General features: G+C 38.2%; 128 protein-coding genes and 2 pseudogenes (2 of these 130 running past the window's edge). 38 read left to right on the forward strand and 92 right to left on the reverse strand.

Going from position 1 to position 115343, the window contains the following annotated elements; all coding sequences use genetic code 11:
* Positions 1-698 carry the 5' portion of an acetyl-CoA carboxylase biotin carboxylase subunit gene (locus ACZ9EE_RS08150; protein WP_476026126.1) on the reverse strand. 640 nt of this gene lie to the left of the window's left edge, so only the first 698 of its 1338 coding nucleotides appear in the window; its start codon is at positions 696-698; its stop codon lies off the left edge, out of view.
* Between the two features lie 233 nt (positions 699-931).
* Here ACZ9EE_RS08150 and ACZ9EE_RS08155 point away from each other — a divergent pair, with 233 nt between their 5' ends.
* The gene (locus ACZ9EE_RS08155; RefSeq protein ID WP_476026127.1) at positions 932-1411 is read left to right on the forward strand and encodes an N-acetyltransferase; all 480 of its coding nucleotides are present in this window, start codon (positions 932-934) and stop codon (positions 1409-1411) included.
* Positions 1412-1459: 48 nt separating this feature from the next.
* On the opposite strand, the gene ACZ9EE_RS08160 is transcribed toward ACZ9EE_RS08155, so the two are convergent.
* From ACZ9EE_RS08160 to ACZ9EE_RS08175, 4 genes are all read right to left on the reverse strand, one after another.
* A complete protein-coding gene (locus ACZ9EE_RS08160; protein WP_476026128.1) occupies positions 1460-2092 on the reverse strand; it encodes an RsfA family transcriptional regulator in 633 nt (210 codons plus the stop codon).
* A 75-nt stretch (positions 2093-2167) separates the two neighbouring features.
* Positions 2168-2938, reverse strand: coding sequence for an enoyl-CoA hydratase/isomerase family protein (locus ACZ9EE_RS08165; RefSeq protein ID WP_476026129.1), 771 nt, complete (start codon positions 2936-2938; stop codon positions 2168-2170).
* Positions 2939-3061: 123 nt separating this feature from the next.
* Positions 3062-3235: a 50S ribosomal protein L32 gene (gene rpmF / locus ACZ9EE_RS08170; RefSeq protein ID WP_024029176.1), complete on the reverse strand. Its 174-nt coding sequence runs from the start codon at positions 3233-3235 to the stop codon at positions 3062-3064.
* A gap of 84 nt (positions 3236-3319) precedes the next feature.
* Positions 3320-3847, reverse strand: a complete 528-nt coding sequence (locus tag ACZ9EE_RS08175; RefSeq protein WP_476026130.1) for a YceD family protein — start codon at positions 3845-3847, stop codon at positions 3320-3322.
* 274 nt (positions 3848-4121) lie between these two features.
* Between ACZ9EE_RS08175 and ACZ9EE_RS08180 the strand changes: the two genes are divergently transcribed.
* Positions 4122-5342 (forward strand): nucleotidyltransferase, encoded by a 1221-nt coding sequence (locus tag ACZ9EE_RS08180; protein ID WP_476026131.1) that lies wholly within the window; start codon positions 4122-4124, stop codon positions 5340-5342.
* 8 nt (positions 5343-5350) lie between these two features.
* Here the strand turns inward: ACZ9EE_RS08180 and ACZ9EE_RS08185 are convergent, their stop codons facing one another.
* Together ACZ9EE_RS08185 and ACZ9EE_RS08190 are read right to left on the reverse strand one after the other, a co-directional pair.
* Positions 5351-6379 carry a SepM family pheromone-processing serine protease gene (locus ACZ9EE_RS08185; RefSeq protein ID WP_476026132.1) on the reverse strand — a complete coding sequence of 343 codons (1029 nt, stop codon included), beginning with the start codon at positions 6377-6379 and terminating at the stop codon, positions 5351-5353.
* Positions 6380-6387: 8 nt separating this feature from the next.
* Positions 6388-7167 carry a patatin-like phospholipase family protein gene (locus tag ACZ9EE_RS08190; RefSeq protein ID WP_476026133.1) on the reverse strand — a complete coding sequence of 260 codons (780 nt, stop codon included), beginning with the start codon at positions 7165-7167 and terminating at the stop codon, positions 6388-6390.
* A gap of 211 nt (positions 7168-7378) precedes the next feature.
* Here ACZ9EE_RS08190 and ylbJ point away from each other — a divergent pair, with 211 nt between their 5' ends.
* Positions 7379-8590 carry a sporulation integral membrane protein YlbJ gene (gene ylbJ / locus ACZ9EE_RS08195; protein WP_476026134.1) on the forward strand — a complete coding sequence of 404 codons (1212 nt, stop codon included), beginning with the start codon at positions 7379-7381 and terminating at the stop codon, positions 8588-8590.
* A gap of 81 nt (positions 8591-8671) precedes the next feature.
* Here ylbJ and coaD read toward each other — a convergent pair whose 3' ends face one another.
* Both coaD and rsmD read right to left on the reverse strand, forming a co-directional pair.
* Positions 8672-9154, reverse strand: a complete 483-nt coding sequence (gene coaD / locus ACZ9EE_RS08200; protein ID WP_476026135.1) for a pantetheine-phosphate adenylyltransferase — start codon at positions 9152-9154, stop codon at positions 8672-8674.
* Between the two features lie 12 nt (positions 9155-9166).
* Complete coding sequence (gene rsmD, locus ACZ9EE_RS08205) at positions 9167-9727, reverse strand: 16S rRNA (guanine(966)-N(2))-methyltransferase RsmD (protein WP_476026136.1); 561 nt, start codon at positions 9725-9727, stop codon at positions 9167-9169.
* Between the two features lie 569 nt (positions 9728-10296).
* Here rsmD and ACZ9EE_RS08210 point away from each other — a divergent pair.
* Positions 10297-10686, forward strand: a complete 390-nt coding sequence (locus ACZ9EE_RS08210; protein ID WP_476026137.1) for a DUF7147 family protein — start codon at positions 10297-10299, stop codon at positions 10684-10686.
* A gap of 55 nt (positions 10687-10741) precedes the next feature.
* Here the strand turns inward: ACZ9EE_RS08210 and ACZ9EE_RS08215 are convergent, their stop codons facing one another.
* The 4 genes from ACZ9EE_RS08215 to ACZ9EE_RS08230 form a co-directional block, all read right to left on the reverse strand.
* Positions 10742-11017: a YlbG family protein gene (locus ACZ9EE_RS08215; protein ID WP_144562585.1), complete on the reverse strand. Its 276-nt coding sequence runs from the start codon at positions 11015-11017 to the stop codon at positions 10742-10744.
* A gap of 132 nt (positions 11018-11149) precedes the next feature.
* The gene (locus ACZ9EE_RS08220; protein ID WP_476026138.1) at positions 11150-11581 is read right to left on the reverse strand and encodes a YlbF/YmcA family competence regulator; all 432 of its coding nucleotides are present in this window, start codon (positions 11579-11581) and stop codon (positions 11150-11152) included.
* A 188-nt stretch (positions 11582-11769) separates the two neighbouring features.
* Positions 11770-12009 (reverse strand): YlbE-like family protein, encoded by a 240-nt coding sequence (locus ACZ9EE_RS08225; RefSeq protein WP_215040676.1) that lies wholly within the window; start codon positions 12007-12009, stop codon positions 11770-11772.
* Between the two features lie 20 nt (positions 12010-12029).
* Entirely contained in the window at positions 12030-12440 is a 411-nt protein-coding gene (locus ACZ9EE_RS08230) for a YlbD family protein (protein WP_476026139.1), read from the reverse strand.
* Positions 12441-12588: 148 nt separating this feature from the next.
* On the opposite strand from ACZ9EE_RS08230, the gene ACZ9EE_RS08235 reads away from it, so the two are divergent.
* Together ACZ9EE_RS08235 and ACZ9EE_RS08240 are read left to right on the forward strand one after the other, a co-directional pair.
* Positions 12589-13074 (forward strand): PaaI family thioesterase, encoded by a 486-nt coding sequence (locus ACZ9EE_RS08235; protein WP_476026140.1) that lies wholly within the window; start codon positions 12589-12591, stop codon positions 13072-13074.
* Between the two features lie 17 nt (positions 13075-13091).
* A complete protein-coding gene (locus ACZ9EE_RS08240) occupies positions 13092-13451 on the forward strand; it encodes a hypothetical protein (RefSeq protein WP_476026141.1) in 360 nt (119 codons plus the stop codon).
* 21 nt (positions 13452-13472) lie between these two features.
* On the opposite strand, the gene ACZ9EE_RS08245 is transcribed toward ACZ9EE_RS08240, so the two are convergent.
* Both ACZ9EE_RS08245 and ACZ9EE_RS08250 read right to left on the reverse strand, forming a co-directional pair.
* Positions 13473-14372, reverse strand: a complete 900-nt coding sequence (locus ACZ9EE_RS08245) for a CAP domain-containing protein (RefSeq protein WP_476026142.1) — start codon at positions 14370-14372, stop codon at positions 13473-13475.
* Positions 14373-14731: 359 nt separating this feature from the next.
* Positions 14732-15166, reverse strand: coding sequence for a CBS domain-containing protein (locus ACZ9EE_RS08250; RefSeq protein WP_476026143.1), 435 nt, complete (start codon positions 15164-15166; stop codon positions 14732-14734).
* Between the two features lie 195 nt (positions 15167-15361).
* On the opposite strand from ACZ9EE_RS08250, the gene ACZ9EE_RS08255 reads away from it, so the two are divergent.
* Positions 15362-15721, forward strand: coding sequence for a YugN family protein (locus ACZ9EE_RS08255; RefSeq protein WP_476026144.1), 360 nt, complete (start codon positions 15362-15364; stop codon positions 15719-15721).
* Between the two features lie 224 nt (positions 15722-15945).
* Here the strand turns inward: ACZ9EE_RS08255 and ACZ9EE_RS08260 are convergent, their stop codons facing one another.
* The 8 genes from ACZ9EE_RS08260 to cyoE all read right to left on the reverse strand — a co-directional run bounded on the left by ACZ9EE_RS08260 (position 15946) and on the right by cyoE (position 24063).
* Positions 15946-17121 (reverse strand): GNAT family N-acetyltransferase, encoded by a 1176-nt coding sequence (locus tag ACZ9EE_RS08260; protein WP_476026145.1) that lies wholly within the window; start codon positions 17119-17121, stop codon positions 15946-15948.
* A 133-nt stretch (positions 17122-17254) separates the two neighbouring features.
* The gene (locus tag ACZ9EE_RS08265; protein ID WP_476026146.1) at positions 17255-17722 is read right to left on the reverse strand and encodes a DUF420 domain-containing protein; all 468 of its coding nucleotides are present in this window, start codon (positions 17720-17722) and stop codon (positions 17255-17257) included.
* Positions 17723-17820: 98 nt separating this feature from the next.
* The gene (ctaG, locus tag ACZ9EE_RS08270) at positions 17821-18720 is read right to left on the reverse strand and encodes a cytochrome c oxidase assembly factor CtaG (protein WP_476026147.1); all 900 of its coding nucleotides are present in this window, start codon (positions 18718-18720) and stop codon (positions 17821-17823) included.
* 287 nt (positions 18721-19007) lie between these two features.
* A complete protein-coding gene (ctaF, locus tag ACZ9EE_RS08275; protein ID WP_476026148.1) occupies positions 19008-19343 on the reverse strand; it encodes a cytochrome c oxidase subunit IVB in 336 nt (111 codons plus the stop codon).
* A 1-nt stretch (position 19344) separates the two neighbouring features.
* Complete coding sequence (locus tag ACZ9EE_RS08280; RefSeq protein ID WP_476026149.1) at positions 19345-19971, reverse strand: cytochrome (ubi)quinol oxidase subunit III; 627 nt, start codon at positions 19969-19971, stop codon at positions 19345-19347.
* A complete protein-coding gene (gene ctaD / locus ACZ9EE_RS08285; protein WP_476032899.1) occupies positions 19971-21839 on the reverse strand; it encodes a cytochrome c oxidase subunit I in 1869 nt (622 codons plus the stop codon). The genes ACZ9EE_RS08280 and ctaD overlap by 1 nt, the downstream gene beginning before the upstream one ends.
* A 28-nt stretch (positions 21840-21867) precedes the next feature.
* Complete coding sequence (gene coxB, locus ACZ9EE_RS08290; RefSeq protein ID WP_476026150.1) at positions 21868-22926, reverse strand: cytochrome c oxidase subunit II; 1059 nt, start codon at positions 22924-22926, stop codon at positions 21868-21870.
* 198 nt (positions 22927-23124) lie between these two features.
* Entirely contained in the window at positions 23125-24063 is a 939-nt protein-coding gene (gene cyoE, locus ACZ9EE_RS08295) for a heme o synthase (RefSeq protein WP_476026151.1), read from the reverse strand.
* A gap of 638 nt (positions 24064-24701) precedes the next feature.
* Between cyoE and ACZ9EE_RS08300 the strand changes: the two genes are divergently transcribed.
* Positions 24702-25610, forward strand: a complete 909-nt coding sequence (locus tag ACZ9EE_RS08300; RefSeq protein ID WP_476026152.1) for a COX15/CtaA family protein — start codon at positions 24702-24704, stop codon at positions 25608-25610.
* Positions 25611-25652: 42 nt separating this feature from the next.
* On the opposite strand, the gene pyc is transcribed toward ACZ9EE_RS08300, so the two are convergent.
* The 3 genes from pyc to ACZ9EE_RS08315 form a co-directional block, all read right to left on the reverse strand.
* Positions 25653-29096 carry a pyruvate carboxylase gene (pyc, locus tag ACZ9EE_RS08305; protein ID WP_476026153.1) on the reverse strand — a complete coding sequence of 1148 codons (3444 nt, stop codon included), beginning with the start codon at positions 29094-29096 and terminating at the stop codon, positions 25653-25655.
* Positions 29097-29160: 64 nt separating this feature from the next.
* The gene (locus ACZ9EE_RS08310; protein WP_476026154.1) at positions 29161-30369 is read right to left on the reverse strand and encodes an FtsW/RodA/SpoVE family cell cycle protein; all 1209 of its coding nucleotides are present in this window, start codon (positions 30367-30369) and stop codon (positions 29161-29163) included.
* Between the two features lie 187 nt (positions 30370-30556).
* The gene (locus ACZ9EE_RS08315) at positions 30557-30838 is read right to left on the reverse strand and encodes an Fpa/YlaN family protein (RefSeq protein ID WP_235744290.1); all 282 of its coding nucleotides are present in this window, start codon (positions 30836-30838) and stop codon (positions 30557-30559) included.
* Between the two features lie 247 nt (positions 30839-31085).
* On the opposite strand from ACZ9EE_RS08315, the gene ACZ9EE_RS08320 reads away from it, so the two are divergent.
* On the forward strand, positions 31086-31583 hold the full coding sequence (locus ACZ9EE_RS08320) for a peptidyl-prolyl cis-trans isomerase (RefSeq protein ID WP_476032901.1): 498 nt from the start codon (positions 31086-31088) through the stop codon (positions 31581-31583).
* 69 nt (positions 31584-31652) lie between these two features.
* Here the strand turns inward: ACZ9EE_RS08320 and ACZ9EE_RS08325 are convergent, their stop codons facing one another.
* A complete protein-coding gene (locus tag ACZ9EE_RS08325) occupies positions 31653-32981 on the reverse strand; it encodes a PhoH family protein (RefSeq protein ID WP_476026155.1) in 1329 nt (442 codons plus the stop codon).
* Positions 32982-33192: 211 nt separating this feature from the next.
* Between ACZ9EE_RS08325 and ACZ9EE_RS08330 the strand changes: the two genes are divergently transcribed.
* Positions 33193-33780, forward strand: coding sequence for a YhcN/YlaJ family sporulation lipoprotein (locus ACZ9EE_RS08330; RefSeq protein ID WP_476026156.1), 588 nt, complete (start codon positions 33193-33195; stop codon positions 33778-33780).
* Positions 33781-33822: 42 nt separating this feature from the next.
* Here the strand turns inward: ACZ9EE_RS08330 and ACZ9EE_RS08335 are convergent, their stop codons facing one another.
* Positions 33823-34278: a pyridoxamine 5'-phosphate oxidase family protein gene (locus ACZ9EE_RS08335; RefSeq protein WP_476026157.1), complete on the reverse strand. Its 456-nt coding sequence runs from the start codon at positions 34276-34278 to the stop codon at positions 33823-33825.
* Between the two features lie 170 nt (positions 34279-34448).
* On the opposite strand from ACZ9EE_RS08335, the gene ACZ9EE_RS08340 reads away from it, so the two are divergent.
* Positions 34449-34649 carry a YlaI family protein gene (locus ACZ9EE_RS08340; protein ID WP_476026158.1) on the forward strand — a complete coding sequence of 67 codons (201 nt, stop codon included), beginning with the start codon at positions 34449-34451 and terminating at the stop codon, positions 34647-34649.
* A gap of 97 nt (positions 34650-34746) precedes the next feature.
* Here the strand turns inward: ACZ9EE_RS08340 and ACZ9EE_RS08345 are convergent, their stop codons facing one another.
* Genes ACZ9EE_RS08345 through typA form a run of 3 tightly spaced genes read right to left on the reverse strand, consistent with a single transcriptional unit; the run spans position 34747 to position 37227 of the window.
* Complete coding sequence (locus tag ACZ9EE_RS08345) at positions 34747-35037, reverse strand: hypothetical protein (RefSeq protein WP_476026159.1); 291 nt, start codon at positions 35035-35037, stop codon at positions 34747-34749.
* 1 nt (position 35038) lies between these two features.
* Entirely contained in the window at positions 35039-35368 is a 330-nt protein-coding gene (locus ACZ9EE_RS08350) for a YlaH-like family protein (protein ID WP_476026160.1), read from the reverse strand.
* 20 nt (positions 35369-35388) lie between these two features.
* The gene (typA, locus tag ACZ9EE_RS08355; RefSeq protein ID WP_476026161.1) at positions 35389-37227 is read right to left on the reverse strand and encodes a translational GTPase TypA; all 1839 of its coding nucleotides are present in this window, start codon (positions 37225-37227) and stop codon (positions 35389-35391) included.
* Positions 37228-37387: 160 nt separating this feature from the next.
* Here typA and ACZ9EE_RS08360 point away from each other — a divergent pair, with 160 nt between their 5' ends.
* Positions 37388-37573 carry a YlaF family protein gene (locus ACZ9EE_RS08360; protein WP_476026162.1) on the forward strand — a complete coding sequence of 62 codons (186 nt, stop codon included), beginning with the start codon at positions 37388-37390 and terminating at the stop codon, positions 37571-37573.
* A 61-nt stretch (positions 37574-37634) separates the two neighbouring features.
* Here the strand turns inward: ACZ9EE_RS08360 and ACZ9EE_RS08365 are convergent, their stop codons facing one another.
* Together ACZ9EE_RS08365 and ACZ9EE_RS08370 are read right to left on the reverse strand one after the other, a co-directional pair.
* Positions 37635-38432 (reverse strand): inositol monophosphatase family protein, encoded by a 798-nt coding sequence (locus ACZ9EE_RS08365; protein ID WP_476026163.1) that lies wholly within the window; start codon positions 38430-38432, stop codon positions 37635-37637.
* Between the two features lie 255 nt (positions 38433-38687).
* Complete coding sequence (locus ACZ9EE_RS08370) at positions 38688-38882, reverse strand: hypothetical protein (protein WP_476026164.1); 195 nt, start codon at positions 38880-38882, stop codon at positions 38688-38690.
* A 176-nt stretch (positions 38883-39058) separates the two neighbouring features.
* Between ACZ9EE_RS08370 and ACZ9EE_RS08375 the strand changes: the two genes are divergently transcribed.
* A complete protein-coding gene (locus tag ACZ9EE_RS08375) occupies positions 39059-39691 on the forward strand; it encodes a YktB family protein (protein WP_476026165.1) in 633 nt (210 codons plus the stop codon).
* 38 nt (positions 39692-39729) lie between these two features.
* Here the strand turns inward: ACZ9EE_RS08375 and ACZ9EE_RS08380 are convergent, their stop codons facing one another.
* Together ACZ9EE_RS08380 and ACZ9EE_RS08385 are read right to left on the reverse strand one after the other, a co-directional pair.
* A complete protein-coding gene (locus ACZ9EE_RS08380) occupies positions 39730-40002 on the reverse strand; it encodes a UPF0223 family protein (protein WP_476026166.1) in 273 nt (90 codons plus the stop codon).
* 39 nt (positions 40003-40041) lie between these two features.
* Positions 40042-41001 (reverse strand): NAD(P)H-dependent flavin oxidoreductase, encoded by a 960-nt coding sequence (locus ACZ9EE_RS08385; protein ID WP_476026167.1) that lies wholly within the window; start codon positions 40999-41001, stop codon positions 40042-40044.
* Between the two features lie 212 nt (positions 41002-41213).
* Between ACZ9EE_RS08385 and ACZ9EE_RS08390 the strand changes: the two genes are divergently transcribed.
* On the forward strand, positions 41214-42686 hold the full coding sequence (locus ACZ9EE_RS08390) for an aminotransferase class I/II-fold pyridoxal phosphate-dependent enzyme (RefSeq protein WP_476026168.1): 1473 nt from the start codon (positions 41214-41216) through the stop codon (positions 42684-42686).
* Between the two features lie 97 nt (positions 42687-42783).
* Here ACZ9EE_RS08390 and ACZ9EE_RS08395 read toward each other — a convergent pair whose 3' ends face one another.
* The 3 genes from ACZ9EE_RS08395 to ACZ9EE_RS08405 form a co-directional block, all read right to left on the reverse strand.
* Positions 42784-43236 carry a transposase gene (locus ACZ9EE_RS08395; RefSeq protein WP_476026169.1) on the reverse strand — a complete coding sequence of 151 codons (453 nt, stop codon included), beginning with the start codon at positions 43234-43236 and terminating at the stop codon, positions 42784-42786.
* A 347-nt stretch (positions 43237-43583) separates the two neighbouring features.
* Positions 43584-44105, reverse strand: coding sequence for a transposase (locus tag ACZ9EE_RS08400; RefSeq protein ID WP_476026170.1), 522 nt, complete (start codon positions 44103-44105; stop codon positions 43584-43586).
* 206 nt (positions 44106-44311) lie between these two features.
* A complete protein-coding gene (locus tag ACZ9EE_RS08405; RefSeq protein ID WP_476026171.1) occupies positions 44312-44434 on the reverse strand; it encodes a GapA-binding peptide SR1P in 123 nt (40 codons plus the stop codon).
* Between the two features lie 279 nt (positions 44435-44713).
* Between ACZ9EE_RS08405 and ACZ9EE_RS08410 the strand changes: the two genes are divergently transcribed.
* Positions 44714-45148 (forward strand): DUF1885 family protein, encoded by a 435-nt coding sequence (locus tag ACZ9EE_RS08410; RefSeq protein WP_476026172.1) that lies wholly within the window; start codon positions 44714-44716, stop codon positions 45146-45148.
* 500 nt (positions 45149-45648) lie between these two features.
* On the opposite strand, the gene lpdA is transcribed toward ACZ9EE_RS08410, so the two are convergent.
* The 5 genes from lpdA to ACZ9EE_RS08435 form a co-directional block, all read right to left on the reverse strand.
* Positions 45649-47064, reverse strand: a complete 1416-nt coding sequence (gene lpdA / locus ACZ9EE_RS08415; protein WP_476026173.1) for a dihydrolipoyl dehydrogenase — start codon at positions 47062-47064, stop codon at positions 45649-45651.
* Between the two features lie 4 nt (positions 47065-47068).
* Complete coding sequence (locus ACZ9EE_RS08420) at positions 47069-48370, reverse strand: dihydrolipoamide acetyltransferase family protein (protein ID WP_476026174.1); 1302 nt, start codon at positions 48368-48370, stop codon at positions 47069-47071.
* Between the two features lie 88 nt (positions 48371-48458).
* Complete coding sequence (locus tag ACZ9EE_RS08425; protein WP_476026175.1) at positions 48459-49436, reverse strand: alpha-ketoacid dehydrogenase subunit beta; 978 nt, start codon at positions 49434-49436, stop codon at positions 48459-48461.
* A 3-nt stretch (positions 49437-49439) separates the two neighbouring features.
* On the reverse strand, positions 49440-50555 hold the full coding sequence (gene pdhA / locus ACZ9EE_RS08430) for a pyruvate dehydrogenase (acetyl-transferring) E1 component subunit alpha (protein ID WP_476026176.1): 1116 nt from the start codon (positions 50553-50555) through the stop codon (positions 49440-49442).
* A 465-nt stretch (positions 50556-51020) separates the two neighbouring features.
* On the reverse strand, positions 51021-51680 hold the full coding sequence (locus ACZ9EE_RS08435) for a YkyA family protein (protein WP_476026177.1): 660 nt from the start codon (positions 51678-51680) through the stop codon (positions 51021-51023).
* 177 nt (positions 51681-51857) lie between these two features.
* Between ACZ9EE_RS08435 and def the strand changes: the two genes are divergently transcribed.
* The 3 genes from def to rnjA all read left to right on the forward strand — a co-directional run bounded on the left by def (position 51858) and on the right by rnjA (position 54743).
* Complete coding sequence (gene def, locus ACZ9EE_RS08440; RefSeq protein ID WP_476026178.1) at positions 51858-52412, forward strand: peptide deformylase; 555 nt, start codon at positions 51858-51860, stop codon at positions 52410-52412.
* A gap of 447 nt (positions 52413-52859) precedes the next feature.
* A complete protein-coding gene (locus ACZ9EE_RS08445; protein WP_476026179.1) occupies positions 52860-53072 on the forward strand; it encodes a DNA-dependent RNA polymerase subunit epsilon in 213 nt (70 codons plus the stop codon).
* A 3-nt stretch (positions 53073-53075) separates the two neighbouring features.
* Positions 53076-54743: a ribonuclease J1 gene (rnjA, locus tag ACZ9EE_RS08450; protein WP_476026180.1), complete on the forward strand. Its 1668-nt coding sequence runs from the start codon at positions 53076-53078 to the stop codon at positions 54741-54743.
* 57 nt (positions 54744-54800) lie between these two features.
* Here the strand turns inward: rnjA and ACZ9EE_RS08455 are convergent, their stop codons facing one another.
* The 12 genes from ACZ9EE_RS08455 to ACZ9EE_RS08510 all read right to left on the reverse strand — a co-directional run bounded on the left by ACZ9EE_RS08455 (position 54801) and on the right by ACZ9EE_RS08510 (position 65017).
* The gene (locus tag ACZ9EE_RS08455) at positions 54801-55460 is read right to left on the reverse strand and encodes a potassium channel family protein (RefSeq protein WP_476026181.1); all 660 of its coding nucleotides are present in this window, start codon (positions 55458-55460) and stop codon (positions 54801-54803) included.
* A 65-nt stretch (positions 55461-55525) separates the two neighbouring features.
* On the reverse strand, positions 55526-56437 hold the full coding sequence (locus ACZ9EE_RS08460; protein WP_476026182.1) for a DUF4349 domain-containing protein: 912 nt from the start codon (positions 56435-56437) through the stop codon (positions 55526-55528).
* Positions 56438-56683: 246 nt separating this feature from the next.
* Entirely contained in the window at positions 56684-57139 is a 456-nt protein-coding gene (locus ACZ9EE_RS08465; protein WP_476026183.1) for a TlpA disulfide reductase family protein, read from the reverse strand.
* Positions 57140-57199: 60 nt separating this feature from the next.
* Positions 57200-57748, reverse strand: coding sequence for a peroxiredoxin (locus tag ACZ9EE_RS08470; RefSeq protein ID WP_476026184.1), 549 nt, complete (start codon positions 57746-57748; stop codon positions 57200-57202).
* A 279-nt stretch (positions 57749-58027) separates the two neighbouring features.
* Positions 58028-59152 carry an N-acetyldiaminopimelate deacetylase gene (locus ACZ9EE_RS08475; protein ID WP_476032903.1) on the reverse strand — a complete coding sequence of 375 codons (1125 nt, stop codon included), beginning with the start codon at positions 59150-59152 and terminating at the stop codon, positions 58028-58030.
* 70 nt (positions 59153-59222) lie between these two features.
* Complete coding sequence (gene dapD / locus ACZ9EE_RS08480; RefSeq protein WP_476026185.1) at positions 59223-59951, reverse strand: 2,3,4,5-tetrahydropyridine-2,6-dicarboxylate N-acetyltransferase; 729 nt, start codon at positions 59949-59951, stop codon at positions 59223-59225.
* A gap of 53 nt (positions 59952-60004) precedes the next feature.
* Positions 60005-60892 carry a LysR family transcriptional regulator gene (locus ACZ9EE_RS08485; RefSeq protein WP_476026186.1) on the reverse strand — a complete coding sequence of 296 codons (888 nt, stop codon included), beginning with the start codon at positions 60890-60892 and terminating at the stop codon, positions 60005-60007.
* Between the two features lie 12 nt (positions 60893-60904).
* Complete coding sequence (locus ACZ9EE_RS08490) at positions 60905-62425, reverse strand: MDR family MFS transporter (RefSeq protein ID WP_476026187.1); 1521 nt, start codon at positions 62423-62425, stop codon at positions 60905-60907.
* Between the two features lie 57 nt (positions 62426-62482).
* Positions 62483-62926 (reverse strand): cyclic-di-AMP-binding protein CbpB, encoded by a 444-nt coding sequence (cbpB, locus tag ACZ9EE_RS08495; protein WP_476026188.1) that lies wholly within the window; start codon positions 62924-62926, stop codon positions 62483-62485.
* A 115-nt stretch (positions 62927-63041) separates the two neighbouring features.
* Positions 63042-63278 (reverse strand): YkuJ family protein, encoded by a 237-nt coding sequence (locus ACZ9EE_RS08500; protein WP_098526949.1) that lies wholly within the window; start codon positions 63276-63278, stop codon positions 63042-63044.
* Positions 63279-63496: 218 nt separating this feature from the next.
* The gene (locus tag ACZ9EE_RS08505) at positions 63497-63733 is read right to left on the reverse strand and encodes a hypothetical protein (protein WP_476026189.1); all 237 of its coding nucleotides are present in this window, start codon (positions 63731-63733) and stop codon (positions 63497-63499) included.
* A 72-nt stretch (positions 63734-63805) separates the two neighbouring features.
* Positions 63806-65017 (reverse strand): EAL-associated domain-containing protein, encoded by a 1212-nt coding sequence (locus ACZ9EE_RS08510; RefSeq protein WP_476026190.1) that lies wholly within the window; start codon positions 65015-65017, stop codon positions 63806-63808.
* A gap of 139 nt (positions 65018-65156) precedes the next feature.
* Here ACZ9EE_RS08510 and ACZ9EE_RS08515 point away from each other — a divergent pair, with 139 nt between their 5' ends.
* The 5 genes from ACZ9EE_RS08515 to ACZ9EE_RS08535 all read left to right on the forward strand — a co-directional run bounded on the left by ACZ9EE_RS08515 (position 65157) and on the right by ACZ9EE_RS08535 (position 69362).
* The gene (locus ACZ9EE_RS08515; RefSeq protein WP_476026191.1) at positions 65157-66008 is read left to right on the forward strand and encodes a C39 family peptidase; all 852 of its coding nucleotides are present in this window, start codon (positions 65157-65159) and stop codon (positions 66006-66008) included.
* A gap of 142 nt (positions 66009-66150) precedes the next feature.
* On the forward strand, positions 66151-67020 hold the full coding sequence (locus tag ACZ9EE_RS08520; protein ID WP_476026192.1) for a metallophosphoesterase: 870 nt from the start codon (positions 66151-66153) through the stop codon (positions 67018-67020).
* Between the two features lie 99 nt (positions 67021-67119).
* A complete protein-coding gene (locus ACZ9EE_RS08525) occupies positions 67120-67599 on the forward strand; it encodes a YkyB family protein (RefSeq protein ID WP_476026193.1) in 480 nt (159 codons plus the stop codon).
* A gap of 244 nt (positions 67600-67843) precedes the next feature.
* Entirely contained in the window at positions 67844-68044 is a 201-nt protein-coding gene (locus ACZ9EE_RS08530) for a hypothetical protein (RefSeq protein WP_476026194.1), read from the forward strand.
* A 163-nt stretch (positions 68045-68207) separates the two neighbouring features.
* On the forward strand, positions 68208-69362 hold the full coding sequence (locus tag ACZ9EE_RS08535; RefSeq protein ID WP_476026195.1) for an aminotransferase A: 1155 nt from the start codon (positions 68208-68210) through the stop codon (positions 69360-69362).
* A gap of 50 nt (positions 69363-69412) precedes the next feature.
* Here ACZ9EE_RS08535 and ACZ9EE_RS08540 read toward each other — a convergent pair whose 3' ends face one another.
* From ACZ9EE_RS08540 to ACZ9EE_RS08590, 11 genes and pseudogenes are all read right to left on the reverse strand, one after another.
* Positions 69413-69592 carry a hypothetical protein gene (locus ACZ9EE_RS08540; RefSeq protein WP_215040604.1) on the reverse strand — a complete coding sequence of 60 codons (180 nt, stop codon included), beginning with the start codon at positions 69590-69592 and terminating at the stop codon, positions 69413-69415.
* Positions 69593-69670: 78 nt separating this feature from the next.
* The gene (locus ACZ9EE_RS08545) at positions 69671-70549 is read right to left on the reverse strand and encodes an NAD(P)-dependent oxidoreductase (protein WP_476026196.1); all 879 of its coding nucleotides are present in this window, start codon (positions 70547-70549) and stop codon (positions 69671-69673) included.
* Positions 70550-70716: 167 nt separating this feature from the next.
* The gene (locus ACZ9EE_RS08550) at positions 70717-71190 is read right to left on the reverse strand and encodes a hypothetical protein (RefSeq protein ID WP_476026197.1); all 474 of its coding nucleotides are present in this window, start codon (positions 71188-71190) and stop codon (positions 70717-70719) included.
* 87 nt (positions 71191-71277) lie between these two features.
* Entirely contained in the window at positions 71278-72063 is a 786-nt protein-coding gene (locus tag ACZ9EE_RS08555; protein WP_476026198.1) for an SDR family oxidoreductase, read from the reverse strand.
* A 118-nt stretch (positions 72064-72181) separates the two neighbouring features.
* The gene (locus tag ACZ9EE_RS08560; RefSeq protein WP_476026199.1) at positions 72182-72817 is read right to left on the reverse strand and encodes an FMN-dependent NADH-azoreductase; all 636 of its coding nucleotides are present in this window, start codon (positions 72815-72817) and stop codon (positions 72182-72184) included.
* Positions 72818-72927: 110 nt separating this feature from the next.
* Positions 72928-73071, reverse strand: a complete 144-nt coding sequence (locus tag ACZ9EE_RS08565) for a hypothetical protein (protein ID WP_476026200.1) — start codon at positions 73069-73071, stop codon at positions 72928-72930.
* Between the two features lie 243 nt (positions 73072-73314).
* Positions 73315-75027, reverse strand: coding sequence for a phosphoenolpyruvate--protein phosphotransferase (gene ptsP, locus ACZ9EE_RS08570; RefSeq protein ID WP_476026201.1), 1713 nt, complete (start codon positions 75025-75027; stop codon positions 73315-73317).
* Positions 75027-75293 (reverse strand): phosphocarrier protein HPr, encoded by a 267-nt coding sequence (locus ACZ9EE_RS08575; RefSeq protein WP_476026202.1) that lies wholly within the window; start codon positions 75291-75293, stop codon positions 75027-75029. The genes ptsP and ACZ9EE_RS08575 overlap by 1 nt, the downstream gene beginning before the upstream one ends.
* Before the next feature lie 370 nt (positions 75294-75663).
* On the reverse strand, positions 75664-75954 hold the full coding sequence (locus tag ACZ9EE_RS08580) for a glycerol-3-phosphate dehydrogenase C-terminal domain-containing protein (protein WP_476026203.1): 291 nt from the start codon (positions 75952-75954) through the stop codon (positions 75664-75666).
* Positions 75932-76367 (reverse strand): annotated as a pseudogene (locus ACZ9EE_RS08585) (FAD-dependent oxidoreductase); the annotation flags it as partial. The gene ACZ9EE_RS08580 and the pseudogene ACZ9EE_RS08585, both read right to left, overlap by 23 nt.
* A 270-nt stretch (positions 76368-76637) precedes the next feature.
* On the reverse strand, positions 76638-76832 hold the full coding sequence (locus ACZ9EE_RS08590; RefSeq protein WP_476026204.1) for a hypothetical protein: 195 nt from the start codon (positions 76830-76832) through the stop codon (positions 76638-76640).
* A gap of 227 nt (positions 76833-77059) precedes the next feature.
* On the opposite strand from ACZ9EE_RS08590, the gene ACZ9EE_RS08595 reads away from it, so the two are divergent.
* Positions 77060-77248 (forward strand): YkvS family protein, encoded by a 189-nt coding sequence (locus ACZ9EE_RS08595; protein ID WP_101647263.1) that lies wholly within the window; start codon positions 77060-77062, stop codon positions 77246-77248.
* A gap of 87 nt (positions 77249-77335) precedes the next feature.
* Here ACZ9EE_RS08595 and ACZ9EE_RS08600 read toward each other — a convergent pair whose 3' ends face one another.
* Entirely contained in the window at positions 77336-77455 is a 120-nt protein-coding gene (locus tag ACZ9EE_RS08600) for a DUF6254 family protein (protein ID WP_235743018.1), read from the reverse strand.
* A 146-nt stretch (positions 77456-77601) separates the two neighbouring features.
* Here ACZ9EE_RS08600 and ACZ9EE_RS08605 point away from each other — a divergent pair, with 146 nt between their 5' ends.
* A complete protein-coding gene (locus tag ACZ9EE_RS08605; protein ID WP_476026206.1) occupies positions 77602-78213 on the forward strand; it encodes a CPBP family intramembrane glutamic endopeptidase in 612 nt (203 codons plus the stop codon).
* Positions 78214-78237: 24 nt separating this feature from the next.
* On the opposite strand, the gene ACZ9EE_RS08610 is transcribed toward ACZ9EE_RS08605, so the two are convergent.
* A complete protein-coding gene (locus ACZ9EE_RS08610; protein ID WP_476026208.1) occupies positions 78238-79287 on the reverse strand; it encodes a YkvI family membrane protein in 1050 nt (349 codons plus the stop codon).
* 248 nt (positions 79288-79535) lie between these two features.
* Between ACZ9EE_RS08610 and ACZ9EE_RS08615 the strand changes: the two genes are divergently transcribed.
* Positions 79536-81695, forward strand: coding sequence for an ATP-dependent Clp protease ATP-binding subunit (locus tag ACZ9EE_RS08615; protein WP_476026210.1), 2160 nt, complete (start codon positions 79536-79538; stop codon positions 81693-81695).
* A gap of 40 nt (positions 81696-81735) precedes the next feature.
* Here the strand turns inward: ACZ9EE_RS08615 and ACZ9EE_RS08620 are convergent, their stop codons facing one another.
* The 3 genes from ACZ9EE_RS08620 to ACZ9EE_RS08630 all read right to left on the reverse strand — a co-directional run bounded on the left by ACZ9EE_RS08620 (position 81736) and on the right by ACZ9EE_RS08630 (position 85070).
* Entirely contained in the window at positions 81736-83430 is a 1695-nt protein-coding gene (locus ACZ9EE_RS08620) for a M3 family oligoendopeptidase (protein WP_476026212.1), read from the reverse strand.
* A gap of 91 nt (positions 83431-83521) precedes the next feature.
* The gene (locus ACZ9EE_RS08625; protein WP_476026214.1) at positions 83522-83962 is read right to left on the reverse strand and encodes a MarR family winged helix-turn-helix transcriptional regulator; all 441 of its coding nucleotides are present in this window, start codon (positions 83960-83962) and stop codon (positions 83522-83524) included.
* A gap of 115 nt (positions 83963-84077) precedes the next feature.
* Positions 84078-85070 (reverse strand): phosphotransferase enzyme family protein, encoded by a 993-nt coding sequence (locus ACZ9EE_RS08630; RefSeq protein WP_476026216.1) that lies wholly within the window; start codon positions 85068-85070, stop codon positions 84078-84080.
* Positions 85071-85197: 127 nt separating this feature from the next.
* Here ACZ9EE_RS08630 and ACZ9EE_RS08635 point away from each other — a divergent pair, with 127 nt between their 5' ends.
* The gene (locus ACZ9EE_RS08635; RefSeq protein WP_476026218.1) at positions 85198-86433 is read left to right on the forward strand and encodes an MFS transporter; all 1236 of its coding nucleotides are present in this window, start codon (positions 85198-85200) and stop codon (positions 86431-86433) included.
* Between the two features lie 65 nt (positions 86434-86498).
* Here ACZ9EE_RS08635 and ACZ9EE_RS08640 read toward each other — a convergent pair whose 3' ends face one another.
* On the reverse strand, positions 86499-87020 hold the full coding sequence (locus ACZ9EE_RS08640; RefSeq protein WP_476026219.1) for a hemerythrin domain-containing protein: 522 nt from the start codon (positions 87018-87020) through the stop codon (positions 86499-86501).
* A gap of 226 nt (positions 87021-87246) precedes the next feature.
* Between ACZ9EE_RS08640 and ACZ9EE_RS08645 the strand changes: the two genes are divergently transcribed.
* Positions 87247-87594, forward strand: coding sequence for a hypothetical protein (locus ACZ9EE_RS08645; RefSeq protein WP_476026221.1), 348 nt, complete (start codon positions 87247-87249; stop codon positions 87592-87594).
* 165 nt (positions 87595-87759) lie between these two features.
* Here the strand turns inward: ACZ9EE_RS08645 and ACZ9EE_RS08650 are convergent, their stop codons facing one another.
* The 5 genes from ACZ9EE_RS08650 to ACZ9EE_RS08670 all read right to left on the reverse strand — a co-directional run bounded on the left by ACZ9EE_RS08650 (position 87760) and on the right by ACZ9EE_RS08670 (position 91965).
* On the reverse strand, positions 87760-88044 hold the full coding sequence (locus ACZ9EE_RS08650; protein WP_066252392.1) for a ferredoxin family protein: 285 nt from the start codon (positions 88042-88044) through the stop codon (positions 87760-87762).
* Entirely contained in the window at positions 88044-89339 is a 1296-nt protein-coding gene (locus ACZ9EE_RS08655) for an FAD-dependent oxidoreductase (protein ID WP_476032905.1), read from the reverse strand. Before ACZ9EE_RS08655 ends, ACZ9EE_RS08650 begins: the two co-directional genes overlap by 1 nt.
* Positions 89332-90363, reverse strand: a complete 1032-nt coding sequence (locus tag ACZ9EE_RS08660; protein WP_476026224.1) for an electron transfer flavoprotein subunit alpha/FixB family protein — start codon at positions 90361-90363, stop codon at positions 89332-89334. Before ACZ9EE_RS08660 ends, ACZ9EE_RS08655 begins: the two co-directional genes overlap by 8 nt.
* A 35-nt stretch (positions 90364-90398) precedes the next feature.
* Positions 90399-91223, reverse strand: a complete 825-nt coding sequence (locus ACZ9EE_RS08665) for an electron transfer flavoprotein subunit beta/FixA family protein (RefSeq protein ID WP_476026226.1) — start codon at positions 91221-91223, stop codon at positions 90399-90401.
* 499 nt (positions 91224-91722) lie between these two features.
* Positions 91723-91965: a Spo0E family sporulation regulatory protein-aspartic acid phosphatase gene (locus tag ACZ9EE_RS08670; protein ID WP_476026228.1), complete on the reverse strand. Its 243-nt coding sequence runs from the start codon at positions 91963-91965 to the stop codon at positions 91723-91725.
* A 411-nt stretch (positions 91966-92376) separates the two neighbouring features.
* On the opposite strand from ACZ9EE_RS08670, the gene ACZ9EE_RS08675 reads away from it, so the two are divergent.
* A complete protein-coding gene (locus ACZ9EE_RS08675) occupies positions 92377-93162 on the forward strand; it encodes a carbon-nitrogen family hydrolase (protein ID WP_476026230.1) in 786 nt (261 codons plus the stop codon).
* A 125-nt stretch (positions 93163-93287) separates the two neighbouring features.
* On the opposite strand, the gene ACZ9EE_RS08680 is transcribed toward ACZ9EE_RS08675, so the two are convergent.
* From ACZ9EE_RS08680 to ACZ9EE_RS08690, 3 genes and pseudogenes are all read right to left on the reverse strand, one after another.
* On the reverse strand, positions 93288-94346 hold the full coding sequence (locus ACZ9EE_RS08680) for an ATP-binding protein (RefSeq protein ID WP_476026232.1): 1059 nt from the start codon (positions 94344-94346) through the stop codon (positions 93288-93290).
* Positions 94347-94514: 168 nt separating this feature from the next.
* Positions 94515-96809, reverse strand: a complete 2295-nt coding sequence (locus ACZ9EE_RS08685) for a thiamine pyrophosphate-dependent enzyme (protein WP_476026233.1) — start codon at positions 96807-96809, stop codon at positions 94515-94517.
* Positions 96809-97823, reverse strand: a pseudogene (locus ACZ9EE_RS08690) (2-oxoacid:acceptor oxidoreductase family protein). Before ACZ9EE_RS08690 ends, ACZ9EE_RS08685 begins: the two are co-directional and overlap by 1 nt.
* A gap of 346 nt (positions 97824-98169) precedes the next feature.
* Here ACZ9EE_RS08690 and ACZ9EE_RS08695 point away from each other — a divergent pair.
* Positions 98170-99906 carry a B12-binding domain-containing radical SAM protein gene (locus tag ACZ9EE_RS08695; protein WP_476026235.1) on the forward strand — a complete coding sequence of 579 codons (1737 nt, stop codon included), beginning with the start codon at positions 98170-98172 and terminating at the stop codon, positions 99904-99906.
* 140 nt (positions 99907-100046) lie between these two features.
* Here the strand turns inward: ACZ9EE_RS08695 and ACZ9EE_RS08700 are convergent, their stop codons facing one another.
* Positions 100047-100223, reverse strand: a complete 177-nt coding sequence (locus tag ACZ9EE_RS08700; RefSeq protein WP_476026237.1) for a hypothetical protein — start codon at positions 100221-100223, stop codon at positions 100047-100049.
* 133 nt (positions 100224-100356) lie between these two features.
* On the opposite strand from ACZ9EE_RS08700, the gene ACZ9EE_RS08705 reads away from it, so the two are divergent.
* On the forward strand, positions 100357-100710 hold the full coding sequence (locus ACZ9EE_RS08705) for a DUF3905 domain-containing protein (protein ID WP_476026239.1): 354 nt from the start codon (positions 100357-100359) through the stop codon (positions 100708-100710).
* Between the two features lie 174 nt (positions 100711-100884).
* Positions 100885-101088 carry a small, acid-soluble spore protein, alpha/beta type gene (locus ACZ9EE_RS08710; RefSeq protein WP_476026240.1) on the forward strand — a complete coding sequence of 68 codons (204 nt, stop codon included), beginning with the start codon at positions 100885-100887 and terminating at the stop codon, positions 101086-101088.
* Between the two features lie 48 nt (positions 101089-101136).
* Here the strand turns inward: ACZ9EE_RS08710 and ACZ9EE_RS08715 are convergent, their stop codons facing one another.
* From ACZ9EE_RS08715 to ACZ9EE_RS08730, 4 genes are all read right to left on the reverse strand, one after another.
* On the reverse strand, positions 101137-102243 hold the full coding sequence (locus ACZ9EE_RS08715; protein ID WP_476026242.1) for an anti-sigma factor domain-containing protein: 1107 nt from the start codon (positions 102241-102243) through the stop codon (positions 101137-101139).
* Positions 102240-102986, reverse strand: coding sequence for an RNA polymerase sigma factor SigI (gene sigI, locus ACZ9EE_RS08720; RefSeq protein ID WP_476026243.1), 747 nt, complete (start codon positions 102984-102986; stop codon positions 102240-102242). Before sigI ends, ACZ9EE_RS08715 begins: the two co-directional genes overlap by 4 nt.
* A 371-nt stretch (positions 102987-103357) precedes the next feature.
* Entirely contained in the window at positions 103358-103846 is a 489-nt protein-coding gene (locus ACZ9EE_RS08725; RefSeq protein WP_476026244.1) for a hypothetical protein, read from the reverse strand.
* Positions 103847-104026: 180 nt separating this feature from the next.
* Positions 104027-105607, reverse strand: a complete 1581-nt coding sequence (locus ACZ9EE_RS08730; protein WP_476026245.1) for a peptide chain release factor 3 — start codon at positions 105605-105607, stop codon at positions 104027-104029.
* Between the two features lie 260 nt (positions 105608-105867).
* On the opposite strand from ACZ9EE_RS08730, the gene ACZ9EE_RS08735 reads away from it, so the two are divergent.
* From ACZ9EE_RS08735 to ACZ9EE_RS08745, 3 genes are all read left to right on the forward strand, one after another.
* The gene (locus tag ACZ9EE_RS08735; protein WP_476026246.1) at positions 105868-106128 is read left to right on the forward strand and encodes a hypothetical protein; all 261 of its coding nucleotides are present in this window, start codon (positions 105868-105870) and stop codon (positions 106126-106128) included.
* A 145-nt stretch (positions 106129-106273) separates the two neighbouring features.
* Positions 106274-108001 (forward strand): AAA family ATPase, encoded by a 1728-nt coding sequence (locus ACZ9EE_RS08740; RefSeq protein ID WP_476026248.1) that lies wholly within the window; start codon positions 106274-106276, stop codon positions 107999-108001.
* Between the two features lie 122 nt (positions 108002-108123).
* Positions 108124-108546 (forward strand): YkvA family protein, encoded by a 423-nt coding sequence (locus ACZ9EE_RS08745; protein ID WP_476026249.1) that lies wholly within the window; start codon positions 108124-108126, stop codon positions 108544-108546.
* Positions 108547-108675: 129 nt separating this feature from the next.
* Here ACZ9EE_RS08745 and ACZ9EE_RS08750 read toward each other — a convergent pair whose 3' ends face one another.
* A complete protein-coding gene (locus tag ACZ9EE_RS08750; RefSeq protein ID WP_476026251.1) occupies positions 108676-108828 on the reverse strand; it encodes a YjcZ family sporulation protein in 153 nt (50 codons plus the stop codon).
* Positions 108829-108848: 20 nt separating this feature from the next.
* Positions 108849-108953, reverse strand: a complete 105-nt coding sequence (locus ACZ9EE_RS08755) for a YjcZ family sporulation protein (protein WP_476026253.1) — start codon at positions 108951-108953, stop codon at positions 108849-108851.
* A 235-nt stretch (positions 108954-109188) separates the two neighbouring features.
* Between ACZ9EE_RS08755 and ACZ9EE_RS08760 the strand changes: the two genes are divergently transcribed.
* On the forward strand, positions 109189-110004 hold the full coding sequence (locus ACZ9EE_RS08760; protein ID WP_476026255.1) for a glycerophosphodiester phosphodiesterase: 816 nt from the start codon (positions 109189-109191) through the stop codon (positions 110002-110004).
* Between the two features lie 53 nt (positions 110005-110057).
* The gene (locus tag ACZ9EE_RS08765) at positions 110058-110300 is read left to right on the forward strand and encodes a hypothetical protein (RefSeq protein WP_476026257.1); all 243 of its coding nucleotides are present in this window, start codon (positions 110058-110060) and stop codon (positions 110298-110300) included.
* A 28-nt stretch (positions 110301-110328) separates the two neighbouring features.
* On the opposite strand, the gene ACZ9EE_RS08770 is transcribed toward ACZ9EE_RS08765, so the two are convergent.
* From ACZ9EE_RS08770 to phaQ, 3 genes are all read right to left on the reverse strand, one after another.
* Positions 110329-111525, reverse strand: coding sequence for a C40 family peptidase (locus ACZ9EE_RS08770; protein ID WP_476026258.1), 1197 nt, complete (start codon positions 111523-111525; stop codon positions 110329-110331).
* 421 nt (positions 111526-111946) lie between these two features.
* The gene (locus ACZ9EE_RS08775; RefSeq protein WP_476026260.1) at positions 111947-112522 is read right to left on the reverse strand and encodes a hypothetical protein; all 576 of its coding nucleotides are present in this window, start codon (positions 112520-112522) and stop codon (positions 111947-111949) included.
* Positions 112500-112937, reverse strand: coding sequence for a poly-beta-hydroxybutyrate-responsive repressor (gene phaQ / locus ACZ9EE_RS08780; protein ID WP_476026262.1), 438 nt, complete (start codon positions 112935-112937; stop codon positions 112500-112502). The genes ACZ9EE_RS08775 and phaQ overlap by 23 nt, the downstream gene beginning before the upstream one ends.
* A gap of 147 nt (positions 112938-113084) precedes the next feature.
* On the opposite strand from phaQ, the gene ACZ9EE_RS08785 reads away from it, so the two are divergent.
* Complete coding sequence (locus ACZ9EE_RS08785) at positions 113085-113867, forward strand: alpha/beta fold hydrolase (protein ID WP_476026263.1); 783 nt, start codon at positions 113085-113087, stop codon at positions 113865-113867.
* Between the two features lie 69 nt (positions 113868-113936).
* Here ACZ9EE_RS08785 and ACZ9EE_RS08790 read toward each other — a convergent pair whose 3' ends face one another.
* Both ACZ9EE_RS08790 and ACZ9EE_RS08795 read right to left on the reverse strand, forming a co-directional pair.
* The gene (locus tag ACZ9EE_RS08790; protein ID WP_476026264.1) at positions 113937-115007 is read right to left on the reverse strand and encodes an alpha/beta fold hydrolase; all 1071 of its coding nucleotides are present in this window, start codon (positions 115005-115007) and stop codon (positions 113937-113939) included.
* A gap of 18 nt (positions 115008-115025) precedes the next feature.
* Positions 115026-115343 carry the 3' portion of a polyhydroxyalkanoate biosynthesis repressor PhaR gene (locus ACZ9EE_RS08795; RefSeq protein WP_476026265.1) on the reverse strand. Its footprint extends 261 nt past the window's final position, so the window shows 318 of its 579 coding nt (coding positions 262-579); its start codon lies beyond the right edge, outside the window; its stop codon occupies positions 115026-115028.

Genomic DNA, 115343 nt, shown 5'->3' on the forward strand with positions numbered 1-115343 from the left:
CTTCTTTGAATGGAACAATCCCTTTCATATAAATGGATAATGTTTCCGAATTTATCCCCAAAAACTTGAACTTCAATGTGTCTGCTCTCTGTAATATATTTTTCAATAAATACTTCATCAGATCCAAAATAAGTCATCGCTCTCTTCTTTGTAGATTCATACGACTTAACGAGCGCTTGCTCATTTTCACAGAGGACCATACCAATTCCTCCCCCGCCGCCACTTGCCTTAAGCATAATCGGGTAACCAATGGTCCCTGCTAGACTGCATGCCTCTTCAATCGTTTTCAATCCACGGCTGCTTCCCGGTACAACCGGGACACCTGCATTCACCATTGTTTGACGGGAAGCAATTTTATCCCCCATTAACTCAATTGTTTTAGGATCGGGTCCTATAAAGATCATTCCTGCCCTTATGGTCTGCTCTGCAAAAGCAGCGTTTTCTGATAGAAAACCATATCCAGGGTGTATCGCATCCACCTTTTCGTTCCGGGCGATTTCCAAGATCTTCTCAACTCGCAAATAAGACTTGCTAACATGTGCTTCTCCGACACATATCGCCTTAGTTGCTTCTTTTACAAAAGGCATATCCTTATCAGCTTCGGAATAAATAGCAATCGTTTCAATCCCCATCATCTGACAGGTCTTAATAATCCTAAGGGCAATTTCTCCTCGATTGGCAATTAAAATTTTTTGCACTTTTCTTCCCCTTTCATTCCCTTTTAACGCCTTCACTAAATGTTTCTACACAATTAACAAATTTCCTGCAAAATTTGTAAACGCTTTCTCAACTTATTTGGAGAATTTTTTATCTATTTGTTATATAATGATAATAATCGATTTTGAATAATGCAAATATTAATTCTCTTCATGTTATTCAAGAGCATATAAATATATACAAGAATATGATCTCAACATTTAGGAGGCAGGTTATGGTGTACAAAGTGGAGAAACTAAAAATTAATTTTAAAACATTGGAAGAGTTTAAAAAGTTTAAAGAATACGGCCTTCAGGAATTATCAATGCTTGAAGATTTAGAAGCAAATATGATAGATAATAATAGTGAATCCCCTTTTTACGGAGTCTATTTCGGGGACAAACTAGTAGCAAGAATGAGCTTATATCAAATCGATGAAAAATTTGACCGTTATTTCTTTCCAGCACAAAATTACCTAGAATTGTGGAAACTTGAAGTTTTACCTGATTATCAAGGAAAAGGATTTGGTAAAGCTTTAGTTGAATTTGCTAAAAGTTTTGGTCTGCCTATTAAGACAAATCCAAGAGTACAATCTAGTGGTTTTTTTGAAAAGTTGGGCTTTGCCAATGTAGAATATGAAATGGAGCGCGACCGCGGCGAAAATCCTCTTGTTTGGTATCCTGACGGGGTCGAAGCGCAGCAACATCAAAAATAAGTAAATAACCTAAAAATAGGAAAAAGCGGACGTAAAGTCCGCTTTTTCTTATTTTTCCACCCTTTCAAGGTTACCGTTTTTATCCATCTGGAATTTCACCTTTTGCTGGCGGTCCTCATCCTGCAAGACAACCATTTTTCGTGCTCTCTCCATGATCTCGATTAAAGAACGGTAATCCTCTTCAATGGCTTTTAGATTTTTTGACAATCTTTCATTCTCAGCCGCTAAATAGTAAGTCTTCTTTTCTAACTCTTTGATTTTTTCGACCGATTTTTCCCTCTCTTCTTCGAAACCAGAAGAGGCTTCTGCCCGCTTGTGAAGGCCCTCTAAAAAATGAATTACCGCAGGAAATGTAACCTTGCTGACTTGCTCTTCTGAAGAAGAAGACGACTGTATAGTTTCTACAGCCACCAGCTCATTTTGGTTCGATTCGTCACTAAGAACATCTTGTTTCTTTAATTCTTTGCGTTGTTTCTTCGCAAGTTCGATACCCGTTTTATATTGCTTTCTTACATATGAATTCCAACGAAACCCACATGCTGCCGAGGTACGTGTTAATTGTTTGCCAACTTCCTCAAATGCCTGGAGTTGTGTTCCGCCTTCACGGATATGCCTTAAAACCACTTCAGCAAGTAACAAATCCTCATCTTGGGACCATGCATCTTGTCGAGTTGGTGACATTTGTTCATCCCTCCTAGTGTTTTTATAATACATATGCATCTACTAGAAAAGATAGACTTAATCAGAAGTTGTCTTTTAATCTTTATTCACAGTTTTTTTACTTATAAACTTCTTTACATATTGAATATGGGCATCACTTTCCCAAAGGATGGAACAATTTCGGACTTCCTCCTCTATTCTTTCTCGAAGTTTAGTTTCTTCCCACTTTCGAGTCCATATTCTTTTATAGGATTGGAGGACATTCAAATCAGTCCCTAGTATTTTATCCATAAATTCTTCACCTGCTTGAAGCGGGCTGCTCTCATAGAGGGCGTTAATAAATCCAGCCTCTTTTAATTGTTCCGCTGTTTGCAGCTCTGCTTCCATCAATAGCTTCATCGCACCAGGGAAAGACATTTTTTCCGCTAGGATGGAACCCCCGCCCCAGCCTGTAGTGATTGCTTGTTTTCCTTGAACAAACCCAGCTTTTATCCCTTTCCTTGCCAAACGAAAATCACACGCTGCTGCTAGTTCACAACCGCCGCCAATCGCTATTCCGTTCAAAAGAGCTATCGTAGGAATCGGTATAGTAACCAGCTTAAATAGGATATCGGCCATTTTAGATAGCATAGGATATGCTTCTTCCTTTGTATGGAGGGCATGAAAAACGGATAGATCTCCCCCCGAACAAAAGGCTTTCTCGCCCGCCCCAGTTATGATAAGTGCCTTTATTTCCGGATCTGCCGCCCTTTTTATCGCCGCGGCCAGGCCTTCCATTACTTCATAATTAATCGCATTTCTTTTTTCACTTCTTGAAATCGTAAATACCAGATAACCCTTTTTCGATTTTACAATAGTGTATGACAAAGCCTTTCTGTGTCCCCTTTGCATATAGTTGATACTTTTCATTATAGGATGTATGTATAGTTGATTATAAACGACAAAAGCACAAGGGCATATAGCTCCTTGTGCTTTATATCATAACGGAAATTAGTCGTTCACAACGTCTTTTCCTTTGTATGTTCCGCAAGCTTTACATACGCGGTGTGCAAGTTTCATTTCACCACAGTTTGGGCAACTTACCATACCAGGTACGTTTAATTTAAAATGAGTACGACGTTTTCTTTTTGCAGTTTTAGAAGTTCTTCTAAAAGGTACAGCCATTCTTCCCACCTCCTTAAAGAGTATTAAGAAAGTAATGAAGGCCAGGAATGCTGGTTCTTCACTTTGCTTCTTAGATTTTGCCGATTATGATTCGGAAGAAGATTTGTTTTCGTCAAAAAACTTTGCAAGTCCTGCTAGTCGCGGATCAATCTTTTTAGATTGATCTTCTTCAGTAACAACTTCCCAATCCTTGCCGGATTGCGGCGCAGCTTCTTCAGAATCGACATCCTCACAAAATACTTGCATTGGAACCTCAAGTAAAAGAATTTCTCTAATGATTGGCATAAGGTCAATCAAGTCACCCTTTACTTGATATGTTTCCTCTTCAGTTTCATAGACTGATCCTTGTAAGAGGAAAGTTTCAGTTGTGTCGACATTAATCGGAAGTTTCACATCCACTAAAGTACGAGAACAAGGAAGAATCAAATGACCTTCTATTTTTAAATGAAAAGTCACTTTCGTTGAATCAATATCTCCCCGACCAGTGATATGCATCGGAGAAACTTCCCGAATCGTGGGATCAACTTGTTTAATCTCATCCACACGAATGATCTCATCAATGATAAAATCCTTGTTTCGATATTTTTGTAATTGATTTAATGTCCATTTCAATTGAATCACCCCAAGGCAACAAAGGTAATTATAGCCTTCGATAATATTTTTGTCAATGTTTTTTCTTTACACCTAATATGGTGATTTTTTCTGCAAAGATAAATTGACGGTAAAAAGATTTCCATTACTAGTGTATCCAGATGTGTCCTTTACAAACATCTAGAACATCTTATCATATTATTTGATTGGTTTCCTTAAAATTTTGCTATAATGTTAAAAAAATAAAGATTCCAATATAGGAGTGGGATCCATTTCTTTCAGGAAGGAGAATAATATGAATGCTGTTGGTTTAATTGTCGAGTATAATCCTTTTCATAATGGACATGCCTTCCACTTAAATGCTTCAAAGGAAGCGACAGGCGCCGAAGTTGTGATTGCGGTAATGAGCGGGAATTTTCTGCAAAGAGGTGAACCTGCACTGGTCTCAAAATGGTATCGTACCAAGATGGCACTACTAAACGGTGTGGATATTGTCTTTGAACTTCCTTACAGGTTTGCCGTCCAAAAAGCGGAAATCTTTGCGGGTGGTGCCATATCTATTTTAGATGCAGCAGGCTGTGATTCCGTCTGTTTCGGTAGTGAGAGCGGTGAACTTTCCTCTTTCATGCAGACCATTGATTTTATTAATGAGCAAAAGCAGCAATTGGAAGAAAATATCCATCGTTTTATCGGTACAGGAGTAAGTTATCCAAAAGCTGTATCGTTAGCCTATCATCAATTATCCGATTCCAACTCTTATTTAGATTTAGCGAAACCAAATAATATCTTAGGAATCGAATACATAAAAGCAATCAGGAACCAAAAAAGCTCGCTTAAACCTATGACAGTAGCAAGAAAAAATGCGGATTATCACGATGAGCACTTTGCCTCTGAAACGATCGCAAGTGCAACAAGTATCCGAAAAGCGATCTTTTCGAAGGTGGGCGAGCAGAATTCTATTAGTCAATATGTACCTGCTCCAACCACTCAATTGTTATTGGACTATCGAACAAAGTACCAGGTTTATCATCAATGGGAAAATTACTGGGATTACCTGCAATTCCGTCTGCTTACAAGCAGTCCGGATGAATTAAGAGATATCTATGAAGTTGAAGAGGGATTAGAAAATAGATTATTAGCGGCAGCCTTAAAATCAGGAAGCTTTCATGAGTTTATGGAAAAGATTAAAACAAAGCGATACACGTGGACGAGGCTGCAACGATTATGTGTTCATATTTTAACAAATACGAAAAAAGGGCAAATGGCAGGTCCTTCAAATCAAGCCACTTATTTAAGGCTTTTAGGAATGACCAGTAAAGGCAAAGAGTATTTAAACAAGCGAAAAAAAGACTTCTCCCTTCCCCTCGTTTCGAAGCTTTCCTCTTATCAGGAGAGAGAAATTCTGCTTGACCTCAAAGCTGCTCGTGTATATTCCCTTGGTATTACCAATCATTTAGCAAAAGAATTAATGAATCAAGAATTTACGCAGCAGCCGATATGGATAGAAAAAGGATGATGGTCCCATCATCCTTTTTCTTTATCTGGTAATTTTTCAAGATATTGTACCGCTTCGTCAAATGTATCTACAGGCACAATTTTCATTTTTGTTTTTATATCCCGAGCGGTTTTCAAGGCATCTCGATAATTGGATGTCTTAGAACCTTTTTCGTTAGGAGCTAAAAATATTTCAGCACCCGCCTTATCGGCAGCCACTATCTTTTGTTCAATTCCACCAATTGGTCCTACATTTCCTTCTTCATCAATCGTCCCTGTTCCGGCAATTTGGTATCCTCTGGTTAAATCCTCACTTGTTAACTGGTTATAAATTTCTAAAGAAAACATTAACCCAGCCGATGGGCCGCCAATTTCATCTGTCCTTACTTTAACTTTAGGATCAACAATGATGGATTTGTCATCTACAAGTGAAATTCCAATTCCAATTTTGGTTGGATCCTCCTTGAATTGCTTCAGACTAACCGAAACAGTATTTGTTTTCTTATTTCTTAAATACGTTAAGGTAATCTTATCTGCAGCTTGTTTTTTGCTTACATATTCAATAAACTTTTCAGAGGATGGGAAGCTATGACCATCCACTTTATATATCCGGTCCCCAGCCTGAAGTTTTCCTTCTGCAGGCATTCCTGGAACAACTTGGATCACATAGATTCCTTTATATTTGTATTTCACTGGGAGTCCAGCTTTTCGATAGGCAACCTCAGTCGCATTCAGCTTCGAGCCTGCCATCATTTGAAGCTGTCTGGCGTTGTATTCATCCTCTGTTTCCTTCTCAGTCAGGATCATATCCAAGGGATAAATTTCCTCATACTTCCTCATTTTTGCTTCTAGATAAGAATAAATATTGGCCCTTCCCATTCTTACGGTTGTCAGCATAAAGTTTCCTTCTTCTTTATAGCCGTCCTCTACAGTGATGATTGGTTCTAATTTCTTGGCCATCCCCGGCTTTGAAACATAAAAGGGCAGTGAATAATACATACCGCCAATTAAGATAAGGGCCAGCAAAATGATTGTTCCAGTGTATATTTTCCTACGCATTGCTCATGTTACTCCTTCCACTTTTCGATGACAGTTTGGATCTGTTTGATATGTTTTTTAGTTTCTTCCATGCCAATATTAATGATTTCTTCTGTATTAGTGAAGGCACGTGAGCTATACATTTCAACAGGGGGGCGGATCATGATATCTGCAGTTGTTTCCCTATAGCTGATAATTTCCGTCTGCATAATGTCAATACTTTGCATGATGACATCGTAAATCGTTGTTATTTCAGCGTTTCGTTTTACCCTTGACACATCTACTGCTATAACGATATCTGCCCCCATGTCTCTGGCGACTGATATCGGGACTCGATCGGCCACACCGCCATCGACTAAAATTCTCCCATTATATTTTTCTGGTACAAAAATACCAGGGATGGAGATGCTTGCTCTTACAGCCTCAGCAACAGGTCCATTTTGAAAAACAACTTTTTCCCCTGTCAATAAATCTGTTGCCACAATTCCAACCGGGAGTGAAAGATCCTCAATGTTTTTCCCATGAGTAAAAACCCTGATAAACTCTTTAATTTTTTTTCCAGATATAAACCCCATTTTAGGAACCGTAAAGTCTAAGAAATACTTTCTTTTAAAGGCGGTGGACAATTTATACAACCGATCGAAATCAAGTCCAGCACCATAAAAACTGGCGACAAGTGCCCCCATACTGCTTCCTGCAATTAAATCGATCGGAATTCCGGCTTCTTTCAATGCCATAATTACACCTAAATGAGCAAACCCCCGTGCACCACCTGAACCAAGTGCCAAACCAATTTTTGGGTGCTCCATCACAACTGACCTCCCATTACTGTTGCATTAAAAGAGTCTAGAATTAAAGCTAAACTCGTTCAATCTTATGGTCTAAATTGCGTTTCTATGAGTATATTTGATGTATATGGGGACAAGGGTCATCGATTTTTTCATAAGATTAATTTATATTTTAGCATTGATATTATTGATTTGCACGATTCGAGCAATCGTTTGGAAGGAGGTATCTTGATTGGTTCTGTCAAAACTCAAAACGGTGATTTTATCCGTTTCTGTTACTATTTTAGCTGCGTCACTTATCTCCTTTCCAAGGGAGTCATTCGAAGCATCCATTCGCGGTCTTACTATGTGGTGGGAAATAGTCTTTCCTTCCCTTTTGCCTTTTTTTATTGTTTCTGAGATGTTGATCGGATTTGGGGTAGTAAAATTTATCGGGGTAATGTTAGAACCTCTGATGAGACCCTTATTTAAAGTTCCGGGTGTAGGCGGGTTTGTTTGGGCAATGGGGATGGCTTCCGGGCAGCCAGCAGGAGCAAAATTCTCTTCACGGTTACGTCAAGAAGGGCATTTAACGCAAATAGAAGCGGAAAGGCTTGTTTCCTTTACCAATTCCTCAAATCCCTTATTTATATTCAGTGCTGTTGCAGTTGGCTTCTTTAATAACCCTAAGATTGGACTACTCTTAGCAGCTGCACACTACTTAGGAAATATATGTGTCGGAATTATCATGCGTTTCTATGGAAAAGAGACACCTGAGACTACAGATGAAAGAAAAAGGTTCAAATTAAGATCAGCCCTCTCAGTTCTCCATCAAACTAGAATAAAAGATAATCGGCCCATCGGAAAACTTTTAGGTGATGCCGTTAATTCATCGATTCAAACCTTATTAATGATTGGCGGCTTTATTATTTTGTTCTCGGTGATTAACAAATTACTTTATTTACTACATATAACAGCCATACTGGCAAAAACAGTTGAAGTGCTGATGTCGTCTTTGTCATTCCCAGATATGTTAAGTATTCCGTTTATTTCGGGATTATTTGAAATTACTATGGGGAGCCAATTAATAAGTCAAGTTCAAGATGCAACCCTTTTGCAACAAGCCATCATTACTAGTTTTATCTTAGCGTTTAGCGGCTTTAGTATTCAAGCTCAAGTTGCAAGCATCCTCGCCCAAACAGACATCAGATTTAAACCTTTTTTTATCGCCAGGATTCTCCAAGGAATTTTCGCAGCCTTTTTTGCCTTACTCTTATGGAAACCACTCTACGTCCGTTTTAGTGGTAACGAACAACCCTCCAATGCCTTACCAGTCGGTTTTTTTGGAGATGGTTCGTGGGTAAATCATCTTTATCATAAAATAATCGAGGTTGGTCCGCTTATTACTATTTTCTCACTTTTAATTTACACCGTAATATTGTTCACACGATTAAAAAAGAGCTAGGCATAAGCCCAGCTCCTTTTCCTTTTATAACAAGACGATCAATTCTTGTTCACACTTCATGATCCGCGGTTTCCACTTTTTTTAACGCCCAAACTTTTTATGTAATTCTTTCTCCACGATTGGTGGAACTAATGAAGAAATGTTGCCGTCATACTTGGCTACTTCTTTTACAATACTTGAACTTAAGAAAGAGTATTGGCTGTTGGTCATGATAAAGAAGGTTTCAATATCCTCATCCAAAACCCTGTTCATTGAGGTAATTTGCATTTCATATTCGAAATCTGAAACAGCCCGTAAGCCCCTAATAATAGCATTCGCATTAACGGACTTCGCGTAATCAACAAGTAAGCCTGAGTGAACATCCACTCTTACATTTGGAAGGTCCTTTGTTACCGTTTTAATCAGATTCATCCGCTCTTCAAGCGTGAATAGAGGACTTTTTGCGGAATTATTCAACACACTCACATAAACTATATCAAATACCTTCGCACCTCTCTTTATGATATCTAAATGACCATATGTAATGGGGTCAAAGCTTCCTGGACATACCGCAATTCTAGCCAACTGGACTCCTCCTTACTCCTTACTGCCATTCGAATAAATCGTTACGGCAATAATCCCATACTTTTCATGTTTTATCTGCTTAAAGCGCCCTACAATTTGAGGTAATTCCACATCAAAGCTATGTTCGCAGACAATAACTCCTTCTGGCTTTACCAAGTCCTGTTGGTCCATTTTTTCCATCAGACTGACGAGCTGCTGTTTTTTATAAGGCGGATCTAAAAATATGTAATCAAAAGTAATACCTCTTTTTATAAGGGCCTTTAATGCTCGATCAGCATCATTACGATAAACTTCTGTTTGATCTTCAAATTTACAGGCTTTTATATTTTCTTGAATAACATGAATCGCCTTTGACTCTCGATCTATAAAAATAACCTTCTCTAACCCTCGGCTAAGTCCCTCAATACCTAATCCGCCACTGCCTGCGAATAAATCTAAACCGATTCCTCCATCAAAATAAGGCCCAATCATATTAAACAAGGCTTCTTTGACTTTATCCGTTGTCGGACGTGTAGTATTTCCGGGGACTGCTTTAAGCGGTCTACCCTTACATATACCTGAAACCACTCTCATGGACATATCACCACATTTTTGAAAATCATTTTTCTTAATACATCCTATCATAATTTATAAAAAAGACAATCTGTTCCGAATATCTTTTTACCTGTTAAGTCCTATTTGAATATCTAATTGGAAAATTTATTGAAAAGACGTATAAGCTTTTCCGTTGTGGAGATAATGTAATTAACAACATCAATTCGAGGATGTTGTTGCCAACCGCGGAGAAGACTTACGTTTCCCCATAAGTTCTTCCTCCGGTTTCTCCTCTCCCTTTGCCTTCTATCCTTAGCTTTAGGATATAGAAGGACCCTGCGGATATTCTGCAGGGTTTTTTTTTATGTATTTAGCTGAGGTAAATGTTATTTAGCATGTTGATTGGAGTGGAAGGCGCGAAGACTCCTGCGGGAGTACGGGGCTGGGGAGACCCGACAGGCGCTTTAGCGCCGAGGAGGCTCCCCGGACCGCCCGCGAACCGCTCGCGCCTGGAGCGGAAATCAACACTCAAGTTTAACACAGCCATTTATTTAGCAATTATTTAATGATAAAGTAGGGGAGGAACCAAGCTTAAAGGAGAATGTCAATTGATACAACGTTTTATTGAACTAGGTGAAGGATATTCAGATATTTATGAACTGCTTGAACTTGCAAAAGCAAATCAACACCGCCTGCAGCATATGATGGCACTGCACACAAAAATTGACGGTAAAGATATGACTTCCGTAGTTGTCATATTAAAACCCACAGACCCGGGAAAATTCCAAGCGCTCTATATATGTCGTGAAGGGATTCCGAATCCAACTATTCTGCCAAATAAAAGGTTTGATTTGTTTGCCCAAACAGCGGAATCGCTTGGAAAACAAATCATCGAACTTTCGGTAAAACCATCTGTCATCTTTAATGAGAAAGAACTATTTTATCAGTATCTGATAGGAATTTTGCGATTAAATCATTATATTTTACCATTGCAATAAGAAAAGCGTACGCTAGAGCCAGACATCAAAAAGGTGAGGGATGATCCCTCACCTTTTAAATTCCCATTTTGTAATCATATTCCTTGGCTTTATCCGGGGCAGAATTCTCGTATTCCATTCTCAAGAACGGTTTATAGGAAGGTTCTACTTTTTTCACAAATGAAAAGGAATTTAACTTTTCCATAATCCCCTCGACTTCATCCTGATTACAATATAGCACAACATATTTTAACTTTTTTGAGACATAATGAACGTTCCCGAAACGCCTAAGCATTTTTGCCTGTTTTAAAGAGTACAGCCAAACTACTAATCCCTGTCTTTGAACAAACATCGTATATTCCCCTTCAGCAAAACCATCATTTTACATAAGTCTAGCACATCAAAACGTTCTATTTCAATTTAAACTTTAGCTCTTATTAAGGGGAAATTAAAAAACCAGCTTTTCGAAAAGCTGGTTCCTTAATTAACTGCACCCGCAGCTTCCACCCGTGCCACAGCTATGACCCGTTTCAAAAAATGGGTTACCACTAGGCACCTTAATATGTTCTGATACTGCTCCCCCAATAGATTTGCTAATCTCATCCAGGAGAGTTTGTAAATCATTTTCAGCCAGCTTAAAATCTGCAACTAGCGGATCCAAATCCATATCCCGTTTCGCTTCGCGGATTTGCAGCATCACTCTTTTATAATCTGGATGGTATTTACCGAACCGCTGAACTTCCTCATAAAGTTCTTTTAGACTGGCAAATCGATTGATTTTCCGCTGTGTTTCTCTATTGTTTTGCATTTTATATAAACTAATTTGATATTGTTCTGCAATATCCGACGTTAAGATCATCTTGGCTAAGTCTTCGGCGTATTCTAATAGTTCTATTCTTTCTAAAGTAGCAAGCACTTTTCGCCCACCTCCAAGGATATTTTAACATATATACTAGAAGAAAGCGAAAATTCCTGCTATCTAGGGATATTTACCATCATTGGTTTGGAACATCGTCCTTTCGGAGTATTGCCAGCCTTTTCCTTGTTAATCCATCCTTTATAACCATAAAAAAAGGCCACAATTAAAATCATGTGGTCTTTTTGTTAATTTTGCGTTTTCATTGCCTGAAACATGTGATACATCATCGAGGCCATTTGAACGCTATTTGAAAATTTCTCTACGTGATCGGGGATCGTCTTTTTATAATAGTGTAACGAAGCAACTTCTAACGCTTGTAAATCATAGGGATTTCTTGTCAGCTTTCGATACCAAAGCGGCTGCTCTCGAATAAATTGTTTTAAATCCTTTTGACGTTCCAAATAATCTAGTACATCTCTACGCATCGTGTATTGGTCCCTTCCATTTAATCTTTTCGAAAAACAAATGGATGTTTCGGCCCTTCTTGCGGCTTTAATGGTCCGGAAACAGAGTTAACATTACCGCCTTGGAATTGGGATATAACGCCTTGGATCGCTCCTAAAGCTTGACTTAAGTTATTGATATGGCCCTGCATTTGATTCGGATCCATTTTTTTCACCATTCCCATGATATTTGATAACCAATCATTCTTAGACTCTTGGTCTGTTTTAGATTCCGGTTCCTTATCAGCACCCATCGCCTGCCAGCGGTTATCCTCTTCCCCCAACAAATACCAATCCTCATATAATTCCTGCCAGGTCGCCTTTCCACTCCGAACTTCCTTAATGATTTTCGGATTGTTCTTTACAAATTCTTTAAATTGGAGCACGGAAGGATGCAATTTCTTTTGCGTCATTTTATTCTCACCTCTGCCCATGTTAATCGCCAATAATACAATATGTTTAAAAAGATGAAATGTGAAATGAATTCACTGTTAATTAATTTATTAATCCCCTTCTTAGTGGTAAGATGGCAAGAGATAAAGAAATGAAAGAGGTAAAAGTATGAAGGAAGAATTACGTCATTTATTAGAAACAATTCTCCAAGATGGGTCCGAGGAAGACCTCGGTGTGATGAAGCAGCTACTTGAGGGTGTCCAAAATAAGATAAAAGGTAATCGACGTACCTATATTGATGGAATCTTGCATATGGAAACAAGCTTTGAGAATGAATGCTATGAAATTACGATTCCCATTAGTCCTGTTATTCATAACAATCTTAACATTGTTCATGGAGGTATTACAGCAACGGTTCTTGATACATCGATGGGGGTTCTGGCTAATCGCTTACTGCCGGAAGGATATGGTGCCGTAACCAATCAATTAAATATTCATTATATAGCCCCTGGTATTGGGGAAACGCTTCGCTGCAAAGCTGAGGTTATTCATAAAGGCTCGAAAACAATGGTCATTTCAGGTGAGGCCTTTCGCAGTGATGGAAAAAAAATAGCTTATGCCACTGGTACTTTTTTTATGATTAAGAAAGGGTAGGGAGGCGTTTACTCAAGTTGGTTACCGCCGTTGTAATCCCGATAATATGTCTGTACTTTTTTTGGGTAACAAGGAAAGAAAAGAAAGAGCAAAACAGAAAATGGCTTAGGGCTGGGGAGGTACGTGAGGAATCGGTCGTAACAGGTGATATAATCGATATCACTGAAGAAAAGCAGCGATTCTATTATGATCGGTACGTCTTGGTTCAGAGCATTAAACTTCAATCCTCCACAAGGGTGATCACTGCCTTAAAAACTACTCCCCTTACCCCAGACGTAAAAAAAGATACATTTACCGTCGGGGAAACGGTTCGCTTATATGGCAGCTGGGAAAGAAGCCATTTTTTATTTTCTAATTGGGTAAATGAAAAAAGGTGACATCGTGTCACCTTTTTTCATTTAATCCTCTGTTTTGCTGATAAAGTTTTGTGTATAATATTTTTCATAAACACCGACACCAAGATGAGAGAATTCTTTATTTAATAATGAATCGCGATGTCCTTTACTATTAAGCCAGCCCTCCACCACTGCAGGTCCATCCGTGTAGTTTGCTGCAATATTTTCTCCGGCATTTTGATAGGCAACTTTAGCTGTTTTTAAGCGATTGGCCAAATCACCAAATTTCTTAGAAGTATGGGAAAAATCATTGTTTTGAGCCATATCCCTGCTATGCTCAAATGCAACCTCAGCAGTCTTTTCATCCCAAACCAACGCTTTTACTTTGTGCCTAATTCTTAAAGCATTAGTGATGTCAAAAATTTCTTGTTCTGTACTTTGTTCCACTAAATTCTTCATATCTTCATTTAGGGCAGGTGGTTTGATGAGCTGACCGCGATAAACAAGTTCATATGGACGCTGTTTAACCAAGGTTTCTGCATCAAGAAAACGCACACTTGAAAGATTACCAGTAAACTTATCTATATACAATTGAACAAAAATATCCCCCATTCGAACCATTGGACGGAGATTTAAATCCGTATCATTCAATTCGAAGCGATAAGTACTGCCATTTACTTGAAGATTTATATTTGTATCAAAAAATTGCGTGTTAAATATTTCTTCTACAGGCTGGCCAATTTCAAATGGGGCAACATCTAAACTTTCGCCAAGGGCAAAAATTGTTACAACCCGATTATTTTCAACTCCTACTTGTAAGTAACGGCTATAACTCTGATTATAAATATACCATTGATAACCATACATTGATTGATCAATTCTTATCGGTGGCCCATATTCTTTTTCGAGATTAGAAACATCTTGTCCAATCAAAAGAGCTAAACCTTCCTTTGGTTTTTCCAATGGAGTTGTACTCCCATTTGTTTTATCAGCATCCTGCGGTGTAGATTGTTTCATCTCTGACGTATGATCTTCCTTAATCAGTACTTTACTATCATCATTTTTTCCATTTATACTAACGTAAAAACCAATTGTGAGGAAAACAACTGAGAGTATTAGGATTCTGCTTAGAGTACGCAGTCGCACTCACCCTCTCTATAACAATTTCTATGATTATATGTATTGATTAAACAATTATATCATTTATATCCTGTTTAGTAAGAGTCATAAGCAAAAATCTCAGATTTATTAGCAATTTAAAAATAAAACAGGCACCTCTTGTACCTGTTTTAAATGGTAAATATTAATATTTATTTTATATTTTAGTGCTGTACATCATCGAAATTCTGTTCCGAAATTTCACTAAGAGCTTCTTTAGCCTGGTCATCTGTCAGCTCACGGATGGCAAAATCACCGAGAGAGACAATCCCTATTAATTTTTCGTTTTCTACTACTGGTAATCGGCGAATCTGATGATCAGCCATTAGTTTTGCAGCTTCTCTAGTGGAAGTGTCTGGACTCACTGATATCAACGTTTTACTCATGATATCTTCTACCTTCGTAGAACCAGGATGTTTTTCAGCAACCCCTCTAATCACAATATCACGGTCTGTAATCATGCCTACTATTTTTTCCTTATCAACAATTGGAATGGCTCCAACATTTAACTCCTTCATCTTAACAGCTACCTCAAAGATATTATCTAATAATGTACAACATTCTACCTCATCTGTCATAATGTCACGTATTTTTTCCATAATTATTTCCTCCAAAAGTATTTTTATACCCCTTTTCAATGGTTTAGGTTTTACCAATGCAAACGGTTTTATTCGTTTAAATCTATTCATTGCAAGTTGTTACAAATTCAACTATTATTAAAATGAATTATATTTTGCTTCAATACCAATTTAGGATCATAGGGGTATAGCAACTGTTTTTAGGAGGGATTTAGGATGAAATTCGAGAATACAGGAATTGAGAAATTAAAAGCGGACATAAACCGTTTAGATGACGTAATGCATGAATATGGTTTAGTCCGGGCCGGGCAATGGGATTATGACCGGGTTACATATGACCGAAAATTCGAGCTAAAAGAAGGCATTTTTTATCTTCGCATTCAAGGGTTTGCGGTTGAAGGTGATGTGGACACGTTTAAGGCAACAATTCAATTGCTGACACCACTATTAGGAAAGCATTATTATCCTCACGGAGTAGAATATGGTGAAGGTGAGAACTTCCCTGCTTCCCTTGTAAATCAATGTAAAAAAATCATTGAAAACGTGACAGAAGAAATCAGCCAGTTTGCAATTTAAAAGCGGAAGCGCCCGTTTAGCGCACGACAGGACTGGAGCCCATCGACTGAGATAAAGTCAACACGAAGAGCGTTAGCTTTTTCGTGTTGACTTATCGTAGGGAGACGGGCGAAGTACACTAGTCGCTGGGCGCTGGAGCTGGACAATTCTCCAAGTTATTTATACTCAACTATTAAAAGTAAGGCGCATGAAATGATTCATGCGCCTTTTTACTATTGATTTGATTAGAAAAAGTCATAGAATGCTGATTTTAGTTGAGGGATCATCGTTTCAAATTGATTGATCTCCTCTTTTGCTCCCTTCATTAACCCCAATTCAAAGAGCTCAACAGGCCTTTTATAGCCACAGAGAATCGCAGATAATTCATTGATGGTCAAACGGATCCCCCTCTTGGGCGGGTTGACGCACTGGCTTCCCTGTTTCGCTTTATACTCCTTCACTTCACCATTACCAATTAGATAGCTTCCATTATTCCATGCAGCAAAAGGGTCCTCTAGATGAAGAAAGATAGGCTCTGCATCCCGAGCAAACGGATATCTTTCTAAACATTCTTTTGCCTTAACAATTCGACACATGAAATAGGGCATTACCTCCGTCTTTAATTTCGGCTGATTTAAGAAATAGGAAAACGGTTCATGTACTGGCAAATTTACAGTAACACTATCAACCATTGAATCATGCTGACAAATAAGATTCCACAGGCCGACTCTTGCTTCCTGGTCTAGTACCACTATTTCCTGTATATCCATTTTCCTATCTTTAATCGTATATAAAATATACCCCCGTGCCTCTTTTGAGGAATTATAATAAACCGCTCCATGTGATTGTTCATCATAAACATGTTCTTTCCACCAGTTTGTATCACGAACCAGCAGCCCCATATAGTTCTGGCAATACTTTCGATAAATATCCTCCATATCCTTAGGATGGTTAGACTTAGAGTACCTTTTAATGGAACCCGGCTGAGGGCTGAGGAATTGAAGATTTATTTTTTCAATCGTTACTTTCTTAACATCACTTAAAATCTCCCAGCCAAATTTACGATAAAAAGCAAAATCAAATGGGGCCAATAAAGAAACCAATTGTCCTTCTTGCCTCATCTGTGATAATGCTTCTATGATTAAAGATTTAACATATCCACTCCGTCTATACTCCGGAAAGGTGGCAACCCCGGCGATTCCCCCCATTTTCCATTCATCACCATTCATATAAACTGCAAGAGGAATGATGTGTAATTTAGCTGCAAGCTTACTACCTTCTCTTATACCTAATAATTTATGAGATTTTAACTTTTCTAAACTGCTAGGAATCTTTTCTTCGGGGACGCGATACTGGAACGCATACTCTGAGAGCCTTAATGTCTCTAAATAATCGTTTTCATTAAGTAATTTAATCTCCATTAATCTTCCTCCATATATGTTTTTCTAGTATTCAGATAAATATAATTATGTAAAAAAAAAGGCGCTAATTACAGCACCTATATTTTTAAACTCATATTCAGCTTGCATTCAAGCAAATCCTCTTGGAATTTGTTTATAATCCAAGAATGGCTTTAATCATTGAGGTCGTTTCTCCACCTTTATAAAATACATATAACAATAAGTAAACAGCCACTCCTGTTATGGCTGTAAAAAACCAGATAAAACTTGTTATCGGTCCTAACTTACGATGGATGGACAGGTTATTTTTATATCCTGTTGCTAAAGAAATGATGCCAAAGACTGCTCCTACTGTTGCTAATGTAATATGAAAAACAAGAAAAATCGTGTAATAGATTTTTATATCTGCTGGTCCGCCAAAAGAAGTGTTTCCAATAAATATAGTTCTTGTAGCATAAATGATAAAAAAGATAAGTGCAAAGATTCCGGCAGTAAACATTGTCTTTCTATGAGCATCAATTTTTCTTTGTTTTATTTGCCACCAGCCAATGGCGACCGTAATAGCACTTAAAACAATAAAAGACGTACTTATGGTAGGTAATATGGGTAAGGAATTCATCATAGATCCTCTCTTCTAAATGTACTACCCTTATTTTAGAGTAGTTCCCAACTCATTTCAAATATAACTCATGAAAAAACCCCCTTTATGAAGGGAGTTTTTTAGTGAGTAGGATTTAATTGATGTTTTTTGATTTCACGTTCAGATTCTTCCTGATCGTTGCGATACCATTCAAAGAATACTTGACCTAAAACAACGGCAAAAATAATCTCTTGGAGAATTTTCATTACAACCCCGCCCAGCCTTTGATCTTCGACAGCTGACATGGAACTAAACAATTCTGGACCGGTGATATTTAGATTATCAAACGATGAACCTACACATAAACTCATGACCTGTGACCATACCTTAGGATCATGGTATGTGGCGTACAAGGAGTTATCTGAAAAAATAATTAATGCACATGCAGGAGTAATGAGGATACTGTTTACAAAAATATAAGCAACCTTCTTTATTCCCGTTAAATTTTTATATTCGGGGAGCGGGCAAACCAGCGACCACCACATTCCAATTGCAAATACAAATAAGACAATCGAGTAACCGGCATGTAAATATCTATTTTGCATGACATGGTCAAAAACAAGTGGTATATGATAAAAGGAAAAGAAAGCATTAAATAAAAGGATCGCAAGAACTGGTTTTGAAAATAACTTGAATAACGATTTAATTACTCTCAAATTTAGAATTGTTCTCCAGAGCCAATTTGGAATAGATAAAATAAACAATGGCGGAACAAGGAAAACTAGCAGAACCATCGTAATGCCATGGATATAAAACATTAGATGCCCCATTAAATCCAGCGGTGAGCCCTTTATAGCATATAGCAAGCACATTGCGGTTAAAAATAAGCTAGCTTGTTTAGCTGTTAAAGGCTCGCTTTGCTGAAACTTCATTCTAAATTTTGTTGTTATAAGAAAGTAAGCAACCGTAATTGCAAGTAATATTATTAGAAAGTACGGGCTCCAAAGGGCTTTAAAACCAAAAATATCTAAAGAAAGCACCTTGATCTCACCTCAATATTAAAGAATCTTATTATTATTATACCTTTAGAACATAGACATCGCAAAAAGAAAAGAGCCTTCCTTAAAAAGAAAAATCGGCTAAACGCCGATTTTTCTTCTTAAAGGTAAGCACGTATAAAATTTTCGACTTTGAGAATTGTCCAGCTCCAGCGCCTAGCCCCTCGATGGTCTACAGCCAATCCGACCAAAAGGTTAAAGAGCAACCTTTCGGCAGGCTCGACTTATGCTTGTCGGGGCTGAACAAGGCGCTTGCGCTTTTCTGTTTATTACCACCAAATTATGGTGCTAAAAGCTAATATTGCAGTCAGTCCGACAAATAATCCTGAAAACAAGAACAGAGTCGGTGCTTCGTGCCCTTTGTGGCTCATATGCATGAAATAAAATAACTGGAAAACAACTTGAACAGCTGCTAATAAAACGATAAACGGTACGGTAAACCATTGCGTAGTACCTTTCATGGCAACTGAAGCGAAAGCCACTAAAGTTAAAAATATCATCAATGCAAACGAGATAACTTGATAGCGCATTTCTTCCGCGCTTTTTTTACGTCTGTAGTCAAGATCGACTCTTGGGTTGCCTGAGCTTAATGGCTGATTTGTCATTTTATCCCACCATCCCCATTAAATATACTACTGTAAAGATAAATACCCAAACTACGTCAATAAAGTGCCAATATAGACTTGCAACGTAAAATTTAGGTGCATTGTAAAGATTTAGTCCCCGTTTTGAGTTGCGAATCATTAATGTTAAAATCCAACACAAACCAAAGGCAACGTGGCCGCCGTGGAAGCCAACAAGTGAATAGAATGCTGAACCAAAGGCACTGCTGGTAAATTTATGTCCTTCGTGAACGTAATTCGTAAATTCATAAACTTCACTGCCAAGGAAACCAAGTCCTAATAATACCGTTATTCCAAGCCAAAGCATCATTTTCTTGAAGGCGAAATTCTTCATGTGATATATAGCATATACACTTGTTATTGAGCTTGTTAATAACAGCATTGTTGCAAGAAATGTTAGTGGTAATTCAAATAAATCTTTTGCTAAGGGCTGACTTGTATTTGGTACTTTATCTTTTAATGCAAGGTAAGTGGCAAAGAGAGAGGCGAATAAAACAGTCTCTCCCCCTAAGAATAACCAAAAACCAACAAATTTATTTTTTGCCTCAAGGGTAGATCTTTCCGGCTCTGCAGGCCATGTTTCATAAGTCATTTTTTCTTCAGCGTGCATTATGCCTTAGCCCCCTTCTCTTCCTGTAATTCCTCTTTATGGATATGGAAACCATGATCATCTTTTACAGAACGTGTGAACAATGAACCAAAAGTTATTAACAGTCCGATTATCATAACTGGCAATGCCCATGACACTTTATCAACATGATACATCGCACCAAATGCTGCAATGAACAATCCTAATGCAATCACAAATGGGATAAATGAAGCGTTCGGCATATGAATATCACCAAGCGGCTCAGCCGGAGTCATACCTTTTTTCCCTTCCATCTTTTCAATCCAATAAGGATCTAACCCACGAACTAATGGCAGCTGTTTAAAGTTATAAAATGGCGGTGGTGATGGGATTGCCCATTCAAGTGTTCTTCCGTCACCCCATGGATCATTACCTACTTTAACATTTTTGACTGATGTCATTACAACGTTAAGAAGCATAATGATTACCGCAATCGACATAAATCCAGCTCCAACAGAGCTGATCATATTTGCAGTTTCAAAACCTTGGCCTGGAAGGTAAGTAAATACACGACGAGGCATGCCCCATAATCCTAAGAAATGCTGGATAAAGAAAGTTAAATGGAAACCAATGAAGAAGAACCAGAATGTGATTTTTCCTAACGTTTCATTTAACATCGTTCCAAACATCTTTGGCCACCAAAGATGTATGCCAGCGAAAATACCGAACACTACACCACCGACAATAACATAGTGAAAGTGAGCAACAACAAAGTAAGTATCATGATACTGGTAGTCTGCGGCTGCAGCAGCGAGCATTACGCCAGTAACCCCTCCCATAAGAAAGGTAGGGATAAAAGCAAAAGCCCAGTACATAGGAGTAGTAAATTTGATACTTCCCCCCCACATTGTGAACAACCAGTTGAAAATCTTGATACCCGTTGGTACCCCAATTGCCATTGTTGCAACAGCAAAAATAGCATTCGCAACAGGTCCTAAACCTGTTGTGAACATATGGTGTGCCCATACCATGAAGCCCAAGAAACCGATTAACACGGTCGCAAATACCATGGAAGAATAACCGAAAAGACGCTTCCTTGAGAAAATCGGAAAGATCTCTGAGAAAATACCAAATGCAGGAAGTATTAAGATATACACTTCGGGATGTCCGAAAATCCAGAAGAGATGTTCCCAAATAACTGTATTTCCACCCATTGTGACATCAAAGAAATTAGCTCCAAACAGGCGGTCAAACATCATTAAAGTCAAACCAACTGTTAATGGAGGGAATGCAAATAAAATTAATGCAGATGCAACAAATGTTGTCCAAGTAAATAATGGCATCCTCATATACGTCATACCAGGAGCACGCATGTTAATAATGGTAACAAGGAAATTGATACCACCGATTAATGTACCGATACCCGAAATCTGTAATCCTAGTACATAAAAGTCAACCCCGTGACCTTTAGAATGTAGTGCAAGTGAAGCATATGAGGTCCAGCCCGCATCAGGAGCTCCTCCTAAGAACCATGATAGGTTAAGAAAGATCCCTCCGAAGAAGAATAACCAAAATCCTACCGCATTAACAAATGGAAATGCTACGTCTCGAGCCCCTATTTGTAATGGCATCACAGCATTCATAAAACCAATTAGCAACGGCATCGCCGCTAAGAAAATCATTGTTGTTCCGTGCATCGTGAGGATTTCATTATATGCACCTGCACTAACAAAATCATTATTAGGTACAGCAAGCTGGATACGGATAAAAACCGCCTCTAGTCCTCCGACTAAGAAGAAAAATCCACCTGCAATAAAGTATAGGATGGCAATTTTTTTATGGTCGACTGTTGTTAAATAGTCCCATAATGTTGCGCCGAATCCCTTTTTTTGAGCAATGGTACTCACAATTTTACCTCCCTTTCAAACAATTCCCCTATTATTCCTGAACCTTTAATCCCATTAAATATTCAGCAACTGCATCAATCTGGTCATCAGTCAAGTTTCCGTATTTACCAGTCATCATATTACCTGGTTTATAGGTTTCAGGATTTTTGATCCAGTTCTTTACCTCTTCTTTATTATGGTCAAGAATACCGGCAACTCGAGATCTGTCACCAAAGTTAGTTAAGTTAGGTGCAACACGGGCAGTATCTGGCATTTTGTTAGCTGGTGTTACAGCATGACAGCCAATACAGCTCTTATTGAAAATTTCTTGACCTTGAGCTGCTAAATCATTGGTTGCTTTTTGCGGTTCTTTTACATTCTGCATAGCAGAAACCCAAGCATCAAATTTATCACGGCTCATTGCTTTCACTTTAAAATCCATCAGAGCATGTGATGGTCCACAAAGCTCAGCACATTTTCCATAGAAAAGATTACCAGCTTCGTTCGCACGCTTATCATCAAATTCCAGCCAAAACTTATTAGCATTATCGGTGTTGGTATCAATTTTACCGCCGACAGCCGGAATCCAGAATGAGTGTTTAACATCCATAGATTTTAAATTAAAATAAACTTTTTCATTTGTAGGAACGACTAATTCCTGACTTGTCACAATTTTTTGACCAGGATATTCAAAATCCCACCAATATAAATGCGATCGTACATTTACAATAAGTGCTTTAGTATTCTTTTTGTCCATCGGACTCACATCAGCAAGCTTAAATGTTGACGCAACTGTTGGAACAGCCAAAATGAGTAGTAATAATATCGGGATTGTAGTCCAGATAATTTCTAAACGATGACTTCCTTCAACTTGTTTTGGAATTCCTTCGTCTTTTCTTCTAAAACGGGCAAATACCAAAACAAAGATTACTACTACCACTAGGATTACTCCTACCATGATATAAGTACTTAACTTCATTAAATCATATTCTGTGTCTGCAACTTCTCCAGCTGGATTTAACGCTGATAAATATGGTTTCCCACACCCGGAGAGTACAAGCGCTAAAATCGCAAATAACGAAATCAGACGCCACTTTGCAAGCATTTTCATAGCTTAATCAATCCCCTCTTTCACTGATAAATTCAAATAAATATTGTTGGTCAAAGAAGTATGTAGAATGGTTCTTTCCTTCGTTAGTGATTGAAAGTAACAGCTGTGAATTTTAGTATATGTAACCGTCATCAATCATCTAATTAGGAAGAAGAAAGTAATACTTCCTTTCTCCCGGATTGAACCTAGGGGGCGAAACTAAATTAATGTAACTATAACCATCGCCACAAAAATAATCGTTAAATATTGCAAAGAATAGACAAACATTAGTTTCGCCCACTTAATGTCATCTTTGACCTTATATCCATAAATCCCCAATGCCAGCCAGCCGACATTTAACACGGTAGCTAGAATCAGAAATGGGATTCCTAACTTAGTAAGGAAAAACGGGATTGGCAGAAGTAATGCCACCCAAACCATAATGTGAATCTTAGTTGTTTTAAAGCCTTTAACCACCGGAAGCATCGGAACTCCTGCAGCTCTATATTCCTTGACTCTTCTCATTGCAAGAGCATAAAAATGAGGAGGCTGCCAGATAAACATTAAAACAAACAAAGCCCAAGCCATAATATCTAGGTTAGCATCCACTGCTGCCCATCCAATTAACGGTGGTACTGCCCCTGAAATGCTTCCAATGATCGTATTTGATACCAACTGCCGCTTGGACCATAGTGTATAGAGAAAAACATAACTAAAAACTCCAAGCAGTCCAATTACTGTTGCAGTTAATGTAGTAAAGAATAAACACAGTGTTCCCAGTCCAATAAGCAAAATACCAAGAACTAAAACTTTTACAGGCATTACCTTCCCTGTTACCGTTGGTCTTGTTTTGGTTCTCTCCATTAAGTGATCAATATCTCGGTCTACATAATTATTAATGGCGCATGAACCAGCAATAATAAGTGAAGAACCAGCTACTGTAAAAAACACAATATCTAAATTATTTAAAAAGCTTTGACCCGAAAAATGAAGCGCCAGCCATAGACCAGTAAAAGTGGTAATTAAATTGGAATTAACAATTCCTATTTTAATAAGGGCCATAAAGTCCTTCCAGACGGTCGTTTTCTCGATTGTTCCATGCAGACTTGCAACACCATTCTCAATGGCCGAATCACCATAAGTCTTAGAGTTGGACATATCTTTTCCTCCTAATCCTACTAACAAATATTCACCAATTATGGGACATAAATACGCTCCTGTTTTTTTAAATATATAGTACTGATATAAAATTAAAGAAAAGGACTTTTTATTTCTATTAGGTTCTATTACATAAAAAAGTATTTCCACCATTAAAATACTTGATTTTCTAAAACACTTTCTCTGTATATTAAATCACACTTTTTGATATTTTTGTGAACTTTTTTTGAATAATTTTAGACTAAATTGTTACAAAACAAAAGTTTACGTGTGTGAATCAGACACTTTCAAGCATTTACTCCCATTTATATGAACTATTTAAGAGAAAGACGAATAAAACCGATCAATTTTATTGATTTTTCTGCTTTTAGTTGGACTTTTAGCATCCCTCTTACATCAATTTTACTACCTTCAAATTAAGATTCAACTCTTTTGACTATTTTCACTATAATAATAAGGAAATATAGTTGTTATTCATCTTCCTTTTTTTATTTAAATATTGTCAGCTAAAATTCTGTTCTTTTTAAACTATTTTCGTTATGATTAGTAGGGACTTTTAAATCTAGTTACGTTTTTATTTATTATACTGTCAGGTTAAACCAATGACAAATTATTGAACTTTTTAAGAGGTGAATTTTTTGCGACGTTCTCTGAAGTGGTTGGCGGTTGCAACCACGATCGTAATGATATTTATTTTATTAGGTGGTGCCTTGGTTACCAAAACTGGATCTGGGATGGGATGTGGAAGATCCTGGCCTTTATGCGAGGGCAGATTTGTTCCCTCGGAAATAACCCCAGAACTAGTGATAGAGCTTGCTCATCGGCTTGTCTCAGGTGCTGGAGGTATGATGGTTCTCGCCCTTTCCGTTTGGTCATGGAAGGCAATTGGTCATATTAGAGAGACTAAATTTCTATCCTTACTGTCATTTATCTTTTTACTGTTACAAGGATTAATTGGAGCAGCAGCCGTGTTATGGGGACAGTCCGGATTTGTACTAGCCTTACATTTCGGAATATCACTTGTTTCTTTTGCATCCGTTTTCTTACTAACTCTGCTTATTTTTGAAGTCGACAAAAAATTCGATGCAGAAAAGCTATACATCGATAAGCGAATGGGCTTTCATATTGTGGGTGTTTCTATCTACAGTTATCTTGTCATCTATACAGGAGCATTAGTACGCCATATGAAAGCGAGTCTAGTTTGCCTTGACTGGCCTTTCTGTTCTAATGAGAAGTTTTCATTACCAACAGACATTTACCAATGGGTCCAAATGGGGCATCGTACTGCAGCTGGGTTAATTTTCATCTGGATTGCTTATATTTTTTTCATTACGGTTCGTTTCTATAAAAAGGAGAAGGTTCTTTATTGGGGCTGGATGATTGCATTTATCCTCGTCACCTTACAAGTGATTGCTGGCGCATTCATTATCTTTAGCCTGTTAAACTTGTATATCGCACTGTTGCATGCCTTTTTTATCACCTGTTTATTCGGGGTATTAAGTTATTTCCTCCTCTTGTATTCAAGATCACGTCGGAATCATCAATAAAAAAGTTGCCGGGAACTTCCGGCAACTTTTTTATTCTTCAATTTATGCTTTTGTCAGTTCTAGTAAGAGATCGCCTGTTAGGATAGCATCCCCGCTTTTAACGTAAAGATCTTTTACAATACCTGAAAATGGCGCTTGCACCGTTGTTTCCATTTTCATTGCTTCGGTTATCAGTAAATGATCGCCTCGTTCGACCTTCTCTCCTCGTTCTACTAGAACCTTAATGACGGTTCCTGGCATAGAGGCTGAGAGGTGTTCATCGTTTTTCATATCTCCCTTTAATCTCGATACAACCGTTGCTTTAATACTCTCATCCTTGATCGACACCTCGCGCGGCTGCCCATTTAACTCGAAATAAACCACTCTTGTCCCGTCCGCCTGAGGCTGACCAATAGAAACTAACTTAACAATCAGAGTTTTACCCTTTTCAATTTCTACTTCAATTTCTTCACCCAGTCTCATCCCATAAAGGAAGGTTGGTGTATCCAGCATCGAAATATTTCCATATCGCTCTATTGCCCTGGTATATTCGGTAAACACCTTTGGATAGAGGGCGTAAGATAAAATTTCAAAATCAGTCACTTGTCTGCCAAGTTCTTCAAACAGCTCTTCCTTAAGCTTATCGAAATTTACTTCCTCAAGCAGTTCACCAGGTCGAACCTCCAAAGGCTTCTTTCCTTTTAGGATGACCTTTTGAAGTTCTTCAGGAAATCCTCCGTATGGCTGCCCTAAATATCCTTCAAATAATTCAACAACCGAGTCAGGGAAATCAAGACTATGACCATTTAATAGTACATCTTCTTCCGTTAATTCATTTTGCACCATAAATAAGGCCATATCCCCAACAACCTTTGAGGAAGGGGTAACTTTGACAATGTCCCCAAACATTTTGTTTACACGGGAGTACATTTCTTTTACATCATCCCATTGCTCCCCAAGCCCCACTGCTTTAGCTTGCTGTTGAAGGTTGCTATATTGCCCGCCAGGCATTTCATGCTGATACACTTCCGAATGCGGAGATATCATCCCGCTTTCAAAATCATGATAAATTTTGCGAACATCCTCCCAGTAATAGGAAAGCTTCTCAAGCGCTTCAATATTTACTTGTGGTTTTCTCGTATTTCCCTCAAGTGCATAGAATAAGGAGTTAGCACTCGGCTGAGATGTCAAACCTGCCATTGTACTTAGAGCCGTATCAACAATATCGACTCCGCCGTCTATAGCACGCGCATACGTAAAAATTCCATTTCCGCTTGTATCGTGAGTATGGAGATGAATTGGGATATCAACAGTTGCTTTTAATTCGGATACTAACCGATACGCTGCTTCCGGCTTTAAAAGGCCAGCCATATCTTTTATTGCCAGTATATGTGCACCCTGCTGCTCCAACTCTTTTGCCAATGTTCGGTAATAGTCAAGATTATACTTTATTCTTGTTGTATCTAAGATATCTCCTGTGTAACAAATGGCGGCCTCGGCAATTTTTCCTGACTGGCGGACTGCATCAATCGCAACTTCCATCCCCTTGACCCAGTTTAAACTGTCAAAAATCCGGAAGACATCTATTCCTGCTGCAGCCGATTGATTGATAAATTCACGAATTAAGTTGTCCGGATAATTTTTATAACCAACTGCATTTGCACCACGGAACAACATTTGAAAAAGAACATTTGGAATCTTTTCACGAAGCGATAATAAGCGGTCCCACGGGTCTTCCTTGAGGAACCTGTAAGCAACATCAAAGGTTGCCCCGCCCCACATCTCATATGAAAAAAAATTGGGTAATAATTTGGCCGTTTCTTCTGCAATATGCACAATATCTGTTGTCCGCATTCTCGTCGCTAATAAGGACTGATGGGCATCCCGATAAGTGGTATCTGTTAGTAATACTTGCTTTTGGTTTTTTATCCATTGGACAAGTCCATCAGGACCATACTTATCCAAAATCTGTTTTGTCCCATCTTGATATGGAACATCAAATTTTAGCGCTGGAATTCTAGGCTGAGTGAAAACGGGTCTTTTCTTTTTCTCAATCCCAGGAAAACCATTTACTGTAACGTTCCCAATATAGCTTAATAATTTTGTTCCTCTATCTTTACTTACAGGAAAAATAAATAATTCCGGTGTTGTATCAATAAACGATGTATCATATTCACCATTTCTAAACTTCTCGTGCTTCACGACATTCTCAAGGAATGGAATATTAGTCTTTATGCCTCTTATCCTAAACTCCTGTAAATTGCGGACCATCTTTGCTGCCGCTTGTTCAAACGTCAACGCCCAGGTTGATAGTTTCACAAGCAAAGAATCGTAATATGGCGTGATAACAGCTCCCTGAAAACCATTGCCAGCATCAAGACGCACGCCAAATCCCCCGCCTGATCTATAAGCCATGATTTTTCCTGTATCAGGCATAAAATTGTTGAGAGGATCTTCTGTGGTAACCCTGGATTGAATAGCAAAACCATTTAACTTTATTTTCTCTTGAGCAGGAATACCAATAATTGGACCGTGCAGTTCATGCCCTTCGGCTACTAATATTTGCGTTTGAACGATATCAATTCCAGTCACTAATTCCGTTACAGTATGCTCCACTTGTACGCGCGGATTAACCTCAATGAAATAAAAATCATTACCAGAAACAAGAAATTCAACCGTACCGGCATTTACATATTGTACATTACTCATTAATTTAACGGCTGCTTGGCAGATTGAACTCCGCAACTCTTCAGAAATGGATACACTTGGAGCTACTTCAACTACCTTCTGATGCCTCCTTTGAACCGAACAGTCCCGATCATAGAGATGTACAATGTTCCCATGATGGTCCCCGATAATTTGAACCTCAATATGCTTAGGATTTTCAATGAATTTTTCTAGGTATACTTCATCATTTCCAAAAGCAGCTTTAGCTTCGGATTTTGCTCGCTCAAAGGCATCACGTACATCCTCACTGCTTTTAACAATTCTCATCCCACGTCCGCCCCCGCCTAGTGAGGCTTTGATAATGATTGGAAAGCCGTGTACTGCAGCAAATTCCTCCACTTCGCTAGTCTGATTGACAGGACCATCACTGCCTGGAATGACGGGAATATTGGCAAGTTCAGCCTGGGTTCTTGCTTTTACTTTGTCCCCAAACATATCCAAGTGTTTGGAAACAGGTCCAATAAAAATAATCCCCTCTTCTTCACAGCGTTTTGCAAAATGAATGTTTTCTGATAAGAAACCATAACCAGGATGAATCGCATTCACACCGCTTTTTTTAGCAATGTCAATAATCCCATCAATGTCTAGATAGGCATCAATTGGTTTTTTCCCTTCCCCTACTAAATAAGCCTCATCTGCTTTATATCGATGATAGGCGCCAGAATCTTCTTTCGAATAAATAGCAACTGTCCGAATATTCAGTTCAGTACAAGCACGAAAAACCCTAATCGCAATTTCTCCGCGATTAGCAACCAATATTTTATTAATCTGTCTTGTCACGAAATGCACCTCGTATTCTATGTATTTTTAAAAACGCAAGGGAATTACTTCCCCCGCGTCTTCATTAAAGATAATAAACCTTTCCATCCTCAGTCTTTAGCCTTTTGTCAGCTTGATCTTGTTTATTTTTATATTTACTCTCATATTTCACAAACATCGAAACATTAACCAGTATACCTGAGGCTCCCGCAAGCATTAATAGCGAAGACCCGCCATAGCTGATAAATGGAAGTGGTACACCGGTCAATGGAATAACACCAGATACCCCTGCCAAGTTAATAAAAGACTGAATGCCGATCATACTAGAAATGCCAAACGCTAATAAACTGCCAAACGGGTCTTTACATTTCATCCCGATATGAATTCCTCGTAAAACGATATAGGAAAGAAGGAGAATAACAAAACCTACACCCCAAATCCCTAATTCTTCTGCTATTATTGCCATGATAAAGTCGGTATGTGACTCTGGCAGATACCCTAGTTTTTGGATACTTTTTCCCAATCCCAGTCCATTTACTCCGCCCGAACCAATTGCGATAAACGAGTTCGCCAAATGGAAGCCGGCATCCTTCACATATTTTTCATCAAAAGGATTGCCCATTACTTCAAAACGGCTCATTTGTTCCGGAGAAAATATTTTACCCCAAGAGACAAGAACAAGCGGAAGGACGACGATAAGAACCATCAAAGCTAATTTCGAAATCGTTTTTAAATTCATGCCAGATGCGATAATGATGGTTCCGGCAATCGCTGCAATAATCACAGCTGTTCCAAAGTCTGGCTGGGCGGCAATCATAGCACAGACAATAAATAGATATACTAAAGGCGGAAGTACCCCCTTATTGAACTGGTTAATATACGGTTGTTTTTTTGCATAAACGGACGCCAAATAAATGATGACACCCAGTTTTACAAATTCAGACGGCTGAAAGAGAAAAGAGCCAAGTTGATACCAGCTTTGGGCATTATTCTTTACTTGTCCAAAAACAAAAAGGCCTAGTAATGATGCAATCGAGGCAATTACCATCGGTGCCTGAAACCATTTCGTAAAGTTCATTATTTTATAAGGAACTAATGCTGTTATTAGAAAGATTACAGCAAATACTAATAAAAATATTTTTTGCCTTTGGTAGAAAAAGTCAGGTTTTACTTGGTAACGCTGGACTGCGTAGGCCATACTCGCACTATAAATCATCACAAGTCCAAACGCACACAAAAGGATGATAGCAATAACCAAGGTATAATCATATGATTTTAATATTTTTTTCAGCATTTAAGACGTCCTCATTTTCAAAAATTGATAGAATACCATTCTATTATAATAGAAAATACGTGGCAATACTTGAGGAAATTCTCCTTTGTTACAATATTTTAATAATGAATATTCAAAATATAATTCCTCTTATGTATAATAAAAAACCCAAACACTACTTCGTATTGTTTGAGTTCTTATTTATGCATTATTTTTTTAAGGACGCATCATGAAGAGCAGACAATTCTCTCTCTAATTGATCTAAAATCGTTTTCCCATCCTTAACATCTATTAAGCCTAATCTTACAGCAAAGTCTATTTCTCTTGAAAGGCCAAACATTTGTGTATCCAATACCTCTTCATAAAGAGGGCATTGAGGCATCGTGAGATTGTCCATTTGCACTTTGATAAGCTTTAATATCTTTTCAGCGTCAGCCTGGAGCAAGGCATAGGCTTTTTCATGGTGATTCACGATCATTTCAGACGCCAACATTGATCCCCCCATTTCAGAGCGATAATTCAACTTATCTATAAATTTTACCGTTTACACCACAAAATTGCAAGAACAATAAAGGATATTCACAAAAGGAGTTACTTTTATGACAATAAAGACAAAAAAAGCTATACTAAGAAAGCGGTATTATAAAATTTAATAATGAAAAACTAGACTTTTTTGTGAATTTTAGTGGTTAAGGAAAGACAAACGGCCAAAAGGCAAGATTTGAGGGGGATGAATGATGGAAAATATTTTAACAATAACAGGGAATGTAAACTTTACAATTACTCTTGATCCCGGTGTTTGGATTTTTGATGACCGCCGGGTTGATTTAACCACTTACTTTTCAAATGGAACGGAGACTTCCGATTCTGTTGAGGCCTATACCAAAGCTGTTTCTAAACACTGGGACCGTGAAATAATGGAAGGGGCCATTTATCCCCCAACGTTAAAGACCGAAAAGAAATTCGAAAAAGAAAAGGTATTGACCGGTACTTTCGGAATTCCCTTTAAACCTTTTTTGTTAAATTCGGAGCCAGCTCCTGAAGCGAAAAACTTGGTTGTCCATACCACAACGGAGGAAATCGAAATTCCATTAGAAACGGCATATAAGCTTATTTTAGGTTACTCAAAGAATGGTAAACCATTAACTTCTGATGGACCCGTCCATATTTATTATGGTGATGGTTCCAACAAGGATAACCCGTTTACAAATATAACGGGCTTTACCATAAAATAAGCGGCATATTGTAATTACTGCCTAAACGGGTGCCAATTGGCACCCGTTTTAGACACGTCTAACCCCAGCCTAAAGCAAATCTGCTGCCAATCGTGCCAAGCCTGAGCGTTCCCCTTTCAACAACTTAACGTGTCCGGAAATTTCCTGATCTTTAAACTTCTCCACTACATACGTTAATCCATTGTTATAGGCGTCAAGATAGGGATGGTCAATCTGTTCAGGATCTCCCATTAACACAATCTTACTGCCCTCCCCTACCCTCGTTAAAATCGTTTTCACTTCATGCTTGGTTAAGTTTTGTGCCTCATCGATAATAATGAACTGCTTTGGCAGACTTCGACCGCGGATATAGGTTAATGCCTCCACCTCAATGGAGCCCATCCCGGCTAGAATTGCATCAAGCTCCCCTGGCTTTTTCGTATTAAATAGATATTCTAAGTTATCATATATTGGCTGCATCCAAGGTCTAAGTTTTTCTTGTTTTTCTCCCGGCAAAAACCCAAGGTCTTTTCCCACAGGAACAATCGGTCTTGCCACCAAAAGCTTTTTGTATTCTCTAAAATCCTCCGTTTGCATTAAACCAGAAGCTAGTGCAAGCAAGGTTTTTCCTGTCCCTGCTTTACCAGTTAATGTAACAAGCGGGATATCCTTGCGTAACAATAATTCGATCGCCATCGTCTGCTGCACGTTTCGGGAGTGTATTCCCCATACATGCTCTTGATTTAAGGTTAATTTTTTTACTTTCTTACTGGTTTTATCAACCATCCCGATGGCAGAAGCAGAACTGCCAAGGATATCCTTCATGATTAGGAATTGATTCGGATAGAACGGATGGTTAGCTACCTCAGAAAGTGATAACTCACCTTTTTCATAAAAACGGCCTAATAATTCGATTGGAAGCTTTAATTCGAAAAAACCCGTATATATATGTTCCACTTCAACCACTCGGTCATTTAAAAAATCCTCTGCCGTAAGTCCAATCGCATCTGCTTTTACTCGTACCAATGCATCCTTGCTAACAATTATTACTGGCTTACCATTTTCTTTTGCTTGTTCCTCTAAGTATAAATTCTTTGCCACCGCTAGAATGCGATTATCATTTGTTTTTTCAACAAATATATCTTGAAGTTCGTGAAAAGATCGGTGGTTTAACTCAATCCTAATGGTTCCCCCATTCTCAAGAGGAATTTTCTCATGAAGTTTTCCTGCGGCTCTCAAACCATCGATTAAACGCGATACCTGTCTGGCATTTCTGCCAACTTCATCCATATATCTTTTCTTTGAGTCCACTTCTTCAAGGACCACTGCGGGGATCACAACTTCATTATCTTCAAACGAATAAATGGAATACGGGTCTTGGAGCAAGACATTTGTATCTAACACGTATATTTTACTCAAAGCAACGCCTCCTGCTTCACTGGTGTATGGCATGATAAATTTGTTTCAACAACCCTTTGCTAGATTGGACTTTGGTAAAATATATGTTTATTGGAATAAAGATAGAAGACGTTCCGCACAATAATTGTTATTAAGACTAATATAACTTGTATGCGAGTCTACTGGTCAAGCCCAATTAACCATTAATTAGTCATCTTGGAGGTGGATAATAATGAAAAAATTTCTTTTAATAACAGCCATCAGTTTACTATTAACAGGCTGCAGCACCACGGACAAAAAGGAGAATGCCAATAACGGCAATCAACTAGTGAACGTTAAGAACAGTTATATTAACCATGTAGACCGGAAGTCCGGGCAGGAAATTTCCAAACGTCTCGTTGGGCTTGCAACTAGTATTCCAAACGTGTCGGATGCAACGGCAGTAGTTTTAGGGAAATATGCCATTGTTGGCATTGATGTTAATGCCAAGATTGATCGTTCACAGGTTGGATCCATTAAGTATTCTGTTGCAGAAAGTTTAAGAAAGGATCCGTATGGGGCCAAAGCGATTGTTGTGGCAGATGCCGACACGAATCAGCGTTTACGGGAAATACAAGCGGATATTAAAAAAGGCAGGCCAATACAAGGAATTATGGAGGAACTCGCAGATGTCGCAGGGCGATTAATACCTGAAGTACCTGGCGATTTAATCACACCAAGTCCAAAAAACGCAACTGAAAAACCGGACCATAAACTTAAGGGGAATGAAGAAAAGAAACTCAATAAAGAGCAAGAGGACCAATCGAATCACTATAAGTAACAAATGCAAATTTAACAATCAGATAAAAAAGCTTAGTTTTCACTAAGCTTTTTTCATTGCCTCCATGACTTGATTATCAAGCCTCTCAGCCGCTTTCTTATCATAGGTTTTATCATACTGAACTTCTGTCACAATTTTCGATCCGTAAAACATAACGTCTCTGACTTCAGTAATCGAGACTTCTACCATTGCCAATTTCAATGGAACATCTGGTAATCGTTCTTCTTTAACGTGCGCTTGCCCTTGAATCGAGTATGTAGATTCATTTGCAATTAAATTAATCACAACTTGATTATTTTTATTGATATTCTCTAATATTCTAGAACGATTATCGACCGCAAAATAGATGGTTCCTTCGTCTTTAGCCAGCACCCAGGATATTGCACTCACGTTAGGACCGCCTGTTTCATAATCAATCGTTGCCAAAGTGACGAATCGCTCTTTTTGCAGTTCATCAAATAATGGCTGGATTAGTTTTGGTTCGACTTGATTTGCCATTTTTACACAACCCCTTTAATCATTCCTTTAAAAAACAGATATTCTCATATTACTACTATCCCTATTTTTCATCAACTCTAACCAATTGATTTACCCGTAGTCGTATTGTCATGGTATACTATAATACAAAACATTCTGTTATTCGAAAGAAGAATGAAAGAGGTGCTTGAATGAGAGTAAAATGTGTAATTTGCGATAAGATAGAACCTATAGACGATGAATCATTAATTGCTAAACGACTTCGGAATCGTCCCATTCATACATATATGTGTAATGACTGCAGTGTTAGAATTGCCGACAAAACCAATGCACGAATGCATTCAGGTAATTTCCGCTTATACCGTCCGAAATCTGATAAGGATGAATGGTGATTATAAGTTAATGAATCCAATAAAAAAACGCTTGTATATCAACGTATACAAGCGTTTTTTATTTTAAACTTACTGCTGCAGCTCTAGGACTGCAGTTTTAATCATTCGGATAGTCCTTATACTTTTCGGGCTCTTGGTTAATTTGATTGATCATGATTTCAATTAATTCGCGGGGATAACGACCCTTTTTCGTTTCCTCTCCCTGTTGATACGAAATATAATACATCAGATCATCTTTTGTTATTTCGATATTAGAGACAGAATGCTGTGAAGTGAGCATTTCCTCAAAGAATTCCCGTGTTTCAATCGCTGCTTTGTCATCAGGGCGGGCATCACAAACCACTTTTATTGTGAGCCAATTATATAGTGCATCCTGTAGGGATTGCATTCTATTCCCCCCCTGCTGCTTCACTATTCGCCTGCTTTTTCGATTGATGGAGACGGAATTTATAAATGATTAATAATACCGCCGCAACACCTAACCCTTCCGCAATTGGTAATGCGTAGGAGAAAAACAACAACATTAAGCATCCAATACAAAGGCTGAAATAGATCACAATATTTTTGCCAAGGGGCAGCTTTTTTGCAAAACCTAAACGATAAACAATAACTGATAAAATAACAATAAAGATATATTGTAAAATAACACCAGTTTGAATATCGTTCGTAAGTTCAATAAAGAATCTTAAACTGGGCGAGAAAGATCTTAATTCTTCCACGGGTTTGCACCTCTCAATAGTTAACTCAATTCAGCATATTTTTTCTTTTTAGCCATTCTTTCCCGTTCATTTTTATCAAGAATTTTCTTTCTTAAACGAATTGATTCGGGTGTGACTTCACAATATTCATCGTCATTTAAGTATTCTAATGATTCTTCTAATGTCATAATCCTAGGTTTTTTAATGACAGACGTTTGATCCTTGTTTGCAGAACGAATATTAGTTGCATGCTTTACCTTTGTGATATTTACAGTAATGTCGTTTTCACGAGTGTGCTCTCCAACGATCATTCCTTCATAAATATCAGTACCAGGTTCAACGAAGATTGTTCCACGGTCCTCAACCTGCATAATTCCATAAGTAGAAGCTTTTCCTGATTCCATTGAGACTAGAACGCCTTGGCGTCTTCCACCGACTTGTCCTTGAAGCATAGGCTGGTAACTGTCAAACGTGTGATTAATAATTCCATAACCGCGAGTCATTGTTAAAAATTCTGTTGTATAACCAATTAAACCACGCGCAGGCACATTAAAGATTAAGCGCACTTGACCTGAGCCATTATTAATCATATCAAGCATTTCACCTTTGCGGGCTCCAATTGATTCCATAACGGCACCTGTATGCTCTTCAGGAACATCAATTTGAACACGTTCTACAGGCTCACAACGTACGCCATCAATTTCTTTTACAATTACTTCTGGTTTAGAAACTTGAAGTTCATAACCTTCACGACGCATATTTTCGATTAGAATAGATAAATGTAGTTCACCACGGCCTGAAACAATCCATGCATCTGGTGAATCTGTATTATCTACCCGTAAGCTGACATCTGTCTGCAACTGAGAACGGAGTCTTTCTTCAATCTTTCTAGAAGTCAAATACTTACCTTCTCTACCAGCAAATGGACTGTTATTAACTACAAATGTCATTTGTAAGGTAGGTTCATCAATTCGTAAGATTGGCAGAGCTTCTTGATGTTCTACAGGACAAACCGTTTCACCGACATTAATGTCCTCCATACCAGAAACGGCAATCAGGTCTCCGGCTTTTGCTTCTTCAATTTCTTGACGCTTTAAGCCAAAGAATCCAAAAATTTTAGTAACGCGGAACTGCTTAACAGACCCATCTATCTTCATTAAGGCTACCTGCTGTCCAACCTTCATCGTCCCGCGGAAGACACGACCGATTCCAATCCGGCCTACATAATCATTGTAATCAAGAAGGGCTACTTGGAATTGAAGCGGCTCATCACTATTATCCACTGGTGCAGGGATATGTTCGACAACGGCATCATATAATGACTGCATATTTTCGTCCTGTTTTTCAGGGTCAGTACTTGCAGTCCCATTAATTGCCGATGCATAAATGACCGGGAACTCAAGTTGGTCTTCGTTTGCTCCGAGCTCGATGAATAAATCAAGAACTTCATCAATTACTTCTAACGGACGGGCAAAATCACGGTCAATTTTATTGACGACTACAATTGGTGTTAAGTTTTGTTCCAAAGCCTTTTTTAATACAAAACGTGTTTGCGGCATACAGCCTTCATAGGCATCAACAACCAGTAAAACCCCATCAACCATCTTCATGATTCGTTCTACTTCACCGCCGAAGTCAGCGTGTCCCGGTGTATCCAAAATGTTGATACGAGTATCTTTATATTGAATAGCGGTATTTTTAGCAAGGATCGTGATTCCACGCTCTCTCTCTAAATCATTTGAATCCATGGCACGTTCTTCTACATGCTCATTTGTACGAAACGTTCCAGATTGTTTTAGCAGTTGATCCACCAATGTCGTTTTACCGTGGTCAACGTGCGCAATAATCGCTATATTACGTATATCATTTCTTATATTCAAAAATTTCCACTCCTACCTTTATCCATAAAATTATTTATAATTATAGTTTTTCATATACAACTAAAACATTATACCACATTTAAAGTGGAAACCTAAAATGATTTTATGTAATATATAAATAAACAAGCTAAAACGTGATAAGAAGAAGGGGTATGTGCTGATGAACAATGTGAAATGGCCTTTACTTTTTTATGCAATCCTCGCGGCAGCAAGTATTGTCGGAATCGGAATATCAATTAGTGAACACAGCGTAATTGGGGGCGTAGGCTGTATTGCAGCTGTGGTTGTTATTATGGGGATGGGTTTTAAAACCAAAAGAAAAATGCGTGAGAATGGAGAATTATAAAAGAAGCTCGGTGGACCCGGGCTTCTTTTTTTATTGCTTACTTAGCTGCCAACCAATCTGACTACCATTGACCGCCTTTTAAATATTCCTTTAAAATAGTCTGGTGAAGCCCTGGTTTTGCTGCGAACAAGGAATCTCTTGAGAGAAAATCAAGTTTTTCCCCTCTTAAATTTGTTACCACTCCACCAAGCTCTTCAATAATAACTGCACCTGCGGCAAAATCCCATGGTGCAAGCCTCATTGAAAAATAGGCATCTACCCTGCCTGCCGCTAAAAATACCATTTCAAGTGCAGCTGTTCCATACGATCTCGTCCCCCTAGCATCTCGCACTAACGGAATCATTAAATTGTGATCAATTCTTTTATTTTCAATAACCCATGTGGCATTAATAGCTAGAATGGATTCCTTAATGGCTGCTTCTTTGAGCATTGGTATAGGTTTTCCATTTATGTAAGCACCTTTTCCACGAAATGCGTGGTACAACTCATCATGGACTACATCATAAATCAAGCCAATTTTACCTACCCCATCTTCATATATACCGATAGAAATGGCAAAATTCCGTTGCTGGTGTATAAAATTCATCGTTCCGTCAATCGGATCAATTAACCAAACAATCCCTCCAAGGTCTTGAAGTTCATCTCCAAAACCCTCTTCACCCATTATTTTATGTTCAGGATAAATTGCTCTAATATGATGGATAAAGAATTGTTCAATTTCTTTGTCAATATTTGTAACTAAATCATTGGGATTTGATTTCGTTTCAATGTTTAACTTGGACTCAAAGGATAAACGGATTTTTTCTCCTGCTTCTTTAACCCATTGTTTTGCGTGGGCATCTATGGTTTCCCAATTCATAGCGTTCCTCCATTCCTGCATTTATTTCAATGTATGTAGTATGATGCACGTTTTATGATTTGATGTACTTCTAGCTTAATCAAATTGAGCTTACACAGCAACTTTTAGCGATTATCGTTCAACTCATCACACATAAGCACACAATAATAAACGAACTCCCCTCATCCCATTTGGAGTTCGTTCAAAACAAGCGATATAGATATATTATCTCTGCATGGTTCATTCCATCTGTATACTCCTTAGATTATAAATCGATCAAAAAGCCTTTAAACGTAATAATTCCAGGCGGATTTTTTCTAATTTTTGCTTGCACTCTTTCATTTTCTTTTCATTCTTCTCTTCAATTGCCTCGAATAATGTGGCCAATTCATAATCCATTTCTAATCTTAATACCGCTGTCTTTTCTTTTTCACTTGCTTTTTTTAGAGATGTATTCATTAGCTGCTTCACTACCACTTCCCCCTTTCATTTTTTACTAATTTTTCTGATTATTTGTTTTACTGTATAATATGAGCCGCCTAGATATGTTGCAACAAATATGTGCATTAACCTATACGAGCAACAAACTTCTTCGTTTTTCTTTCTTATGCTACAATAATTGACAAACAATTGTTGGAGGTAACAAAATGGATTTCGGCGGCTTTACAACTGAGGATTTTAATGTATTTCTAATAGATGGATTAGAAGCACGAATGGAAGCTTTAAAAAATACAGTTCGCCCGAAACTTGAGCAATTAGGTGAATACTTCGAACCAACGATATCCGCTCTAACGGGAGATGAAATGTTCATCCATGTGGCCAAACATGCACGACGAACGATTAATCCGCCAAAGGATACCTGGGTAGCCTTTGCCAATAATCCACGCGGCTATAAAATGCTCCCACATTTCCAAATTGGATTATGGAATACACATTTATTTATTTGGTTTGCTGTCATTTATGAAGCACCGCAAAAAGAGGTAATCGGTGAGCGCTTCATCAAAAAATCAGGAAAAATTCACAAGGAAATACCAAAAGAGTTTTCATGGTCTTTAGACCATACCAAGCCAGATACAATTAAACATCAACAATTAACTAAAGCAGACCTACTTGCTCAATTCGAGCGATTGAAGACCATTAAAAAGGCTGAATTATTATGTGGTTATACAATTGATCGTGACAAAGTGATTGAATTAGGGGCGGATGGTTTATTAGAACAAATTGAAGAGGTGTTTACTAAAGTCGCACCGCTTTATAAAATTGCCCAAAATATGAAATAAAGAAGAAACTCCCGACGGTAACGACGGGAGTTTCTTCTTTATTTCATAATAATTTTATCTCCAGTGGAGGCCTCTTTTGCTTTTTTAATGGTCCGATACGAAGAATACCCACTAATTTCTTCGAATTCTCCACAAAGCGTTTTTTCCTCTGCTTTGCTCGGAACAATCTCTTTGAACCGACGATAGGCCTTCATAACCTCATCTCGTTCAATCCCTTTTTCATATGCCTTCTCAATGGATTCAAAAAATTTAATCACATCGACAATTTCTTCCGTCGACCAACTGTAATCAATGGGGTACTGATATTCCATACAATCACCTGCTTTTCTATGCTAATGTGTATGATACCTCTATTCTCCCCATTTTGCACGAATTTGTTCGGCCTGATTTACCATTCGGGTAAAGAGTTCAGCGACTGTCGGCACATCTTTTATAAGACCCATAACCTGCCCTGCCCAAGCAAACCCACCTGCTGTCTCCCCATCGTATATGTACCGTTTATTAGCACTTCCACTTATAAAGTCTTTGAGCTGTTGATAATCACCATGATCTCCCTCTATCTCGAGGATTTTGTCTGTCCATTTGTTTGCAATGGCTCTGCCAGGTGCCCCTATGGTTCGTTTGATGACGACTGTATCACATTCGGTTCCTTCCACCAACGCTCGTTTGTACACCTCATGTGCGTGTACACACTCCTTTGTTGCGATAAATCTAGTCCCCATTTCAATACCTTCTGCCCCTAAACTCAGGGCAGCCATTAAGCCCCTTCCATCACCTATTCCTCCAGACGCAATCACAGGGATAGACACAGCATCTACTACTTGAGGTATTAAAACAAAAGTTCCAATATCGTCCCTGCCCAGATGTCCACCGCCTTCCTGTCCAACAACCATTACCGCATCGGCCCCCAGCTCCTCTGCCTTTATTGCCTGTCTCCTTGCAGCTACGAGTACAAGGGTTTTAATATCTGTACCCTTTAATTGTTCAAAGATAGGAGTTGGATTTCCGCCAGTCATCGAAACTACTGGTACCTTTTCATCGATGGCAACTTGAAGGAAATCTGAAAATGGTCTTCCTTGCTGTCCAATAGCAAAATTAACCCCAAATGGCTTATTCGTTAATTTTTTTACTTTTCTTATCTCAGCTCTAAGCAATTCAGGATTGGCAAGTGACATAGCCGTAATTTGACCAAGACCTCCTGCGTTTGATACAGCAGCAGCTAAATCTGAATATGCTAAATATGCCAACCCTCCTTGGATAATCGGAAACTGAATATTTAATAGATCGGTAATTCGTGTATGCCAATTCATTTGAACTCCTCCTTCACGTTTATTATTTTGTTTATTCGTCTTCAAAGGTTAATTTTCCTTTCTTTTAAGGGAAACTAACGTTAGGCAAAATTTATCAGTAAAGTTAAATTTAAATCCTTTAAAATACAAAGGAATAATGCTATAATTCCTTTGTTTTATGTCGAATAAAGACGAATAATCCGAGCATTTTTTATAAAGAGGTGTATTTACCATTGTCACAAGAACAAACACCGTTATTTAGCGGTTTAGTAGCACATGCGAAAAAAAAACCAATTCAATTCCACATTCCCGGCCATAAAAAAGGCGCTGGAATGGATACAGAATTCCGCCAATTTATTGGTGATAATGCTTTGTCCATAGACCTAATTAATATCGGACCTCTTGATGATTTACATCAGCCAAAGGGAATCATCAAACAGGCTCAGGATTTAGCAGCCGAAGCCTTTGGAGCGGATCGCACCTTTTTTTCCGTTCAGGGAACCAGCGGCGCAATTATTGCAATGATCATGGCGGTTTGCGGACCTGACGATAAAATTATAGTCCCAAGGAATGTTCATAAATCAATTATGTCAGCGATTGTTTTTTCTGGGGCCATTCCAGTTTTTATCCATCCCGAAATTGATAAAGATTTAGGTATCTCACATGGCATTACAACTGATTCAGTGGAAAAAGCCTTAAAACAGCACCCTGATGCAAAAGCAGTTTTAGTGATAAATCCTACTTACTTCGGAATTTCTGCAGACTTAAAGAAAATTGTGGAAATAGCTCACTCTCATCATGTTCCTGTACTTGTCGATGAAGCCCATGGTGTCCATATCCATTTCCATGATCAACTGCCGCTTTCAGCTATGCAGGCAGGGGCAGACATGGCAGCGACTAGTGTTCATAAATTGGGTGGCTCTATGACCCAGAGCTCGATTCTTAATGTACGAGAAGGACTTGTCTCGGCAAAGCACGTTCAATCCATTTTAAGCATGCTTACAACTACCTCAACATCGTATTTGCTGCTTGCTTCACTGGATGTAGCGCGTAAGCAGCTTGCAACAAAGGGCAAAGAGTTAATTGACAAAACCATAAAGTTATCCCAATCTATTCGGAAGAGAATTAATGAAATCGACCACATTCATTGTGTTGGTGAAGAGATCCTTGGTTCGAAAGCGACTTTTGATTATGACCCGACTAAACTAATTATTTCGGTTAAAAATCTAGGCTTAACCGGTTATGAAGTGGAAAAATGGCTTAGAGAAAAACATAATATTGAGGTAGAACTATCAGACCTTTATAACATCCTGTGCATCATTTCCCTAGGGGATACCGACGCTGAAGGGGACCTTCTAGTCAATGCATTAAGTGAGCTTGCCATCGAATGTGAGCATCGTGTTGGGCAGATTATACCATTAAAAGTTCTCCTCCCTGAAATCCCGGTCCTTGCACTAACACCGAGAGATGCATTTTATGCGGAAACAGAGGTTGTTCCAATGGAAGAATCTGAAGGCCGGATTATTGCAGAGTTTATAATGGTTTATCCCCCTGGTATTCCGATTTTCATTCCAGGTGAAATTATCACCAAAGAAAATCTGCATTACATTCGTGAAAACCTTGAAGCCGGCTTGCCTGTTCAAGGTCCTGAAGATGATGAGATTAAAACAATCCGAGTGATAAAAGAATATAAAGCGATTCAATAGAAGCAAAAAAATAGGATTCCAGTAATGGAATCCCATAGTGTTGAAAAACAACATCGTCAAGAAAATTCCTGAGAACTCTCAGGAATTTCTCTCTTTTTTAATATAGTAAATTGAATCGTTCATCCGCATCGTCTATCATTTTATATGTGAGGTGTAGACCAATATTCTGTAACGAGCGGAGTATGGTCCACTTTTTCAAGTTTTGAATGATGGCAGTCATCAAAACTTGTGTCATCACTTTTTGGGCTCCACGGTAACACGCATAGCGTAAACCGTGGAGTTCTTTACTATGCGCAAAACTTAATTCAATGGTAGCTGGTCGAACCAGCTTTAATATTTTTCCCCGGTACGATAACCGTTGTTCGTGCAACTTATCATATATTCCCTGATGAATTGATATTCGGAGAGTCCGGTCTTCCCCAGGTTTTTTGGCAAACGGACAACCATTACATCCTCCTTTCGGAGGCTTAAACTCATGATATCCCTGCCGGGTCGTTGTTTTATAATAAAACGGGACGCCACAAGGGCAGCTGTAAAGATCCTCTCTCACTTTCCGGAACTTTGTCTTGCGACATTGTGGATGTTCCTTCGTTGACGGACGCCGATATGAGATATAAGTAAATATCTTTCGCTCAAACAATCCTTGGGCCAATTTGGCATTATGGTATCCGGCGTCAAGGGCTATTTCCTTACAGTAGCTACAAACAAATTCCGTAAGGAATCCAACTGGGACAGGAGAATCTTATGGCCGGGCACATTGGCAGCGGTCACCTCGGTTCCAATAATAAAGTTGTGGAGGGTATCCACAATACGGTGTTCAAAGTATGCGAACCGTCCACGTTCATCGTGCTTTACGGATAATGCCGCATCGGGGTCAACAGGGGATTTATTTTTCTTTTATATATTCCTCTTTACCTCTTTCGCTTTGAGTGGTTTCTTGCCGTACCGGTTCCTGAAATCATTGATGACTTTAAGGTCTTCCTCATCTTCTTCAATAGCCATATCTACATTTTCGGACTCACGAATTCTCTTATTCGCATTTGCTTTTAATTCAGTTTCATTAGCTGCCCATGTTTCCAGCGACAAAAACCCCTCCCGGTTAATCTCAAGCAAATGCCGATTAAAAAGATTCAGCCAAAACTGCGGACCACCAAGGCGTTTCCACAGAAATTTTGAAATGGTGGAATGGTCTGGCACTTTTTGAAAGGGGGAAATCCCCAGAAACCATCGGTATGTCATGTTCTGTTGGACGTGTTCACAAGTAAGACGAACCGAACGGAAGCCTTCCAATTTCTGAATCATGAGGATTTTGATTAATATAACAGGATCAGCTGAAGGACGGCCATTTGGCTTAGGGTAGTACTTTTTCAGCTTCTCAAAAAGATGAAACCAGTCCATAACCTTGTCAATTTCAACCAATTTGTGTGAAGGATTATAAGCTTAAAGATAAAAGGCTCTATTTTGTTCCACTTCTTGTGGAGTGTAAGAGAAAAGCATAAAAAAAACCTCCTCTACAATAATGATTGTGAGGAGATTGTAAAAAAATTTTGACACTTTGTCCATTGACAAGTGACTTTATCAACAGAATGGGATTCCAGTAATGGAATCCTTTTTATTTTGTCTTATTATATTTCTTCGTCGTGTTTGTGGTCTTCGCAGCAATTACCTTTAGAATAGAGCACTGTAACTTTTTCATCTTCAAAATGATCAATAGTAGAATTACATGTTTGGCATACAATAGTACCCATTTGTTCAATCCCCTTTTCTTATTGAATGATGATAAATTTAAAACGCTTTCTAATATCCTTAACTCAATAATAATATATCACATTTAACTTTTCAAGCTTAATTTGTATGTCACATTAAATATTTTTTTATAATAAAAGACCTTTTTGAACATTTTATTGCTATCCATATAATAAATAGAACAATTGCTAATTTATTTAATGTATTTAATGTTGTCAGTACTTTTTAATCAGTGCTAGAATAGAATTGCATAGAACATGAACGAAAAAGGGGGAATGGTGATGGCTGTAAATGCATTTATTAAACTCGTGCCCTCATCCGGAAAACAAACGATCACAATTGAAGATGTAAAGGAATTATTTCATTACTATAAAAATATAACGGCAAAAACGGGTGACCAATTGAATTGGCAGTATGGAGAATCTGCATTTCCTTATGAAATAAAAGAAACGGAAGGTACGAAAGGAAAGGCATTTTATTTGCATTCTGACCATGAACGCTACAATGCAATTTTAATTGGTGTTGATAAGGAAACAGTAATAGAGGAAGATCGCACAGAAAGAGAGCAGCAATACATACAAGTTACATTACCTGAACAATCGACACATGGAGATAAAGGAAAAGCGAATGAATTTTGCAAATTTCTTGCAAAAAAACTGCAAGGAGAGCTCCACTTATTTAACGAAAGAATCATGTACTATTATCCAAGAAAATAACACAGAAAAAGACTCCTATATCAAAGGGGTCTTTTTTAGTGAACAAAAAGAGCCAGCGTATAATGGATTGATGTATAGAGCAATAAGCTCAGGGCAGTAATAAACAGCGTTTTTCGCCGCGATTTGGTGACATAATTCCCTAGCATGAATGCCAGGTAAAAGAATACAAAAAACATGATTACTTTATAAATGAGTTGATCATGCTTTGACAGCCATTCAATGAATGTATATCCGCTCCAAATAATAAATTGTAAAATGATCACTAGATAAGCCTTCATTTTATCACCACGCAAAATACAATGTTCTTTTTGGGTTACTGTTTCGTAATGATTGTGGTTTTTCGAGGTAGTGTTTAAAATATATGTTTCATTTCAAATTGTTAGAGATAATTTTCGGAAATCTTTTACCGACCTCCTCACATTTAATGCCTTATCTACTAGATAAATTCGCTCTTAATGAAAATAGTCCTTCCCCATTACAGGAAAGGACTTTTTTAAAGATTATTTTATAATATGAATTGGAGTACCTAGAGCAACTTCAGCTGCTTCCATTGTGATTTCTCCAAGAGTTGGGTGAGCATGGATAGTAAGTGCTAAATCCTCTGCTGTCATACCAGTTTCAATTGCTAAGCCTAGTTCAGCAATCATATCTGAAGCACTTGCTCCAGCAATTTGTGCACCAATAACGACCCCATCTTCTTTGCGAGTGATTAATTTCATGAAACCGTCACTGCTGTCTAGTGATAACGCACGGCCATTTGCAGCAAATGGGAATTTCGCAGCGATGACTTGGATTCCTTCTTCTTTAGCTTGTGCCTCAGTGTATCCAACAGAAGCCAATTCAGGGTCTGAGAATACTACAGCAGGAATACCTAAATAATCAATTTCAGAAGGATGCCCAGCGATTGCTTCCGCAGCAATTTTCGCTTCATAAGAAGCCTTATGAGCTAATTGAGGGCCTGCAACTACATCACCAATCGCATAAATATTGCTGACATTGGTACGGCATTGTTTGTCAATTTCAATCAAACCACGTTCGCTTAATTTAACACCCGCTTGCTCTAAGCCCATTTCGTCTGTATTTGGACGGCGGCCAACCATGACAAATACATAGTCAGCTTCGACTTTCTTCTCTTCACCTTTTGTTTCAAAGGTTACAACTACACCATTTTCAGTTTCTTCTACACCCTTAGCCAATGCATTTGTAAAGAATTCTGCACCACGTTTCTTCATTGTGCGCTTAACAAGTGAAGCCATTTGCTTATCAAATACGCCAAGACCTAAAATTTCGTCAGCACCTTCTAAGATGGTAACCTGACTGCCAAAGTTTGCATAGGCACCGCCAAGTTCGATCCCAATAACGCCACCGCCGATTACAACGATTTTTTCAGGGACTTCGTTTAAATTTAGAGCGCCTGTTGAATTAAGAACACGTTTAGAATATTTAAAAGCTGGCAATTCAATTGGACGAGAACCAGTTGCAATAATGGCATTTTTAAATGTATAAGTCTGAGCGGAATTTTCATCCATTACACGAAGTGTATTGGCATCAACAAAAAACGCCTCACCACGAACGATGTTAACCTTATTTCCTTTTAAAAGGCCTTCAACACCGCCAGTTAACTTTTTAACAATACCACTTTTAAATTCTTGTACTTTTGAAAAGTCGACTTTTACATTTTCAGCTGTGATACCAAAGGACTCAGAATGAACTGCTGTTTCATAACGGTGTCCAGCAGCAATCAAGGCCTTGGAAGGAATACAACCGACGTTTAGACATACGCCGCCAACATATTCTTTTTCAACAATCGTTACTTTTTGTCCTAACTGAGCAGCACGGATAGCTGCAACATATCCTCCAGGACCCGCACCGATGACTATAGTATCTGTTTCAATTGGGAAATCTCCAACTACCATTTTCTTACGCCTCCATTAACAATAGTTCTGGATCGTTTAATAAACGTTTGATATGATTCATAGCATTTTGAGCAGTCGCACCATCAATCATGCGGTGGTCAAAGCTTAAAGATAATGCTAATACTGGTGCCGCTACAATTTCACCGTTGCGGACGATAGGTTTTTCAGCAATTCGACCTACGCCTAAAATAGCCACTTCAGGATGGTTAATTACTGGAGTAAACCATTGGCCGCCAGCTGATCCAATGTTTGAAATTGTGCAAGAAGCACCCTTCATTTCATTTGGAGCAAGTTTACCTTCACGTGCTTTACCAGCTAATTCGTTAATTTCATTAGAAATGGTAAACACAGACTTGCGGTCAGCGTCTTTTACAACTGGAACTAACAAACCTTTTTCAGTGTCGGCAGCAATACCAATGTTGTAATAATGCTTATGAATGATCTCGTTTGTTGCATCGTCAAGAGAAGTATTTAATACAGGGAACTCTCTTAATGCACTAGTCAATGCCTTTACCACATATGGTAAGAAGGTTAGTTTAATTCCTTTTGCAGCCGCTACTTCTTTAAACTTCTTACGGTGTGCAACAAGTTTCGTTACATCGATTTCGTCCATTAATGTAACGTGCGGAGCAGTGTGCTTAGAATTAACCATTGCCTTAGCAATTGCCTTACGAATACCGCTCATTTTTTCACGTGTTTCTGGATATTCGCCTTGTGGAATTGGTGTTGCAGCTTTTGGAGCTTCTGCCTTAGCTTCTGCAGCAGCCGGTGCTGTCACTTCTTGAGCTGGAGCAGCTGCGCCGCCGCTTAAGAAAGCATCAATATCGTTTTTAAGTACACGTCCGTTTTCACCAGTACCAGCTACCAGACGAATTTCTACACCTTTTTCACGTGCATATTTACGGACAGAAGGCATAGCAATAATACGACGATTTGGATCTACTTCAGCTTGTGGTACACTTTGAGCTGCTGGAGCTGCCGCTTCTTGTGCAGGAGCTGCTGGAGCCTCAGCTTGTTTTGGTGCTTCTTCGGCATGATCATCGCCTTTAAATTGTAAGTTTTCATATCCTGGAGCATCAAATGTAACTAGAACTTGACCAACTGTCGCTACCGTTCCTTCTCCAACTAATACTTCTTGAACAGTACCCTCTACTGGGGATGGAATTTCAACTACAGCTTTATCATTTTGAATTTCACATAGGACATCATCTTCTTGGACCTTATCACCTGGCTTTACAAACCATTTGACGATTTCACCTTCGTGAATACCTTCACCAATATCCGGCATTTTAAATTGAAATGACACAGAGATTCATCTCCTATTATTCATATATTTTAGTCAATTACCTAAGGATGGGAAAAGAAAATACTTTTCCCATATAAAATAGTTGTTATTAAAAAGTTAATACTTTTTTAGCAGTTTCGAGAACATCCTTGTAGTTAGGAAGCCATACTGATTCCGCTTGTGGGAATGGGAATACTGTATCTGGTGCAGCAACACGTAATACAGGTGCCTCCAAGCTTAAAATAGCACGATCATTAATTTCAGCAACAACATGTGCAGCAACACCTGCTTGTTTTTGCGCTTCTTGAACAACGATCGCACGACCAGTTTTCTCAACCGAAGCAATAATTGTCTCAATATCAATTGGGCTTACAGTACGTAAGTCAATAACCTCTGCAGAATATCCTTCTTTTTCTAATTCTTCCGCTGCTTTTAATGACTCATGAACCATTGCACCGTAAGTAATAATGGATACATCAGTTCCTTCACGCTTCACTTCAGCTTTCCCTAGTGGGATAGTGTATTCCTCTTCAGGAACCTCTTGACGGAAAGAACGGTACAGTTTCATATGCTCAAGGAAAATAACCGGATCATTATCACGAATTGCAGAAATAAGAAGTCCTTTTGCATCATATGGAGTGGATGGAATAACTACCTTGACTCCAGGAGTTTGAGCCATAAGGCCTTCTAAGCTGTCCGCGTGCATATCAGGAGTATGTACGCCTCCGCCAAATGGCGAGCGAATGGTAACCGGAGCACTGTATCTTCCACCTGAACGATAACGTTGACGAGCTAATTGACCAGCAATGGAATCCATTACTTCAAACACGAAACCAAAAAATTGAATTTCCGGAACAGGGCGGAAGCCTTGTAAACTTAGACCTACTGCTAAACCGCCAATTCCTGATTCAGCAAGGGGCGTGTCAAATACGCGATCTTCACCAAATTCTTGGTGCAACCCTTCAGTTGCACGGAATACACCACCGTTTACGCCTACGTCTTCACCGAAAACTAATACATTCGGATCATTACGCAATTCCGTACGTAATGCATCTGTTATTGCTTGAATCATTGTCATTTGAGCCATGGCTTACTTCGACTCCTTTTCTTTATATAATTCATATTGCTCTTTTAAAGTATCAGGCATTTCTTCATACATAATAGACATTAAATCAGTTACCTTTTGTTTAGGTGCTGCATCAGCTTGTTTAAGAGCTTCTTTAATATCTTCTTTTGCTTGCTCAATTACTTCTGTTTCTTTTTCTTCACTCCATAATCCCTTGTTTTCAAGGAACTTACGGAAACGGACAAGTGGATCCTTCTTTTCCCACTCATTATCAAGATCTGCTGTACGGTAACGAGTTGGGTCATCCCCAGCCATTGTATGTGGACCATAACGGTAAGTTAAAGTTTCAATTAGAGTAGGACCTTCGCCATTAATTGCACGTACGCGTGCTTCGCGAGTTGCCGCATAAACTGCTAATGGATCCATACCATCTACCACGATACCAGGAATACCAGCAGCAACAGCTTTTTGCGCTAATGTTTTTGCTGCTGTTTGCTTTTCACGTGGTGTTGAAATCGCAAATTGGTTATTTTGAATAACAAAGATAGCTGGAGCTTTGTATGCCCCTGCAAAGTTGATTCCTTCATAGAAATCCCCTTGTGATGTTCCACCATCACCTGTATAGGTAATTGCAACAGCCTTAGTACCGCGCTTCTTCATACCTAGTGCTACCCCAGCAGTTTGAACATACTGAGCACCAATGATAATTTGAGGATGAAGTACGTTTACACCTTCAGGGATATTCATACCTTGGAAATGTCCTCTAGACCATAAAAATGCTTGTGATAATGGGAGGCCATGCCAAACGATTTGCGGCACATCACGATATCCAGGAAGGATAAAGTCTTCAGTTTCAAGCGCAAATTGTGAAGCAAGCTGTGATGCTTCTTGCCCAGCTGTTGGAGCATAGAAACCTAATCTTCCTTGACGGTTTAAAGAAATAGAACGCTGATCTAGAATTCTAGTGTAAACCATCCGGCGCATTAATTCTTGAAGCTGTTCATCAGTAAGGTCAGGCATTGCCGCTTCGTTGACAACCTCACCTTGTTCATTAAGGATTTGAAGTGTTTGAAATTGTTCTTCTACAGCTTCGAGTGCTTTGTTGGCATCAAGCTGGGCATTCTTAAGTTTAGAAGCCATTATGTCATCTCTTCCTTTCTTTTTAGGGCCTATTTTTAAAAAATCCACTATTTTAGATTACCCAAAAATTGCGATTAAACATCTTGTATTTGGTTCATCTATTTCGATATTACATAAGGTTTGACGGCCTTGATTGGGATGGATACATACTATGAACTAGTGTCTCACAGAAAAGGTAAGAAAAAACGAAAGTTCTTTTTCCATAACATATTATTCTGTATCACTATTTTATGTAACATCATTAGTACAACTTTTATCACACTTCTGAGTTTACAACTTTTACTTTATGTCGTCAAATACTAAGTTTCATTATTTTTCATTCAATAACTTATATTTAAAATCAACTTTACCGAGTAACTGTATCACTAAATCACGCAAACTGTTATATATAATGTCACAATTTAGACACTTGTTATAATATAGAAAAAATCGGCTGTTAATCAGCCGATTCAAGATCATTCTTCTTCACTTAGTTTTTAGTCCTGCCTTTTTATAAAATGAAAGTTTTTTTTCATTATATTGTTCCGTATATTTATTAAATTGCTCATTTGCAGCGTATACCATTTTATATGATTCATTCAGCTTATTAATTTGAGCCTCAAGATCCTCTAAGGGTAGATTTTTATTTTTAAACATTTGATATAATTGTTTATCATATTGGAGAGCCTCAGAGTATTGCTTATACAAATCTCTATGTGCTTCATATCTTTTCATCATAATACCATAAAGATCATTAGCCAATTTCTTTAGTCCAGGGTCCTCTATTTGCTCTTTAAGATCAGCAACTTTTGAAAATTCCTGTTCTGATTCTTTTAGGCTTGTCGTTTCTTTCTCTAGGTGCTCTTTTCGTTTATCTGCTAAGGCAAGAGCTTCATCAGAAAGTTTGACAATCTGATCATATTCTTTCATACCTTGTTTTATAATTTGGTCATATACAGCCTTTTCTTGTTTTTCTAAAGCAACTAATGGTTCTTGCTGTTCATCAAATACCTTTTCCTTATTGACAACATTTTCTAAGACATCATACATTTTCTCAGGCGGGGTCTTTTTTTGTGTACATCCTGACAAAGTGAAAATTATTGCCACGACTATTAAGAGAATGGTGCTTCTTCCTTTGAGTAACAATTTCCAACCTCCTTACTTCTGCAATTCCTACTATATCGGTATAAAGTTTGTTTGACAATATCCTAATCACCATTAGACAAGCAAAATTCAAAAGTAAACACTTATTAACATTTTGTCTATTGTTTGATAGACTAATGCTGGTGACTTAACTTTATGGAACTTTAGGAGTGAATGTTCATGTTAACAATGGAGGATATCATTCGAGACGGGCATCCTACCCTTCGAAAAGTAGCAGCGGAGGTAGTCCTGCCGCCATCCGAAGAGGATAAACAAATCTTAGCCAGTCTTTTAGAATACGTAATAAACAGTCAAAACAGTGAAATTGCTACAAGATATAGCCTTCGTCCAGGGATTGGTTTAGCTGCTCCGCAAATAAACGTGTCAAAAAGAATGATTGCCGTACATCTCACAGATGATAAAGGAACTTTATACAGCTATGCTTTATTTAACCCCAAGATCGTCAGTCATTCAGTTGAGAAGGCCTACCTTCAGTCCGGGGAAGGCTGCTTGTCTGTTGATGAAGCTATTCCGGGATATGTTCCAAGGTATGCCCGGATTACTGTAAAAGGAGTAACTCTTGAGGGTGAGGAAGTCAAACTTCGTCTGAAAGGTCTGCCGGCAATCTGTTTCCAGCATGAAATTGACCACCTTAATGGCATCATGTTTTATGACTATATCGATAAAAAGGATCCTTTAAAACCGGTCGAAGGAGCAATCCCCATAGAAAGATAAGACACTGGCCTTTCCATTAGGCCGGTGTTTTTTTGTTCAATATTCTTCCATCTTATACCATGAAAGAATACCTATTTTCCTCATATAATAATAGTAAAAAAATATCTACGGTAAAAAAATTTCAATTATCTGCCATAGCCTGCTTTACTTTGGACAAGGTTCGTATAAAATAAAGGTAAGGAGATGATCCACTATGTTAAAGAAGCTAAGAAAGAAGCTCTTAAAACAGTGGAACGATTTACTTAGAAAAAAATCTATTGCCTAATTTATTCAAGGGCCCTTCAAACTTGCGAAGGGCTCCTTCATTATTGTAAATTGTAGTAATATGATTTAAATTTACATACTTTTCATATATAGTCCACGGAGTCCCCAAAGAAAATAAATGAAAAAGATGAAAATATTTTATATAATATAAAAAGTTATGATTCAGTAAGGAGCGAATTTGTCATGGTATTTAAAGTGTATTATCAAGAAAAAGTTACAGAAGTTCCCGTTAGAGAAAACACTAAAACCATCTTTGTTGAAGGTGAATCGGTAAGAGATGTACGAAAAAAAATTGCTGACCGCGGTTTTAATGTGGAACATGTACAAGAAGTTAAAGGAGCTTATTTAGAATACGAACAACAAAATGAAGACTTTAAAGTATTGGAGATTGGATAATTTATGAAATTTGTCAAAAATGATCAAACTGCTGTTTTTGCCTTGGGTGGTTTAGGTGAAATAGGCAAAAACACCTATGCAGTTCAGTTCCAAGATGAAATTATATTAATCGATGCCGGTATTAAATTCCCGGAGGATGAATTATTAGGAATCGATTATGTTATCCCAGATTACACCTATTTAGTTAAAAATGAAGAAAAAATCAAAGGATTATTTGTAACCCACGGACACGAAGACCATATTGGCGGTATCCCTTATTTACTTCGTGAAATAAATATTCCGATTTATGGCGGCAAACTGGCCCTTGGGTTAATTAAAAATAAATTAGAAGAGCACGGATTATTACGAAATGCTAAACTGATTGAAATTAAAGAAGACGATATCATTAAGTTCCGCAAAACATCCGTTACGTTTTTCCGGACCACCCACAGTATTCCTGATTCCTATGGTATTGTTGTAAAAACCCCTCCAGGCCAAATAGTTCATACAGGTGACTTTAAATTTGATTTTACCCCCGTAGGCGAACCTGCTAATTTAACCAAAATGGCTGAAATAGGCAAAGAAGGGGTTCTGTGCTTACTCTCGGATAGTACTAACAGTGAAATTCCTGATTTCACAATGTCCGAGCGCCGTGTGGGTGAAAGTATCCAAGATATTTTCAGAAAAGTGGATGGCCGGATTATCTTTGCAACCTTTGCATCCAACATTCACAGACTACAGCAAGTAGTAGAAGCAGCCGTTGTGAACGGACGAAAAGTTGCTGTGTTTGGCCGGAGCATGGAAGCAGCTATTAATATCGGACTTGAGTTAGGCTATATTATGGCCCCTAAAGAGACATTTATCGAATCAAATCAAATTAACAGATTACCTGCTGATAAAGTGACAATACTTTGTACAGGCAGTCAGGGTGAACCAATGGCAGCACTATCTAGGATTGCAAATGGAACCCACAGACAAATTCAAATTATTCCTGGTGATACGGTGGTCTTCTCGTCTTCTCCGATTCCAGGGAACACCATTAGCGTTAGCAGGACGATAAATATGTTGTACCGCGCCGGCGCAGAAGTGATCCATGGTAAGTTAAGTAATATTCATACTTCCGGACACGGTGGACAAGAAGAACAAAAATTAATGCTGCGCTTGATTAAGCCTAAATTCTTTATGCCTATCCACGGTGAATATCGGATGCAAAAAATGCATGCCAAACTCGCTGTTGATTGCGGGGTTGAGGAAGAAAATTGTTTTATTATGGACAATGGTGAAGTACTCGCTTTATCTGATTGTACAGCACAAGTTGCTGGAAAAATCCCTTCCGGTTCAGTCTATATTGACGGAAGCGGCGTGGGTGACATCGGAAACATTGTTTTAAGGGACCGCCGTATTCTTTCAGAAGAAGGATTAGTGGTTGTGGTAGTTAGTATCAATATGAAAGAATTTAAAATTTCATCAGGCCCTGACCTTATTTCCCGGGGATTTGTCTACATGAGAGAATCTGGCGATTTAATAAATGACGCTCAGAACCTGATCACCAAACACTTAAATAAAGTGATGGAACGAAAAACGAGCCAATGGTCTGAAATAAAGAATGAGATCACAGATACTCTTGCACCTTTCCTTTATGAAAAGACAAAACGCAGACCAATGATTTTACCAATCATTATGGAAGTATAGAAAATCAGAACAAAAGCGGAAGAGCCAAGGCCTTCCGCTTTTTCTTTTCTTTTTTTTCTATTCTAATACGCGTTTCTCAAACCGATCGATATCTTGATCATTTCCAATGACTATAAGTATATCATTGCTATGAATGGTTTCTTTTGCTTGAGGAGAAACGATAATCTCTTCTCCTCTTTTAATCGCGACAATATTTAACCCGTACTTTTTTCGTATATCCAAATCCATAATTGTGTTGCCGCTTAGTTTTTTATTTGCAACAATTTCCACAATACTATGTTCTGCAGAAAGCTCAAGATAGTCCAGTACGCTATTAGAAGCCATATTGTTAGCTATCCGTTTTCCCATATCCCTTTCAGGGTGAACGACTTGATCTGCCCCAATTTTCTTAAGCACTTTTCCATGATAATCATTTTGCGCTTTGGCAGTAATACGTGCCACACCTAGTTCTTTCAAAATTAAGGTGGTTAAGATACTTGCTTGAATGTCATCACCGATCGCCACAATCACATGGTCGAAATTACGAATCCCTAAGCTTTTCAAGACATTCTCATCAGTTGTATCACCGACAACTGCATGGGAAGCAATCATGCTATATTGATTGACTCGTTCTTCATTGATATCAATCCCGAGTACTTCCATTCCTTCTTCGCTTAATGTTTGGCATATGCTGCCACCAAACCGTCCAAGGCCAATTACTGCAAAACTTTTTTTCATGTAGAAAAACTCCCCCATATGAATCAAGTCAGTATACATCTTAAAAACACGTTACGTTAAAATATTTACTCCCGCCTGTTGTGGCTTTTTTTCTTATTATAATATAGATACACAAGAAAGCCCAATAAGACGAAGATAATCATAATGGGCAGGTTCCCAAAAATAAACACAACTAACCCCGAAAGTCCTGCCAATAATAAATTTGTACTTTTCATAAATTGTTTTTTCGTTTTTTCCCAAGTATTTAGTTGATCTTTTTCCAGATTAGGAACGACTACTTTCTTTTCATATAGGGTGATGTTCACAGTTGAAAAGGACGTCTGATTTTCTAAATACTTCATTCTTCCTTCGATAATTTCTATTTCTTCTTGAACAGACGCTAAATCCGCAGAAATCTTAAGTAAATCTTCTGTTTTGGCTGCATTTTTCATAAAGCTAAGCAGGCGCTCTTCAACTGCCTTTTTAGACTTTAATCGAGATTCTAGGTCAACATATTCCTCGGTAACGTCTTGCCCGTTAATATTCCTCTGCAGTACCTCAGCGGCCTGCCCTTCAGCATCTGTCAAAAAATCCTGAAAATGTTCTTGAGGAATTCTCAATTTCAAACTACCGCTAACTAGTTCATTCCCATCTTTAGTTACATTCGATTCTGCTATATAACCGCCGTATTTTTTTGCCTTTCTTTCTAGGGTTTGCACCGTTTGTTCAAATTTTTTTACACGCAGCTCTAACTCCGCCTGATAAATGACCATCTGATCATTCACCTTGACTTTGACTGGATTCAGCGATTTTTCTGTTTTACTATCAGTTGAGGTCAATGATTCTGCATTTTTTTCAGACTGACCTGTGTCCATTACTCCTTTACTTTCCGTAGCTATTTTTGCACTTTCATCCTTACTTTCTGAACTGCTGCATCCAGATAAACCAACTAACAACACCATAAACAATATCGATATGGCACTTTTAGACCAGCTCATTTGCTTGGCCCCCTCATTTTCTATTTAAACATATCGACGTTTGTTTATTAGGAAAGTTACATGGTTAAGGCATAAAAAAAGAAGGTGTCCCAAAAGTACACCTCCTTTTTTATACATTCAATTAGTCTGTTGATTTCCGCTCCAAGCGCAAGCGGTTCCCGGGAGTCTTCGCGCCTTCCGCTCCAATCAACAGATTGTGAAAAAAGTTATTCATCAACAATCTTTTGGGTCAGCCTCTTTATAAAATTATTCTGTTTTTTCCAGTTCATCTAGTACACGATTGACGCGCTTTTCAAGCATTTTCATTCCGCTGCCTCCTGCTTGGAAATGGCGGAGTTTGCCTTCACGGTCAAAAACGTAGTAGGCAGGTACATATTGATTCTCAAACGCTTCTGTTAGCTTATGTTGACTGTCAACGAAAATTGGCTGAGTAATTCCATGTTCAGCAGCTACTTTTTTTATTTCCTCAAGGTTCAAATCATCTTCTGAACGAGGCATATGAACTGCAACTACATTTAATTTTTCCTTATACTCATCTCGGAATTGATTGACTTGCGGCATGGCCTCTTTACATAAATGGCAGCTAATAGACCAGAAATGAATTAAAGTTGGTTTCTCACCAACTAAGTCATCTTTTGTTACCTGGCCGTTTAACCATTCGGTTGCACCAGCTAATTCTGGCATTTGTTCGCGTAATTTCATGGTTAGATCCCCTTTTTTTAAAAAAGACCTAACGCATTGGTTAGGTCCATTCTTGATTGATTAAACATTCAATGTCGCTTGTCCTGGTTTCCAGTTGGCTGGGCAAAGACCGCCAGTTTGTAATGCTTGAAGGACACGTAATGTTTCATCTACGTCACGGCCGATATTGTTGTGGTTGACAACCGAATATTTTAATTCACCTTCCGGGTCGATGATGAATAGACCACGAAGAGCTACACCCTCTTCTTCAATTAACACGCCATAATCACGAGAAACTACGTGATTAGTGTCAGCAGCTAAAGAATAATTTAATTGGCCAAGACCATTGTTTTTACGGTCTGTATTAATCCAAGCAAGGTGTGTATGAATAGTGTCAGTAGAAGCACCTACAACTACTGCGTCTAGGTCTTCAAACTCTTCAAAACGGTCAGACATTGCAGTGATTTCCGTTGGACATACAAATGTAAAATCCATTGGATAGAAGAACAATACTGTCCATTTATCATTTTTCATGTTTTCTTCAAGGCTTACTTTTCCAAATTCTTTGTTTGGTAATACGGCTTCCATTTCAAAGCGTGGTGCTTGTTTGCCTACCATGCGTTCTGGCATTAAAAATCCCTCCAAAAAATTATTTAAATGAGATTTTGAACAGCCATTTATATGGGCCATCCTTAACAATCCTCATTATAGGACCAATCCTACATTTGAGTAGAAATTAAATTATGTATTAATAATAACTACTTATTATTAATTATAATCTAAAATTCCCCTTAGTCAGTTTTTCCTATTTCCGTGAGAATAAACGACAATATGTAACATTATTCCTTTTTAATTTTAGCATAATTAACCAAATTGAAGAAAGTAATCTGACTTGCCAATCAGTCATGGTTAGTTGCCCTTAAAGGAGATATAGCTTGTCAAAAGCCTTACAGCTACGTCGATTGCTCCTTCATTTGGATTAAGCTTTGCATGATGGAGTCCATACGGCGAATCAACCCCCAGCCAAAACATTAAACCAGGTATTTCTTTAAGCATATAGCCAAAGTCCTCACCCGTCATGGCCTCCCGACATTCGACCACTGTTATATCTGTTTTATTTCTAATATATTCCATAAATTCCCTTGTTACTGATTCAGTATTGTAGACTTGATGATACATCGAACCATAATCAATACTAGTTTCACACTCATACCCTGTCTCAATCCCTTTAACAAGGGCTTCAATTCGATGTTTTACCCTTTTCATGGCTTCTGGAGATAATGTTCTAATCGTTCCCTCAAGTCTTGCCTTCTCAGCAATAATATTTTGGACGGTGCCGCCCGTTATTTTTCCAATCGTTATCACAGCACTATCTAATGGATCAATATTTCTGGAAATGACTGTTTGCAGCTGGCTGACAAGAGAGCAGGCAGCGACAACCATATCATTTGTTTGATGCGGATAAGCAGCATGACCGCCTTTTCCCTTTAGATCTATAAACAATTCAGATGTATTGGCAAATAATAAACCTTCTTTTAAAGCAATGGTTCCAACAGGATACTCAGGTGCAATGTGAAGGGCAAATATTAAATCAGGCATCCATTCCTGTATTTCTTCCGAATTTAACATAGGTTCTGCTCCACCAGGGCCTTCTTCGGCAGGTTGGAATAGGAACAAAAGATCGTCGTTTATAGGGTTATGAATGAAGTAAGACAGCACACCTAAAGCAATCGTCATATGAAAATCATGACCGCAGGCATGCATCCTTTCATTGAGTGAAGAGGAAAAGTCTAAACCCGTTTCTTCTGTGATGGGCAGACCATCAATATCTGTTCGATAACCTATCGTTTTTGAGGGTTTTATTCCATTAACCTTTACTAGCAATCCAGTTTTCCATTTTTTTATGGAAATGCGGTCTTGCGGGAAAGATTCTATTATTGCTAAAAGATAGCTTTGAGTTTTAAATTCTTGAAAACCAAGTTCTGGAATTTGGTGTAAATCCCTGCGTATTTCGATTAATGATTTCATATTAATATCTCCTTTCTATCCCTATAGAAGAAGCGTGGATTTAGGTCCACGCTTTTACCACTTCATACATGTCCGCCTATAATTGACGAAGCTCTTGCATGATTTCTGTTTTTGATTTTGTCTTTTCATCAATATCTTTAATTTTCTTTGCTGGTGTACCTGCAACAACTGTATAGGGCGGTACATCTTTCGTTACTACTGCACCTGCAGCGACAACAGAGCCTGTACCAACTGTTACACCTTCAAGCACGACTGCGTTAGCACCAATTAGTACATCGTCTTCAATGATAACAGGTTTTGCGGATGGAGGCTCAATTACTCCCGCTAAAACGGTTCCCGCTCCAATATGACAGTTCTTACCGACAGTTGCTCTACCGCCAAGAACTACCCCCATATCGATCATCGTTTTTTCGCCAATAACGGCACCAATATTGATGACGGCTCCCATCATAATAACAGCATTATCACCAATTTCTACCTGGTCACGGATTGTAACCCCTGGCTCAATTCTTGCATTAATGCGTTTTGTGTCTAACAATGGGATGGCTGAATTGCGTCGGTCATTTTCGACCACATAATCTTCAATTTTTTCTTTGTTCGCTTCTAATGCTGCATTAATATCTGCCCATTCACCAAAAACAATACCTGTATTTCCATTAATAAAGGCTTTTGCTTCGTTTCCGAAATCAATACCTTCTAGGTCACCTTTTAAATAAACCTTAACAGGTGTAGATTTTTTACTATTTGCAATAAAAGAAATAATTTCATGTGCATCCATCATTTTTCTAACTTGCCCCCTATTCATGTACTAAAAAATACTTTAACAAACAAAAGGAATGAAAACAAGAAAAAACAACCTTATTCTTCAGAAGATTCGGCGATATATTCCTTGATTAGTTCCATAAATGCATGAACTTGTTTAAGCTGGAATGCTGACTCATATCCTAATAACCAAGTATCTCGTTTGAGCGGTTTATTATTCTCATCCACTAAAGGGATTTTAAAAATGCCCTGATCTGCTTTTCTAAGAGTTATCGATGGTAAAATAGCGTAACCTATGCCATTAAAAGCCATCTGTTTACAAGTTTCTATTTGGTCGACGACAACTGTTCTTTTTGGAGAGGTTTTAAATTTTAGCATCCACCAATCCTGGATTTCCTGATAGTAGTTAGAATCACTTTTAAATTGGATAAAAGGTCGATCCGTCTTTAAAACTTGTTCTGGCTTGGTAATTTCTCGATCAACAAGATAAAGCGGATCATTAAAAAGATGAACTTTTATTCCTTTCCAGTCAGGAGTTCCGCGGATAATCCCAATATGTACCTGATCTTCGTATAAACATTTTAGAATTTCACTGCTCCAGCCTGTTACTAATGAGATTTTCACTTGCGGATATTTATCAATGAATTTCTTTAAAACCTCTGGAAGCCAATTTTGTCCTACGATAGAGGCAACAGCAATTTTTAATGTACCAGATACGCCTTCTTGAAGGGAATCGATCGTTTCACGGACCTTTTCCTGTTTTGTTAAAATCTCGTTTACAAAGTCGATTACATGCTCCCCGGCAGGTGTTAAGGATAACCCCTTTTGTGAGCGGATAAACAATTTAGTTCCCCATTCCTTTTCAATCGTTTGTAAACGTTGTGAAAGGGCTGGCTGCGATACAAACAGCCGCTCTGAAGCCTTTCTCATATTCATTTCCTGAGCTAAAACCGATAATAACTGAAATTCTGATAGGGAGGACAAAGTCAAAACCTCCTAACTTTTTTCTATTGGACTATAATCCACTTTCTTTTTAGGAATAAATAATATTAATAGCATACTGATAACGGCAAAGGTCAATACAACATAATAAACAGAATGTAAAGAGAAGGTCAGCCCTTCTTGTAAAATACTTTTCACCGAAGCAGGCAAATGATTTCGCTCGTCGATCTTTAAAAGTTTATTAGCATCCTCAACTGTTAAAGACTTGTTATTTTCAGTAAAAAAATGAGTCATTCTATTATTAAGAATACCACCTAATAAAGCTGCACCAATCGTATTCCCTAAATTCCGCATAAACATATTTGCGGCGGTTGCGATTCCCCGCTGCTGCCATTCAACGGTGCTTTGAATAGAGACAATGAAAGCTGTAGAAGTAAAACCCATTCCGACACCTATAAGGAAAGAGCCGACTGCTGCCCAAATCGGTCCTGCAGAAGCAGACATCGTTACAAAGGCGACACTGCCCAATACTAAAAAGGCGCCTCCAATAATCGAAGTTTTTCGATATCCGATGTTAATAAGCATTTTTCCAGAAAGGGTAGACGCAATCGGCCAGCCGATTGACATCGTAGTTAACGTAAATCCTGCGACAATCGGTGTTTGTTCCATCACACCTTGAACAAAGGTTGGTAAAAAGCTTGATATCCCAATTAAAATAATCCCAGATGTTAGGGATGTAATATTTGCGATAAAGATGGAGCGTTCCTTCCAGATGGAAAACGGCATTACTGGTTCAGTAGCTTTGCCTTCTTGAATGACAAAGGCTATTAAAGCTACAACCGTTACAATCAGCAACCCGCTCAACTGCCATGACCCCCATGACCAGCGGCTTTCCCCTTCAATAAGAATAAACATAAGAGTCGAAATCGTGACAGTTAAAAGGATCGCCCCCAAATAATCTATCTCGTGCTTTTTCTTTACAACATCTTCGTGAAGGAATAACCATAGACCAACCAATGATAGGAGTCCAAGCGGAATGTTAATCCAAAATACATAATGCCAACTGACATATTGAACGAGTAAACCCCCGACTGCAGGCCCCGTAATAGCTGATATCCCCCAAACGCTAGAGAGATAGCCTTGAATTTTAGCACGTTCCTCAGTAGTATAAATATCGCCTACAATGGTTGTAGCAATTGGTGTTACAGCTCCTGCTCCAAAGCCTTGAATCAACCGAAAAATAATCAGTGTTTTCATGGAACCAGCAAGCCCACATAGAATAGAACCAACCAAAAATATGATAATTCCAATGGTTAAAATAGGTTTTCGCCCAAATAAATCAGAAAGTTTACCATAAATAAGGACTGTAATCGAGTTCATTAAAAGGTATGCAGAGAAAACCCAGCTATATAAGGTAAACCCCCCCAAATCCGCAACAATTGCCGGCATAGCTGTCGAAACAATCGTTGCTTCAATTGCCCCCATAAACATGGCAAGCATGACCGAGGCTAGTACTAGTGACTTTTTGGTTTGCTTTCTTTTCGGAGTTCCAAACGCTTCAATATCGGTACTCATTTCACACCTCTTATCGTAAAAAAATAGAGCCCCCAAATGGGAGCAGAGCGCTAACGGCTATTTTTTATTTCTCTTAACGACTTTACTTAATTGATTTAATACTGTACTTCTTGGTAAAATACCTTCAAAAAAGCCTTCTTCATTTTCAATACAAAGAAATGGTTGGTTTACTAACAAGTCTAAACATTGACTGATAGATGCTGATACTCCCACTCGTGGAATAGAGCTTTTCATCACTTCTTCGACCCGTTTGTTCTCAAGCTGTTCAAATTCTATCCGTTCAAGCCCAAGAATAGAATCCATTATAATAGGGGTGCTGATCAGCCCATGAAGCTTATAATGTGGATCTAAAACAGGTATAGCGGTATAACCGCTTTTCGTTAATACCAATAGGGCATGCTCGAGATTGTTGCCTACTTGCACATGAGCAACGCGCTCAGATGGTATCATTAATTGTTTGATTGTTAATTCTAAGAATTCCCCGCTAGGAAGACTAATCATAAGTCGAATACTCCTCAATTATGTTTTTCTACAGACCTATTCTATCACAGTTTCCAGATGTCCGGGTTAATTTTAAAACCGTTTTCCAAAGAAAAAAAGGAACCCTGAAAGGCTCCTACTGAATTAAATCAAAGATTTCAATTGTAATCATATCAATGTTATCAAATTGGTATCTTTTTGGTTTTTCCTTCTCGTTATAGATTTCCAATTCAAAGGTTTCAGTCTTTGGATGAAAGGTTACCTGACATTTTCTTTCACCATTTACTTCAAAATAACGTTGTGCTGGTTCTCCACTTGTTGATTGTTCCTGAAGGTTTTTTAACCTAGTTAATATACCTTGTAGCTGTGACATCTAATTATCCTCCTTTTAACACAAACAAACTGTCTACAGTTATGTTTCTCATTTGGCATCTTTCTATCCTAGTCAAATGATTTCAAAATTTGACAGCCAAGTTTTTATGCCAATATTAAAAGAATAAGATAATAGACCACATTTGTCCAAATAAAAATGAAGAAATCATAATTTTTTTAACAAAACAAGGAAAAATAGGTACCCTGACAGGGGACCTATCAATAAAATTTAATCGCAAAGAAAAGAATAATAAACAGCGTTAAAGCAAAAAAGATTCCATATGCCAAGAAAATTGGGTTTTTAGTATATGGACTTTTTTGTACATGATCCGAAATTTTTGTATCTAAGTTTCCTTCAACTGTCTTATGCTGTCTGGCAGCGGAAAAGGTGTGTATGAGTGAAAAGGCAAGTACCGCTATAATCAGAATAGAAAGGATATTTTCAAAAAGATTCATGAGCAAGACTCCTTCTAATGAACGTTATCATTAAAATTCCACTTCATAAATCATTCTATACCCTCCCAATCATTACAATAATTGGTCATGTTCAAATAAATACCGATATGAAATATCAATAAATAAATATTCATTGTCGTTCATTGGAAAAGAAAAGGTCCGAATAGTATCGCCTGTTTCAATATCACCATATAAATCGGATAATCTGCCCTTTTGTTCATGCCGCATCTTGATAATATTTTCTAAAAAATACGGCCGCCAACTCCAATTTTTATTTAAGTAAACAGATTGGGTCACCCAGCCATTTTCCCCTTTAAAAATATTGGCTGATTTCTGAAATCCATCTTCATCACATACATACATCCGAAAAGCTATGTCATCCATTTCCTTGATCAACGCCTGAAATAAAGCCTCATATCCTGCCCTTTTATTTCTATTTACAATGTCCTGAACCATGGTTTGAAAATACTCGACTGTAGTATAAACAGCTTCTAATTTTCGCTTTTCATAGGCAATAAAATCATGAAATTTTTCCTTTAGGCGATACTTAAGAAGATCCCGGTTAATAAATTCATCTGTGGGGGGATGTAAATAAAAACCTTGATAGTAGTGTCCGCCATTTTTCCAAGCAAACTGCAGCTGATAACTCATTTCAATATTCTCAAAAAGAAGAGTTGCTCCTATTTTCCTTGCCAAAAGTGACAAGGAGAACAAGACATCATTAAAATTCACCCCAATAGCTGTTGATTTTAGTGCTTGAAGGTTTATTTTTAGAATATCGGGTTCAAGTTGGCCAATCCGCTCAAAATAGTGACTTTCGTCTCCAATACTCGCCATCGCAATTTTTAACCCATAGGTTCGATAATATTGCAGGAGATGATCGAATTGATCTATATCCCCTTGATAATTCCGATCAGAAATTTCTAGAATAATTCGGTTTAAACGGAGTCCCTTTTTTTCAAACTCTAACAACTCTTGTAAAAAAGGCTCCCCATGTCCGTACATTAATAACTCTGCATTTCGGTTCAAAAAGATCAGGATATCCTCGTCAAGATTTAAGACCTTTTCAAGTGCTTTCTTTACTACTAATAAGTCCACTTCATATTTATATTCATCAGGAATTTGATCATCATGAAAAAAAGGTCCCAGACTAATGACATTTCCATTTGATTGGTATCGCCCCAATACTTCGTAAGCAATCACACGCTGCTCATCCGCATTAAATATCGGTTGAAAATAAGGAATGACATTTTCAAGATCCGATAATATTTCCAATGCATCCATCCGACTTCCTCCATCTAATTTTTCTCATAATACCATACGCTTAATTTCCCCATCTCGTTCTTTTCCAAAAGGATACCATTATAGCATCAATGATACAATCATAACCTATAGTCAGTGCTTCCAAAAAGGAGAGTGTTTTGTGAAAGGCCTATACTTATTAACATCAATACTGACTATGATTGGCTGCAGCCACTCAAATACAATTTCAAACCAGCAAGAATCTCAAAAGGTAGAAATCACACGTCCTTCAAACATAAGCAGCAACAGTAAACAGGAACCTGTGCCCGAGAGGATTAACCGTAAATCTTACTCCCTTAATGATTTAACAGAGCGGGTAACGAATGTAGAGGGTCAGAATAAAGTAAACCAAACCGTTGGTACCATTCCAAGAAAGCAATCCACATTACTAAATGTTATATTAATTAAACAAAACCCTGAATTAAGATATGGCTGCGAAGTGACTAGTCTAGCGATGGTCTTAAATTACGCTGGAGTTAAAACAGATAAAATGGATTTATATCGAAGAATTCAGAAAGACCCGGACCCACTCATTAAATCGGCTAGAGGCGATATACTTCGCTGGGGGAACCCTGCTGATGGATTTGTTGGTGACATGACTGGAAGACGTGCAGGCTATGCCGTATTTGATAGACCTATGGTTGCTTTAATCAACCAAAAGCTTCCCGGGAGAGCTGTGAATTTAACAAATCAGCCCTTTGACAGAGTATTAGCACATGTTTCCACAGGTTATCCTGTTGTGGTCTGGACCACTGGAGATTACCGTCTGCCAGATCGCTGGGAAGGCTGGTATCATGGTCAAGAATTCATAAGAACACCACTTGATTTGCACGCAGTGGTATTAGTGGGATATGATACAAATCATGTATATTTAAATGACCCTTTATCCGGCCGAAAACAAGTAAGGGTAAACAAAGAACAATTTATTAAATCATGGAAGGCCTTGAAATCCCGGGCGGTTAGTTATAAATAGAAAGCAGTCTTTTTTGACTGCTTTTTTAGCATTTTTTCACTTTTTTCGAATAAACACATACAAACAACCTTTTTATTTCACAGATAAACGGTTGATGCTGGGTTTAAGGTAGTAATCGTTAAAAGGCAGGATGGTTGAAAATATGATTAAAAAGCAAACAAGAAGAACTTTTTTAAAAAGATTAATGGGTTCATTCCTGACGGTTCTCGGATTAAGTTCTGGCGGCTATTTTTATGCCAATCGAATTGAGCCCTCCCTCTTAGAAATAAAGGAATTGGATATTAACCACCCATTAATCCCAAAAGGTTTTGAAGGAACAAGGATCATTCAATTTAGCGATACTCATCTTGGCTTTCAATACGATATAGAACAATTCAAAAAGTTAGTAAACAAATTGAACGACTTGAATCCGGACATCATATTATTTACAGGTGATTTAATGGATGAACCCAACAAATATTCCAAAATAAATGATTTGGTCCCACTTTTAGACCGATTACATGCACCTCTTGGAAAGTACTGCATTTATGGCAACCATGATCACGGCGGCTATGGTTCAGAAATATATCGGAATATCATGGAGTCTACCAACTTTAAAGTTCTTTTGAACCAGTCCGTTGCTATTAACACAAAAGATGGCAGCCGCTTTTACCTAATTGGAATTGATGATGCGATGTTAGGTAATCCGGACTTACCGTTAGCATTGAAAAATGTAGCAAACAATCATTTTAACCTTTTGTTATCACATGCACCTGACCTTGCAGAGGCAGCTTCACAATATCCTATTCATTGGCAGCTCAGCGGTCACAGTCATGGTGGACAAGTTAAACTGCCAATTCTTGGGGCACTAATAATCCCCCCATTTGCAAAACTATATCCAGAGGGTCTCTATACGATTGAAGGGAAATATCCCTTAACCCTTTATGTTAATAGAGGGATTGGGACAACGCGACTGCCGTTTCGGTTTATGGCTAAACCTGAGCTGACTATCTTTACACTTAAGTCATCCTAAGTAAATGGTACGAAGAGCATGAAAAAATTTTCAACTTATTTCTATTTTCCTAAAAAAAAGGTATAATATAGATGTTTTTACAGAATGAAAGGAGCCCATATGTTGAATCACGATCAGAGTTATCCTCGAACTAAATTAAATCTAACGATTGAGAACCTCTCCCAAGCTGTTTTTATCGTGAATCGTCATGCAAAAACAGCCATTAACCCCAAATTTTTATACAAATTAAAACAGGAATCATTAAAAAAATTGATCGATGAAGGAAAAGCCAGGAAGATTGGTCTCCATTTTTCCGATCACCCGCGAAATAGCCAACAGCAATCCGATGTTCTAGTTGAATGTGGAAAATATACCTTTCATATTCCCCCTACAAAATCAGATTTTCAGGACCTTCCCCATCTCGGGAAACTAGATGGCAGTGTTAGAAATCCCAAGGCGCATATCTCTCTTGGTGCAGCAAAAGCTCTGCTGCAATCCTATACAGGAATGTCTGAATGGGAGAATCAAGCTTCTTCCCCACGAACAAACCAACGAACCTACCAAAAACCTATATTTAAAAAGTTAGGCGAACGTTACTAATGAATCCAAATCAAAGCCAGAAGGTTTTCTGGCTTTTTTTCATTTTTTCGACAATTACCATTGATTTGCTGCCTAAATGCCTTGCTCAGCGATTGAGAGATAAAAGCGATTTCTTATTATTGTTACATCTTCTTGAGAATTTTGTGAACAACTCAAGCGACTCATAGACTACTTAGTGAATTCGAATTACAATAAGGACGGATTAAAATTAAGCAGGATTAAACTAATAAAGAGGTGCTTTACAATGAAGGGAACGGCGATCCTTTTTCAGGAACAGACTATTACGTTTATTGAAGATGTTGAACATTCCTTTTTCGAAAACATTAAAGAACAATGTGATTGCAAAAATTGCACATGCAAACATAATAACAAAACAGTCGACTTCGGATCTGTGTCACCTGTTTTTTGGCACGAAGATGAAATCGACTGGGCATACGGATATTGATTAGTAAATAAAAGTTCATATATAGCCTCCAAAAAAACGGTCTTGATCAACGATTCAGACCGTTTTTTTATTTTGGATTAAGGAAAAAACCCGAATGGTAGAAACTTACCCCCTAAATAGTCTATAATCATGATAATTATCTTAATGGGGAAGGATGTACATAATGGAACACTTAATAAATAAAAGCGTTAAGAACATTGAAATCTCTGGAATTAGAAAATTTTTTAATCTCGTCGCAGATATGGATGATCTTATTTCCTTTACAATTGGACAGCCGGATTTCCCTACTCCTGACCATGTGAAAGCAGCGGGAATACGGGCCATCAAAGAGGACTTTACCTCCTATACTCATAATGCGGGCACGTTTGAATTAAGAAAAGCAGCATGCGAATTTGTAGAAAAAAAATATGATTTACGCTACAAAGCAGAATCAGAAGTCATTGTCACAGTGGGTGCAAGCGAAGCGATTGATATTGCTTTCCGGACGATTCTTGTAGAAGGCTCGGAGGTGCTATTGCCCGGACCTATTTATCCGGGCTATGAGCCGATTATTCGGATGATGGGCGCCGTCCCTGTGCATGTTGATATTCGGAAAAATCAATTCCGGTTTACATTAGAAATGATGAAACCATATATTACAGACAAAACGCGCTGTATTGTCCTGCCCTATCCATCTAATCCTACTGGAGTAAGTCTTTCCAGCAGTGAATTAAAAGAAATTGCCGACTTTGTAAAAGAAAAGGACATTTTTATCCTTGCGGATGAAATCTATAGTGAACTCACCTTTGAGCAAAAACATACTTCCATCGCCAGCTTTATAAAAGAGAAAACGATTGTCATTAACGGGTTATCTAAATCACATTCGATGACAGGCTGGAGAATTGGCTTTTTATTTGCTCCTGAATACCTCAGCAAACATATTTTAAAGGTTCACCAGTATAATGTGTCCTGTGCCAATTCGATCGCCCAAAAAGCAGCGTATGAGGCCTTAACGGCTGGTATCAATGATGCGGATGTAATGAAAGAGGAGTATAGGAAAAGAAGAGAGTATGTAAATAACCGGTTAACCAGCATGGGACTAAAGGTAGTGAAGCCTGATGGTGCCTTTTACTTTTTTGTAAAAATCCCGGACGCGATTGGATTAAATAGTTTTGACTTTGCCCTGAAGCTTGCTCAGGAGACTAAGGTTGCTGTCGTTCCGGGCAGTGCATTTTCGGAATATGGCGAAGGTTTCTTCCGCTTATCATTTGCCTGTTCGATGGCTGATTTAGAACGAGGCCTCAACAAAATGGAGTCCTTCTTTAAACAATGGAAGTAAGAATTTATGGTAAAACCCCCACAAGACTTGTGAGGGTTTTATTTGTCTGTTTACTGACCTTTATATTTACCGTTATTTTTAGAGGCTTTTTCTTTCTTCGCTTTATCTTTGTGGATTTTATTAGTAGCAGCAGAACCCATTTCATGGGCAAATTCTTCGTTTAACACTGCAGAATCAAAGCCTTTTTTATTTTTTTGCTGTGGATCATTCTTTTTTGTCCGTTTAGCCATCATAATCCCTCCTATCAAGAATTAGTTTCTTGAAGTCAGGTTTAAATTATTCTAGCCAAAAATTGCCCACATTCAGTATTAGTTTTTCCAATATTTATAAAGTGCGTGTGTACCGCTATTTTCTTCACCCATTTCTGCTAATTGCTCATACATTGACTTTGCTAACGACAAACCAGGCACTTGCATATCCATTCTCTCAGCTTCCGCTAACGCAATTTTCATATCTTTAATGAAATGTTTTATGTAAAATCCTGGTTCAAAATTCCCTTTTAACATTCTAGGGGCAAGGTTACTTAGAGACCAGCTTCCCGCTGCTCCAGTGGAAATGCTTTTTAAAACATTTTCGGGATTTAAACCTGCCTTCTCTGCATAAATGATGGCTTCACAAACACCAATCATGTTTGATGCTATCGCAATTTGGTTAGACATTTTGGTATGCTGACCAGCTCCAGCCTTCCCCTGATAAACAATATTACTACCCATCAGCTCAAATAACGGTTTAACGGCTTCAAAAGCTTCCTCTTCACCGCCGACCATAATCGAGAGCGTTGCCTCTCTAGCACCCACATCCCCCCCAGAAACCGGAGCATCAATGGCCTGAATTCCTTTCGTTTTGGCTGCTTCAAAAATAGTCCCAGCTAGCGACGGAGATGAAGTAGTCATATCGATATAATAACTACCAGCTTTACCATTAGGAATTATCCCGTTTTCACCTAAGTAAATGTCTTCGACATCCGTTGGGTAACCAACGATGGTAAAAATAACATTGGCCTTTTCCGCAACTGCTTTTGGGGTTTCTGCCCACTCGGCACCATTTTCTATTAGTTCATTAGCTTTTTCCTTTGTTCTAGAATAGACGACTAAAGGATATCCAGCTTTTAATAGATGTCCTGCCATACTTTTCCCCATCACACCTGTTCCAATAAAACCTATCACTGTATTTTCCGGTACTATCAATTTAACTCATCCTCTCTTACTAATTCTCTCCATTTTACCATTTTTCCGCAATTTTAGGCATTTTCATGTATAAATAAGACCGAACGTTGAACGTCCGGTCTTAGTGCTCCATCTCCAAATTTATGCACATACTAAGATTGTCCCAGATAAATAATTCTTAAACATGTTTATAACTCAGAAGAAAAATTTGTTAAATAAGCACGACCTAATACTTCTTTATCATTAAATACTTCAACCGAAACAGCCTGATCCTGCTCAATCATATTGCGAAGTTCCTGTATATCGAGATCTTCTTTTAACGGTAGCGGGTCCATAAAAATGTACTTCTCGCTAAGTCCTTTTGTTTCTAAGTAATCCCCGTTTTGAACTTGTTCCTCACCATAAATAATCTCTCTTTTTCCAATGGCTCCAGCTAGTTTATCATCGTGGATGGTTACCTTCACCTTATATAATTGGTGACCATCTAATATGTCATTATTGATGCGGAATCGGAACTGTAGTTCATTATTCTTTGTAAGTAAGGCGTCTGCATAGCGGTTGACAATCAACTCATTTGAATAGAGTAAGCCGCAGCCACTTAAATATCCAATACAAACGACCCCTATGATAAAGGTACCTATTAGTCGGATTTTCTTGTTCATCCATAACACTCCCTTTTATTCTTACCTTAGCCATAATACATTGGTAATAAACGTTAAGAAAGGTTAAATCATGGAATATAAATGAACTTAGATTCCTTTTACCATACCACCATCTACAAGATAGGCATTTCCTGTCATATAAGAATTGGCGTCTGATAGTAAAAACACCGCAAATTTAGCAAATTCCTCCGGTGTTCCGTATCTCTTTAAAGGAATCTCTGCTTTTGCCTTTGCTTCAATTGTTTCACGGTCTACACCAAACTTGTCCGCATTCACTTGATCCAAATGGATGATCCGGTCTGTAGCAATCCGGCCAGGTGCAATCGTATTGATTAAAATATTATAAGAAGCAAGCTCTGATGCAAGTGTTTTGGAAAGACCGATTATTCCGGTCCTAAAGGTATTTGATAGAATAAGTCCGGGAATTGGCTCTTTAATAGAGGAAGAGGCGATATTTAATATTTTCCCACCCTGTTGTTTAAGGTATGGCAACGATTCTCTAATCAAACGGATATAAGATAAAAGGTTTAGCTCAAAAGAAGCCTGCCATGCCTCATCTGACATTTCCTCAAAGGAGCCTGCTGGCGGACCCCCTGCGTTATTTACTAATAATTGAAATCCTCCAAATTGGTCGACCGTTGAGGATACTAATTGTTTGATGTCCTCATTTTTCGTAATATCGGCCTTATGATAAGCGGCTCTTCCTGTACCAATTTGTTCGAGCTCTAAAACCTTTTGCTTGAGCTTCTCCTCTTCGCGGCCGGAAATCATAACATTTGCTCCTTCTCTTACAAGCTGCTCCGCAATGGCAAAGCCTAACCCTTGGCTGGAAGCAGCAACAAGTGCTGTTTTTCCTGTTAATTGTAATTCCATAAAAAATCCATTCCTCCTTTTAAGTTTGTCTATTTATATTATACAAGATATTAAGAGGGAACTCTTGGAAAAACATAAGAAAAATGAGACAGTTCTCTGCCTCATTTCAATATTTAGATTAAAATGTGTGTGCTAAATCCTTGGCGCGATTAATGGCATTCTCTTTTATTTCCTGGGCCTTTTCCGGCATGGCGTTATGTCCCTCGACAAATAGCCCTTCAAGACTTGGGACACCGAAGAAACTCATCATGACACCCATGTAGCGATGACCCATTTCCAGTTGTGCGGCTGGCCCTTCAGAATAGACCCCCCCACGTGCCTGGATGTGTAATGCCTTTTTATCAGGTAATAGTCCAACTGGTCCATTTTCAGTGTATTTAAATGTTTTTCCGGCTACTGCAACAGAATCAAGGTAAGCTTTCATAATAGGCGGAAATGAGAAATTCCAAAGCGGAGTGACGAAAACATATTTATCAGCTGATACAAACTGATCACTTAGTTCATTCAACCTTCCCACTTTTGCTTTTTCCTCAGCCGAAAGTTGATCAAATCCCTGCCCTGAACGAAGCTTGCCCCATCCACTGAAGACATCAGCGTCGATATGCGGGATATTTTCCTTATAAAGATCTAAGTGGATGATTTCATCATTCTGATTCACTTGTTTATATTCATCGATAAATGCTTTACCTACTGCCATACTATAGGACTGTGTTTCGTCATGCGGGTGTGCTGTAATATACAAAACTTTAGCCATTTTCATTCACCTTTCATGTTAAATTTTAAGTCATTTTAGTATGAAACAAAAAGGCAGATTATAATCAAAAAGGAATTTACCATATTCGGCAAATTCCTTTTAACCTTATTTTATTCGTTTGTCTCCACAGAGAAAGGATTACGACCAATGTTAAGTCTCATTTCATCAGTCATTTGTAATGGTTCATTAACCAATGCCTCAGCTGCCTGGCCTAGTTGTGAACTTCCATCATAGTGTAGCGGTTTTTGTTCCATCAAATATTCACCTCCATCGCCTCTTACCATTATCATATGTACTTTTAAACCTAATTACTTATCGAATCGATACAGTTCTTTATACCTATAAAATAGATAAAAAAAGAAATATAAGGGGTCTTTATATCTATTATTATACCTTATTTTTCCTGATTTGGAAACTAGATTTTTAATAATATAAATATTATAAAAACTGTAACGAAAGAAAAAGACCAACTCAGGTTGGTCTTTTTCTTTCAATATCTACTTTGTCGCATTATTAACGGCTTCGATAACCTGGCTAGTTGTTTGCATGTTTAAAACTTCTTGAGCCAGTTTTTCCATATCGGATTTTTTCAAGTTCCGTATAAGTGAACGTGCCTTCAAAATAGAAGTGGCACTCATAGAGAACTCATCAAGGCCTAAACCAAGTAGGACTGGAATAGCCGTTTCATCTCCAGCCATCTCACCGCACATGCCTGTCCATTTTCCTTCAGCGTGTGCAGCATCAATAACCATTTTAACTAGCCTTAGGATTGATGGGCTATAAGGCTGATACAAGTATGACACGCGCTGATTCATTCGGTCAGCAGCCATCGTGTACTGAATTAAATCATTCGTACCAATACTAAAGAAATCTACTTCTTTAGCGAATTGATCAGCAAGAATAGCAGTGGAAGGAATCTCCACCATGATTCCTAGCTCAATTTTTTCAGCTACTGTTTCACCTTCTGATAGAAGCTTAGCTTTTTCCTCTTCAAGAATTGCCTTCGCAGAGCGGAACTCGTCTAAAGTAGCAATCATCGGGAACATAATTTTTAAATTTCCATAGTTGCTTGCTCGTAAAAGTGCACGAAGCTGTGTCCGGAAAATGTCTTGTTCTTCCAAACATAGACGAATTGCCCGGAAGCCCAAGAATGGATTCATCTCTTTTGGTAAGTCTAAATACGGAAGTTCTTTATCCCCGCCAATATCCAATGTCCGAACAACAACAGGTTTGCCTGCCATACCTTCTAGAACAGCTTTATAAGATTCGAACTGTTCTTCCTCAGTTGGAAGCTGGTCACGTCCCATATAAAGGAATTCTGTTCGATATAAACCAACGGCCTCGCCGCCATTAGAGATAACACCCTTTAAATCGTTAGGTGTACCAATATTAGCCGCCAATTCAACATGATGGCCATCTGCAGAAATAGTTGGTTCATTAACAAGCTTCGCCCATTCAGCTTTTTGTAGTTCATATTCTTCATGGGTTTTACGATATTGTTCTATAAGTTCAGGGGTTGGATTAATATGTACTTCCCCTTTTAGTCCATCAACAATAACAAGATCGCCATTGTTAATTTCCTCTGTCGCTGTTTTTGTACCTACAACAGCTGGAATTTCAAGTGAACGTGCCATTATCGCTGAATGTGATGTACGGCCGCCAATATTGGTAGTAAATCCTTTTACAAAATTACGGTTTAATTGGGCTGTGTCAGAAGGAGTCAAATCCTCTGCAACAATAATAACCTCTTCGGCAATCATGCTTGGATTAACAAGCTGAACCCCTAACAAATGCGCAAGTACACGTTTCGTAACATCACGAATATCCGCTGCCCGCTCTTTCATATATTCGTTATCCATTTGTTCAAACATCATAACGAACATATCTGCTGTTTCTTTTAAAGCAGATTCCGCATTTACTTTATCTGATTGAATTTTGTCTTCAATCGGTGCATTTAGTTCCGGATCGCTTAGAACAAGAAGATGCGCTTCAAAAATCGCTGCTTTGTCTGCGCCAAGATCTACTCTAGCCTTATCACGAATTGCTTCGAGTTCAGATTTTGAAATTTCCATCGCCTTTCGGAATCGTTCTACTTCAGCTGTTACATCTTCAACTGATTTTTTTTCAAACGACAAATCCGGTTCTACAAGACGGTATGCCTTCGCGATTGCAATACCGTTTGAAGCAGCAATACCCTTTAGAAAAGTCATTATTCTGCCAATCCTTCTTTTTTCATTGTATCTTCAAGTGCTTGTAATGCATCGTTAGCATCATTGCCTTCTGCCGCAATTTTGATTTCTGCGCCTTGGCCCACACCTAGAGACATAACACCCATAATAGATTTTAGATTAACGGTTTTCCCTTTATATTCTAAAGTAATTTCAGAATCGAATCTGCTAGCTGTTTGTACTAATAAAGTGGCTGGTCGTGCGTGAATCCCTGTTTCTGCAACTACTTTAAATTGTTTTTCTGCCATGCTCAATCAAACTCCTTTAATAAATAGTAAGAATAAAACTTGCCTTAATTAAAATAAACATTTCTAATCATTTAGTCAACTAAGATGCTAAACGACCAGATAGTAAATTTAGTTCATTTCGCTTATTTTTCCAAATATAAAAACAATCATACAGTATTTTTACTTTAGATAAGCGATTAATACATACATGCTAGAATAACATTTTCCTGTTTTTCAGACAACTACTTATGTTCAGGATTTTGAAATGTTCACAAATCTGTCAAAAACACGTAAAATCTATCAAATCCCTCCGTATTCCCCAATTTTTTGACAATAATGGAAAAAAGCTGTCTCAAGAACAGACAACTGGAAGAATGTACCTATTATAATTCTAAACTTCTTCTCTTTCTTCAGGGATTATGGCAGCTTTTAAAGCTTCTTCTAACTGTTGAGAATAGGTTTTCTTATCGTGATCTGTCCAATTGAAACGCATTCCCATATAGGCTATTACTTGTTGTTTCCACTTGTTCACCAATTCGATATTAAACAGGATAGCCGCGGTCCGCCGATTAAAGAAGTCAATTGGCGTAACAACCATTTCCTCTTCGATTCCATATATCAGCTTAGCAAATAAAGACTGGGGCAGCCCAAAATTGTTTACTAATCTGGAATGTTTCACCACTAATAAGATCTTCTGCAACAGCTCCGAAAATTTTATTATTGTTATATACAAGTTCTGTTATTTTAGTATAGTTACAAGCGATTGCTCCCTTTTCAAATGCCGCTTTTATTACCTCTATCGTTAACCGGCATCGTCCGTGCGATATTCAACATAATACCCGCCGCCTTTTAAACCAGGCTTTCTTTCCAATTGTTTTTAAGTAGCGCAATCCACCATGAACTAATTTCGTAGACCTGCTAGAGGTGCCAGCTGCAAAATCCTGCATCTCCACGAGCGCTGTCTTCATTCCCCTTGAAACAGCATCCAATGCACTCCCAGCACCTGTTATTCCCCCTCCTATTACTAAAAAATCATAATAATTGCTTTCCAGTGTATGTTGTATTTTCTTCACGTTGTAAAGTAGAAAATTTCAGGTTCCTCACTCCTGTGTGTTATCCTATTAAGGTTGATCGAAAATTACTAATAATAAATAATAAAAGACCACAAAATGTAGCTTTATTAAAAGATGATTTTGTGGTCTTTTATTATTTAAAAGTCATTGCAGCTTTGACCGCCTTTTTCCAGCCATCATATAATGCACCTCTGTCTTCATTTTGCATCTGAGGGATGAAATATATGTTTCCACTGGCATTCTCCCCTCTTATTTATCTGATTGGTTCTTTACGGTCTATCTTCAGAAATCACTAACTTCTTGGTTCTTTAAGATATTGATAAAGGACATCTCCGCCGCGCTGGCCGATTCCACGGAAATGTTTAAAATCCTTCCTCTTAACTAATACCTTTCTAAAATCCATAAACTCTTGATTGCTTACATAATACTCAGAAAGTTCCCCAGTCATAAGTTTATCTAATATTTCTGTTACTAAATCTTCCTTCATCAGTATGCACCACCTTTACCCTATATTTTAATGGAAATAAGACGTAATCTCCACCTAGATTTTGTAAGCGTTTTCGATTCTTTTTTTAACTCAAACCTCATAAACTATACTACTACAGAAGAATTAACACAATTGTCAAATAAAAGCCTTTACGAAATGTAAAAGATAGTGCAAACTGTTATATAAACAATTAATTAATAGTTTTTGAGGGCAAAGGAGAGAGACTAATGAAAAAAGCAGAAGTAGGAAATATCATTGAATTTCGCGGTGGCCTGCAAGGGATAGTTGAAAAGGTAAATGAAAACTCTGTTATAGTCGACCTAACATTTATGGATAATTATCGTGATCTTGAATTGGATCAGCGTACAGTAGTAAATCATAAAAATTATAAAGTGATAAAAGAAAGCGCTTATTAAGTAATAGATTGGTAGAAATGGCAGTAATTTACTGCCATTTCCTTTATGATACAAGAGATATCTCGCCAAACGGCGAGATTTTTTAATTTATCTTCCCTGATCCGTTTCTTTAGAAATCTGCTTTAAAGACTTCACTTTACCATGGGGATTCTGATCCTGTTTACGAACTGTCCATTCCCGTTCTTGTTGGCTTTTAGATTTACTCAACCTACTCACTCCTTTCCACCTTATTTTTTCCTTGAGATACGTTCTTATCAGCAAATTTGGTTGAAATGTTTAAAGAAATCATTTCCTTTTAAAAAACATCTTTGTTAAAATAAATTTTATTGATTTAAAAAAAGGAGCTAGTTAGGATGGAAAAGCGCTTCCTAGATATACGACTTATTCTTGGTATCATCATTGCACATGGACTAATATATTTTTCATTCCATGATAAAACAATATTTTGGTATATTTTTTCCGGATCAATCCTTATTCTCATTGCCTATGCCATGCTCCAAGGAGAAGTGGATGATGAGGCATCATTTGCCAAATATATTTTTTTCGGTGCTTTATCGGGTATCATGTTATATTTTATTTTTTGGTTCGGATTTAAAACCATCCAAATAATGGATCTTCCTTTTGAAAAATCCATTAAGACATTGTACCGTTGGTATGCCCCGAACGCTTTTTGGCAATATATTGCCCTAATATTGGTTGCAGCACCCGGAGAAGAACTTTTCTGGCGCGGTTTTATTCAAAAAAGTCTTTTAAAGTATTTCAAACCTATTTGGAGCATATTACTCGGTGCTGTTCTTTATGCATCCGTTCATATGTATTCTGGTTCTTTCTTATTGGTTTTTGCAGCCTTTCTCTCGGGAGCCGCCTGGGGAGGACTGTATTATTGGAAAAGGAGCATGCCACTTGTCATTGTCTCACATCTCATTTTTGATATGATGATTTTTATGATTATGCCATTTATGTAAGAACAGCTGTCCGTTGACAGCTGTTTATTTTTTTTTATAAATGGGAAAAGGCTTCATCCACAGTAATATAAAGAAGGTCATGCAGATATACCCAAACAAGGGATATAAATAGGAGAGTAGCGTACCGTAGTTCACAAGACTTATTAGATAGGAAACCAGAAAAATCGCCGTAACCGAAATAATAGTGGGTATGGGTAAATATTGCTTCAATTGGCGATCAAGCCCAAAGACATTTCCGATTACCGATGTGAAGATTTCCCCATAAATCACTAGAACATAAATCCAATAAAGGAAGGGTGCAAGATTTTTCATCACAATGGCCATTGGAATATTGTACATGTCTAAATTGGGCAGCATGATTAAGGTAAAATGACTCGCACATAAGATTAATGTTAACGCAGCACCTCCGAGAATCCCCCCCCATTTAATCGTCCAATCTTCTTTCACCTCAGTTGCAATTGGTACTAGAACGGCCTGAGCGAGCCCAAGATTCAATGCAACATAAGAAAACGGCGCTACTACACTTTTCCAGCCATCGTCAGCATGAGGAATAAATAATAAACGATCCATAAAATTCGGTAACTGAACCGAAAATACCATAAGAATTACACTAAAACTAATCATTAAAGGAACTACAAACGTATTAACAGCAAATAGCCCTTTTGTACCAATTAACATCACCAATATCGAAAGAATAATCGTCAAAAAAACACCGACATTCTTCGTTAGACCTAGTTGTTCTTCAAACACTGCCCCTGCGCCTGAAAGCATCACAGCGCTAACACCAAGAAGCATAAAGAGCATAAAGACATTGATAATTCGGCTTGGCCATTTTCCAAATAAATACACATTAAACTCTTGGTACGATTTTGCATCTATATAGGCGGCCATCCTCATAAGCTTGGAACCCAAAGCAATGAAAAGATAACCGCTCATGATTATACTAAGTAGCCCGAAGAAACCAAATCGAGAAAAAAACTCAACAATTTCTTTTCCTGTTGCAAATCCGGCCCCTACTACAGTTCCCACATAAACTGCAGCAATTTGAAAAGCTTGAGTCCAATTCTTCTTCACCTCATCTCCCCCTTATCATCACTATATGAGACAAGGGACAAACAAAGACGAGCTTTTTCGTGTTTTAGGAAATAGATTTACGTTTAGACACATCTAGCTCCAGCGCACGCTTTTGTCGTTGGGAATCATTTCTATAAACAAACTACTTGAAAGTCAAAAAAGGTCAGAGTATACTATGCTCATAAGGTCAAATATAGTCAAAGTCAAACTTTACATTTAATTTATAGATACTAGGAGGTAATTTACTTATGCTTTGTCAACAATGCCAGCAAAATCAGGCCAATGTACAATTAAATTTGAATTTCAATGGACAACGTAAGGAAATGAAACTCTGCCACGAATGCTATGCAAAAGAAAAGCAATCCCTTGGAGCAGGATTTGGTTCAAATATGAATTCATTTTCTAACTTCCCATTTGATAACTTTTTTATCGCGAAAGGATTCCCACAAGAAAAAGAGATGATGGACCAGCCATCACCTGACATGGACAGACATAATAGCCATAACGGTTTTATCGATCAGTTTGGAAGAAATCTCAGCACAATGGCAAAGGCAGGTTTAATTGACCCTGTCATTGGTCGTGATGAAGAAATTAAACGCGTAATTGAAATTTTAAATAGAAGAAATAAAAATAATCCAGTCTTAATCGGTGAACCTGGTGTCGGTAAAACGGCGATTGCAGAAGGTCTAGCTCTGAAAATTGCAAGCGGTGATGTCCCTGGTAAATTACGCAATAAAGAGATTTACTTATTAGACGTTGCCTCACTTGTTGCGAATACAGGTATCCGGGGTCAATTTGAAGAAAGAATGAAACAGCTAATCTCAGAACTACAGAATCGAAAAAATATCATTCTTTTCATTGATGAGATTCATCTGCTTGTGGGTGCCGGTTCAGCTGAAGGATCAATGGATGCTGGCAATATCTTAAAACCAGCCCTTGCTCGAGGCGAGTTACAAGTTGTCGGTGCTACGACTTTGAAAGAATATCGTCAAATTGAAAAAGACTCTGCGTTAGAACGCCGCTTCCAGCCCGTTCATGTTCTTGAGCCAACACCAGAAGCAGCAATTGAAATTTTAAAAGGTATTCAAAAGAAATACGAAGACTATCACGATGTCACTTATTCTGAGGAAGCCATTCATGCTTGTGTACAGTTGTCCCAACGCTATATCCAAGACCGCTTCTTACCGGATAAAGCCATTGATTTACTTGATGAAGCCGGCTCTAGATTAAATCTTACTTTAGATGACAAAAACACAGAACAAGTTGAACAACGTTTAAAAGAGATAGCGCATGAAAAAGAAGAAGCACTCAAAAAAGAACAGTACGAAAAGGCAGCTTTACTCCGTGATGAGGAAGCAAAACTAGAAAAGACAGTAAATGCCGGCACAACTGAAATCCGACCGGTTGTTACGGTTTCTGATATTCAAGAAATCATTGAAGAAAAAACAAAAATTCCAGTCGGTAAACTTCAGCAAGATGAACAGCTTAAAATGCGAGAATTAGAAGCTAATCTCAATAAAAAGGTAATAGGCCAGGATAAAGCGGTGAAAAAAGTAGCAAAGGCTATCAGACGAAGCCGTGCTGGTTTAAAATCGAAGCATCGTCCAATTGGATCCTTCCTTTTTGTTGGTCCGACTGGTGTTGGTAAAACGGAGTTAACTAAAACACTCGCCGAAGAATTATTTGGCAGCAAGGATGCCATGATTCGTCTTGATATGAGCGAATATATGGAAAAGCACAGCGTCTCTAAATTGATCGGTTCACCTCCAGGTTATATCGGCCATGATGAGGCAGGACAGCTAACAGAGAAAGTCCGCAGGAACCCATATAGCATCATTTTATTAGATGAAATCGAAAAGGCCCATCCAGATGTTCAGCATATGTTCCTGCAAATACTGGAAGACGGTCGTCTTACAGACAGTCAGGGAAGAGTCGTAAGCTTTAAGGACACGGTCATAATTATGACAAGTAATGCGGGTGTTAGTCACAAAACCATCCACGTAGGGTTTGGAGCTAGTGATGCAGTTGAAGAAGCAAGCATCCTTGACTCCCTTGGCAGCTTCTTTAAGCCGGAATTCTTAAACCGGTTCGATAGCATTATCGAGTTTAATGCCCTCGATAAGGAGCATATCTTATCAATCGTCGATTTAATGGTCCAAGAATTACAGGAAACATTAACAGAGCAAAACATTGAATTCAGTATTACGAAAGAGACAAAGGAGAAATTAGCTGAGCTTGGCTATCACCCAGCATTTGGTGCACGTCCACTTCGCAGGGTAATCCAAGAGCAGCTCGAAGATAAAATAGCTGACTTTATTTTAGAAGAACCTGATGCAAAAAAATTAGTCGCTGTCCTTGATAATGGGGAATTAAAGGTCGTTTCAGAAGCAGTCTCATTTCAAGCATAATAAAACGCGAAGCCGTTGATGTTATCGGCTTCGCGTTTTTTTATAGTTTTTGATCCTCAACAGAGTTTAGCCATTGCTCAATTACACCTACAACCGACTCAACACAGCCGTCTTCAAAAGGCGAAATTAAGTTAGCTGCCTCGACAAGCTTTGTAAAAGATAGACTGCCGCCTAGATTACAGAGCTTTACATAATCAGCCCATGCCTCTTCCCTATTTTCAATTGAACGCTTCCAGAATTGGAAGGCACAAATTTGTGCAAGTGTATAGTCAATATAATAGAATGGTGAATTATAAATATGACCCTGACGCTGCCAAAAGCCGCCGTTCTCTAAATAGACATTTCCATCATAATTTTTATGCGGTAAATACTTTTTCTCAATTTCCCGCCACTGCCGTTTTCGTTCTGCAGGTGCAGCAGAAGGATTTTCATAGATCCAGTGCTGGAACTCATCTACAGAAACCCCATATGGCAGGAATAACAAGGCGCCGCTTAGGTGGGTAAACTTATATTTATCGGCATCTTCTTTAAAGAATAATTCCATCCATGGCCACGTAAAAAATTCCATACTCATCGAATGAATTTCTGCTGATTCATATGTTGGCCAGTAATATTCAGGAATTTCAAAATGACGGCTGGAATAAACTTGGAAGGCATGACCAGCTTCATGTGTTAAAACATCTATATCACCAGATGTACCGTTAAAATTTGAAAATATGAAAGGAGCTTTATAATTCTCAATAAAAGTACAATAGCCTCCGCCAGCTTTTCCCTTCTTAGCTACAAGATCCATTAAGTTATTTTCCTGCATATAGCTAAAGAACTCACCTGTCTCTTTTGAAAGGTCTTCGTACATTTTCTGGCCATTTTCAATGATCCATTTAGGATTACCTTTTGGAACCGCATTTCCTGATTGAAAGTTAAAGCCTTCATCGTAATACTTTAATTGGTCGACACCAATTCTTTCTTGTTGCCGTTCTTTTAATTTAGTAGCAATTGGAACGATAAAGTCCTTAACCTGGTTACGAAAATTTGCCACCATTTCTGCATCATAATCGGTTCTCATCATTCGATAATAGGCAAGTTCAACAAAGTTCTTAAACCCTAAACGTTTGGCAATCTCTGTTCTTACTTTGACCAAATCATCATAAATTCGGTCTAGTTGTTCTTCATGTTCAGCAAAAAATCCAAATTTTGCTTCACTTGCTTTTTTTCTCATCTCACGATCCATAGATTCGGTAAATGGGTCTAATTGGGCAAGTGTTCTTTCCTCACCTTCAAAGTTTATTTTAGCTGAGGCGAGTAGTTTTGTGTATTCCGTTGACAGCCGGTTTTCCTTTTGCAGTAAGGAAACAATTTCAGGCTTAAAGGTCTTTAATTGTCCCTCGGCTAAGGCAAATAGTTGGGTTCCCCATTTTTTTTCTAACTCAGCGCGAAACTTCGAGCCAACCAATTCTTGATAATACTTAGTCACCAAGCCCTCCACTTCAGGCTGAATTTCATCGATATAATCTTGTTCTTCCTTATAAAACTCATCATTGGTATCAATAGAATGGCGGATATAACAAAGATTAAACATTGTGCCAAGATCATTTCGAAGTTGATTAATTTCTTTCATGAACCGGCTTTGTACATCGACTGTTTCCGCATTTTTAAAGCCTTTTAATACTTCCTCGAACTTTGCCGTAACTTCATCGAGATTTGGTCTTACATATGTATAATGATCAAAACTCATATCATAAACCCCTTTCCACTTTTCCAAGTCTATCAATTCGACACTATCTAATATTATTCCTCTAATAAAAAAAATACGACCATTGGCCGTATTAAAATTTTCCTGCCGGTATTCCTAATTTTTTCAGTAAGTCTATTGCTTGAGTTTTTTCTGATTCAGAAAGACTAGACATCAGCGTATCAATTTGTTTGGCATGTTCAGGAAAAATTTCCTCGATAAATGTTTTTCCTTGGTCCGTTATTTGGGCATATGTGACCCGGCGGTCATTCGGACAGGCAATTCGTCTAAGTAGTCCCTTTTGTTCGAGCTTGTCAACCACATAGGTAATACTGCCGCTAGCAAGAAGAATTTTTCCGCCAATCTGTTGCATTGGTTGATCGCCTTTATGGTACAGAAGCTCTAACACTGCAAACTCGGTTGGATTCAAGCCTTTAGTCTGAATAGCTTTATTTACATGTTCATTAATCGCTTTATATGCTCTAGATAGGACTATAAATAACTTTAATGACTTTTCAACTGATTGATTGTCCATAAGAACTCATCCTTTTAAGTATTAATAAAAATCCAGAAGGATTCAATTAAGAAAAATATCTTGATTTCAAAATTAATTATAAAAAATTTTTTAATCTCTGTCAAATTCTCTTATTTTATAGGAGTTTTTGGACGATAGCCTCTTTTTGGATGATTCTTTTCCTTAATTCTATCAATAAATGATTTAAACGGTCATTCCGGTCTTGAGGAGAAACTTTTTTATGAAACACAGAGTAAAGCGTTATGTCCCTCAGTCTTAAAAAAAGTGATAGCTGCTCTTTCCAGTTCTCTGGAAGAGGATGGTATACCTCATAGCCCCTCGTAAAATGACTTAAGAAAAACTTAGAAAACGTTGTCTTTTTCGCCTCTTTTGCATTACTGTACCCGTAAAGTATCGAATAATATAACGGAATGGTTATGTCAGATACAAACCAATGATAGCTGGAATCATCAAAGTCAAACACATGGACCTCTTTCCCATCGTAGAAAAAGTTCCCGGAATGGATATCCGAATGGATGAGACCAAAATTATCTCGGTTCTGCGGCAGCTCTCGTAACTCTTTGATTAGCTGATGTGTATTTTCAATTATTTCAGGTTCATGCGAAAAAAAGTCTTCAACCCTGAGCAGTTCCTCTTCGTACCAATAAGGACGCATGGATTCACCCTTTTTTGGTTGATACTGTTTTGTGATCCGGTGCATTTTGCCGATTTCTCTCCCCCAGGCATAAAACAATTCCTGGTTGAAGGTGTGAGAATTTATACTAACAGGTTCTCCCCTGACTTTTGTAAATAAGCATGCATGAAAAGAAGTTCCACCTGCCGCTTTTTCGTTTTGTATGAAATCACCAGAAAGCAGAGGTATGGCCTCTGGACAATTTACACCACTTATAAAAAGGAAATTCATCCAATTGAGCTCTGCCTCAATTTCTGCTCTAGTCCGATGAGAACTATGTGTAATCCTTAAAACCAGCGGTTTTCCATCCCGATAAACCTCAAATACATAATTTTCAAAGTCCCCCAACTTTCTGACCTTATCTTCCAATTGAAAACAACCTAAGAAATTATCCAAAATAGTCTGAGTAAATAAAACTTCAACAGATTTTTCCATATATCCCCCTTTGACCCATTTCTTTTTTATATTATAATTTTTAAATTTCGAAAATAGAAATAATTGTTTTTTATTTTAGTAAATAAGTAGTAAGATAGGAAAAACAATACAAAAAAGAAGGGATAATATGAATCAACCAGCCTCACTATCAGCAAAGGCTTCGAAAGCTTCGGAATCAACCATGTTTAAAATCCTGTTTATTATCAGCCTCTGTCATTTATTGAATGATGCCATTCAAGCGGTTGTACCTGCGATGTTCCCCATATTAGAAAAATCAATGGGCTTAAGCTTTACCCAGTTAGGTATTATAGCCTTTTCGTTAAATATGGTTTCATCAGTTATGCAGCCGGTCGTCGGCTTTGTTACAGACAAAAAGCCAATGCCCTTTGCCCTGCCAATTGGTTTGACCTTTACACTTTTTGGAATTCTCGGATTAGGATTTGCAGGTAATTTTGCACTGATTGTGCTATCCGTTATTTTCATCGGGCTTGGCTCCGCCGTATTCCATCCTGAAGGCTCCCGGGTGGCTTATATGGCCGCAGGGAGCAGACGGGGGCTCGCACAATCTATTTATCAAGTAGGCGGTAATACGGGGCAGGCATTGGCTCCCGTTATTACTGCACTAATATTGGTTCCCCTCGGGCAAATTGGCGCATCATGGTTTACCGTCGTTGCCGCCATAGCGGTTATTTTACTCATCTATATCGCAAATTGGTATCAACAAAGATTAGTAATTGCACCTCGAGTATTGAGAAAGGAAATAAGTGAAAAAAAGAGCAAGGGATTATCTAAAGAAGTTAAAAACACGCTGGCATTAATTTTACTGTTAATCTTTGCAAGAACCTGGTATACGTCAGGAATGACAAACTTCTATACCTTCTATGCCATCAAAGAATATGCATTATCTATAAAGGAATCTCAGCTGTTTTTATTTGCGTTCTTAGTTGCAGGTGCGGTCGGGACTTTTTTTGGAGGACCGCTCTCAGATCGATTTGGGAAAAAAAATATTATCTCCTTTTCGATGTTGGCAACTGTCCCATTTTCAATCTTAATTCCGCATGTACCGCCAACATTCGCCTTTTTCTTTCTTATACTAAGTGGGTTTATCCTAATGACAAGTTTTTCTGTTACGGTTGTGTATGCCCAGGAGTTAGTTCCAGGAAGGATTGGGACTATGTCCGGCTTAACTGTCGGCCTTGCGTTCGGAATGGGAGCTATAGGTTCCGTTGGACTCGGGTCAATTGCTGACTGGATTGGCTTGCAGTCCATGATCACTTGGCTCGGCGTCCTTCCGCTGCTTGGTCTAATCGCTTTCCTGCTTCCAAGTGATCAAAAGGTCGGGGAGTGGAATCATCTAGAGTAACTTCGTTAACTGTTACCAGTGTCAATAATCGAAAAAAGGATGGGCGCCGCCCATCCTTTTTTCGATTAAATCTCTTGTATCTTCCGTAATAATTCCTTCTTTTCCTCATCTGACAGCATTCCTTCAGCCATTGGAAATAACACATTTTCCTCTTTGTTAAAATGGTCAGTTAAAATAAAATAAGCGTTTTGAACCAGTTCAGCTAATTTCTTCTTTTCCTCATTTGTCGATTCCCCAACTTCTGCTTTATTAATGAAGGTACCGATAGTTGATTTTGCCTGATCATGTTCATATTCCATTACGGCAATGGGCCCAGAAGTGGTACCAATATAAACGCCCATCATCGGAAATAAAACTCCTTCTTCTCTCTCAGAATGCGGATCTAAGGCAGCCTTAAATTCTTTGACCTTTATGATTAATTCATAAAAATTTGCTTCCAGATCAATTTCTTGATCTATTTTTTGCGTTAAACTATACATTCGTTCCATTTGAGCTATCAATGCAGGATGTTCACCCTTTAAACGGGCAAGACCTTCACTTAACTCCCCCTGGGCCATAACGCCAAAACCACTCATGCAGCTACTCATATTCCATTCACCTCTATATTGTTTCAGTGACTTAAGTATATAAATGACCGATTAACTATGTAGTGATGGAGGTCACTTTTTATAAACGATTGTTTACAGATTGGTGTAATTGTGAAAACTTCATGAAGAAAATAAATTTTTTTGAAAACTTTTAACATTTATCACACAAATAAGAGGATATTGTTTCATATAATATAGATATACCTAATTCGGGAGGGTGATATAGATGAGAACTCCAAATTATCATGATTTTTATCAAAAGGCTTTAATTCCAATCGGATTGAATGACCTGCAGTCGTTAAAAAAAACCGAGGCTTTTTGTCCTGACCAACCCTTTACCCATTGGCTGATAGCAGTTGAAGGAGTTCAGCTGCCGCAACCCAAAATATATTATCACTGGAAAGTTAGTATCTATCCGGCCACAGACGAGGGCGACTTTAATTGGAAGGCACCCTATTATTGTTCACCCCACATGGAATTAATCGATTATGCGAATACATTGGCCTCCTCATTAGTTCAATCAAGTAAAAAAGATGAACTTTCCTCCGCCACTCTTTTAGAGAAAATCAGCTAAATCCACTTCATAGTAACCTTCTGCTTCACCTTCTTTTACTCCCATTTGTGAAAAAACTTACATATCGTAATAAAAGTGCAAATGCCTTTAACCACTAATCCTAGGTTTTTCCTTCATAAAAAGAAGTGCTGGTTGCACCAAGCCAACCAGCACTTCTTTTTAGATTTAGGCTAACCGAAAAACAATTCCATGACCGCCTTTAGGATACTCCCATTTAATATTTTGATAGGGGCAGCCGATTCGGCAGCTTCCGCACTCATGACAGCCTTCATAACCTACTTGCATCCGTGTTCCTTCCCATTTATACACTTCAGCAGGGCAAAATACTGTACAAATTTTATCGGGACATTTTGTCATGCAGACATCGTGATCCAACACAGTCAAATGAGATTTGGTATCGCATTTAAAACGGAGAAGATACTGTTTTTCCTCGATATTTTTCGTTGACATTATTTCACCGCCTTCCAAGCTCGATAAATATCCTGAATAACTCGAATCGTTCCTTTTTCTGCCGTCACACTTTTCATGATTTGTTTTTGTTTTTCCCGTTTCGGTGTTCCGTCGACTGTAAAGAATTTACTCATTGCCTTATTCATCATTGGGACATATTCATTGAAGTATTGCGGGTATTTCTCAAAGGTGTGGGCAGCATCTTTATATTTTTCTAAATCTTTGATAATAAAACTATCATACAGCTTTTCACGGTAAAGATTTAAGGTGGACTCCGAAAAATCTCCTCTTGTCTTAGCTTCAATTACTGTTTCAGCTGCTAATAAACCTGAATGCATTGCCATGTTTGAGCCTTCACGATGAATCGCATTAACCAATTGGGCAGCATCACCAACAACAATTACTCCATTACCTGCGACCTTTGGAACAGAGCGGTAACCGCCTTCAGGAATAAGATGGGCAAGATACTCAGCAGATTCACCGCCAGCAACCAGCGGTTTTACCATCGAATGATTTTTCAAGTAATCAAGAAGCTCATATGGCTTTAATTTCGCTTTAATCATACTAGAAAGGGTGGTTCCGACCCCGATATTTAAACTGTCCTTATTTGTATATAGAAAAGCAGTTCCCAGGTTGCCTTTTGTTGAATCACCAAATATTTCAATCGTGCAGCCTTGGTTATCTTCTAAATTAAAACGGTCATTAATTTTTTCTTTTGGAAGATTAATAACCTCCATAACGGTTAAGGCTACTTCATCAGGGCGAAATTCTTTATGGAAACCTATTTGTTTGGATAGAAGGGAGTTTACCCCATCTGCCAGTACCACAACGTCCGCATAAACTTCACCATCTGGACGGTCCGTCCGGACACCCACAACCTTGCCATTTTCAACAATACACTCGATTACTACGGTTTCGTTAATTAGCAGAGCTCCGGCTTCAACCGCCTTCCCGGCAAACCACTGGTCGAACTGGGCACGCAGTACGGTGAAATTATTATATGGTTCCACGGCCCATTCAAGACCTTTGTAGCCAAATGACACAACCGATTCCTTATCCATCATCCAAAAACGCTGCTCGATGACAGGTCTCTCAAGTGGAGCTTCCTTCCAAAACTCAGGAATTAGTTCTTCCATCTGCTTACGGTACAACACGCCTCCCATAACGTTTTTTGCCCCTGGGTATTCCCCTCGTTCAATCAGTAAAGTTTTCAGCCCATTTCGTGCACAAGTGAGGGCACATGCTGTACCTGAAGGACCGGCTCCAACTACAATTACATCAAATTTTTCAGGCATAACTAATTTCACCGCCCTTTTCCGTCCTAAGCTGCTTAAATTGCTCGATTAATATAGGTACTATTTTCATTGCATCCCCTACAATCCCGTATGTTGCCACATCAAAAATAGGCGCATTTGGATCCTTGTTAATGGCGATAATAAACTCTGAATTTTTCATCCCAACCACATGCTGGATCGCACCAGAGATTCCAATGGCAAAATAAATCTTTGGTGTTACCGTTTCACCGGTTTGACCAACCTGTTGTTCGTGGGGCAGCCAGCCTGCTTCCACTACATCCCGAGTACCACCTACACTGGCACCAATGGTTTCAGCTAACTCATGAATAAGCTGAAAGTTTTGCAAGTCACCCATACCCTTACCACCGCAAACAATCACATGTGCTTCAGCAAGACTAGCCTTTTTTGTTACGTCATTCACAATTTTCAACACTTTTGTACGCATATCTTCTTCTTTTATATCAATCTTCTCTTCAATTACCTTACCAAGTTTTCCTTCATCCGGCTCTAATGCCTTCATAACCTTGGGCCGAACGGTTGCCATTTGCGGCCGATGCTTCTTACATAGAATGGTTGCCATGATATTTCCGCCAAATGCCGGCCTGCTTGCCTCAAGCAATCGGTTCGATACATCGACATCAAGCATGGTCGTATCGGCAGTTAAACCGGTCGATAAATCGGTTGCAACCGCACTCGCTAAATCCTTCCCATTAGGTGTGGCTCCATAGAGGATTATTTCCGGTTTATATTTTCTTGCCAGCAACATAACGCCCTGCATATGAGATTCCGTCCGGTAATGTGCTAAGATGGGCTGATCAATAACATAAACTTCATCAGCACCGTAAGAAATCACTTGGTTGACCAATTGCTTAACCCCATGTCCCAGTAAAAAACCTGCTAATGGAACTTGTAATTTATCCGCTAACTTTCTCCCCGCACCAAGTAATTCGAGTGAAACTCCCTCTATTTTATTATCGTTTTGTTCAATAAATACCCAGACTCCCCGATAATCATCAAGATTCATCTAAACCCCTCCCTAAAGCAGAAAAATAACATTGTTTATTTAGCTGACTGAATCGTAAATAGGTCCTTTTTATCTAATAAGACTTCCATGAGCTGTTTTACTTGCTCATCAGCTGTCCCCTCAAGTCTTTTACCGCCTTCAGGACGTGGTGGTGTAAACATTTTTCCTACGATTGTTGGTGAGCCTTTTAAACCCAGCTGAGTCCGGTCAACATCTTCAAGGTCGCTGACTGCCCAAATAATTGGTTCGTATCTTGCTGCTTTAATCATGTTAGGCATTGGTGAATATTCTATTTGGTTTATTTCCTTTTCAACAGTCAACAGACATGGAATTTCAGATTGAATTAATTCATAACCATTGGTTAATTTTCGTTTGATTAAAACTGTTTTTTCCTCTTGATTGACCTCTGCCACCTCAATTACATTTGTAACAGGCGGGATATCCATTCTTCTTGCTATCCCTGGCCCAACTTGACCAGTATCCCCATCTATGGCATGTTTTCCGCAAATAACCATATCGACAGGAAGTTCCTTACTAATTCGTTCTAAAGCCTTTGATAAAGCATAACTGGTGGCTAGCGTATCTGCCCCTGCAAAAGCACGGTCTGTAATTAAATAACCTCTATCTGCCCCTATTTCAATGCTTTTTTTAATAATTGCCGTTGCTTGAGGCGGCCCCATTGACAATACCGAAATCGTTCCGCCCGTTTTTTCCTTAATTTTGACAGCCTCTTGAACCGCATGGGCATCATAAGGATTCAAAATGGCTGGCGCACTTCGACGATCAAGTGTGTTTGTTTTTGGGTTAATTTTGATAATTTTTGTATCAGGTACTTGTTTGATACAAACGACAATGTGCATGTAGGACTTTCCCTCCTCCATATGAACTATGATTATTGAAAGCGTTTGCCTTCTTTGGTTATTAAAAATGCTTTTATTAACGATATATGTATCGCAACACAAGCATAGTACCAAACATAAGAGTTTTTCTTATACCTTTTTTAAAAGTAAAGATCATGGGTATGAATAATGTGGATTCTATGAAGCTTTTAACAAAACCATAGGGAAATACTAGTTGTAGAAGATTAGGTGCAGGTTATCTGTGAATTTCAACAAAATACTATTAATATAACTATAGTAAATATGACGATATAAACAATGATAAAAATCACAGCTTGCCACTATTCTTGCTGATATTAAGGATCATAATAAGAATTTTTGGGAAGATTTTAGTTAGAGTTCGTTAAGGATTTTTGGGTATAAATAGGGGTTTGTATCGATACAAGATGGGAGAAAAAAAGACACCGGAAGGCCTTCTTGTTGAATTGGTATATAATTAATTACTGAAGACCTTCATATTTTAAACAAGAACCTTTGGCCAGATCATCACCATGTGTTTAAAAGCAAATCTTACTTCATCATTTGATTTAGAAGTTTGTCCGATCACTCTTTGGTAATGATTGATTAGTTCATCTAGTTCCTGGCTGTATTTAATGGTTTGTTCACTTGTAAATCCATGCCTATTTGCACTATTAATCATTAATTCTCTTTTAGCTTTTATCTTTTCAATCATCTCAGATTGATAATTACTATCCTCGTACAATTTTATCCTCCTACCTTACACGCTTACTATAAACTACTCAAAAGTAGACTACTTGAAGAATTATGACAAGAAATTTATTAAATGTAAATACAATCGCAAAAGTAGACAAAACATTCTATTTCTTTTGATTTTCGACATCTTTTTCTCTTTATTTCGAATACAAACGACAAATATCTCAACAACTGGATTTGGAGAATAAAGTAGAGAAAAGGTAAACTTTGGGGGTTTTTTCACTTTAAAGAGGTACAATGATATTTTTGTGAAATATTTTTTAGTAAAATAGAACTAGTTCGATTTTACTTGCAATTTGAATTCAAAGAACTAAATCCTATTGAATTCTAGTGATAAATGTTATAACTATTAATATGACTTGTAAAGTTAAAATTCAGAATATTAAAGAGGTGAGGTTTTTTGAAAATAAAAGTTTCCTGTCTCCAAATGGATATCGCCTTCGGTGACCCTGAAAGGAATTATCAATCTGCTGGAAATTTAATCGAAAAAGCCATGGAGGCACATCCGGATATTATTGTCCTTCCTGAGCTATGGACGACTGGATATGACCTAACCAGATTAGCTGAAATAGCCGACCCGAAAGCCCAGCGAACCATTACCTTCCTCCAAGCAGCTGCAAAAAAACATCAAGTTCATTTTGTCGGCGGATCGGTTGCAAATCGAGGCGAAAAAGGAGTAAAGAATACCCTCCTCATCATTACAAAAGAAGGCACTGTTACCCACCAATATGATAAACTTCATCTTTTTAAATTAATGGATGAACATCTTTACCTCGAATCAGGAGCTGAAAAAGGCTTATTCCAATTGGATGGTGAATTGTTTGCAGGCGTCATTTGCTATGATATTCGCTTTCCTGAATGGATTCGTACACATACATCAGCAGGGGCTAAGGTCCTTTTTGTGGTAGCGGAATGGCCGGCAGCTCGGTTAGGGCATTGGCGTGCTCTCTTGATCGCCAGAGCGATTGAAAATCAATGCTATGTTATCGCCTGTAACAGGTCTGGCAGTGACCCAAATAACGAATTTGCTGGACATTCACTCATTATTGATCCGTGGGGCGAAGTATTGGCTGAAGCTGCAGAACAAGAAGAAGTTCTCACTGCTGAGATTGATTTAGAACAAGTCAAAGAAATCCGTAAGCTTATTCCGATTTTTGAAGATAGAAAACCAAACTCGTATCATTAACTTTCGGATAATATTAAAAGCAATCCGACTGGTTACACGGATTGCTTTTTAACTGATTTCATTTTTATCATTTCGCTGAAAGGGCAGCTCGATATAAAACGTAGTACCTTTTCCTTCTTCACTTTCTATTGTGATTTTACCTTGGTGATCATTATAATTCGATAACTAACCGTTAGCCCTAAGCCCGTTCCCTGTTCCTTTGTCGTAAAAAATGGTTCACCCAACTTTTTTATCTTTCCTTTTGGAATACCGGCCCCTTCATCGTGGATACTAATTTGAACGCGTTCTTTTTCCAGTTTTCTTGTAGTAATCGTTATATTTCCACCGAAAGGCATCACTTCAATTGCATTTTTGATAATATTAATAAATACCTTTTTTAATTGGTTAGGTTCACAAAAGACAAGTGGCAGAGTGCTGTCAATGTCTGTTATAAATTGGACATTATAAAGAACAGCTTGTGCGGATAGTAAATCGACTGTTTCCTTCAAAATCTGGTTAAGGTTCTTTTCTTGAAATTTAGTAGCTTGCGGCTTGGCAAGAATCAAAAACTCATTAATAATTGAATCAATTCGTGCCAATTCCGACGTGATTACCTGATAATACATCGGATGTTCTTTCGTTATATTATCCTCAAGCAGCTGAATGAAACCTTTTAGTGCCGTCATAGGATTACGAATTTCATGGGCAATTCCGGCAGCAAGTTCACCAATTACACTCAGCGTGTCTGATTTGCGGAGCTGTTCCTCAATTTCCATCTTTTCAGTTATATCTTTAAATACGGTAAAATTAATCCCGCTCAGGATATCAAGTTTTGATGAACAGTCAAAATATCTAGTCTTACCTTCTTCATCAGTGAAAATCATCGTGGTAGAAGTTTGACCTTTTTCGAGTACTTGTTCAATATGTTTCAAAATCTCTTGCTTTCCATCTTGCAAAATGGTGTGTGGCTCATAGACCCGATTGCCTATTAAACGTTCTTTTGGAAGACCTAACATTTTTTCACCGAAGCGATTGACATCAATAATACGGTGATCGTTATCCCAAAGGAGGAGACCATCGATTGAATCTTCGAAGATTCGTCTATATTTTTGTTCGCTCTCCTGAAGGCTGACTGTTTTATTCTGTTTATCACTATTACGAGTAGTTAAAGTACCGTTTATGTCCTGCATCTCCACGTTTGACACCCCGCGAAATCCTTATTCACTTTCTACTATATTAAACCATATATTCTACATATATCGAGTAAAATCCTTTTTAGTCGACAAGCAAATTTTCCTATTACAAACCGACTAACAGCCTTTTTAGACATACAAAGAACGCAAAGCGCGTTTCTACTTTGCGTTCCTTGTTTTTTATAGAAGTGGATTGTCGTTTTTTGCTTTTAGACGCTGCCATCTTTTTTCAACTTCTGCCTCAAACTCTTCTAATATTGGTTGATTTTTCTCTTTTAACAAATGTTTTGCTTTGCCCATATATTTTAACCATTCAGAAAGTGGAACCCGTTTGTTCTTTTCTTCCGGGTTGTACGTAATGGTAGTTACACCTTGTTCAATCTCATAGAGCGGGAAGAAGCAAGAATTGACAGCCTCTTCGACAATTTTTGTACCATAGCGGTCATCAGATTTCCAGTTTAATGGACAGGTGATTAGAAGTTTTCCATATACGGGACCACCATTTTGTGCATACCATTGCGCTTTTGCACCTTTTTTTACTAAATCCTGCGGGAATGCTTCAGAACCAGTAAATACATAAGGAATATTTGTTGCAGCCATGATTTGAGCAGTATCCTTATGGTGGAATGCTTTTCCACGCTGTACTTTTCCAACACCAGATGTGCTTGTCATATGTCCAATTGGTGTAGAGTACGACATTTGTGACCCAGTATTCATATAACCTTCATTATCATACTCAAGCATAATAAGTTTATGCCCTCGAAGAGCCGTTCCAATCGCAGAACCCATTCCGATGTCCATACCTCCATCACCCGTAATCATGACAAAAGTTGCATCATCAGAAATATTTATTTCACCGCGGCGTTTTAATTCCATAAATGCCTCAACCGTTCCGGATAGGGTAGCTGCACCGTTTTGGAACAAATTATGAATCATCGTTTGTTTATGGGAAGTACTTGGATACCCAGTGGTTGTAACGTATGCACAGCCGGTTTGGAATAAAGTAACAATATCTCCCTCAATCCCCTTAAAGAATAACTCAAGGCCGGCAAAAATACCACAGCCTGGACATGCACCATGTCCTGATGCGATGCGTTTAGGCTTACCTGTCAAAGCACGAAGCGGAGGAATTTTGACCTTTAATTTATTCGTTTCTTCATCCATTTTCACATCAATTAAACCTGATTTGTATACATCACCATGCTGAGGCAAAATGACAGGCTTAAGGATGTTTTCCGGATTACCTGGAACATGTCCATAATAATCAAATGGTTTTTCAGCATAGCCCTTTTCCATTGCCTCAATGGCCATATTAAAGAACTTGTTGGCATCATCTGCATAGAAATCCTTCCCGCCAAGACCAAATACACGGCTTAACACGATGGTTCTGTTTTCCTTATCATCTTGAAGAGCTGATTTCACTTCATGTGTAAGGTTCGGTCCGTTGGCACCATATGAATCTGCACGCTCCCCAACTAATAGAGCTTTAACATTTTTAAGGGCTTCACGAATTTCTTTTGCCGGGAATGGACGGATAATATTAGGGCTGATGACGCCAGCTTTAATTCCGTTACGACGAAGCTGGTCAACTACATCCTTTGCCGACTCAGCCGCAGAATTTAAAAGAAATAATGCAACCTCCGCATCTTCCATTCTATATAAATCGAGCACTTGATAATCTCTGCCAGATAGTTTTGCATAATCAGCAGCGACTTCTTTAAATACTTCACCCGCATTGTAAATGGCTTCCGATTGTTGGTAATGGTTATTAATAAAATCATCACCGCTCATATGAGCACCAATGGTAACAGGTTTGCTCAAATCTCGCACAAAGTTATATTCTGTTGGACATTCGCCAACAAATTGTTGGACAACATTTCGATCCTTAAAGTATTCCACCCTGCGTTTTTGATGAGAAGTGAAGAAACCATCATAGGCCACAATAACTGGTAAGCGGACTTTTGAATGTTCGGCAATTTTAAGTGCCATAATATTCATATCATAAACGGCTTGAGGTGTCTTTGCAGTCAATATAACCCAGCCTGTGTTTAGGGCGTAATAAAGGTCAGAGTGGTCTCCGCGAATATCTAGCGGCCCACTGACAGCACGAGTGACAAGATTCATAACCATTGGGTAGCGAGTACCTGATTGGACAGGCATTTGTTCAAGCATATACAGGAAACCATTCGCACTAGTCGCATTAATGACACATGCACCTGTCACAGCCGCTCCATAGCATATACCTGCTGAACCATGCTCCCCATCCGCTGGAATCAATTTTATATCATGCTGGCCGCGAGTTTTCATTTGATCTAAAAATTGTGCAACCTCGGTAGAAGGTGTAATTGGGAAATATCCCATAATATGATAATTAATTTGTGCTGCAGCCGTTGCTGCCATTTCATTTCCTGATTCAAAGGTCGAAACTTGCTCTGCCACACCCTGCTTCGTTAATTTATCTACTAAAATTGCCATTATTGTACCCCTCCTGCAATATAAGGAAAGTTATGCTTCACACGGTGTTCATCCGCATACCCCAAGATTTCACGAAGATCGCCTAGTGCATCGGTTGGACATGCTTCCACACACTTTAAGCAGCCCTTACAATATTGATAGTCAATCCCTTTTAGGAACATTTGCTTTCTGCCACGTTTATCTTCTCCTTCTTCCCAAACAAAACAGAAATCTGGACAAACATTATCACATGCGGCACAGTTTATGCATTTGTCCTGTTTAAATTCAGGCAGGAAGCCTTGCCGTGATCCACTTAAATCTTTAAAAATACTATTTGCCTGTGAAACCATGACACCGCCAAGTTCTTGTGCTCAGAAATCCAAGTTGTGGAAGCGGACGTGTAAAGGATTTTCCTTCAGCCCCTTCTGGCACTTCGTAGTTTTTAAATTGAACCTCATTATACCCGCGGTCAAATGTCCTGATATTCGGTTCAACAAGGTGGGGATATTTTTTTGTAAAAGTTTTCCGAATTACATCTCTCATGGATTCGGGATTTAGGAAATTACAAATTCGATATAAAGCTCCAAGCATGGCTGTGTTTACTTTCGTTTTTTCCTCTAATGCGATGGTTAAGGCATCGACAATCGCCAGTGTCCCATATTCTAAATGCAAATCTTTTTTTACTTCATCAAATTCTCTTGCTGAATTAACTAAAACAATACCCTCCGCATCCAAACCGCTTACCACGTTTACTGTTTTATATAACGCTTCATGAAAAACTCCTACAATATGCGGCTGCTCAATTGGACTATGGTCACGAATCTCAACATCAGGATCACAAAAACGAATGAAACTCTTTACTGGCGATCCCTTCTTTTCCGACCCATAGGATGAAAAATTTGAGCCTCTTAAGCCAAGACTTAAAACCCCTGCCTCTGCTAACATTTTTCCTGCCAGGTTTGCCCCTAGGCCGCCAATTGATTCTAAACGGATTTCAAAAAATCCTAGTTCATTCTTTTTCGGTAAAATAGACATAGTGCCCCTCCCCATTTCGTTCCAAAAATACGAAATAATATATTAATCGCTTTTCCCTTCCGTTATTTTAGAACAATTGGGAAGTTTAATCTGTGATAAAAGTCAAACATCTGTTAGAAATTTTTGTAACACATTATTTTTTTTCAAAAAACATTATTAGGTCAAACTTTAAAACGCTTGCTTAATTGTATAACAGATTAAATCCTGTAATATAACAGACAACACTATCAGATACCATCCTTAGGAATATCACTAGTTGAAATGATTTAAAAGTTTGCTTTATACTCTTTTGGTCGAAAATAGGCTATAATAATTATTTGGTCATAATTAATAAAGGAGCAATCATATGAATGTTATTTGTTCTACACTGAATGCTAAGTTTATTCATACAAACCTTGCCATTCGTTATTTGAAGGCCTATGCAGCCCCAGAATTTTCAATAAAGTTAAAAGAATACACTATTAAAGATCCAGTCCTAAATATTGTTTCAGACCTTTATCAAGCAAAACCTGACGTTATCGGTTTTAGCTGCTATATTTGGAATATAGAGGAAACACTCAAAGTAGTTAATATGTTAAAAAAGGTTGATCCTTCGATAATGATTGTTTTAGGGGGACCAGAGGTTACTTACGATACCGCTGAATGGATGGAAAAATACCCTGAAGTTGATTTTATTGTGATTGGGGAAGGAGAACAAACCTTTAAACAGCTTCTCCTTGAAATCAGCAGCGCCAAAGATTATCGTAATGTCCCTGGTATTGCCTTTCGGGAGGATGGAAAAGTAAAAATAACACCCCAAATGAATAAGCTAGATCTTAAAGAATTGCCCTCACCCTATCGTTTTCCTGAGGATATCACTGATTTAGGAAAACGTGTCACTTATGTTGAGACAAGCAGGGGCTGTCCATTTAGCTGTCAATTTTGCCTCTCATCTATCGAAGTCGGGGTCAGATATTTTGACCGTGAAAAAATAAAAGCAGACATTCGCTATCTTATGGATCATGGTGCCAAAACGATTAAGTTTGTGGATCGTACCTTTAATATCAGCAGAAGCTACGCATTAGAAATGTTCCGGTTCCTTATTGATGAGCATCTGCCTGGAACTGTATTTCAATTTGAAATAACTGCAGATATTATGCGTCCGGAGGTCATTGAATTTTTAAATCAAGAAGCCCCAAAAGGACTTTTTCGATTTGAAATTGGCGTTCAGTCTACCAATGATTATACGAATGAACTGGTAAGGCGAAAACAAAATTTTGAAAAGCTTACTAGAACCGTGACAATGGTCAAAGAAGGCTGCAAAATTGACCAGCATCTTGATTTAATTGCCGGGCTACCTGAAGAAGATTATTCTTCCTTCCGAAAAACATTCAATGATGTATTCGAGATGAGACCGGAAGAATTACAATTAGGATTTTTGAAAATGCTGAGGGGGACCGGGGTTCGTCTCCGTGCAGATGAACATCATTATGTATATATGGACCATTCACCATATGAAATATTAAGTAATAATGTACTATCGTTTGATGATATTGTTCGAATTAAACAGGTCGAGGACGTACTCGAGAAGTATTGGAATGATCATCGAATGGATTATACAGTTGAATATCTTGTCAATAATATATTTCCATCTCCATTTGACTTTTTCCAAGAGTTTGGTTCCTACTGGGACAATAAGGGATGGTCGCGAATCGGTCATCAGCTGGAGGACTTATTTCGGAGATTATACTCATTTTTAGAGGAGCGCTCCGTAGAAAACCTGGAAATTATTGCAGGACTAATGAAGTATGATTATTTGAGAAACCACAAATACAAGCCTAGAAAGCCTTGGTGGGAGGCTTCCTTGGATAAGGGTCAACGTTCACAGCTTTATAAACAAATAATGGACAATCCTTCCATGCTTGGGGATCATTTCAATCAACTTCAGCTTGATGAAAAGGATTTATATAAGCATACCATGCTTGAGGAATTAACCTTTGATTTAGGTGAGTATTTAACAACCGGTCACTTGAAAAGGAAAACAGGCTATCTATTAGTGTTCTTCGATCCAAGCAGTGATCAAACCTTAATATTTCCATTTTAATTTCTTAAATAAGCCGGGGAGCCCCGGCTTATTTATTTTTATTGATTTTCTTCAAATTCTTTCTTGTTTCATAAAGCTTAACCCCATTAACCTCTCCTATTTCAACGCTGAATTCTTCCAATAGTTTGGGGTCTTGATTGTTACGCGTCTTGACCATTGCTTCTACCTTTTTGACCTTGTTTCGAATTACGATTTTGGAACCGAATTGCATTATTATTATCTGTAAACTCTGCGGAAAATTCACTTTCCTGTACATTTTTGTGCGGAGTTTTCGAATATTTTTCCACTGCATTAAATTCTGCTTTTCGCTTCGCCATTTTAAAATCCCCCCAAAGATATGATAATACATCCTTAGTTTAAGCAAAGTGCCCTGGTTCATTCCCTTCCTTATTTTTCTTAAATAAAATTGATATTCAAACAGAAAATAAAAGAAAAAGGAGTGAACAGATCATGAAAAAATCAAATCATAAACAGTCCTCCGAAAAGATAACGATCGATGAAACCATGCCACATCAAATAAATGCCCCCAGTTTCGAAGGGACGGGCATTAAAATGGAGGATCCGTTCGTAAATAAACATGGGGTAACCATTGGTGACAGTTTATATTCGTCAGAGAACTCTCCTTTAGAAAATTGGTCTGAGGAAACAGACCCCGCAATCATGTCTGGAGACGAGTGGGTTCATCCGACAAATGACATTGGCTGGAATACATCTGAAAACCGTGAACTGCTAGATAGCAAAAGAAAACCACAAGCCTATCCCTTTATGCACCCGACAAAGGATGTTAGTAAAGGCTCTGATTAATGAATTATCCAAATCCGAAAAACATTACCACTTATGAAAATCTAAAAGGGAATAGATACTATTGATACAGAGGCCTCCTCTGTATCAATAATGTTCCAAGAACGTACACCTCAAAGGTGGCGATCAAGTTAACAAGGAAAGTTTCAGCTTTCCTAAGACAAAGGAGTGTAAATAATGGCGAATAGCAGTAATAAATTGTTAGTACCTGGAATCGAGCAGTACCTTGACCAGGTAAAATATGAAATTGCCCAAGAGTTTGGAGTTCAATTAGGCTCTGATACCGTTTCAAGAGCAAATGGATCTGTAGGTGGAGAAATCACCAAAAGATTAGTCCAACAAGCACAAGCTCAATTATCGGGGCAAAATAATATCCAATAATTGAATAAATATGGAAAAAAGTCCGGTTTAAAACCGGACTTTTACTCATTATTTATGACCATTATTTTTTTTTGGCTCTTTTTGGTTTGGATTCTTTTGATGGTTATTAGTATTGGCAGATTTGCCATGTGAATTGGATTGATTACTTTTTGCGAAAGAACGCGGCTGTTGTTTTATCTGTTGTTTCGTTTGCTCTCTGATCTGTTGTTTTGTCTGTTGGTTCATTTGTTGGTTGGCCTGTTGATTATTATTTACGGGCTTTTGTTTCCATTGATTCTCTGGTTTTTTTAGTTGTCCTGGTGGGGTTGCCTTTCCTACTGACACAATGGGACTAACAGCCTTTTTTACTTCTCCAGGTACTGCAACAGTATTCTCATTACTAATCTTCTTTTGCTGTCCCGGTGGATTTACTACGTTATGTGAAGAGGGAACTGCGTTGGGCTTCTGGTTCTTACTGTTTTTCTTCTGTTTTTCCTTTTGGCGGGATTGATATTGACCTTCTTGATATTTGCCGGTGGATATACCTAAATTGTGAGCCTGTTTACGATCTTCCTGAGTTGCGTTTAACACGGTCAACTCTAGTTCTTCTTTACCTGCCGACGCTTTGATTTCATCTATATTCTTTTGCAGTTCCTTTTCAGATTGTTGATCCTGCTCTTTCGCATGAACGGTTGAAATAATCACAGGCTGATTATTTTCCAACTGGTCCGCTCGTTTCATCTCTTCTAAAATAGATTGAGTAATTTCCGAAACATCCTCTTTCTTCCAATCATCGAGCTTTGAAATAACCTCTTTGCCTTCTTTATTAAACCCTGTTAATTTTACAACTTGCATCTTCTTATTTACACCAAGTTCAATACTCGAGTTTGCATCAATAGACATATAAGCGTATGCTTTATTATTTTGATGCAGCGGAAGGAAGGACCCCAGTAAGATAAAAAGAGCGGCCATTACGGCCCATACGCTTCTAGCTTTAAAAATATTCTTTAATAAAAATAATGATTTCCTAGTTTGAATAGCAGCGATTGGAAAGAAATGTATTTCTTCGCCAATCGTATAGATTTGATCTTGTTTCTTGGTCCTGAGGAACTCACCCTCGGGGGTTAAAAGTGTTAAGAAAGCATCATCTATTTCCATGATAATTCCTTTTTTCATATATCCAGCACCCCCTTTATATAATTCTTCATATACACATAATCACTAGATAAAATAAGTGCAACGGCAATGATATATTTTCGATTCCGCTCAATCGTTTTTCGGCTGACATTTACCATTGTCTCTAACTGTTTGATCGGAAGGCGTTTTTTTTCCATTAATAGTTCTGTTAACTCAGGATTGGCTATAAGCACTTTCGCTGTTTGAATGGCACTTATTCGGGCATCCGTATGCTTTGGTGAATTTTCCACTAAGTCACTAAAACTTAAACCAAACGAGGTCAGCACTTTTTGGAAATGCAGTATTTCCTCTTTCCTTAATTGATCGTCATTCTTCTTATAAAATTCATCAAGGGAAAGTTCATTGACAATCAGAGTTCCCGGTGATTCTTCCTCTTGTAATGGATTGGTGATATCGATACTAATATGTTGATCTTTCGTTTGTTTACGAATATAGTCTATTACTCTTCTTTTTATTATGACTTCGGAAAAACTCAATAACGAGCTTCCCCGGTCTGGAGAATATTTTTCGATTGCTTCATTAAATGCAATAAGTCCAATACTAAATTCATCATCGGATTCATAAATATAACGTCTGCAAACGGAAGAAACGGATTTAGCAATAAAGGGCTTATAGGAATCAATTAATTGATTCAGCAGCTCTTGGTCACCATTCTGGATTAATAGAACAGTCTCTTCCAAAGTTCTTTTTTTCATCTTGGTCTTAAACAATAAACTTAGCATGTGCTCACCTCTATTCGTCCCATTATAACATATATATTGTTACGTAAGACTTGCGAGAGAATAAGCATTCATGTAAAAAAAAACCAAAGAATGGCAGTTTTTTTTACGCTTATTGTTTAATCTTGTATATTATTTCTGTTCTCCTCTCTATTTCATTTTTTCTTTGAAGAACTTTGCGTGCGCATTTTACTACATAGGTACGTTTCTTCATGAACTGTTTCTGGGGGTTGGAAAATAAAATTTTTTCCCAATCAGAAAAACATAATTACCTGGTTATGGTCCTGGCAAGTGCGTTTAACTGCCTGTCGGTCTGTACCACTGTTCTAAACAATCCAGTTAGACGATAAAAAGCTTTAAATCAAAAATGTGATTTAAAGCTTTCCATTGGCTCGATCCGAACTATTATCCCTTACTTTTAAAATTATTTTTATCACACTTCCTACAAGCAAACCCGGGATAAGGAACATCATTGGTAAAAAAATAGGTCCTGGATGTATTTCAAAAAAAGTGACCTTTGGTGAGACCATTAATCCGACTGTAACAAAGTAAGCCCCGAACACAAAAGGCAAATAGGAATACTTTTCCCCTGCTGGCATTGCAAATCGATAGGCATCCCACATCGAAAACATATAAATACAAGGATAAAACATAAGCCATTGATAATTTATCACCATCTCAGCCTGTCCTATTTCACCTAAGAAACTGTGCATAATGGCCCGATTAAAATGACTGTTTACATTCATAATAAACTCTAATACAACAAATAAGACCCCTTTTAAATACTGTCCTGTTAATAATTGGGTGAAACCAGGGAATGCAATATTCCACAGCACTGCTTCCAATCTGCTCATTTTTTTCATTTTCTATCCCGCTTCATTATGGCATTTAAGAAGAAAAACTTCTTCACTTAGCTTATCCATTCCAAGGCCAAAATAACGAGGATACGCTGAAAATTTTCCAATAAATTACCAATTTATGTAAAGCTAATATAAAACTATAATAAAAACAGCGGAGAGCTCTCCGCTGTTTTGCTGACTAAACTATTCTTGTTGGTCCATAGGATTATAAAGTTTAATATCTGGATTTTTTTCTTGGAACCATCTTAGCGCAAAATCATTTTCAAATAAAAAGACGTAATGGCCATATCTGTCTTTTACCAGCAAACTCCTCGAACTCGATAGGTTTTCATCGACAGTCTCATTTTCAACCCACCTAGCAATTTTTGATCCCATGCGCTCCATTAATACCTCGGCATTGTATTCATTTCTCATTCTATGTTCGAAAACTTCAAACTGAAGCTGACCGACCGCCCCTAATAAATATTCTTCCATCCTTACTGTCTTAAAGAGCTGAATAGCCCCTTCCTGAACAAGCTGTTGAATACCTTTATAGAAGGATTTTTGCTTCATCACGTTTTTAGCTGAAACCCTCACATATAATTCAGGTGTAAACTGTGGCAGCCTCTCGTATTGAAAGTCATTTTTACCAGTCGTTAACGTATCACCAATTTGGTAAGTTCCTGTATCATACAATCCGATAATATCTCCACTAACGGCTTCTTCGACTGTATTTCGTTCTTCTGCCATAAAGGATGTCGACTGGGATAGTTTTAATTGTTTTCCTAAGCGGGGTATATTCACCGTCATTCCACGTTCGAACTTACCTGAACAAACACGCACAAAGGCAATCCGGTCGCGGTGAGCAGGATTCATATTCGCTTGGATTTTAAACACGAACCCTGAAAATTGCTCTGTTAAAGGATCAATTTCACCTATGGATGAATTACGCGCTTTAGGCGGCGGTGCAAATTGCAGATAAGATTCTAAGAAAGTCTGAACACCGAAATTTGTTAAGGCACTTCCGAAGAAAACAGGAATTAGATTCCCTTCCGCTATTCTTTCTGCTGAGAATTCATTACCTGCTTCATTTAGCAGTAAAATTTCCTCAAGTGTTTGATCATAAAGACCGGAATCTTTTATCGGATGCTCTCCAACAATTTCCCCTTCATCATTTAACGGGATAAATCTCTCCTCATCATTTACACGGAATTGTTCCACCCGTTTATGGAAACGGTCATATATGCCTAAGAATTCCTTTCCCATTCCGATCGGCCAATTCATTGGATAAGATTCAATTCCCAGAACTTCTTCTAGTTCGGCAAGAAGTTCAAGCGGCGCTTTCCCTTGGCGGTCAAGCTTATTCATAAACGTAAATATTGGGATACCGCGCATGCGGCATACTTTGAAAAGTTTTAAGGTTTGTTCTTCAATCCCTTTTGCTGAGTCAATAATCATTACTGCACTGTCAACAGCCATCAGCGTTCTGTACGTATCTTCACTAAAATCTTGATGTCCAGGGGTATCAAGAATATTAACCCTGAATCCATCATAGTCAAATTGCATAACACTGGAGGTAACGGAAATTCCACGTTGTTTCTCAATTTCCATCCAGTCACTAGTAGCAAACTTTCCAGTTTTTTTTGCTTTAACCGTACCAGCGTCTCTTATAGCTCCACCAAATAATAGTAATTTTTCAGTTAATGTTGTTTTACCAGCATCCGGGTGGGAAATAATCGCAAATGTCCGGCGTGACAATACTTCATCTTTAAAATTGTTACCCATCTTGTCTTCCTCTCTTTGACAAAGAAGTCATACTTCTCTAAATAAGATTCTTCCCCCAACTGTAGATGATGAAGGAACTAATTGGCTAATCAGTGCAGTATCTGCCTGTTTTAGCGGAAATTTTTTATCCATAACTTCAATCTTATCTCGCAAACGCGAACTTTGCAATAGATGGTTTACTGTTGATTTTTCTTTTATGATGCTACTGAAAAGAATATAATATAGATAACCATAAAATATTCAATTCCTTGGGAGGAACTATGCAAAATCAGCCAGTGGACCAACAAACCCTAAACTTATTACATAGGGCTTTCGAAATTGTTCTTGAACAAAATAAAATTTCCTATAATAAAATCGGCATCGTGGAAGAAGGAGAACAACTCTTATTTTTGTATGAAACACACGAAGAAAAGGTTCATGTGTTTAAGTGGAGCAAGGCAGCATCTGTCGGAATGAGTATTGGCACGCTGGCCCAAACCGTGCTTACTCCAATCATTCCACAACTCCGCTTATTATCATAACCTTTTAACACACGATCCAGCTTTCAGGGTGGTGTGTTTTTTACGGGCTATTAACTATTTCCTTTCTTCCACTGATTCCCACATCCATTTTTCTGGAAATAGTTTTATAATAATTATATTAATCTATTGGAGGAGATGAAGAGAGTTGAATAAAAGTAAAAAGATAGTTTCAAAGTTTATTCCGCTGATTACAGCGTTCATTATAGTCATTTCCGGTATAATTTGGTACATCCAAACAACTCATGAGGAAATCTCGATTCCTTTCTCTTCTGTGGAGAAAACGATTCAAGCGCAAAATGGAAAGGCAGTTACACTCACTGAACAAGCGGACGGAAGCCTGTATATGAAAGCAGGCGATAAGGAATATGTATCCCATATACCTCCAAACAGTCAAGCGATTGAGAAACTTGTTGAAAAGTACAATATTAATTACACATATACGACCGGCAGCCGATACGGTAAGTGGATGCTGGGCGGAGTAATTGTTTTACTTGCTGGTGCAGCTGTTGCCCTGCAAAAAACAAAGGGCGGCTTTGGCCTAGGTAATTCGATGAAAAATAGTGTCGCCAAGTCACGTCCTCTTCCTTCTATCTGTTTAGATGATGTTGGAGGACTTGGAGCTGAAATGAAAGAGGAAATTTTGCAGACATTATCCACTTTAAAAGAACCTGAGCGGGCATTGAAGCTGGGAATCAAACCGCCAAAAGGAATTCTTTTATATGGACCTCCAGGAACAGGTAAAACACTGCTAGCTCAAGCAATGGCACGAGAGTTAAATGCTGCCTTCTTCTCTACTAGTGGATCAGCCTTCAATGAACTGTTTGTTGGCGTTGGCGCGAGCCGGGTTCGCTCTCTTTTTCAAGCGGCCCGCAAACAGGCACCCGCAGTTATCTTTATTGATGAAGTAGACGCACTTGCTGGCAAGCGTAAGGCTCATGGAGGCGAAGAAGCAGAAAAAACCTTAACTGAACTTCTTGTTCAGCTTGACGGCGGTTATTCTAATGATGGTATTTTATTTATAGCCGCTACCAATAGAAAAGATATGCTGGATGAAGCCTTCCTTCGTCCTGGACGTATTGACTTCTCCTTCCATGTTTCCCTTCCTGATACAAAAGGGAGAAGAGAAATAATCGAGATTCATACGAAAGGAAAGGCGCTCGCAAATGATGTGTTTGCTTCCTTTGATGACTTAGCAGAAAGTACCTCTGGCTTCTCCGGTGCTGAGCTGCAGTCACTTTTTGAAACAGCCTCAAGACGTGCGGTAAGAAATGGCCAAGAGGTCGTTACTAAGCAGGACCTTGATTACGCGCTGGACCGGACGATATTAGGCAGTACTTCACGATCATTACAGGATCTTGACACAAAACGCAGAGTGGCCATCCATGAAGCGGGACATGCAATTGTTGCTTCCTTAACAAAACCTGGTTCAGTTCGAAAGGCAACGATTATACCTCGTGGTGAGGCCCTTGGTTATGTGGCACCGATTCCGAAAGAATTGCATTTATCTACAACAAGTGACTTGCTAGACCGTGTGGCGATGGTCTTAGCTGGTGGTGTGGCTGAGAGAATGGTACTTGGTGAACATAGCATCGGTGTGAGCGGTGACGTTCAGCAGGCAAAACATCTAATTGAACAAATGGTCGACATTGGAATGCTTGAAGATGGGTTTACCTTGACTTTTAACAAGCAAGATAAAGAAATCAAAATGCAGGAATTATTTGCAAAAGGTTTGGAAAAAGCAGAAACCTTGATTAAGAACCATCAACCACAGTATCAACAATTAGTCGAAGCTTTATTAAAGAAAGAAACTTTAGAAGGTACTGAAGTAGAAACAATCGTGACAGGTTTAACAAACGATGCTGTTTTGGCTTAATAGCACCAGGTGCACATGCTGCACCTGGTTTTGTTTTTTTATTGCAGGGTAAACATCTAATGAATTTTGATATTCGTGGTAAACTAAGCTAAGCTTGAATTCCGTTAAAGGATGTGAACCCTATGTACAACGATGATGAATTAATCGAAAAAGAGCAGAATAAATACATTAACAATGCTAAAGAATTTATCGGAAATCCCCAAAAAATAAAAGATTTACTTCATAAGGTAATTGAAAAGGCAACTGACAGAAAAGGCTATCTAGGGGATGCTTGGGATAAATTACAGCTATTCGTTGATTTAGTAAAAGCTTACTCTAAAGGTGAATATAAGGATGTTCATCCGAGTACCATCGTGACCATAATTGGTGCTCTACTATATTTTATTTCCCCGATCGATTTAGTTCCTGATTTTATTATTGGGCTCGGCCTCTTTGATGACGCTGCTGTTATTGGTTTTACTCTAAAGAAATTAGCTAAAGAACTTGATGAATTTAAGCAGTGGAAAAATACAAATAAAATTCCGTTAGAAAACCCGCTGGATTAACCAAGCGGGTTGATTAGTGAGATATTTAAATTAACACTAAGGCATCTTGATTTTTAGAGACTGCCGCTTTTCCACCCTAGGAATAGCAAGCCCACTCCCATGTAGAGGTAAGACGCTTTTCGCTAATAACTACCATCTAAAGCAAGAAGCACCTACAATAATCAATAAGATAAATAAAACGACGATTAATGCAAAGCCGCCGCCAAATCCATATCCACCGCCGTACCCACAGCCACAGCCGCCACCAAAGCCGCCGCCGCCGAATCCACCGTATCCAAACATTTTATTTCCTCCCTTCTATCCTAATAGAAACCGTGACCCCAAGAAGCTCCAATAATAATTAATAAAATGAATAAAACGACTAGTAGGGCAAATCCGCCGCCGTAGCCACCTGCTGCACCAGACATTTACATTACCTCCTTTATCGATTTCTATATATCCTATTCACCTAGATATGAATGTGCGATAGTCACGATCCATAATAGGCTTTTCCCCCAAAAAAGAATAAGCCCATTCTTTGCTGATAGGCCTGTGACTTTAATCTATATTTGGCCAATTGCAGTCCCGGCCGCATGTACACAGTTGACAAATTGCTTTGTTTTTCTTAGCATAGTCACAAAAAGGTGATGGAGGTAAATCTTATTGAAATTTACTACATCAATTTGGAGAAGGGTCTATTTACCGTTAACTCGAAAAGGAATGAGGATTAATAACGGTTTGGAATCTCGTTCGGTTTTAAAAATTGGCCATAGAGGAGCAGCCGGCTACTGTCCTGAAAATACTTTTGCTTCTTTTCATAGAGCACTGCAACTGGGCGTGGATTTTATTGAAATGGATGTACAGATGACAAAAGATAGCCAGTTGGTGGTCATTCATGATCCAACAGTTAATCGAACATCAAATGGGAAAGGAAAAGTAAAGGATTTTACTTTAAAGGAAATTCAAGCACTGGATGCAGGCAGCTGGTTTGACCCTAAATTTAGTGGTGAAAAGATCCCTTCATTAAATGAATTTTTAGACGAGTTTGGAGGTAAAGTCGGTATATTGATGGAGATAAAAAACCCATCTTTATATCCCGGAATTGAGAAAAAAATTGCGGATGAACTGTTGGACAGAGGGCTTACAAGCCCTGTAGGTCCTCAAGTGATCGTTCAATCCTTTGACCAAAACTCATTAAAAAAATTTCACCAATTAATACCTTCCATTCAAATAGGAGTCTTACTAAAAAGATTCACCGGTAAAGGAATTTCGAAACAAGAATTGGCCTCTTTCTTGAGCTATGCTGCCTTCGTAAATCCGAAAATCACCATGGTAAATAAACGGCTGATTAAAAGGATTCACCAGCACGGCTTTAAGACTTTTATATGGACAGTAAGAAAAAGAAATGAAGTAAATCATTTGGTCAATTTCCATATAGACGGGGTCATTAGTGATTACCCAGATTTGTTGAATAACTAAAAGGGCATCTCCTAATGAGAGCTGACCTTGTTTAATCTATAATGCCCATTCGAATGGCTTTGACTGCAATTAACAATGCGGAATTGGCAGAACCCTATCAGCCAAAGAACGGAAATATCGGTTTAAAAAATTTCAAACTCTTAACTCATAATGTCACAACAGACAGCTCAAATTCACCCAGACTTAATGTTAATTTCAGCAGTAATGGAAGGGTTGAGATGGAACCGAAAAATGAGCAAGAGCTAATTCAAACCAAAGCTGTGTTGGAACAAATTCTAAATACTATAAAACCATAAAAAGAAGCGATGCAGCATCGCTTCTTTTTTATTCGTTATTGATAATTCTAATCACTCGTCCGTTAAATTTTTTCAGGTAATATCCTTTCGTTATGTCCGCAATCGCAATTCCGGTTCTGCTTTGCGAGCCAATAAACTTGCCGTTACCCAGATAAATTCCGACATGTCCGTCAATTTTATAAGTATCAAAGAAAACAAGATCACCTGGCCGTGCTTCACTATATGGTACCCTTTTGCCAAAGGTTTTCAAGATATCTGTATGGGCTCCGACTTTAATGCCGGCTTGGGCAAATGCCCAAGCAACAAACCCAGAGCAATCAAATCTTCCTTGTGAAACATCATAGGCATTCCTTCCTCCGCCAAATACATACACTGAATTTCCGATATATTTTTCACCAGCATGAATAACAATATTAATTGCTTGATTAGAGGTTGTTGGGATTGGTGCATCAATAGGTGCTGAGTTCGCCGTAATAGAATTTTGATTTACAGCCCCAATCTCTACTTCTCTTAATGCAAGTGACTGATCTTGTTGTTGTAGCTTCTCCTTTTGAGAGAGTTTTTCTTGCTCTTTTTGCTCCAATTCTTCTTTTAAGCTATCATTTTCTACTTTTTGTTCTAAAATTTGTGCCTGCATCCCTTCAAGCTCTATTTTCATTGTTTTTAAATCAATTAGCTTTTTTTCAACAGTAGCTTGTTTGTTTACAACTGCTTTCTGATCCTCTTCATACTGTTTAACAAGGTCTTGATCGGCTTGAGCCATGACAGCAACAGTACGAAGACGCCCGACGAAGTCTCCAAAACTGTCAGAACCTAAAATAACATCAACATATTTTACTTTCCCGCCACTTTCTTGAAAGGTTAAGGCACGTTTTTTAAGTATTTGATTGCGTTTAACGATTCTATCCCTAATAAGGGTTATTTCTTGCTTTAGTCCAAATACTTCCTTTTCGGAAGCCTGAACTTTTATTTCCATTTGGGCAATCATGTTGTTATTATCAATAATAGCTTGATCAACCCTTTTTATTTGCTCTGCTAATTTAACCAATTCATCTTGGACTTGGAAAATTTCCTGGTCTGTTTTCGTTATTTCTGACTGGATTTCCGTCCGCTGCTCCTGAACACCATTAGCGCTTGTTTCCTCTGCTTGGACAGCTGGGAGGAAGGTGATACTGCCAATCCCCAATATAATCGTTGTAGTTAGTACTGTAAGTCTCTTTTTCATTTTATTTTCCTGCCTTCATCATTTTTCAAATTACCTAGAGTAATAGAAATGGTACCTCGAAGACTAGTAATAAATATCTGCATTTTTGCATGCATGAAAATTTCTATGTACTTTTTCCTGCATTTTTAACTTCGTTATGTAAGGAAAGGGCATTATCACCCAACTTTTCCCTATCTCATCTTATCCGCTCTCCATTAGAAGTATATCATCTAATTTCGTCAAATAAGTTATGAATAGATGACATTTATATGTTAAAAGGGAAAATATGGTTTTCATTAACATAATGTTCAAATTTCTAGTTAGAGACACAGGTGAAACATAAAAAAAACCACAATCTCTAATTCATAAAAGAAGAGACTGTGGTCTTGCATTGATAAATGATGAGTATAACAATGGTGTTATCCCCTTTGTACTAATTAAATTAACGAGTTTTAACAAGCTCTTTTAAACTATTTTTGCTTCGATCTAGAATATCTAATTGTGCACTGCGTGCTTTTTTAACATATTCTTTTTGAACTTCATACCATGCGTTTCTGCGTTCACGGTTATAAGCAATACCAGCTTCTGCATTCTTTTCAAAATTATTTTCGAATTGATCGATAATATGAAAAATGGACCGAACAGGTGTTAAAGCTAATTTTTCCATTTGCCCTGTGACTTCTTTAAACTGGTTCTTAAGCTCTTCACGGTCCTCTGAAGTTACCGCTTCTTTTTCTATGCCTGTGTTGATCTGATGCATCACGTCAGCAACCACTTCTTTATTTGTCTTTCTTGCTTGCTCATATAATGCTGTAATCGAATTACGGTATTGCTTATTGAATTTAATAACCTCTCTTACCGCATTAAAATAAGTATCTTCTCGATTTTCTCTTAGCTGTCGTGCACGTTCACCCGATTGTTCAAACTGATCCCAAAAAGTAGTAACAAATGAACCTACAGGTATCGATTCTACTGTTTCTTCAGTAGGAACCGTTTCATTTTTTTTCTGTACCATCATTCTTCCTCCTCCTAGTATTATTAACTTTCTCTATTGGATCCTTCTTCTGAAATGAAGGAATATAGAGCTCAAGTAAACTAGAATACATCTTGAAGAATTGATCTAGGATGGATTGATACGTCTCAAGTTGATTAGCATATCCTTTTAAGTATGTAGTCCCAGCTTTTGTGATTGAATATCTTCTTTTTGCCGGCCCGCTGCCTGTTGTATCCCATTCAGATGAAACTAGTTCATCCTTTTCAAGCTGTCTTAGCATCCTATATAAGTTGCCTTGATCAAGGGCTTTAAAACCGAATGCCTCCAGCTTTTGGCTAAGTTCATAACCATGAAGAGATACTTTACTAAGAAGCAATAAAATAAATGGCAGCACAAAATTTTTGGATGGATTGACTGATTGGTTATCTTGGTTCACCATATCTTTATCACCTCACCTATATGTAGTTTACACCTATAGGTTATATTTGGCAATAATTAAAATAAATATATATTAAAATCAATTTCGATATTTACAACTCACTTATGTTGGATATTAACTGATAAAAAATGGAAAAGATGGTGTGAGATGGTAAATACTAGAATCAGCAAATTAGGTGTACCCTACTTACATTTTGGAAAAGGGGAACCACTTGTGCTTATTCATGGTTTAGGAGAAGTCAAAGAAGGCTGGAGTAACCAGTATGAATTAGCTGACCAATTCGAGTTGATTATACCGGATTTACGTGGTCACGGGGATTGTACAAGAACAGATGGTATTTCGATACCTAACTTTGCCAGAGACTTAATTGGTTTATTAACGGAACTGAAGGTTGAGAACGCTCACATTCTAGGTCTATCAATGGGTGGAGCGGTTGCTCAGGAAATTTACCGCCAAGCCCCAGAACTTTGTCGATCATTGATGCTCGTTAGTACTTTCCATTACTTCCCCCAAAAATTAAAGAGACTTTTATTTAATAATCGCCGAGAAAAATTTGAGGATGTTACCCGAGCTGGAAAACAAACGGAATTCCTCGCCCATATGGCGCTTTACTCCTGGAATAAAAACTTAATGGATACGTTTAGCCATTATTTCCGCCCAAAATATTTTATTTTTCTTGAATCCTTAAAAATGTGCCTTGAGGTAAATAATCGATCTTTATTGCCCGTAATCAAAGTTCCAACTCTGATTATCGGCGGACAGTATGACTCTGTTTTACCGATTTGGATTCAAGCCTGTATGCATAAGCTGATTCCAGGTTCGGAATTTATTATTTTGAGGAATACCGGTCATCTTGCCAAGCTTGAAGCAAAAGACCGGTTTAACCAACTGCTGCGCAGGTTCCTCAACCAGCAAAAAACTGCTGTGTAAATGATCTAACGGGAAGAAAAGGGCCCCCACCCTTCTTCCCGTTACTTACTTTTCCAGGGAATTATACAGTCAATCCCCCAGATGATTGGACCGAGACTTAAGCCACTTGTCAGCAAACACTGCGAACTTGCCGGTTAATGCAAGTGTAACATGACCGCCTTCAAATACCTCATAGGTTTTATCTTCACTTGATATCATGTCCATAACTGGAAGGCTTTGCTTCTCTAGAACGAGTGTGTCTCTTGATGTCGAGAAAACAAAAACAGGGCATTTTATATTTTTTAAATCTACTTTTCTTCCTCCGATTGTAAGCTCGCCCTTTAATAGTTTGTTATCCTTATATAGATCATTGAACATCTGTTTAAAAGCAGCCCCGGAAAAAGAGGCGGTATCTTTTGTCCATTTGTCCATTCGCCGCCACTTCTCGACATACTTTTCGTCATGGGCACGGGTGATTAAATTGACCCACGGACTTACATAAACCGGTGAAAGCCCTCGAAACATAAGATATAAATATTCCGATGGAATTACACCATATACATCAGAAAATCGATCAAAGTCGATTTGACCGTTTTGAAGCGCTTTTAGCCATTTGTCAGGGACAATCCCGACACTAAAATCAATTGGTACGGTTGCAAGAACGAGATTCTTGATTGGTAATCTTGTGATAGAAGTAAATATCGCTGAAATAGTTCCACCCAAGCAATAGCCGACCATTGAAATTTTCTCTGCCAGCGAATGGCGCAAAGCCCGTTTTACAGCATTCTCCAAATAATCGAAAATATAATTATCCAAGGTAATACCACGGTCCTCATAGCCAGGGGATCCCCAATCGAGGAAGTAAACATCATAACCACGTTCTGTAAGACCGCCTACAACACTGCTCCCTTCCCCGATGTCTAAAATATATGATTTATTTAGCAGTGAATATACTAAAAACAATGGAATCTTATATTTTTTTTCCTTTGCAGGGTGAAAATATAAGGTGGATTTATTTTTCTTCCAAATAATCTCCCTTGGTGTAGACACTATATCCGGTTTAGGTTCGGTTAAGACTTTATTTAATTGATTCCACCTAACTTTTTCCTTCTCTAAATCTACCATAGGGATTAAGTTTTTAAGCGACACTGCTGCACTCATCGTCGTTTGCTCCTTCCATTATGATTCGGTTGTGCCAGCAACAGCGAGCACTAAATCTTTGTTTTTGAGTTTCTCTTCTTGAAAAAAATTCTTCATATGTTCAAGTTCAGTCTTGATATCAGTTAATTGGCTTAAGTTTTGCTTTAATTCTTTTAATTCATACTGAACAGCAGAGAGTTCGTTTGCATGATTTGATTCTATCTTTTGAAAGTCATCTTTTATTTGCTTAACAATATTGACCATTTCTTGGAACATCTCTAGATTCCCTTTATTGACCGTCCCTAGGCTATCTTGAAGATTCCAAATTTGCTCCTCGAGGATATCTATTTTTTCTTC

This window comes from Bacillus sp. URHA0034 (assembly GCF_056280405.1).

Bases quoted from the DNA above. Each gene is read 5' to 3' on its own strand.
- ACZ9EE_RS08360 (WP_476026162.1), top strand. From the start codon at position 37,388: ATGAACAATGTGAAATGGCCTTTACTTTTTTATGCAATCCTCGCGGCA.
- ACZ9EE_RS08595 (WP_101647263.1), top strand. From the start codon at position 77,060: ATGAAAAAAGCAGAAGTAGGAAATATCATTGAATTTCGCGGTGGCCTG.
- pdhA (WP_476026176.1), bottom strand. From the start codon at position 50,555: ATGGCTTCTAAACTTAAGAATGCCCAGCTTGATGCCAACAAAGCACTC.
- ACZ9EE_RS08685 (WP_476026233.1), bottom strand. From the start codon at position 96,809: ATGGCAATTTTAGTAGATAAATTAACGAAGCAGGGTGTGGCAGAGCAA.
- dapD (WP_476026185.1), bottom strand. From the start codon at position 59,951: ATGAATAGGGGGCAAGTTAGAAAAATGATGGATGCACATGAAATTATT.
- coxB (WP_476026150.1), bottom strand. From the start codon at position 22,926: ATGAAAATGCTTGCAAAGTGGCGTCTGATTTCGTTATTTGCGATTTTA.
- ptsP (WP_476026201.1), bottom strand. From the start codon at position 75,027: ATGACTTTTCTAAAGGGTATTGCTGCTTCAAACGGTATTGCAATCGCG.
- ACZ9EE_RS08340 (WP_476026158.1), top strand. From the start codon at position 34,449: ATGAGAGTAAAATGTGTAATTTGCGATAAGATAGAACCTATAGACGAT.
- ACZ9EE_RS08215 (WP_144562585.1), bottom strand. From the start codon at position 11,017: ATGTTTGTTCAAAGACAGGGATTAGTAGTTTGGCTGTACTCTTTAAAA.
- ACZ9EE_RS08750 (WP_476026251.1), bottom strand. From the start codon at position 108,828: ATGTTTGGATACGGTGGATTCGGCGGCGGCGGCTTTGGTGGCGGCTGT.
- ACZ9EE_RS08345 (WP_476026159.1), bottom strand. From the start codon at position 35,037: ATGCAATCCCTACAGGATGCACTATATAATTGGCTCACAATAAAAGTG.
- ACZ9EE_RS08465 (WP_476026183.1), bottom strand. From the start codon at position 57,139: ATGAAATTACGCGAACAAATGCCAGAATTAGCTGGTGCAACCGAATGG.
- ACZ9EE_RS08790 (WP_476026264.1), bottom strand. From the start codon at position 115,007: ATGAGTGCAGCAGTGTCGCTTAAAAACTTAATCCCTATGGTAGATTTA.
- ACZ9EE_RS08770 (WP_476026258.1), bottom strand. From the start codon at position 111,525: ATGAAAAAGAGACTTACAGTACTAACTACAACGATTATATTGGGGATT.
- ACZ9EE_RS08330 (WP_476026156.1), top strand. From the start codon at position 33,193: ATGAAAAAATTTCTTTTAATAACAGCCATCAGTTTACTATTAACAGGC.
- ACZ9EE_RS08715 (WP_476026242.1), bottom strand. From the start codon at position 102,243: ATGAAAAAAGGAATTATCATGGAAATAGATGATGCTTTCTTAACACTT.
- ACZ9EE_RS08455 (WP_476026181.1), bottom strand. From the start codon at position 55,460: ATGAAAAAAAGTTTTGCAGTAATTGGCCTTGGACGGTTTGGTGGCAGC.
- ACZ9EE_RS08590 (WP_476026204.1), bottom strand. From the start codon at position 76,832: ATGAAGGAAGATTTAGTAACAGAAATATTAGATAAACTTATGACTGGG.
- ACZ9EE_RS08660 (WP_476026224.1), bottom strand. From the start codon at position 90,363: ATGAATCTTGATGATTATCGGGGAGTCTGGGTATTTATTGAACAAAAC.
- ACZ9EE_RS08705 (WP_476026239.1), top strand. From the start codon at position 100,357: ATGAAAAAATCAAATCATAAACAGTCCTCCGAAAAGATAACGATCGAT.
- ACZ9EE_RS08310 (WP_476026154.1), bottom strand. From the start codon at position 30,369: ATGCTGAAAAAAATATTAAAATCATATGATTATACCTTGGTTATTGCT.
- ACZ9EE_RS08365 (WP_476026163.1), bottom strand. From the start codon at position 38,432: ATGAATTGGGAAACCATAGATGCCCACGCAAAACAATGGGTTAAAGAA.
- ACZ9EE_RS08625 (WP_476026214.1), bottom strand. From the start codon at position 83,962: ATGGACAATCAATCAGTTGAAAAGTCATTAAAGTTATTTATAGTCCTA.
- ACZ9EE_RS08535 (WP_476026195.1), top strand. From the start codon at position 68,208: ATGGAACACTTAATAAATAAAAGCGTTAAGAACATTGAAATCTCTGGA.
- ACZ9EE_RS08500 (WP_098526949.1), bottom strand. From the start codon at position 63,278: ATGTCACAGCTACAAGGTATATTAACTAGGTTAAAAAACCTTCAGGAA.
- ACZ9EE_RS08695 (WP_476026235.1), top strand. From the start codon at position 98,170: ATGAATGTTATTTGTTCTACACTGAATGCTAAGTTTATTCATACAAAC.
- ACZ9EE_RS08710 (WP_476026240.1), top strand. From the start codon at position 100,885: ATGGCGAATAGCAGTAATAAATTGTTAGTACCTGGAATCGAGCAGTAC.
- ACZ9EE_RS08645 (WP_476026221.1), top strand. From the start codon at position 87,247: ATGAGAACTCCAAATTATCATGATTTTTATCAAAAGGCTTTAATTCCA.
- ACZ9EE_RS08155 (WP_476026127.1), top strand. From the start codon at position 932: ATGGTGTACAAAGTGGAGAAACTAAAAATTAATTTTAAAACATTGGAA.
- ACZ9EE_RS08745 (WP_476026249.1), top strand. From the start codon at position 108,124: ATGTACAACGATGATGAATTAATCGAAAAAGAGCAGAATAAATACATT.
- ACZ9EE_RS08405 (WP_476026171.1), bottom strand. From the start codon at position 44,434: ATGGGTACTATTGTATGCCAAACATGTAATTCTACTATTGATCATTTT.
- ACZ9EE_RS08505 (WP_476026189.1), bottom strand. From the start codon at position 63,733: ATGAATCTTTTTGAAAATATCCTTTCTATTCTGATTATAGCGGTACTT.
- ACZ9EE_RS08385 (WP_476026167.1), bottom strand. From the start codon at position 41,001: ATGAATTGGCATACACGAATTACCGATCTATTAAATATTCAGTTTCCG.
- ACZ9EE_RS08630 (WP_476026216.1), bottom strand. From the start codon at position 85,070: ATGGAAAAATCTGTTGAAGTTTTATTTACTCAGACTATTTTGGATAAT.
- ACZ9EE_RS08460 (WP_476026182.1), bottom strand. From the start codon at position 56,437: ATGAGCTGGTCTAAAAGTGCCATATCGATATTGTTTATGGTGTTGTTA.
- ACZ9EE_RS08425 (WP_476026175.1), bottom strand. From the start codon at position 49,436: ATGGCTCAAATGACAATGATTCAAGCAATAACAGATGCATTACGTACG.
- ACZ9EE_RS08550 (WP_476026197.1), bottom strand. From the start codon at position 71,190: ATGAACAAGAAAATCCGACTAATAGGTACCTTTATCATAGGGGTCGTT.
- ACZ9EE_RS08560 (WP_476026199.1), bottom strand. From the start codon at position 72,817: ATGGCTAAAGTTTTGTATATTACAGCACACCCGCATGACGAAACACAG.
- ctaF (WP_476026148.1), bottom strand. From the start codon at position 19,343: ATGACAAATCAGCCATTAAGCTCAGGCAACCCAAGAGTCGATCTTGAC.
- ACZ9EE_RS08250 (WP_476026143.1), bottom strand. From the start codon at position 15,166: ATGGAAAAAATACGTGACATTATGACAGATGAGGTAGAATGTTGTACA.
- ACZ9EE_RS08540 (WP_215040604.1), bottom strand. From the start codon at position 69,592: ATGGCTAAACGGACAAAAAAGAATGATCCACAGCAAAAAAATAAAAAA.
- ACZ9EE_RS08260 (WP_476026145.1), bottom strand. From the start codon at position 17,121: ATGGAGATTAAATTACTTAATGAAAACGATTATTTAGAGACATTAAGG.
- ACZ9EE_RS08755 (WP_476026253.1), bottom strand. From the start codon at position 108,953: ATGTCTGGTGCAGCAGGTGGCTACGGCGGCGGATTTGCCCTACTAGTC.
- ACZ9EE_RS08280 (WP_476026149.1), bottom strand. From the start codon at position 19,971: ATGCACGCTGAAGAAAAAATGACTTATGAAACATGGCCTGCAGAGCCG.
- ACZ9EE_RS08225 (WP_215040676.1), bottom strand. From the start codon at position 12,009: ATGCGTAGAGATGTACTAGATTATTTGGAACGTCAAAAGGATTTAAAA.
- cbpB (WP_476026188.1), bottom strand. From the start codon at position 62,926: ATGATTAGTCTTCCTAGCGGGGAATTCTTAGAATTAACAATCAAACAA.
- ACZ9EE_RS08380 (WP_476026166.1), bottom strand. From the start codon at position 40,002: ATGGAATATCAGTACCCCATTGATTACAGTTGGTCGACGGAAGAAATT.
- ACZ9EE_RS08265 (WP_476026146.1), bottom strand. From the start codon at position 17,722: ATGATGAATTCCTTACCCATATTACCTACCATAAGTACGTCTTTTATT.
- ACZ9EE_RS08320 (WP_476032901.1), top strand. From the start codon at position 31,086: ATGGAAAATATTTTAACAATAACAGGGAATGTAAACTTTACAATTACT.
- ACZ9EE_RS08230 (WP_476026139.1), bottom strand. From the start codon at position 12,440: ATGACGCAAAAGAAATTGCATCCTTCCGTGCTCCAATTTAAAGAATTT.
- ACZ9EE_RS08525 (WP_476026193.1), top strand. From the start codon at position 67,120: ATGTTGAATCACGATCAGAGTTATCCTCGAACTAAATTAAATCTAACG.
- ACZ9EE_RS08375 (WP_476026165.1), top strand. From the start codon at position 39,059: ATGGATTTCGGCGGCTTTACAACTGAGGATTTTAATGTATTTCTAATA.
- ACZ9EE_RS08615 (WP_476026210.1), top strand. From the start codon at position 79,536: ATGCTTTGTCAACAATGCCAGCAAAATCAGGCCAATGTACAATTAAAT.
- phaQ (WP_476026262.1), bottom strand. From the start codon at position 112,937: ATGGTGAACCAAGATAACCAATCAGTCAATCCATCCAAAAATTTTGTG.
- ACZ9EE_RS08765 (WP_476026257.1), top strand. From the start codon at position 110,058: ATGGCTTTGACTGCAATTAACAATGCGGAATTGGCAGAACCCTATCAG.
- ACZ9EE_RS08725 (WP_476026244.1), bottom strand. From the start codon at position 103,846: ATGAAAAAAATGAGCAGATTGGAAGCAGTGCTGTGGAATATTGCATTC.
- cyoE (WP_476026151.1), bottom strand. From the start codon at position 24,063: ATGTCCAACTCTAAGACTTATGGTGATTCGGCCATTGAGAATGGTGTT.
- ACZ9EE_RS08530 (WP_476026194.1), top strand. From the start codon at position 67,844: ATGAAGGGAACGGCGATCCTTTTTCAGGAACAGACTATTACGTTTATT.
- ACZ9EE_RS08655 (WP_476032905.1), bottom strand. From the start codon at position 89,339: ATGCCTGAAAAATTTGATGTAATTGTAGTTGGAGCCGGTCCTTCAGGT.
- def (WP_476026178.1), top strand. From the start codon at position 51,858: ATGTTAACAATGGAGGATATCATTCGAGACGGGCATCCTACCCTTCGA.
- ACZ9EE_RS08575 (WP_476026202.1), bottom strand. From the start codon at position 75,293: ATGGCAGAAAAACAATTTAAAGTAGTTGCAGAAACAGGGATTCACGCA.
- rsmD (WP_476026136.1), bottom strand. From the start codon at position 9,727: ATGAGAGTGGTTTCAGGTATATGTAAGGGTAGACCGCTTAAAGCAGTC.
- ACZ9EE_RS08255 (WP_476026144.1), top strand. From the start codon at position 15,362: ATGAAATTCGAGAATACAGGAATTGAGAAATTAAAAGCGGACATAAAC.
- ACZ9EE_RS08160 (WP_476026128.1), bottom strand. From the start codon at position 2,092: ATGTCACCAACTCGACAAGATGCATGGTCCCAAGATGAGGATTTGTTA.
- ACZ9EE_RS08445 (WP_476026179.1), top strand. From the start codon at position 52,860: ATGGTATTTAAAGTGTATTATCAAGAAAAAGTTACAGAAGTTCCCGTT.
- ACZ9EE_RS08180 (WP_476026131.1), top strand. From the start codon at position 4,122: ATGAATGCTGTTGGTTTAATTGTCGAGTATAATCCTTTTCATAATGGA.
- ACZ9EE_RS08605 (WP_476026206.1), top strand. From the start codon at position 77,602: ATGGAAAAGCGCTTCCTAGATATACGACTTATTCTTGGTATCATCATT.
- ACZ9EE_RS08235 (WP_476026140.1), top strand. From the start codon at position 12,589: ATGAAGGAAGAATTACGTCATTTATTAGAAACAATTCTCCAAGATGGG.
- rpmF (WP_024029176.1), bottom strand. From the start codon at position 3,235: ATGGCTGTACCTTTTAGAAGAACTTCTAAAACTGCAAAAAGAAAACGT.
- ACZ9EE_RS08620 (WP_476026212.1), bottom strand. From the start codon at position 83,430: ATGAGTTTTGATCATTATACATATGTAAGACCAAATCTCGATGAAGTT.
- ACZ9EE_RS08565 (WP_476026200.1), bottom strand. From the start codon at position 73,071: ATGGAACAAAAACCGCTACACTATGATGGAAGTTCACAACTAGGCCAG.
- sigI (WP_476026243.1), bottom strand. From the start codon at position 102,986: ATGCTAAGTTTATTGTTTAAGACCAAGATGAAAAAAAGAACTTTGGAA.
- ACZ9EE_RS08730 (WP_476026245.1), bottom strand. From the start codon at position 105,607: ATGGGTAACAATTTTAAAGATGAAGTATTGTCACGCCGGACATTTGCG.
- ACZ9EE_RS08335 (WP_476026157.1), bottom strand. From the start codon at position 34,278: ATGGCAAATCAAGTCGAACCAAAACTAATCCAGCCATTATTTGATGAA.
- ACZ9EE_RS08555 (WP_476026198.1), bottom strand. From the start codon at position 72,063: ATGGAATTACAATTAACAGGAAAAACAGCACTTGTTGCTGCTTCCAGC.
- ACZ9EE_RS08635 (WP_476026218.1), top strand. From the start codon at position 85,198: ATGAATCAACCAGCCTCACTATCAGCAAAGGCTTCGAAAGCTTCGGAA.
- ACZ9EE_RS08490 (WP_476026187.1), bottom strand. From the start codon at position 62,425: ATGAGTACCGATATTGAAGCGTTTGGAACTCCGAAAAGAAAGCAAACC.
- rnjA (WP_476026180.1), top strand. From the start codon at position 53,076: ATGAAATTTGTCAAAAATGATCAAACTGCTGTTTTTGCCTTGGGTGGT.
- ACZ9EE_RS08665 (WP_476026226.1), bottom strand. From the start codon at position 91,223: ATGCACATTGTCGTTTGTATCAAACAAGTACCTGATACAAAAATTATC.
- ACZ9EE_RS08700 (WP_476026237.1), bottom strand. From the start codon at position 100,223: ATGGCGAAGCGAAAAGCAGAATTTAATGCAGTGGAAAAATATTCGAAA.
- ACZ9EE_RS08520 (WP_476026192.1), top strand. From the start codon at position 66,151: ATGATTAAAAAGCAAACAAGAAGAACTTTTTTAAAAAGATTAATGGGT.
- ACZ9EE_RS08775 (WP_476026260.1), bottom strand. From the start codon at position 112,522: ATGATGGTACAGAAAAAAAATGAAACGGTTCCTACTGAAGAAACAGTA.
- ACZ9EE_RS08735 (WP_476026246.1), top strand. From the start codon at position 105,868: ATGCAAAATCAGCCAGTGGACCAACAAACCCTAAACTTATTACATAGG.
- ACZ9EE_RS08410 (WP_476026172.1), top strand. From the start codon at position 44,714: ATGGCTGTAAATGCATTTATTAAACTCGTGCCCTCATCCGGAAAACAA.
- lpdA (WP_476026173.1), bottom strand. From the start codon at position 47,064: ATGGTAGTTGGAGATTTCCCAATTGAAACAGATACTATAGTCATCGGT.
- ACZ9EE_RS08510 (WP_476026190.1), bottom strand. From the start codon at position 65,017: ATGGATGCATTGGAAATATTATCGGATCTTGAAAATGTCATTCCTTAT.
- ACZ9EE_RS08190 (WP_476026133.1), bottom strand. From the start codon at position 7,167: ATGGAGCACCCAAAAATTGGTTTGGCACTTGGTTCAGGTGGTGCACGG.
- ACZ9EE_RS08785 (WP_476026263.1), top strand. From the start codon at position 113,085: ATGGTAAATACTAGAATCAGCAAATTAGGTGTACCCTACTTACATTTT.
- ACZ9EE_RS08640 (WP_476026219.1), bottom strand. From the start codon at position 87,020: ATGAGTAGCTGCATGAGTGGTTTTGGCGTTATGGCCCAGGGGGAGTTA.
- ACZ9EE_RS08650 (WP_066252392.1), bottom strand. From the start codon at position 88,044: ATGTCAACGAAAAATATCGAGGAAAAACAGTATCTTCTCCGTTTTAAA.
- ACZ9EE_RS08185 (WP_476026132.1), bottom strand. From the start codon at position 6,379: ATGCGTAGGAAAATATACACTGGAACAATCATTTTGCTGGCCCTTATC.
- ACZ9EE_RS08470 (WP_476026184.1), bottom strand. From the start codon at position 57,748: ATGCCAGAACGCATGGTAGGCAAACAAGCACCACGCTTTGAAATGGAA.